Here is a 114703-nt window from a genome sequence, read left to right as displayed (position 1 = left end):
GGTGCCGGTAAATCCACCCTGCTGCGCATCATGGCCGGCATCGATACCGATATCGAAGGCGAAGCCCGTCCACAGCCAGGCATCAAGATCGGCTACCTGCCGCAGGAACCAAAGCTGAACCCGGAACACACCGTACGTGAGTCCGTAGAAGAAGCGGTTTCCGAAGTGGTTAACGCGCTGAAAGGCCTGGACGAAGTCTACGCCAAATACGCCGAGCCGGACGCGGACTTCGATAAGCTGGCCGCGCAGCAAGGCAAGTATGAAGAAATCATCCAGGCGCACGACGGTCATAACCTGAACGTGCAGCTGGAGCGCGCCGCCGATGCCCTGCGCCTGCCGGACTGGGATGCAAAAATCGAGAAGCTGTCCGGGGGTGAGCGCCGCCGCGTTGCGCTTTGCCGCCTGCTGCTGGAAAAACCAGACATGCTGTTGCTCGACGAACCAACCAACCACCTGGATGCAGAATCCGTGGCATGGCTGGAACGCTTCCTGCACGACTTCGAGGGCACCGTGGTGGCGATCACCCACGACCGTTACTTCCTCGACAACGTCGCCGGCTGGATCCTCGAGCTTGACCGTGGGGAAGGTATTCCATGGGAAGGTAACTACTCCTCCTGGCTGGAGCAGAAAGATCAGCGCCTGGCGCAGGAAGCCTCAACGGAAGCGGCTCGCCGTAAATCCATTGAGAAAGAGCTGGAGTGGGTTCGTCAGGGCGCTAAAGGCCGTCAGTCTAAGGGCAAAGCCCGTCTGGCACGCTTCGAAGAGCTGAACAACACCGAATACCAGAAACGTAACGAAACCAACGAACTGTTTATTCCACCTGGCGCACGTCTGGGGGATAAAGTGGTGGAAGTTAACAACCTGCGTAAATCTTACGGCGACCGCCTGCTGATTGACGATCTGAGCTTCTCCGTACCGAAAGGCGCCATCGTCGGCATCATCGGTCCGAACGGCGCGGGTAAATCTACCCTGTTCCGCATGATGTCCGGTCAGGAACAGCCTGACAGCGGCTCTATAACCCTCGGTGAGACCGTGAAACTGGCCTCCGTTGACCAGTTCCGTGACGCCATGGATAACAGCAAAACCGTCTGGGAAGAAGTCTCTGGCGGCCAGGATATTATGCGTATCGGCAACACCGAGATGCCAAGCCGCGCCTACGTTGGCCGCTTTAACTTCAAAGGCGTCGACCAGGGTAAACGCGTGGGCGAGCTGTCCGGCGGTGAGCGCGGTCGTCTGCACCTGGCGAAGCTGCTGCAGGTTGGCGGTAACGTTCTGCTGCTCGATGAACCAACCAACGACCTGGATATCGAAACCCTGCGAGCGCTGGAAAACGCCCTGCTGGAGTTCCCGGGCTGCGCGATGGTTATCTCGCACGACCGCTGGTTCCTGGACCGCATCGCTACCCACATTCTGGATTACCAGGATGAAGGTAAAGTCGAATTCTTCGAAGGGAACTTCACCGAATACGAAGAGTACAAGAAGCGTACCCTCGGCTCAGATGCCCTGGAGCCAAAACGCATCAAGTACAAGCGCGTAACCAAGTAAATGCAAAAGGCACCTTCACGGTGCCTTTTTTATGGTGAGTTCACCCGTAGTACTTTTCCCCTCACCCCGGCCCTCTCCCAGAGGGCGAGGGAGAAAAACGACACATAATAGTGTTTATTCCCTCTCCCTCTGGGAGAGGGTTAGAGTGAGGGCCAGCGTACGCTTTACCGCTGCTCGCCCATCATCTCTTTCACCAGATCCACGCAGCGCAGGAAGCGCGAGTCATAGTCGGACTCTTCGACGTGAATAAACTCGATGTTGTTCTCTTTGAGCATCTCCACCAGCAGGTTCTGGAACGATTTTCTGTCCACATCGCTGCCGAGGCTGCGTAAACCGTCAGCCACCCACGGCGTATTATTTTCCAGCAGGATAACCAGATCAAAGCGGTACTCGTCGATCAGCGCCTGTACAAACGGGTGCTCGCGGCCTTCATACTTCTTGCAGAAGGCCTGAGTGGTCACAAAGTCGGTGTCGATAAACGCCACTTTATTGGCGTACTTCACCGCAAAATCGACGTACTGCGCATGGCCGATGGCAATTTTGTCGTAGTCGGAATATTGCAGCGCCATTTCGTCACCGCCCAGGTGCGAGAAAACGTAATCCCGCCCGTATTCCCAGGCGCTGGTGGTATTGAAGATGTTGGCAAGCTTGTTCACCATCCACGACTTCCCGCTCGACTCGCCGCCAAGTATCGCCACCGTGCGCACAAAGAACGGTTTTACTTCAGTAGGAATGTATTCCCAGTAGCGGAACGGGTTTTCACGGATTTGTGTGCCGCTGATGTTCATAAAGGTTCGCTTTGGATCGACCACCACCGTTTCGATCCCGAGGTGTTCGGTAAACTTCGCGGCGTCCCCTTCTTCCGAGGTATAGATCCGGTCTGGCGAAATACCTTTGCTGTCCATAAACGCTTTAATCCCCCGGCTCCAGACGTCCCAGCCGTGGGGATAAGGCTCCATCCCCTCCTCGTTAAAGGAGTGAATGCGGATATTCTTCTGATATTTAAAAGTTTGCAGCAGCCAGCGCAGGCGGTCACCGGTGGTTGGCTGCTGGGACATCGCGCTATCGTCAAACAGCGCGCGGTCGCGGGGCTCATCATAGCCCATGATGATATGCAGCTCGTCCACCTGGCTACAGGCGCGCTGGATCAAGTAGATATGCCCGGTATGTAGCGGATAAAACTTACCGAACACCACGCCGACTTTCTTTTCGCGACGCGGGAATTCCAGCCCAAGGAAGCGGTGCAACGCCTCCAGTTTTTGCGCGCTGGGGCTTTTGATTTTCGCGTTCAGTAACTGGCTCAGGTAGCCTTTAGTCATGCCGCTGGCATCCGCCACCTGCTGTAAAGTACAGCCCTGCTGACGAATAGCCGTTTTAATATAGTCGAATGACGACACGCGCTGCCTCCTGCCGAAGCGGGAACGGTTCCCGCAAGTTACTCAATTATAAGTCGTCGAATACAGAAAGCGCATCAGCAAGTTTTTTCACGCCGAAGACCTGCATCCCTTCAGGAATTTTTTTCGGTACGTTGGCCTGGGGCACAATTGCGCGCTTAAAGCCGTGTTTCGCCGCTTCGGAAATACGCTCCTGGCCGCTGGGTACCGGGCGGATTTCACCCGCCAGCCCGACTTCCCCAAATACGACTAAATCCTGCGGCAAGGCTCTGTCGCGCAGGCTGGAAACCATCGCCAGCAGCAGCGCCAGGTCGGCGCTGGTTTCGGTAACCTTTACGCCGCCCACCACGTTCACAAACACGTCCTGATCGGCCATTTGCAGGCCGCCGTGACGGTGGAGTACGGCCAGCAGAATCGCCAGGCGGTTTTGCTCCAGGCCAACGGCCACGCGGCGAGGGTTGGACATCATCGACTGATCCACCAGCGCCTGAATCTCAACCAGCAGCGGACGAGTTCCTTCCCAAACCACCATCACCGAACTGCCCGGCGTCACTTCATCGCCCCGGCTAAGGAAAATGGCCGACGGGTTGCTGACTTCACGCAGCCCCTGCTCGGTCATCGCGAACACGCCCAGCTCGTTCACCGCCCCAAAGCGGTTTTTATGGCTGCGCAGGGTACGGAAGCGGGAATCGGCGTCGCCATCTAGCATGACTGAACAGTCGATACAGTGTTCGAGGACTTTTGGCCCCGCAAGAGAACCGTCTTTCGTGACATGCCCGACCATCACGATCGCCACGCCTTTCGTCTTCGCAAAACGCGTCAGGTAGGCCGCAGTTTCACGCACCTGGGCCACGCTGCCCGGCGAAGACTGCACGTCCGCCATGTGCATGACCTGGATCGAGTCGATCACCATCAGCTTCGGCTGCTCTTCCTCAGCGATCATACAGATCTGTTCGATGCTGGTTTCCGACAGCATATTGAGGTTTTGCGTCGGCAGGCCTAACCGATGCGCGCGCATCGCCACCTGCTGAAGCGACTCTTCGCCAGTGACGTACAGGGTTTTCATTTGCTCGCTCAGCTTGCAGAGCGTTTGCAGCAGCAGCGTTGACTTCCCTGCGCCGGGGTTACCGCCGATCAGAATGGCGCTGCCCGGCACTACGCCGCCGCCCAGCACCCGGTCAAATTCTTTAAAACCGGTGGAAAAGCGCGGCAGTTCTTCCAGGCTGATGTCCGAAAGCTTTTGTACGCGGCTGACGCCCGCGCTCCCGGCATAGCCGGAGAGGCGCTCGTTGCGGGCAACCTGCGGAGAAGCGGCGATGCGCACTTCGGTAATGGTATTCCACGCGTGACAGGCGCTGCACTGCCCCTGCCAGCGTGGGTAATCCGCACCACACTCGTTACAAACAAATGCGCGTTTTGGAGCTTTCGCCACCTTTATACCTCTTGTTAACGTTCTTCCTGAATCAGGCTGCCGGAAAGGATGCAGAACACGCCCATCAGATCCGCATGACGGATACTGACTTCGCTCTTCTCGTTCACCTTCGGCTTAGCGTGATAGGCAATCCCCAGGCCTGCGGCGTGGATCATCGGTAAATCATTGGCCCCGTCGCCAATCGCAACGGTTTGCGCGGCGGGGATTTCATATTTTTCGGCCAGGCGCTTCAAAGTGACCGCTTTGAACTTCGCGTCCACAATCTGCCCCAGCACTTCGCCGGTCAGCTTGCCGTCGCAAATTTCAAGTTCGTTGGCGACCACCGCCGTCAGGTTTAATGTGTCGCGCAGGTATTCGGCGAAGAAGGTAAACCCGCCAGAGGCAATCGCCACTTTCCAACCCAGCGTATCGAGATTTTGTACCAGAGATTTTAGCCCCGGCATCAGCGGTAGCTCGTCGCGAACCTGGCGTAAAATATTAGCATCCGCGCCCTTCAGGGTCGCCACACGCTGGCGAAGGCTGGCGGTAAAGTCCAGCTCGCCGCGCATTGCGCGTTCGGTGACTTCAGCCACCATTTCACCCGTTCCCGCCAGTTTGGCGATCTCGTCGATACACTCGATCTGAATGGCGGTGGAGTCCATGTCCATGACCAGCAGACCAGGCGTTTTCAAATGTGGTATTTTGCCCAGCGGCGCCACGTCCAGCCCGGCTTCATGCGCAAGCTTGGTCGCGCGCGGCGTTAAAGAGCCGGCCAGGCGAATAACCTGATAATCTTCCACGCACCAGGCGGTCACAATCACCATCGCCGCCCCCAGCTTGCGCTGGTATTTGGTCAGACACTGCTTGTCCAGATTACGCCCGTACAGGAGCCAGCCACTGCGGCCAGCGCGGTAGTCCAGCGGCATCACTTCGTCGCCGCTCAGGGAAAGCGGCAACCCAGGCCAAAGTGAAACATCGTTAGGCAAATCGCACCAGGTCAAACTGTTTGGCATTGCGGCTCCAGAATCAAGTAAACATACCCTTTTGCAGTCGGATTGCGGGCTGATGGCAAGGGATTTTTCTCCTCGCGCTGGCGTAAAGCCTGAGCTTCTGCCCTTTGAAGAATGCAGGGTATCCGGGTAAAAACAACGCATGAGGCTACCTTGTCCGCCTTGCTTCTGGCAACATTAAAGTAAGCAATTTTCCAAAGGTGCATCATGGTTCGGGTAAAATTTAAATTTCGGCTCCACCGCGCAGTGATTGTGCTGTCCTGCCTCGCACTTTTGGTGGCGCTAATGCAGGGCGCGTCCTGGTTCAGCCGGGGCAGCCAGCAGGCGCGAAACGTTCAGTTAGAAGAGCTGGCCCGTACCCTCTCCCGTCAGGTCGCGTTTAATCTGGTTCCCGTCATGAAAACTGAGAATCCGGATGAAAAACGCATCTCCACCGTGCTTAACCTTTTGACTAAGGATAGCCGTATTCTGGATGCCGCCGTGTACGACAGCGAAGGTGACCAAATTGCGCGCGCGGGGGAAAACATTGAGGTTCGCGATCGCCTGGCGCTGGACGGCCAAAAAGCTGGCAGCTACTTCAACCAGCAAATCGTCGAACCTATCACCGATAAAAGCGGGCCTATCGGCTACCTGCGCATTACCCTGGATACCCACACGCTTGCCACCGAAGCTAAGCAAGTGGACAACACCACCAATATTCTGCGCCTGATGCTGCTGCTCGCCGTCGCGATCGGTATTGTGCTGACCCGCACGCTGCTGCACGGCAAGCGCACCCGCTGGCAGCAATCACCGTTCCTGCTTACCGCCAATACGAAAGTAAAAGAGGAAGACGAGCCTAAGTAAAGCTCCCTCAGTAAATTCGCCGAGATAGCGTCATGCTAAGATGACGCCATTCTTCTGGGAAAAGGATCTTTGTTATGTCGACTTTGCGTTTGCTAATCTCTGACTCTTACGACCCGTGGTTTAACCTGGCCGTTGAAGAGACTATTTTTCGGCAGATGCCCGCCACTCAGCGGGTTCTGTTTCTATGGCGTAATGCAGATACGGTGGTGATTGGCCGCGCCCAGAACCCCTGGAAAGAGTGCAATACCGGGCGCATGGAACAAGATAACGTTCGGCTGGCAAGGCGCAGCAGCGGCGGTGGCGCGGTGTTCCACGACCTGGGCAACACCTGCTTCACTTTTATGGCCGGCAAACCCGAATACGACAAGAGTATTTCCACGGCTATCGTACTGAACGCCCTGGCGAGCCTTGGGCTGGAAGCCACCGCATCCGGGCGCAACGACCTTGAGGTCGAAACCGCCGAAGGTACGCGCAAGATTTCAGGTTCCGCCTACCGGGAAACTCTGGATCGTGGGTTTCATCACGGCACTTTGCTGCTGAATGCCGATCTGAGCCGCCTGGCAAACTACCTCAATCCCGATCCGAAAAAGCTCCAGGCCAAAGGCATTACATCCGTAAGAAGCCGGGTCGCCAACCTCAGCGACATCAAGCCAGGCCTGACCCACGAGCAGATAGCCGACGCGATTACGGCTGCGTTTTTCGCCCACTACGGCGAGCGTGTGGAAGCCGAGCATATCTCCCCGGAAGCGCTCCCCAATCTGCCAGGGTTTGCCGAGACTTTTGCCCGCCAGAGCAGCTGGGAGTGGAATTTTGGCCAGGCTCCGGCCTTTACGCACCTGCTGGACAACCGCTTTACCTGGGGGGGCGTTGAGCTACATTTTGACGTCGAAAAAGGGCATATCACCCGCGCCCAGGTGTTCACCGATAGCCTGAACCCTGCCCCGCTTGAAGCGCTGGCCACCCGGTTAAAAGGCTGCCTGTACCGCAGTATTTTGCTGCAGCAGGAGTGCGAAACGCTGATTTACAGCTTCCCGGAACAGGAAGCCGAACTGAGAGAACTTTCAGCCTGGATTGCTCAGGCGGTTCGTTAAGCGAGCCGCCGAAGCCGCTCGCTTAACCGCTCGACTTGCTCAGCCATTCCCGCCGCAATTTGCCGGAATGGCTCGCTCAGCATCACATTCAGGCTAAGCTCCTGCCAGTAGCGCTGCGCCCAAGGCTGCATCTCGAGCCACACTTCGCCGGGGACGTCGGCATCAATATTAATCTCAATGCAGCCTGTTCGCATATTGCCTGAACTGCCGGGAGCCCAGGCCATAGGCAGCATATCGTAGACCGGTGTGAGCTCAAGCGGACGGTCAGAGAGAAAGAAAGAGAGGTTCCCGGCATGCATATCGCTGTTACCAATCAGTCGGCCAAATGCCCAAATGCGCTGCACCTGCCGAAGCGTGGCGGCCTCAACCATCCCCTCTTCTTTTAGACGCATCACGGCTTTAGGCCAGCTAAGCACGCCCGCCGCATATTCACTTTGCACGCTTTCAAGAGAGACAATACTGCGCCGCCCGAAAACGCCCACGCAGTCAAAGCGCTCAACTTCGAGAAAGACCTGCCCGCTAACCGTCGAAAGTAGATCACACCGTGCGGCAGCAATCCCTACATCATTTAGCAGCGTTAAAGCACTGGCCTCAGCGGCCAGTAGATCCGCCCATCGACGCTGGTTATCGTTCCGCATAGCCGGGGTGAACTTCACAAGAGCATGTCGTGGCCCGCGAAGCGTTTCACTGTAGCAGGTGAATTTAAGCTGCTCGCCTCCGGCGGATGAGCCGACAATTTCACCGTCTATCGCCCTGTGAGCAAGCTCAGCGTAAACCTTCAGGCGTTCATTATGAGGAATGGCTTCGGGAACGTCTTTCTCTGTCCACAGGCGATAACTCTCTTCGCCCACCAGCCAGCCACCCAGATTTTCCTGCCGCTGCACAGAGAGCGCCAGGAGCACATCCTCTTCTCGCCATAGCCGAATATCTTCCGGCAAATCGCTGTCTTTAGCTAACTCACGCCCCCAGGCCCGCCCCAAAAACCCCTGAGGCCGGAGATCGGTCAGGTACCAGGGCAACCCGTCAAACCAGCGGCTGTCGCCGTTGTGATGCACAACGAGGCAACTGCCTTTCGGCCACACGGGATAAAGCACACCAAATACCCACGCTTTACCGACGTCGTCAATCTGCCAGAGCTGAAATTCGCGGTGCTGCCTTACCGGGTGTTTTAATCCGTACAGCGTCGCACGAGCTGAACCGAATTTGATAACGTCAGGCTCAAGCGCTACCCGGCGAGAGAAAGTCGCCTGGCTGATACCCAGCCGTTGGGCCAGCGTTCTGGCTGGAAGAGGCCCGGTAAGAAGAAGGTCCGCTAGTTCGCTCATGTGAATAGATTAATGAATAGATACTTGAATTGATTTATAGTCTTGAATGCCAGATAGGTAAAGAGGATTAACCCAAAATAAGAAATAAAATGAATAGATAAATGGCATAAAAAAGGCGCCCTAAGGCGCCCTTTAAACGAGAAAAAAACTTACTCTTTGTCGCCCAGCAGGACGGATTCCAGAGCAATTTTGATCATGTCGTTGAAGGTAGTCTGACGCTCAGCGGCGGTGGTCTGCTCGTGAGTACGGATGTGGTCAGACACGGTGCAGATGGTCAGCGCTTTTGCACCGAACTCAGCCGCTACGCCGTAGATCCCGGCCGCTTCCATTTCCACACCCAGAATGCCGTATTTTTCCATCACGTCGAACATGGACGGATCCGGCGTGTAGAACAGGTCGGCAGAGAAGATGTTGCCCACGCGAGCGTCAACGCCCAGCGCTTTTGCCGCATCAACCGCGTTACGAACCATATCGAAGTCCGCGATAGCCGCGAAGTCGTGATCCTTGAAGCGCAGGCGGTTAACTTTAGAGTCAGTACACGCGCCCATACCGATCACCACGTCGCGTAGCTTAACGTCTGCACGAACCGCGCCGCAGGAACCCACGCGAATGATTTTCTTCACGCCGAAGTCGGTGATTAGCTCTTTCGCGTAGATGGAGCAGGATGGGATGCCCATACCATGGCCCATAACGGAGATCTTACGGCCTTTGTAAGTCCCGGTGAATCCGAGCATGCCGCGCACGTTGTTCACTTCACGCACGTCTTCCAGGAAGGTTTCCGCGATGTGCTTGGCGCGCAGCGGGTCACCCGGCATCAGTACTACGTCAGCGAAATCGCCCATTTCTGCGTTAATGTGTGGCGTAGCCATTGTGTATTCCTTGATTTTAAAAGTTAGCAATCAGGCGGGCAACCGCCCGCCCAAAGGGATCACAGCATGTTTTTGCCGTAGTCCATGTCGGAAAGACCGAAGTACTTCGCTACCGTCTGGCCGATATCCGCGAAGGTTTCGCGGTGGCCAAGAGAACCGGCTTTCACTTTCGGGCCGTAGATCAGCACCGGAATGTGCTCGCGAGTATGGTCGGTACCCTGCCAGGTTGGGTCACAGCCGTGGTCCGCGGTAAGGATCAGAATATCGTCCTCTTTCAGCAGCGCCATCAGCTCTGGCAGGCGACGGTCGAACAGCTCAAGGCCGCCCGCGTAGCCGGCTACGTCGCGACGGTGGCCCCAGGAGGAGTCAAAGTCGACGAAGTTGGTGAACACGATGGTGTCGTCGCCGGCTTCTTTCATCTCTTTGATGGTGGCGTCGAACAGCGCATCCAGACCGGTTGCCTTCACTTTTTTAGTGATGCCGCAGTTGGCGTAGATGTCCGCAATTTTACCCACGGAAACAACCTGGCCCTGCTTCTCATCAACCAGCTTCTGCAGCACGGTGGCGGCAGGTGGCTCGACCGCTAAGTCGTGACGGTTGCCGGTACGCTGGAAGTTACCCGCTTTATCGCCAACAAACGGACGCGCGATAACGCGGCCAATGTTGTAGCCGCCTTCGGTCAGCTCTTCGCGCGCGATTTCACACAGCTCATAAAGCTTATCCAGGCCGTAGGTTTCTTCGTGGCAGGCAATCTGGAACACGGAGTCAGCGGAGGTATAGAAAATCGGTTTCCCGGTTTTCATGTGCTCTTCACCCAGCTCGTCCAGGATCACGGTCCCGGAAGAGTGGCAGTTGCCGAGGTAGCCCGGCAGGTTGGCACGCTTGACCAGTTTGTCCAGCAGCTCCTGCGGGAAGCTGTTGTCGTGGTCGCTGAAATAGCCCCAGTCAAACAGAACCGGCACGCCGGCGATTTCCCAGTGGCCAGACGGGGTGTCTTTGCCAGAAGAAAGCTCGTGTGCCCAGCCGTAAGCGCCGATAACTTCTGCGTTACCGTCCATGCCTGCTGCCACTTTGCCGGTGGAGCCTTCATGAGCTTTTACCAGCCCAAGACGAGTCAAGTTAGGCAGGTTCAGGGGGCCTTTACGGCCTTTGTCAGCTTCGCCTTTAGCGCAAGCCTCCGCGATGTGACCGAGGGTATCAGAGCCGACATCTCCGAAGCGCTCTGCGTCTTCGGTAGCACCGATGCCGAACGAGTCCAGCACCATGATAAACGCACGTTTCATATTATTCTCCGTACCTTGTGCTCTATAAAATAGGGATCAGATCAGTATACCGTTATTCGGTGATTCGGCGATAGACCGTTGGTGTTTCCTGCGGTGCTTTTTCGTCAATGCTGATTGCCGCTTTCACCGCCTTCGCGGCCTCCTGCCAGCTGGCTTCGTCTTTGGCGTGGATCACCGCCAGCGGACGTTCGCCGTCGATAGATTCTCCCAGACGCGCCATGTCGGTAAAACCGACGTTGTAATCAATGGTGTCGGAAGCCTGACGGCGACCGCCGCCCATCGACACCACCGCCATGCCCAGCGCGCGAGTGTCCATCGCCGAAACAAACCCGGACGCTTCGGCATATACTGCCTTGCTCAGCATTGCCGTCGGCAGGTACTTCGCATAATTTTCAACGAAGTCACTCGGGCCTTTCTGCGCAGCAACCATGCGGCCAAACACTTCGGCTGCTTTGCCGTTGTCCAGCACCGCCTGAAGCTTCGCGCGTGCTTCAATTTCGTCTTTGGCAAGCTTGCCGGAAATCAGCATTTCCACGCACAGCGCCATTGTCACATCGAACAGACGCGGGTTGCGGTATTCCCCCGTGAGGAACTGTACCGCTTCACGGACTTCCACGGCGTTACCCGCGCTGGAAGCCAGCACCTGGTTCATGTCCGTCAGCAGCGCGGTGGTCTTCACGCCTGCGCCGTTGGAAACGCCAACGATAGCCTCTGCCAACTGGGCTGACAGCTCGTAAGTCGGCATAAATGCGCCGCTGCCTACTTTCACGTCCATCACCAGCGCGTCCAGCCCTTCGGCCAGTTTTTTCGCCAGAATGGAAGCGGTGATAAGCGGGATAGAATCCACCGTCGCGGTAATGTCGCGGGTGGCATAAAAACGTTTGTCCGCCGGTGCCAGCGAGCTGGTCTGGCCGATGATGGCCACGCCGACGTCCTTAATAATGTCGCGGAAGCGGTTATCGTCCGGGAAGATATCGAAGCCCGGAATCGCCTCGAGCTTGTCCAGCGTCCCGCCGGTGTGCCCCAGGCCACGGCCTGAAATCATCGGCACATAGCCACCGCAGGCCGCCACCATTGGGCCAAGCATCAGCGAAGTGACATCCCCCACGCCGCCGGTGGAATGTTTATCCACAATCGGGCCGTTGAGGTTAAGGCTTTTCCAGTCCAGCACGGTGCCGGAATCCCGCATCGCCATTGTCAGCGACACCCTTTCCGGCATTGTCATGTCGTGGAAGAAAATGGTCATCGCCAGAGCAGCAATTTGCCCTTCAGAGACGGTGTTGTCGCGAATACCGTTGATAAAGAAGCGAATCTCTTCGTCGCTCAGTACCAGGCCATCACGTTTTTTACGAATAATTTCTTGTGCGAGAAACACGGCAACCCCCTGGGAAATGCGGGTAAAGAGCGGCGGAAAACCCGCCGCAATTAAAGATTACTCTGGATAATTCGAGTCGCAGGCAGAAGGCAAAAGAGCTCATCCCCAGGAACTTACTGAAGTAAGTGACTGCGGTGAGGGAGTGCAGCTAACGCCCCTGCAGCTTGAAGTATGACGAGTAATTAGTAGCTGCTGGCGCTTTTACCGTCCCCATGGCCCAGCGCTTTCAGCAGGCTGGCTAACAGGCTGGACGCCCCTAAGCGGTAATGACGGGAGTCGGCCCAGTCGGCGCCGAACAGATCGTCCGCGATAGCCAGGAACTGCGCAGCATCTTCAGCGGAGCGAACGCCACCGGCTGGTTTGAAGCCTACAGTTTTTTCCACGCCCATATCGCGGATCACTTCCATCATGATGCGAGCGCTTTCCGGCGTGGCGTTAACCGGCACTTTACCGGTCGAGGTTTTGATAAAGTCGGCACCGGCTTTAATCGCGATAGTAGACGCTTTGCGAATCAGCTCTTCGGTCTTCAGCTCGCCGGTTTCGATGATCACTTTCAGCAGTACGTTAGCGCTGGCGCAGGCGTCTTTACACGCTTTCACCAGGTCGAAGCCTACCTGCTCGTTACCGGCAATCAGCGCCCGGTATGGGAACACCACGTCCACTTCGTCTGCACCGTAAGCGATAGCGGCGCGGGTTTCTGCCAGCGCGATGTCGATATCGTCGTTACCGTGTGGGAAGTTGGTCACGGTCGCAATGCGGATGTCCGGGGTGCCCTGCTCTTTCAGGGTTTTACGGGCGATTGGGATGAAACGCGGATAGATACAAATCGCAGCGGTGTTGCCGACTGGGGTTTTTGCCTGATGGCACAGAGCGATGACTTTTTCGTTAGTGTCATCGTCGTTCAGGGTAGTCAAATCCATCAGTTTCAGCGCACGCAGGCTGCTTTGGGTTAAATCGGTCATAACGCTCTCCAACAAAAGGGAAATAAGTCTCCGGCCTGGAAACTCAACACGTTGGAGCGGACTTGGTTCCTTGAAGAAGAGTGGTCACCTGAGTCACCCTCACGTTGAGATCCTTCTCACCGCACATTGCCGGTTGCAATGTTAGAATTCTAACACCCACCACCGATGCAATTTTGTGTCTCGCCTCACAAAAGCCAAAGCGTGAATTGCAAGCTTTCATAGAGTATATGTGATTAAAAGAACAAAATAACGCGCTAAATTGCGCCAGGACACAAGAAAATGGCTGGCAGGGCACCAGCCATCGGTTAACGCTTAATGTTATTATTATAACATTTATATTACAGGCTACAGCGCCAGGAAAAGCCCGGCGATGGTGGCGCTCATCAGGTTAGATAGCGTCCCCGCCGCCACGGCCTTCATGCCCAGCTGAGCCACATCGTGCCGACGGTTTGGCGCCATGCTGCCCAGGCCACCGATCAGAATGGCGATAGAAGAAAGGTTAGCAAATCCGCACAGCGCGAAGGAGATAATTGCTTTGGTATGGCCGGACAGCACCTGCAGGCCCGCCGCAGCCACTTCGGCATCATCCTTCAGGTAAGCGCCGAAGTTCAGGTAAGCAACGAACTCGTTGATGATCAGCTTCTGGCCGATAAACGATCCGGCCACCATCGCCTCGCTCCACGGCACGCCAATCAGCCAGGCTACCGGGGAGAACACCCAGCCCAGCATCAGCTCCAGCGAAAGCTGCGGATAGTTGAACCAGCCGCCGATACCGGAAAGCATCCCGTTCAGCAGGGCAATCAGCGCCACAAACGCCAGCAGCATCGCCCCGACGTTCAGCGCCAGCTGCATCCCGGAGGCTGCGCCCGAGGCCGCCGCATCCAGCACGTTAGCCGGGCGATCTGGGTCGTTTTTCATCGACTCCAGCTCCGGCGTGTCGTTCGGGGTTTCCGTTTCAGGCAGCATTATCTTGGCAAACAGCAGCCCGCCCGGTGCGGCCATAAAGGATGCGGCAATCAGGTATTCCAGCGGCACGCCCATCTGCGCGTAGCCCGCCAGCACGGAGCCCGCCACGGAGGCAAGACCACCGCACATCACGGCAAACAGCTCAGAGCGAGTCATGGTCGAGATGTAAGGGCGAACCACAAGCGGCGCTTCGGTTTGGCCAACGAAAATATTCGCCGTCGCCGACAAGGATTCAGTGCGCGAGGTTTTCAATACCTTACGCAGGCCGCCGCCGAGAATACGGATCACTAACTGCATCACGCCGAGGTAGTAAAGCACGGCAATAAGCGAGGAGAAGAAGACGATGATCGGCAGGACGCGCAGCGCAAAGATAAAGCCGCCGCCGCCAAAGACTTCAAACATTTTGTCAGACACCAGCCCGCCAAACAGGAAAGAAATCCCTGAATTGCCGTAGGCGATGACATTAGCCACCCCTTCAGACATCGCGAGCAGGACTTTACGCCCGACCGGAACGTAAAGGATCAGCGCCCCGATACCGATCTGGATAAGCCACGCGCCAATGACGGTGCGCAGGTTGATCGCTTTGCGGTTGCTGGAAAGTAAAACGGCGATCAGCAGCAATGCCACCATGCCGATCAATCCCATGAGTATTTGCATACAGTATCCCTGTGTATCAACTGGAAAGATTCGGGCTTTAGCAGCCCCTTTTTAGCGCGCGGATTATAACCACAGGGGCGAGAAAAGTGCCGGAGCAATCACGTGTAGGGCGAAATGTATAGAAACATTTACATAGCAAGGTGATGAATATCACACTTTGAGGGCGACTCATTAGAAGGCGAATAATTCGTCTGCGTTGTTTTTCAAGGCGTTAGCAATGATTTCTGCGGGCTCCGGGCGTAATTCACACAGCGCATCGAAGACCCTGGCGGCACGTTCCGGCCGGTTGGGCTGCCCCTGCCAGCCATTCAGCGGCATATCCGGCGCATCGGTTTCCAGCAACAGCGATGAAAGCGGCAAACGGGCCATCACATCCCGGGTTTTGCTGGCTCGCGGATAGGTGATGGTGCCACCGACGCCAATGCGATAGCCCATTGCAATAAACCGTTCCGCCTGCTGTAAGCTGCCGGCAAAACCATGCACCACGCCGGTTCTGGGCAGGCTGTGGCGCTTCAGGTGCAGCGCCAGCTTATCGTGGGTACGGCGGGAGTGGAGCAGCACCGGCAGATCGTAACGCTTTGCCAGCTTCAGCTGCTCGCTGAGGATAAACTCCTGCCTGTCTAGCTGCGGATCTTCGCGGTAAAGATCCAGCCCAATCTCGCCGATGGCGATCAGCTTCTCCGGCCTTTGCCGCAAAAGATCCTCCAGCGCGGCCAGCCCCGTATCATCATGCTTTTCAATCACAATCGGATGCATACCCAGGGCGGCATAAAGCGCCGGATAATTCTGCGCCAGAGCGAGTACGCGATTGAAACGCCCCGCTTCTATTGCAGGCACAATGATTTTACGAACCCCGGCCTCAGCGGCCAGGGCGAGGCTGTGCTCTTCATCCCCGGTGAAGGGGGGAAAATCAAAGTGGCAATGGGTGTCGTAGAACGTAAAACTCACGCAAGATCCTCATTATCAAACGCCGCATCATTCGCCTGCAGGCCAGGGCTAATCGGCTTAACCAGCGATTCGTTTGCCGCCGCAGCAGGAGGAATGACCAACGGGCCGGGCGTATTAATGCGCGGCAAATGACGCCTTAACGGCGGCTTAGCCACCAGCAGTTTGCCAATGGTGGCCAGGAAATAGCGCCCGCACAAGCGCCCCGTTTGATAATCCGCCGTCAATGAAGGCAGGCGGCTACCGAGCGCGCTGCTTAATAGCGCTTTCGGGGGGTAAATCTCAAAGATTCGCAGTTTACCAGGCGGCTTCTCAATGAAGCTTTGGATTTCACGGTAGCTTTCCTCGTGGTGCTGCACCAGATTCAACAGCGGCTGCAGGCTGCTGTCGCCCAACCAGCGTTCCATATGTTTGAACCACTGCGGCGTGTAGTACATCTGTGAAGGTACGGTGCGAATGACCACCAGCGTATCTGCCCCGCGATTAACCGCTTCCCGCACCGGCACCGCATCGCTGATGCCGCCGTCCTGATAGCTGACGCCGTCAATATCCACGCCTGAGCGGTAAAAACCGGGAATGGCGCTGGAGGCTTTCAGCAAATTTAGCCAGGTATCCGTGGTCGGCGAAAAGTAATTCGCCGCATAGTCATCACTGCGGCAGGCGCACATAAAGAACTCTTTTCCCTGTTCAAACAGCGGGTCGGCACTGGACATCGACAGCGGCAGTCTGGCGGCGGTCGACTCAATCAGCCAGTCGAGATCGATCAGATGCCCTCCGCGCGCAAAGCGGAGCGGATTGAAGAAATCCCTCGTCGTCGTAAAGCGCGTGATGACGCGACGCGCGTATCCCGGCTGGTTACAAACGTAAGCGGAAAGATTCTGCGCCCCGGCAGAAGTACCAAGGAACAGATCAAAAGGGTTGAATTCCGCGCGCATAAACTCGTCCAGAACCCCAGCCGTAAAGATCCCGCGCTGCCCGCCCCCTTCACAAATCAGAGCGAGTTTTCCAGGACGAAAAGGTTTAGTCGCCAGCGGCGCAATATTGCCGAGCGTTACGGGTATACGATTTCCCACCTGCTTTCCTGAATTGCTGTTGTTGTGAATTTCTACCCTATACCCATAGCGCGCTAAGTAAAACGGCGAAAGCCAGTCACGAGGACTGGCTTAAGGTTGCTGACAAAGCGGGAAAAGGCGTGGTTTTTCCCTCTTTGTGGTGAGCAGCCGAAAATCAATGAATTGATTTTCCTGTTTTTTTTAACGAGCCGTCTGGTCGTTCTTTTCTGTCGACAGCGGTTTGTCGACACTATAAAGCCAGTCACGAGGACTGGCTTTTCTTTTGTATCGGCATGTTACTCAATGAGCGTTGCTAAGGACGTCTGCGCCCCATAAACAGGCTGACCAGGAACAGAATGATCCCGACGATAAAGACAATTTTTGCAGCACCTGCTGCGGTACCCGCCAGACCACCGAAGCCCAGGGCCGCAGCGATCAACGCTATTACCAGAAAAATAATGCCCCAACGAAACATAGACTCTCCTTAACCATAGTGAATCTTATCGCTTCTTCACGGGCGCCGAATGGCTAACCCGCAGGCGATAATGTGTAAGGGTGGTGCTTATGGCTTCCCGGCACGCGTCCAGAAAGCCATTTCGGGTGCTGCTTTACTTCACTTTCAGATCGTTTTTAACGCTTTTCACGCCTTCAACAGCTTTGGCAATACTTTCAGCCTTCTCAGACTGAGCGGCGGATTTCACCTCGCCGGACAGCTGAACCACGCCGTCAGTGGTTTCTACTTTGATATGGCGCGACGGCACAATGCTGTCGGCCAACAATTTCGCTTTGATCTCACTGGTCGTGGCCGCATCACCGGCATAGCCTTTCACCGACTGTGTTTTCACATCGCGAACGTGAAGTTTGTCGCTCACCGAGGTTACGCCTTCCACTTTTTTCGCCGTGGCGACGGCCTGCTCGGCCTGAGCCTGGCTCTCAACAAAACCGCTCAGGGTGACCACTTTATTGTCGGTTTTGACCGAAATATCGGTACTTTTGATATTTTTATCGTCAACCAGGGCTGCTTTGACTTTCGCTGTGATGCCGCTGTCGTCCATGAAATTACCGACTTTCGTCATGGAGCTATCGATTTTTTTCCCTGCACTATCGGCGGTAGATTCCGTTTTATTAAGCAGAGTGTCTTCCGCAAAGGCGCTGGTGCTTGCCAGTACAGAACCCAACACAACCGCCAGCAGAGTTTTTGAAATCTTAGTCGTAGTCATCGATTAATTCCTGTAGGTTTGCTCATCATTTGAGCTTTCTCGCTTCCCGTAAGCTGAAAAAAATCAGCTATTAATATTGAGATGACATGAGAAACGCCAACAAGACACCAGAAAATGATTAATTCCCGGAGCTTTCATCCAATAAAATTGTCATCACTTTGTTAAATATAGATCACAATCATAAAAGTGCATGACGTGTTGATGGAAAAATCAGCAATGACGCAGGATTCGCGGGAAATTAAGAGGATTCTGCAAGGGATTAAAAAGACAGGGAAAGTGTGAAGAGCGCGGCGAACGCCGCGCTCTGGCTGATAATTAGTGCTCGCGCGTTTTACGGAAGGTCACGTCAGGGTAACGTTCCTGGGTAATGTTCAGATTTACCATCGTTGGGGCAATATAGGTCAGGTTGTCGCCGCCATCCAGCGCTAACTGAACTTCGTTTTTACGTTTGAATTCTTCAAACTTCTTAACGTCATTCCCTTCAACCCAACGCGCCGTCGCCACGTTGACCGATTCGTAAATCGCTTCCACGTTGTACTCGCTTTTCAGGCGAGCAACGACCACATCGAACTGCAGAACCCCAACCGCACCAACAATAAGGTCGTTGTTGGCAATAGGACGGAACACCTGTACCGCGCCTTCTTCAGACAGCTGCACCAGGCCTTTAAGCAACTGCTTCTGCTTAAGCGGATCGCGCAGGCGAATACGGCGGAACAGTTCCGGGGCGAAGTTCGGGATACCGGTGAACTTCATCATTTCGCCCTGGGTAAAGGTGTCGCCGATCTGAATCGTGCCGTGGTTGTGCAGGCCGATAATATCGCCCGGATAGGCTTCTTCCACGTGAGAACGATCCCCGGCCATAAAGGTCAGCGCGTCAGAAATAATCACGTCTTTCCCGATACGCACCTGGCGCAGCTTCATGCCTTTTTCATACTTACCGGACACCACGCGCATAAAGGCGACGCGGTCACGGTGTTTCGGGTCCATGTTGGCCTGGATCTTAAAGACAAAACCGGTGAACTTCTCGTCCGCCGCATCCACCAGACGCGTGTCGGTTTTACGCGGCATCGGAGCCGGCGCCCACTCAACCAGACCATCCAGCATGTGGTCGACGCCGAAGTTGCCCAGCGCGGTGCCGAAGAATACCGGGGTGATTTCACCGGCCAGGAACAGTTCATGGTCGAATTCGTTGGAAGCCCCCTGCACCAGCTCCAGCTCCTCACGCAGTTGCAGAGCAAGATCTTCCCCGACGGCTGCGTCGAGTTCTGGGTTGCTCAACCCTTTCACGATACGCACTTCCTGGATCGTGTGGCCTTTACCGGTCTGGTAGAGGTAGGTTTCATCTTTATAAAGATGGTAAACCCCTTTGAACAGCTTGCCGCAGCCGATTGGCCAGGTGATTGGCGCGCAGCCAATCTTCAGCTCGCGCTCAACTTCATCCAGCACTTCCATTGGATCGCGAATGTCACGATCCAGTTTGTTCATGAAGGTGATGATCGGCGTATCGCGCAGACGGGTAACTTCCATCAGCTTACGGGTACGATCTTCTACGCCTTTTGCGGCATCGATAACCATCAGGCAGCAGTCAACCGCGGTCAGGGTACGGTAGGTATCTTCGGAGAAGTCTTCGTGCCCCGGAGTATCCAGCAGGTTGACCAGGCTGTCGCGATACGGGAACTGCATCACCGAGGTGGTGATCGAGATCCCACGCTGTTTTTCCATCTCCATCCAGTCGGATTTGGCGTGCTGGCTTGAGCCACGGCCTTTTACCGTCCCGGCGGTCTGGATAGCCTGTCCGAACAGCAGCACCTTTTCGGTGATGGTCGTTTTACCGGCATCCGGGTGAGAAATAATGGCAAAAGTGCGGCGTTTAGCCACCTCTTGCAGATAAGGAGACAAAGTCATAATTACATCTTCTGTAAGTGCGCGCGGCCTTGAGCCACGCGGCGAGTGAACGTTATTTGGCGGCTATTTTACCCATCATTGCGGGTTTAACAATCAACAATCATGGCTTACACAGCAGTTGCTCCAGTTCACTTAGCGAGGTGACCTGCCAGGTCGGTTCAATCCCTTGCGGCGCGGTGCGCCCGTGGGCGTTAAGCCAGCAGGTTGCTATCCCGGCGTTGATACCGCCCAGAATGTCAGATTCTGCCGTGTCGCCGACCATCAAAACGCGGTCGCGCGGCGGCTGGTTCATCTGCTCGAAGGTATAGTCGAAAATACGGCGATCGGGTTTGGCTACCCCTACCTGCTCGGAAATCACCAGCAGGTCGAAATAGTCACGCAGGCCGGTGCGCTCGAGGCGAGTCTGCTGCAGCGCGGTAAAGCCGTTGGTAATAATGCCAAGTTTAGCCTTGCCCTTCAGCGCATTCAGGAGAGAAATCGCACCGGGCAGCGGGGCGCAAATTTCAGCCATGGCGGATAAAAACGCATCGTTCAGCTCTGCTGACGGCACATTCAGCCGCCCTGCCCAGTCCTCAAAACGCCTGAGCTGCAGCTGCAGCGCGGTAATCGCCCCGTTCTGGTAGTCGACCCACAGCGGCTTGTTTACCGCCTGGTACTCCTGGAAATCATCTGCGGTAAAGGTCACGCTGTAATCGAGAAACATGCGCTGCAAACCGCCGAACGCGTCAAAGGTAAACAGCGTTTCGTCCGCATCGAATAAAATCCAGTCCCAGTTCATCCACACACCTTTTAAAAATTAACCAAGGGGGAGCGCCATCACGATCGCGTCTTCCCGACCTTCTTTTGCAGGATAATAATTGCGACGCACCGTCGCTTCGTTAAAGCCCAGGCTTTCGTACAAGGTTCTCGCCGCAACGTTAGAGGCACGCACCTCCAGCCACAGCGTAAAGACATCCCGTTTTTCAAGCTCGGCAATAAGATGCTCAAGCAGCGCTTTCCCAAGCCCTTGCCGCTGATACGCTGGATCAACCGCAATGTTGAACAGCGTGGCTTCATCGAGAATGACCTGCGTCACCGCAAAAGCGGCAAGTTTGCCGTCAACGTCCAGCCGCAAATTGAAATAGCGTTCGCCCTGATTGCTGGCAAAGGTTTTTTCACTCCAGGGAAAAGCATGACTGCGCAGCTCAATGGCATACGCGTCCGCCAAATCATTCGGCGTCAGGGAAGAAATCGTGTTCATGTTCGCAAATCTGTTGCCACAGCGCCTGTCGCGCGTTGCCATTGTGATAAAGCTCGTCAAGCGCAGGGGACGCAAGCTGCGCGCCGCTGAGCGTCAGCGGCTGCTCAACGCCCAGGCGCCAACTATTGCAGCGGCTGTCAGGCGGCATCATTGCCGCGCGCTCCGGCGTCAGTTGCATTACTTGGTCGGGGCTTAACGCTATGCTGCGTAAAATGTCCTTCACCAGCGGATCGCTCAAGGCTGGTAGCGTCTCAGCCACCATCACTAAACGCACGCCCGCGGGCAAAGAAACCGCAATTTCGCCCTGTAAAGCCGTGGGACGGCGCAGCACCCACTGGGTAATACCCAGTTGCTGTAACTGCCAGTCGCGTCGGGAAGGGGAAGTCATAGCGAAACCTGTTGAGAGCGTAATTCGGGCGGCAAATATAGCAAATTCATCGAATCCACGCCATTAAAGCTCTATAATCCACGCTCTGATTTTCCAGGAGCTATTTGATGAGTGCGTTTACCCCGGCGAGTGAAGTACTGCTGCGCCACAGCGATGATTTTACCGAGAGCCGTGTGTTGTTTGCCGGTGACATGCAAGACGACCTGCCGGCGCGTTTCGACACCGCCGCCAGCCGCGCCCACACCCAGCAATTCCACCACTGGCAGGTATTAAGCGCGCAGATGGGTGAGAACGCACAATATGGCCTGGTGGTCAGTGCGGATGACATTGCCGACAGCAATACGCTTATCTACTACTGGCCGAAAAACAAGCCAGAAGCTCAGTTCCAGCTGATGAATATTCTGTCGCTGATGCCGGCTGGCACCGATGTTTTTGTCGTCGGCGAAAACCGCTCTGGCGTGCGTAGCGCAGAGCAAATGCTGGCTGAAATTTGCCCGCTGACAAAAATCGACAGCGCGCGCCGCTGCGGTCTGTATCATGGCCGCCTTGAGCAGCAACCTGCGTTTGATGAAAACAGCTGGTGGGGTGAATACCCTCATGAAGGGATGACCGTGAAAACCCTGCCGGGCGTCTTTAGCCGCGACGGTCTGGATACCGGCAGCAAACTGCTGCTTTCCACGCTGACGCCGCACACCAAAGGCAAAGTGCTGGATGTTGGCTGCGGCGCGGGCGTCCTGGCGATTACTCTCGCCAGCCACTCGCCAAAAGTTCGCCTCACGCTTAGCGACGTTAGCGCACCGGCGGTCGCCGCCAGCCGCGCAACGCTTGCCGCTAACGGCTTTGAAGGGGAAGTGATCGCCAGTAACGTCTACTCGGAAATCAACGGCCGTTTCGACATGATCATCTCCAACCCGCCATTCCACGACGGGATGCAAACCAGCCTCGATGCAGCGCACCAGCTTATTCGCGGTGCAGCTCGCCATCTGAATATGGGTGGCGAATTGCGCATCGTGGCGAACGCCTTCCTTGCCTACCCGAACGTGCTGGACGAAGTATTTGGTAGTCATGAAGTTATTGCTCAAACCGGCCGCTTCAAAGTTTACCGCGCCGTGCTGACCCGGGCGGGTAAAAAGCGCTAAACGCGTTAAGGTGCCGCTTTTTGCATCAGTCGGAAAAGCGGCATCAAATTAAGTGTTGACGAAGCTCAGAAAACATCTAGAATGCGCCTCCGTGGTTGTGATACTTCGGTATTACAGGTATGCGAAGGTGGCGGAATTGGTAGACGCGCTAGCTTCAGGTGTTAGTGTTCTTACGGACGTGAGGGTTCAAGTCCCTCTCTTCGCACCAACACAACCACGAAAGATATCGTTCGCACTGCGCGAAGGTGGCGGAATTGGTAGACGCGCTAGCTTCAGGTGTTAGTGTTCTTACGGACGTGAGGGTTCAAGTCCCTCTCTTCGCACCAATGCGAAGGCGATATCAAAACTCTTCAGATGCAAATCTGAAAACTGTGCGAAGGTGGCGGAATTGGTAGACGCGCTAGCTTCAGGTGTTAGTGTCCTTACGGACGTGAGGGTTCAAGTCCCTCTCTTCGCACCACTTCTTATGAAGTGACCCTCTTTATCTCCCCCAGCTTGTTTATCTCATCGATCCCAAATTCATCACAATCAACAGCAATCCGCTGGCAAATGCTACGCACGATGGCAGTAAAACAAAGTGTCTTAACGTTTTATGGTAGAGCATCAATGCCGTGGCAAGCAGCCCGATAACCACCAGCACGCGCCACTGACTGAAACTGAGATCCAGGCAGGCAAGCAGCGCCACGGCAAGCCCCGCCACCATTACACTCCAGCCACTTTCGAGTCGTCGTTGCAGCATTTTCACGCCCCATCATGATAATGATAACCAATATCATATGATAAATTTTCTCAACTGTCAGCGTAAAAACGTGCGCGACCTATGGCTGAAATAGCCAGGGTTGACGTGTCATTTAATGACAGATTTTCAGTAAGGTGATAGATTGAGCGCCGGCTTTAGTTTGCCTTATAAAAATTCCAATAGTTGCCAGAAAAGTCGATAACTCGCTTTTCATTAATACGACACACACAACACCTGACGCGCTTACCCAAGACACAATCGTTCTATGACAGCCCAAACCTGGCGAGCCTTACTCAAAGCAAAGCAGCTGCTTTCTTTACGTTTATTTTTGCTGCTCAACGCCCTGGCAGCCGCTTTTTCTATTCTCTTTCCGCTCTATTCGACAGTGCGCATAACGCCGCCCGTTGTCGCCATTCTGCTGATGAGCCTGGCCTTGCTTGCCTGGCAGATGTGGAATAATAAGCAGCTGATTAACCTGAATATTATCTCGTTATTTTTCGGGTTATTATGGGCGGTGCATATTTTCATTAAAAACGCGGCCATCGCGGACCTGGACACCTCATTTCTGATGATTAGCCTGATGTCGGTGCTTTTTATTGGCGCTATTGCATTTATTAATAATATTGTGGCTTTCCTGCTGCACAGCCTGCCCGTGGCGCTGGTCGTACTTTGGCTGGGTAATGTTGACCAATGGCTGAGGGTAATTTATTCCATTGCGCTGCCCGCTATCGGGATCGCTATTCAGCATATTATTCAGAAACGTAATGACCGTTTCACCCAGCGGCTGATGAATAAACTGCTTGAAGAAAAAGAGACACTGACCGATCTCAGCATGCTCGATCCTTTAACCGGCCTGTACAACCGCCGCGGCTTTCAAAACCGCCTCGAGCACATTCAGGCCTCCGGTAGCGGCAGCCACTTCGTTTTGCTGCTGGATATCGACCACTTCAAGTCGTACAACGACCACTACGGCCATGCGATGGGCGACCAGGCGTTGATCCGGGTCTCGGCAGCGATTCGCGATGCCGTGCGTTCAAGGGATCTTGTCACGCGCTACGGCGGGGAAGAGTTCATGATTATGCTCACCAACATCGACGCGGAACGTGCGATGCAGTCGGCGGAAAGGATCCGCCAGCGCGTTTTCGATTTGGACATCCCGCATATGTTTAATACCCAGGTCGCGACCAACGTTACCGTCAGTATCGGGCTTGCGCCATTCACTGAAGGCAGCATAGATGATGCCCTGAGCCTCGCGGATAAAGCGCTTTATCAGGCCAAAAACCGAGGAAGAAACAGCATCCTGACCAACGAAATGCTCGCCGTGAATTAACCCGGCGAGACGCGCCAGATCGCAAAAACAGCCATCACTGAGCGGTGGCGGTGAATTCACCTTGCCAGAGATTTCGCTCACCGTTAGTATTGCTAATCATTATCATTTAGATTACTCCCTGACGAAAGTATGGCGCTTCACTCCCTCCAGCTCAGCGATGACAGCGGTTGCTTTGTTCTTCCCTGGTCCCCAGCGACAGGCCCGCAGGCAGATTCGCTGCGGGAGTATTTTGCCGCGCACCGCCCGTACTTCAACGACATCATCAAATTAAACGAACAGGCTCCCGCCACAGCAATGACGCTAAGCGAGTGGCAGCGTCCCACCACGCTAACCTCCCTAATGGCGGCCTACGGCGACCATATCTATCGTCACCAGCCTGAACTTACCCGCGAGCACAAACCGCTGAAGTCTTTGTGGGCGCAATGGTACATCGGCCTGCTGGTGCCACCGATGATGATGGCGCTGCTGACTCAGCCTAAAGCGCTGAATATTGCCCCCCAGCATGTGCGGGCCGAGTTCCACGAAACGGGCCGGGCAAAATGCTTCTGGATTGACGTGACTGAAGATTGCCGGGCAAGCGAGCTGCCGCTCCATCTGCGGCTAGAGCAGTTTATCGTTGAAGGTTTGATGCCGGTCGTAGCGGCGCTGGAAGCCAGCGAAGAGATCAACGCCCGACTTATCTGGAGCAACACCGGCTACCTGGTGAACTGGTTCTTCGGCGAGCTAAAACCACTTCTGGATGAACAGAGCCTGGCGGCGCTGGTGCAGACCTGTTTCTTTGAAAAACAGCTTTCATGTGGCCGGGAGAATCCACTCTACCGCACGGTCATTTCGCGTGAAGGCATTCTGGTCAGACGCACCTGCTGCCAGCGCTATAAGCTGCCTGACGTCCAGCGCTGCGGCGACTGCACTCTGAAATAGCAAGAGGCGGGGAAATAGCAAACGGCGGGTTTCCCCGCCGTTCTTCATTCCGCTAAACCATTAAGCCAGCTGTTGGCTCCCTTCCTCGCTCGCTCTCTGAGCTTCTTCTTTCTCCTGCTCCAGCAGCTGCTTCTCGTACACTTTGAAGAACGGGAAGTAGATGATGGACGACACGCAGGCCAGCAGAATCACCAGAATTGCGGCACGGAAGTCCCAGCCCAGCGCCCAGGCGGCACCGATTGGCGCAGGCGCGGTCCACGGTACCACGGAAATCACGCGACCAATCAGATCCAGCTTCATCGCGCCCCAGGCCAGCACGGCGTTGACCATTGGCGCCAGCAGGAAAGGAATAAAGAATACTGGGTTCATCACAATCGGCGTCCCGAAGATCACCGGTTCGTTAATGTTAAAGCAGGTTGGCACGATGCTCAGGCGGCCAATGGAACGCAGGTGGGCAGATTTACTGCGCAGGTAGCAGATAACCAATCCCATCGTTGCCCCGGAACCGCCGACCACGATGAAGAAGGTCCAGAACGCTTCCATAAAGATATGCGGCAGAGGCGCACCGGCAGCCAGCGCGCCCTGGTTAAGGCCCAGGTTGGTCAGCCAGAACATCTGCAGCATCCCGGAGACAATCGCCGCCCCGTGGATACCCGCAAACCACAACAGGTGAGCAATCAGTACGGCAAGGAGAATCGCCGGCAGAGAATCCGCCGCGGACACCAGCGGTTTGAACAGCGCCATAATGGCCTGAGGGATCAGCATATCGAACTGGGACTGAATAAACAGGCTCAGCGGATACAGCGTCAGCACCACAACCAGCACAGGGATCAGCAGATCAAAGGAGTTTTTGATCATCGGCGGCACCTGGTCCGGCAGCTTGATGCCGATGTTATGCGCCTTCAGGAAACGCATCATCTCTACGCAGTAAATCGCCACCAGGATTGCGGTGAAGATCCCGGTGCCGCCAAGGCTGTCCACCGGCAGCGTGCCTTTGGTTTTCGGGGCCGCAACCACCAGGAAAGCCATCAGCGACAGCATGGCGCACATGAAAGGATCGAGCCCGTGCGATTTAACGTAGTGTTTACCCAGGTTGTAGGCGATCGCCGCACAAATGTAGATAGACATGATGCCCATCGTCATATCAAACGGCGTTAAAATCTGCCCTTCAAACTGCTTCGCCAGGTCGAGCCAGGCGCGAGCAAAGCCCCATGTCGTGGTGGGCGAAAACGGGGGATAAGCAAAAACCAGCAGGAACGAGCCGACAATCATAAATGGCATCGCAGAAATAAAGCCGTCGCGAATGGCCATCACGTGACGCTGGGAAGAAATGCGGCCAGCTATCGGGCTAACGTAGTTCTCAACAAACCGAAAAATTAAATTAAAAGCAGCATGGTTGGAAGACATAGTGGCTCTCCTGTCAGGCTATCAACGCGAGTGCGTCGGCGAGAATTCTGTCGCCGCGCATCATTCCGTAATCCATAGAGTTAATGACCGTGACCGGGATCCGTTTGGGCGCGGCCTGAGCCTTAAAATCTTCCAGACGGTATTTGATCTGCGGACCGAGTAAACAGCAATCAAATTCAGGCATAACATCCGTGAACTCTTCGATACCCACCGCCTTGATCTCAACCTCAATCTGTTGATCCTGGGCGGCCTGTTTCATCCTGTTCACGACCATACTGGTAGACATACCAGCGGCACAGCATAAAAGGATACGTTTCATAGACGACTCTTATTATTAGGTACAGGGGGGGTTACAGGATTCAGTATTCCTCGCGGAATTTATTACTGCAACCGGTTACTGCAACCGGTTTCATTGATTGTGAAGGAGATCCAGAAATTTCTGACAAGGCGGGTATGAGATAAGTATAAGCGGTTTACAGAAAGCACAAGCTTATGCGAAATTATTTGCCACCTGGATCAGGAGAAAATCATGAGTTTGCAGTCCGTGCGGCAATTCTTCGCCGACCATGCCCCCGATATAGACATCATCGAGCTAAACCAAAGCACCGCTACCGTCGCGCTTGCCGCCGCCGCCCACAATGTGGCCCCCGGACAAATAGCCAAAACGCTCTCATTAAAGGTCAAAAACGACATTATTCTGATCGTCGCCAAGGGCGATGCTCGTCTTGATAATAAGAAACTTAAAGAAGCATTTGGCTCTAAAGCGCGCATGCTCAGCAGCGATGAAGTAGTGAACTGGACCGGGCATCCGGTCGGTGGCGTTTGCCCGTTCGGGCTGGAAAACCCGCTGGCGGTGTTCTGCGACATCTCACTCCGCCAGTACGATGAAGTGCTGCCCGCCGCAGGGGCCATTCACAGCGCCGTCCGCATTTCACCTGAACGCATGGCCGAACTCACCCACGCCAAATGGGTGGACGTCTGCCAGTAATTGCCGTCTAAGTGACGCAAAGCTTGATCTGACGCGGCTAATGAAGCGATGCGCTCATGTTAAATGGATAAACGTTAAGCGCATTTCCTTCTCTTTAGTCAGGATCAAGCATGCAGCCAGATGTTGCCTCCCAGCGGGACGTCACTCGTTTATGTATTCAATGCGCGCTCTTTTTACTGCAGCACGGGGCAGAAAGCGCGCTGGTCGAGGAGCTTTCAACCCGCCTTGGCAAAGCGCTGGGGATGGACAGCGTGGAAAGCTCAATCTCCGCTAACGCCATTGTACTTAGCACCATTAAAGACAATCAGTGCCTGACGACTACCCGCAAAAATAACGATCGCGGGATCAACATGCACGTCGTCACCGAAGTACAGCACATCGTGATCCTCACCGAACACAAGCTGCTGGATGCCAGGGACGTTCTCAAACGCTTCGAACACATCAAACCGCTGCGTTACCCACGCTGGCTGGTTGTCCTGATGGTGGGTCTTTCCTGCGGCTGTTTCTGCAAACTGAACAACGGTGGCTGGGACGGGGCGTTTGTCGCCTTTGTCGCCAGCTCACTGGCGATGTATGTCCGCCAGCTGTTCACCCACCGCCAGCTTCATCCGCAGATCAACTTCTGCATCACCGCGTTTGTCGCCACTACCGTTTCGGGCCTGCTTATCGCCAAAGGCCCATTTGCCGCCACTTCCAATATTGCGATGGCCGCGAGCGTGTTATTACTCGTCCCCGGTTTCCCGCTGATTAACGCCGTGGCCGACATGTTTAAAGGCCATGTTAATACCGGGCTTGCTCGCTGGGCGATGGCCAGCCTGCTCACGCTGGCAACCTGCATTGGCGTGGTGATGGCAATGGCGGTATGGGGGCTAAGAGGATGGGCATAATCGAATTTCTTCTGGCCCTGCTTCAGGATATGGCGCTGTCTGCCGTGCCGGCGGTGGGCTTTGCGTTAGTCTTTAACGTACCTCAGCGCGCCCTGCCTTACTGTGGGCTTCTCGGTGCCATCGGCCACGGCTCGCGTATGGCGATGATGACGGCGGGTTTAAACATCGAGTGGAGCACTTTTCTGGCGTCGATTCTGGTCGGCATCATTGGTATTCAGTGGTCACGCTGGTATCTTGCTCACCCGAAGGTCTTTACCGTTGCGGCCGTCATTCCTATGTTTCCGGGGATCTACGCCTATACCGCAATGATCTCGGCGGTAAAATTGACGCACTTTGGCTACAGCGATCCGCTGATGATCCAACTGGTGACCAACTTCTTGAAAGCGTCATTTATCGTGGGGGCGCTGTCCATCGGGCTCTCTCTGCCGGGGCTGTGGCTTTATCGCAAAAAGCCCCGGGTCTGATCGCACAGACGAAATCGCCGTAAAATAAAATTTGCTATTTAATCGCGCGCTATCTATATTGAGAAACATGAAGAAGACATCCACCGAAACGAACGCCCTGCTGCTGGACAACCAGCTTTGCTTCGCGCTCTACTCCGCCAATCTGGCGGTGAACAAGCTCTACCGCCAGCTGCTTACGCCGCTGCAGCTCACCTATCCGCAATACCTGGTGATGCTGGTGCTGTGGGAGCAGGACGATGTCACGGTGTCGCAAATCGGCGAGCGTCTGTTTTTAGACTCAGCCACCTTAACGCCACTGCTAAAACGGCTTGAAAGCGCAGGGCTGCTGCTACGTCAGCGCTCCCGCGAAGACGAGCGTCAGGTGGCAGTCACGCTGACCCAGGAAGGGAAAGCGCTGCAGGAAAAAGCGCTGGGTATTCCAGACTCCGTGCGCTGTGCTTCTGCCTGTAGCGTAGACAGCATGCTGGCGCTGAAAGCGCAGCTGGAAACTTTGCGCAGTAATTTAAATACGTAATAATTAATCGTCGATACTGTCGGCGATTTTTAAAACATCATGTAAATCGCACGCTATTTTATAGCACATACTAAATGTAAGATGAGGAACCTGCCATGTCTTTAGAAAAAGTCGTTTACACCGCAAAAGCCAAAGCCACCGGTGGCCGTGAAGGTCGTGCAACCTCTTCCGACGGCGTACTGGACGTCAAACTGGGCCTGCCAAAAGAGATGGGCGGCGCGGGTGGCGAAGTCACCAACCCTGAGCAGCTGTTCGCGGCGGGCTACTCCGCATGCTTCCTGGGCGCGATGAAGTTCGTCTCCGGCCGCGATAAAATCTCCATGCCGGCTGACGCTTTCATCGAAGGTGAAGTCGGTATCGGGCCACTGCCAACCGGCTTCGGTATCGAAGCGAAGCTGAATATCCACCTGCCGGGGATGGACGCTGCCGAAGCGAAAAAACTGGTCGATGCGGCACACATTGTTTGCCCATACTCCAACGCAACCCGCGGCAACATTGATGTGACCCTGAACATCATCAACTGATGCTACAGCCGGGGAAACCCGGCTTTTTCTCCTGCCCCCACGGTTTAAGACAACTCTCAATCCCCCTGCTTCCGGCCAAAGCGCTATACTCACGCCTGAAATCTCCTGCACCGCAGGCAAACAAAGCGAGTATCACAAGATGAAAGCAAGGAATAAAACGCTCTGCGCAATGGCGCTGGCAGCAGCCTTTTTCGCGGGCCAGGCAACGGCTGCAAACTGGCAGGAACAACTTTCCAGCGCCGCCAATGAACTGACTAAAAGCGGCAATGCCACTACTACCAGCAATGGCGCTCAGACCGGCGGTCTGTCTCTCTCTTCACTGACCAGCCTGCTGAACGGCAACAGCAAATCTCTCAGCTCAAGTACGATGACCAATGCGGCTGGCGTGATGGAGTACTGCGCGAAGAATAAACTGGCTTCCGTCACCAATACCGACAACATTAAAAACCAGCTGATGACCAAGCTGGGGCTGGAAAGCAGCACCAAGCCTGCCGACAAGCAGGACTATAATCAGGGCCTGATGGGCTTACTGAACACGGCCAACGGCCAGAAGCTGGATCTGAACAGCATCGGCAACTCGCCGCTGGCTGAAAAGGTGAAAACCAAAGCCTGCGATCTGGTGCTCAAACAGGGCATGAATTACCTGTCGTAACGGCACAAAAAAATGGCCTCTTGCTAAGAGGCCATTTTGTTTTAGTTTGCCAGCGAGCAGCTGTAGTCCAGCATCTCTTCCGCCGAACCCTGGTTCCCGCCCAGCAGCTGACGAGGGTTAGCCAACAGCACCACATCCCCCTTCGTTGTCACCACTCGCGCCAGGCCAAAGTTTTCCATCTCATCGCCCTGAGCCTTCACGTACTCCGCCAGCACGGTAAACGGATTCGCCTCTGCCGGGACTTTTCTCGCCAGATATTTATGGCCAAGGATCTCCGCACCAAACGGCTGCCACTGGTCACCGACTTTGTCGGCAAGCTGGTTAATGGATTGATACACCTCAGGGCGCAGGCAGGACAGGTGAATGTGCAGCTGGTTCTGAGAGCGTCCGTAGCGAGAGTTGATCGCTAACACCAAATCATCGTCCCGAACCGCTTTTGTGGTTTCATCCAGCAGATAGTGGCGATTCTCCCACGCATCCAGGAAGTAATTTGGCGCACCGTTTTCAAGGATTTTCGGGCTCTCGATACCGGTGATTTTGTCCGTCGGCATCAGCAAATTATGCAGCGGGCCTTTGGCATCTTTAAATACCAGGTAGCGCCCGGCCAGATCGACTTTCAGGCAAGGCGCTGGGGAGTGGTTCTGCTGCTGATTGGGAATGCACTGCTGGCTGATGATATTCCACAGAGCATCACTGTGGCGATGCAGCAGCCACAGGCGGATTGCGACGGCGGCCACCAGCAAAATCAGCAGCACAACCACCACGCGCAGGATCTTTTTCATGTCAGGTTTTCCTTGTAAAGTCAGAGTACTTTTCGTTGTTGTAATAGGCGGACAATAAGCTGGAAGCAGGCTTCTATTTGCGGCGCGAACGGCTCAGTGCTGCGCATCAATGCCACGGTGCGGCTCAGCGAAGGCTGCTGCAAATGAATCACTTTCAGCTCGGGGTCCTGCAAAAAGGTGGTGTAAAGCTGCGGTAAAATCGCCACCGCCAGCTGTGAGCGCACCAGTCCATAAAGGGTTTCAATAAAATCAACCTGATAGCGCGCATTCAGCGTCAGGCGCTGGCTTTCCGCCATCGCCGCGACCAGCCGGCTGATATTCCCTTTTGAAAACACCGCGATGTCCCGTTTCACCAGGCTTCGCCACGGCGCGTGGCTGGATTCTGCCAGAGGATCGTGACAGTTGACTACCGCCACGAAGGGATCTTCCTGCAGCGGATGGATCTCCAGCGTTTTGGGCACCGAGCTGTCCAGCGCCCCCAGGCCAAAGTCCAGCTGGCCGCTTTCAAGCTGGGCAATCAGCGCGTCATTGGTGCGGTCGTGAAACTCCACCCGCAGGCGAGGAAAAGCCTCTGCAATACGTTGAGGAATATCGGGAAATAAAAGGCTGCCGACCGAGGGCACCAGGCCTATGCGAAGCGTGCCGTCACCGCCGTCCTGGACAATGCGCTGCATGTCGTCAAACGCGCGCTGCGCGACGTTGAGCACGCGTTCGGCATGGGGCAGTAGCGCTGCGCCCAGGTCCGTCAGCGTCACTGCCGCAGCGGTTCTGTTAACCAGTTTCCCGCCCAACACGGACTCAATCTGCCGTAACGCGCTGCTTAGCGCGGGCTGGCTAATGGCCAGCCGGTTGGCGGTATCGGTGAAATGACGAAGTTTGGCCAGCGTCACAAAATACTGGATCTGTTTTAACGAGAGTGCGGGAAGGCGCTGCCAGGGTTCAGCCATTGGAGTATCAGGGTTGCCAGGTAAACGTTTGCCACAGGATAAACGTTTCTTATCGGCTGATAAATTAAATCATCTGGGCAAAGCGTATTCCCCTGCCTAGAGTAGCCGCCAGAGCCCCTGTTTTGGAACCTGTCATGACTCCTGCTGATTTACGTCGCCGCGCGGTGAAAGCCGCTCTCGGCGAAACGCCTTTCGACCTGCTGCTCATCAATGGCCGGATCGTGGATATGGCCACCGGTGAAATCCGTGAGGCGGATGTCGGTATCGTCGGTACGCTCATCGCCAGCGTACATCCACGCGGCAGCCGCGAAGATGCCGCCCAGACTCACGATCTCGCCGGAAACTATCTCAGCCCAGGGCTGATGGATACCCACGTCCACGTTGAAAGCTCCCACCTGCCGCCCGCGCGCTATGCGGAAATTGTCGTTGCCCAGGGCACCACAACGATTTTTTGGGATCCGCACGAGCTGGCGAACGTGCTCGGTATTGAGGGCGTGCGTTACGCCGTTGACGCCAGCCGCAACCTGCCGCTACGCGTGATCTGCGCGGCCCCGTCCAGCGTGCCTTCAACGCCGGGCCTGGAAATGTCCGGCGCTGATTTTGCCGGGAAAGAGATGGAAACACTGCTTTCATGGCCGGAAGTGGCGGGCGTAGCCGAAGTGATGGATATGCACGGCGTGCTGAACGGCAGCGAAAGAATGCTGGAGATTCTTAACGCTGGCCTGGAAAGCGGCAAACTGATTGAAGGACACGCCCGCGGCCTGAATGGCGCGGGATTACAGGCCTACCTTGCCGCTGGCGTGACGTCAGATCATGAACTGACTTCCGCCGCCGACGCGCTGGAAAAACTGCGTGCCGGGCTGACCCTGGAGATTCGCGGGTCACATCCGTATTTGCTGCCAGAGATCGTCGCCGCGCTGAACGGCCTGCCGCATCTGTCATCGCAGGTCACCGTCTGCACCGACGACGTGCCGCCGGACATGCTGTTGGCGAAAGGCGGTATCGTTGCCCTGCTGAACTTGCTCATCGAGCACGGCATGAAAGCCGAAGATGCTTTGCGCCTGGCCACGCTGAACGCCTCGCTGCGCCTGCAACGCCCGGATCTCGGCCTGATTGCCGCGGGCCGCACTGCCGACCTGGTGGTCTTCGATACGCTGGAAAAACTGAGCGCTCAAACCGTTTATGTCGCCGGGAAACTCATCGCGGAACAGGGAAAAATGTTGGAGCCCGTCGCGGCACCGTCCATCGTTCCCCCGCGAGACACCGTCCGACTTCAGTCGCTCAGCCCGAACGATTTTGTTCTCAAGGTGCCAGTGAATAATGGGCGCGCGCGCCTGCGCCACATCAAGGGCGCGCGCTTCACCCAGTGGAGCGAAGTCGAGGTGGAAGTCCGGCACGGCGAAGTTCAGGTCCCGGACGGCTTCAGCCTGATTTGGGTTCAGCATCGCCACGGTCGCCATGAGGCAAAACCACAGCTGGCGCTGCTCGAAGGCTGGGGTGAGCTGCGCGGCGCGATTGCCACTACCTATTCACACGACTCGCACAACCTCGTTGTCCTCGGCAGAGATCCGCAGGACATGGCGCTCGCCGCCAACGCGCTGATCGCCTGTGGAGGCGGGATGGCGCTGAGCCAGAACGGACAGATGCTGGCGAAGGTGGAAATGCCGATTGCCGGGATGCTCTCCGACCTGCCCGCCGCCGACCTGGCGCAGCAGTTTGCTCAACTCCGTGAATTGAGCAATAAAGTCGCCGACTGGGAGCCACCGTACCGAGTTTTCAAGGCCATCGAAGGCACCTGCCTGGCCTGTAACGCCGGGCCACATCTGACCGACCTGGGATTGACGGACGGCAGTACTCGCCAGATCGTCGACCCGCTTATTGAATGCCACGAACACCCGGCAGACGCACACACAACACATTAATCCGGAGAGCCAAGTAATGGCCGAAAATTCAGTGTCTCAGGCCGCCAGCGAAAGCTGGCTGGAGCGGCGATTCCAGCTTCGCAGCCGCCAAAGCAAAGTGAAAACCGAATGCCTCGCGGGCATCACTGGCTTTCTCGCCGCCGCCTATTTGCTGGTTGTTATCCCTGGCCTGCTGGCCGTGGGCGGGATGGATAAAGGTGCGGCAACCACCGGGACGATCGTTGTTTTTGTCCTCGGCACGCTGCTGATGGCGTTTTACGGCAACCTGCCGTTTATTGTCGGGCCGGGCATCGGCGGTTCGGTGCTGGTCGGCGTGACGCTTGCCGGGAGTGAGCATATTGGCTGGCAGATTGGCCTCGGCATCGCCTGCTGGTCAGGCATTCTGTTCTTTGCGCTTACCCGCCTTGGCCTGCGTGAAGTGGTCACGCGCTCGGTACCGCAGTCGATCAAGCTTGGGCTGACGGCCTCCATCGGCCTGTTTGTTGCGGTGCTGGGCTTCCGCAACGCCGGGCTGGTGCTCGCCAACGCCAAAACCAACGCGCTGGCGCTCGGTGACTTCACTTCTGCTGGCGCTGTCGTGGCGTTGTGCGGCCTGTTCCTGGCGATTGCGCTTCAGGCTCGCCGCGTGCCGGGAGCCATTTTATGGGCGATTCTGTTTGCCACTCTGGTCGGTATTCCTCTGGGCGTCACTCACCTGCCGCAGAGCTTTATCGCCATGCCGCACTCGCTGACGCCGGTGCTGGGGCACGTGGATATGCTCGGCGCGCTGAATATCGCCTTCCTGCCGTTCCTGTTTGTCTTCTTTGCCTCAGAGTTTTTCTCCACCATGGGCACGACGCTGGCGGTGGGTGGCGAGGCTGGCCTGCTGGACGAACATGGCAACATGCCGCACATCAACCGCCCGTTTATGGTGGATTCCATTGCCGCCGCGCTAGGCCCGTGGGTCGGCATTCCGGCGGCTACCGCGCTGATTGAGTCTTCAGCGGCGGCAGAAGCGGGCGGTAAAACCGGCCTCACCGCGCTGGCGGCAGCGGTAATGTTCCTGCTGATGCTGCTGTTTACCCCGGTGGCATTGATGATCCCGAAAGAGGCAACCGCGCCCGCGCTGATCCTTATCGGCCTGAACATGTTCAGCGGCCTGCGCAAAGTGGATCTGGGCAACTTCACCGAAGGTCTGCCGGTGCTGATGATGGTGATGATCACGCTTATCGCCAACAGCTTCGGGACCGGGATCGCTGGCGGCCTGCTGTTCTATATCATCATTAAGGTGATTGCCGGTAAATGGCGTGAAATCCCGGTGGGGCTTTACCTGCTGGCCATTCCGCTGGCGTACTACTTCGCCACGTTGGTGAAGCACTAGAAACAGAAAAGCCTCTCAAACGAGAGGCTTTTTTCTTAACGGCCAATTTAGCCGTTATTTTGAATCTTCTTGATGATATTGGTGGTGGAGCAGCCATCTTCGAAGTTCAGTACCATCACTTCCCCGCCGTTGGCCCAAACCTCTTTGCTCCCGGCAATCTGTTCTGGTTTGTAGTCGCCGCCCTTCACTAAACGATCCGGCAGGACTTCACCAATCAGGCGCTGAGGCGTGTCTTCTTCAAACAGTACCACCCAGTCCACCGCTTCCAGCGCAGCCAGCACAATCATGCGCTGATCCTGCGGGTTAACCGGCCGGGTTTCCCCTTTCAGGCGTTTGGTTGACGCGTCGCTGTTAACCGCGACAATCAGGCGGTCACCCAGCTTGCGCGCGTTGGCCAGATAGGAAACATGGCCCGCATGCAGAATATCGAACACGCCGTTGGTCATCACCACGCGCTCACCGCGCTTGCGGGCAGCGGCAACCGCAACTTTCAGCTCGGCTTCGGTCATCACGCCAAAACCCGTTTCCGCGCGACCGCGCACCGCGTTTTCCAGCTCGACCGGAGAAACGGTTGATGTCCCCAGCTTGCCAACCACCACGCCAGCTGCGGCATTCGCGAAGTAACAGGCTTCTTCCAGCGAGTTCCCCGCCGCAAGCGTTGCCGCCAGCACGCCGATCACCGTGTCACCGGCCCCGGTCACGTCATAGACTTCCTGTGCCTGAGTCGGCAGATGGAAAGGCTCAATGCCCGGCTGCAGAAGCGTCATGCCTTGTTCTGAACGCGTCACCAGCAGCGCCGACAGTTCATAATCGGCAATAAGCTTCATGCCACGTTCCACCAGCTCGGCTTCGGTTTTGCACTTGCCGACCACGGCTTCAAATTCTGAAAGGTTCGGAGTCAGCAGCGTTGCGCCACGGTAGCGCTCAAAGTCAGTCCCTTTCGGGTCGATGAGGACCGGGACTTTGGCAACACGTGCCAGGCGAATCATCTGCTGTACGGTCGCCAGAGCGCCTTTTGCGTAGTCGGAAAGCACCAGCGCACCAATCTGCGGCAGCGCCTGGCTGATACGTTCGTGCAGCGGCTCAGGATCGACGCCCTCAAACCCTTCTTCGAAGTCGAGGCGAATCAGCTGCTGGTTGCGGGACAGCACGCGCAGCTTGGTAATCGTCGGGTGAGTCGGAACAGAAACGAAGTCACACTTCACGTTGACCCCGGCCAGGCTCTGGCTGAGCGCGCGCGCCGCATCGTCAATGCCGGTCAGGCCAACCAGGCGAGAATTCGCGCCCAGCGAAGCAATGTTCATCGCCACGTTAGCCGCGCCACCAGGGCGTTCTTCGATGGTATCGACTTTCACCACCGGCACCGGGGCTTCCGGCGAAATACGGCTGGTTGGGCCGTACCAGTAGCGATCCAGCATCACATCACCAACCACCATGACGCCTGCACGGCTGTATTCGGGCAGCGTTACTTTCATTCCTGACTCTCCAGCGAGGGATAAAATTTTGCGCGGGATGATAACATAATTACTCTCCCGCGTGCGTTTGCGGCTCGCCAAGCCAGGTTTGCCAGCTCCGACGCACCTGCTCACGCTCTTTCGCAAAGGCGTCCAGCGCAACGTGGCCCGGCAATTCCTGCAGCGCCAGATGGTGCAATTCATCCCGCAGCGTGACATAGGCATGCGTCAACGCTTTGGCCTCGGCTTCATCCATGATGTCGTTCTGCGCCATCAGTTCCAGGATGCGCACGTTATCGGACCAGCGGGTTAGCTTCGGCGCTTCGCTGGCATAGCGCAGCACCAGATATTGCGTAATAAATTCGATGTCGGTGATCCCACCCTCATCGGCTTTAATATCAAAGCGATCGCGGTGCTTATTGCCCAAATGCGCGCGCATTTTTTCACGCATCTCGCGCACTTCTACCTGCAGGGCTTCCCCTTCACGCGGCGTGCACAGGATCTCGCGGCGGATGGCGTCAAACTGGCGGTTAAGCGCCGGATCGCCGTACACCACACGGGCGCGAACCAGCGCCTGATGTTCCCAGGTCCAGGCTTCATTCTTCTGATAATCAGCAAACGATTCTGCGGTGGTGACCAGCATACCTGCCGCACCGGACGGCCTGAGGCGAGCGTCAACTTCGTACAAAATCCCGGTTGAGGTACGCGTGCTAAACAGATGCATGATGCGCTGCGCCAGGCGCAGATAGAACTGACGGCCATCGATTTCACGCTCGCCGTCCGTCATCACTTCCATCGGGCAATCATGCAGGAAAACCAGATCCAGATCGGAACTGTAGCCCAGCTCCCAGCCGCCGAGTTTGCCATAGCCCAGCACGGCAAAGCCGCGCCCTTCTCTGTTCTGCAAATGACGAGGCTGGCCGTAGCGCGCCACCATTTGCGCCCAGGCACGCTGCACCACCGCATCGAGAATCGCTTCCGCAAGCCAGGTCAGATGGTCGCTGACCTTCATCACCGGCAAGGTGCCAGCGATATCGGCCGCCGCCACGCGCAGCATCTGCGCCTGCTTGAACTGACGCAACGCTTCCAGCTGCTGCTCTTCGTCTTCGTCCGGCACGCGCAGCAGATATTGACGCAGTTCGTCGCGATAGGCGTCCATTGCCGTGGGCTGATACAGCGTATTAGGGTCGAGCAGTTCATCCAGCAGCAGCGGATAGCTGGCAAGCTGCGCGGCAATCATCGGCGAGGCCGCACAGAGCGTAATCAGGTGTTTAAGCGCGCCGGGGAATTCACTTAACAGTTCCAGATAGGTCGTGCGGGTGAGGATCCCAAACAGCAGCGGCGTCAGACGGGAAAACGTCAGCGGCGCGTCGGCCCGGGAACAGACTTCACTCAGCAGGTGCGGCAGAAGTTGATCCAGCACCTGGCGGCCACGTGGGCCAATGGTGCGCTTGTCGATCTCCTGCCGGAAATGGCTAACTTGCTTCAGTAACTCTGCCCGCGCCTCAGCGCTCAAATGACTCAGCACCGCCATGTTTTCATCGGCGTCCAGGGCGTCGATCCACAGCTCGCGCCAGCCTTCAGCAACTTTATCTTCACCGGCTTCCGGCTCATCGTCGCCAATCAGATCGTTAAAGACCTGACGCACGTCGTTCATATGCAGCTGCAGCGTTTGCTGCAGGGCTTCCCAGTCAGTCGCCTGCATCGCCCAGGCCAGCCGGGCACGGTTTAGATCGTCACCGGGCAAGGTCTGCGTCTGCTCGTCGTTGATGCTTTGCAGTAAGTTTTCCAGCCGACGCAGGTAGAGGTAAGCCGCACGCAGTTTCTGGGCATCTTCTTCCGGCAGCAGATGAAGCTGTTGAATGGCTTCCAGGGTAGGCAGCAGCGAACGGGACTGCAGAGAAGGCTCCCGGCCACCGCGGATGAGCTGGAAGACCTGCACGATAAACTCGGTTTCGCGAATGCCGCCGGCGCCGAGCTTAATATTGTCCGTTAGCCCACGGCGACGGACTTCGCGGGCAATCATGCCCTTCATGTTTCGCAGGGACTGAATCACGCTGAAGTCGATGTAGCGGCGGAACACAAATGGCCGCAGCATGTTGCGTAGCTCCTGGCTCCAGACATCGTCGTTGTCGCCCATAATCCGCGCTTTTACCATCGCGTAGCGTTCCCAGTCGCGCCCCTGCTCCTGGTAATAATCTTCCAGCGCGGCAAAGCTCAGTACCAGCGGACCGCTGTCGCCAAACGGACGCAGACGCATATCCACGCGGTACACAAAGCCGTCCTGCGTTGGCTGGTCGAGGACTTTAATCAGGCGCTGCCCCATGCGGGTGAAGAACTGGGCGTTATCCAGTTCACGGCGCCCGCCCTGGGTGGAGCCGTTTTCCGGCCAGGCAAAAATCAGGTCGATATCGGAAGAGAAATTCAGTTCGCCTCCGCCCAGCTTGCCCATGCCAAGGATCAGCAGCGGCTGCGGCTCACCGGCGGCGTTGCAAGGCGTGCCCCATTCGCGGCAGCAGGCCGCATAAAGCCAGTCACGGGCGGCAACAATTAGCGTTTCCGCCAGCACGCTCAGCTGCTGCAGCGTGCTTTGCGTATCCACCTGCTCCAGCGCCTGCGCCCAGGCGATACGCACCATGATACGGCGACGGAAAAACCGCAGCGCTTTCATCAATGCCGCTTCGTCGTGCACATCCTGCAGATCCTGCTGCAGCCAGGCGGCATAATGTTGCCATTCGTCAGCCGTAGGGGCGTCCTGCTGCAGGGTTTGCAGCCAGGCGGGATACGCCACCACGCTGTCACCAACAAAATCACTTATCGCCAGCACCGCGCGAGCTTCTTCGCTCAGTGTCAGGGAGTCAATCTCTTGCGGCAGGCGCGGCAAAAACGCCTGCAGGTGCTGCTGTAACAAAGGGGTCAGCGCCATCATGGTGGGTATCCGTTACCAGTCTATTATTTCCCGCTGTGCAGCCAGAAAGGCGCCTGCGAGATCGCTTCGTTTCGGTAATGCTCAATTTCTATGCGCTGGCGGGTAACAATGGCGTGACGCAACCCCTGCCAGTTTTCCAGCCACGGCTGGGTTTGCGCATCGCTGTACACCCCGGCCAGCAGGCGGATAGCATCCGTCTCACGCGCCAGACGCGGTAACTGGTCTGCGTATGCATCCCCCAGCGGGCGCTGGAACGTCTCTTTTAACTCAGCCGCATGGCGGGAAAGATGCGTATCCGCGAAACGTTTAAAGGAACTATCCAGCTTCGCGCGGCCTTTCTCATCAATGAACGGCTGCCACTGGCGCTCCACCAGCCAGCGGGTCAGCGCCAGCTTAGCGCTGCTCGCCTGCGCGCTATAGACAATCACTTCGGCTTTTTCGTCACCGGCAAAGCGTGCTTCGAGCGCAATCAGCTGCTCACGTAAGTGGGTGCTCGCTTTTCTTGGAATGATGCCGCCAAAAAGCGCGAGGGCATGGCGCACCAGGCCCACGGCGTCAATCACCTGCTGCTTAGCCGCTTTCACGCCGCTAAGCCATAATTCTTCATGGTACAGCCAGTGGGCGAGCGCCAGCTCCAGAGCACCTTCCAGCCCCTGCTCAACGTTGGCTTTAGCCGGCGGATACAGTACGCCCAGCGGTTTCACTTCGCGCACCGCATTGCCCTGGGCCAGGTGATAGCCCCGTGCCGCCTTGCTCAGGCTGCCCTGACGCAGGCCAGATTCGGTGACCAGACTTTCCGCCAGGGCCAGTAAATCCGCCGTCTCACCGCTCAGCAACTCAAGTTCAAGCTCGCAGATGGGAGTCTGGTGCTCACCGGCTTTCACTTCACCCAGATCCAACGCCAGTTCAATGCGGCTTTCACCGTGAGTAACTACCCACTTTTCGCGCGCAAAATCCGTACTGAACAGCGGCTTCACGTCGGCCTGTAAAGTCGCCACGTCCAGCCCTTCCGGCCAAACTTCTGCTGGCAGTAAAGCAAGATCCAGCTCGGGCTTGCTTAGCGCCACGTTGTATTCAGGACGCTGATGCAGCCCGCCGGTCACTCGCCCGGCGATTTTCATCGTCATTTCGTATTGCCCGGCATCGCCGCGAATACGCAGCCCCATGTCGTGGCGGCGCAGCAGGTTATCCGCCGTTTCATAATAAATATTGAGCAACTGACGCGGGTCGCTGTGCTCGCCCGGCAGGGCATTTAATTTGTCGCGCAGCGTGTCAAGCGCTGCAGGATTAACGATGAATTTAAGTTCGATTTCCTGGGCCATGTCTTCTTTACTTATGTTTACGTCACGCCAGGCGATCGCCTGGCGAACTAAATAGCGTCGATTAGGTCTGTAATAGTACGACAAAATACCCTGTCGGGTAGCGAATTTGCGGTAGGGCGGGAACGCCGGGTGGTCAAATTGACATCAGGATGATTCTCATTCAGGTTTACGGATTGCGCCGTCAGACTGTTGCCACTACTATCGTTCCACACTTTATGAAAATAACGACGAAATAATGCAGAAATTACGCCTGATTTGCCTCACTTTGCTCTCCCTTAGCGTTTCCGTCGTGGCTCATGCCGAAGAAAAACGTTATGTCTCTGATGAATTAAACACCTGGGTCCGCAGCGGCCCGGGCGATAACTACCGCCTGGTTGGCACCGTCAACGCAGGGGAACAAGTCACGCTGCTGCAAAGCAACGAAGAAACCAAATACGGCCAGGTACGTGACAGCAACGGGCGTACCTCCTGGATCCCCCTCGCGCAGCTAAGCACCACCCCAAGCCTGCGTACCCGCGTTCCCGATCTGGAAAACCAGGTCAAAACGCTGACAGACAAGCTGAACAACATCGACACGACCTGGAACCAGCGTACCGCTGAAATGCAGCAGAAAGTGGCCCAGAGCGACACCGTGATTAATGGCCTGAAGGACGAGAATCAGCAGCTCAAAAACCAGCTTATCGTCGCCAAGAAAAAGGTGGATGCCGCCAACGTCCAGCTTGACGACAAACAGCGTGCCATCATCATGCAATGGTTTATGTACGGCGGCGGCGTGGCAGGGTTTGGCCTGCTGATTGGCCTGCTGCTTCCGCACATGATCCCAAGCCGCAAGAAGAAAGACCGCTGGATGAACTAGTGACGGCACATTAGCCGTTGATTCCCCCTCGCATCTACACTTACCATTCGTGGTTCAATAACGGTGCCTGGGGTGTAAAGCGTGAAGATTTATCTTGTCGGTGGTGCGGTTCGTGACGGGTTATTAAAACTGCCGGTTAAGGATAAAGACTGGGTTGTGGTTGGGGCGACGCCTCAGCAAATGCTGGACGAAGGCTACGAGCAGGTCGGAAAAGACTTCCCGGTGTTTCTGCATCCTCAATCCCACGAAGAGTATGCGCTGGCCCGTACCGAAAGGAAATCGGGCCAGGGTTATACCGGCTTTACCTGCTATTCGGCCCCGGACGTCACGCTTGAACAGGATCTCCTGCGTCGCGACCTGACGATCAACGCTATTGCCCAGGATGAGAATGGCGAGCTTATCGACCCGTATAACGGCCTTGCCGATATCGAGCGTCGCCTGCTTCGCCATGTTTCACCGGCGTTCAATGAAGACCCGCTGCGCGTGCTGCGCGTGGCGCGTTTTGCTGCACGTTATGCCCATCTTAATTTCCAGATAGCGCCAGAAACACTCGCCCTGATGCGCTCCATGACGGACAACGGCGAAATTGCGCATCTCACCGCCGAACGCGTGTGGAAAGAGACGGAAAATGCGCTGACCAGCCGCAATCCGCAGGTCTTTTTTGCCGTACTACGCGAATGCGGCGCCCTGAAAGTTCTGTTCCCGGAAATAGACGCGCTTTACGGTGTCCCCGCGCCGGCCAAATGGCATCCGGAGATCGACACCGGTATTCATACGCTGATGACGCTGTCTATTGCCGCGCAGCTTAGTCCGGCGGTAGATGTGCGTTTCGCCACGCTGTGTCACGATCTCGGAAAAGGGCTGACGCCAAAGGAAAAATGGCCCAGCCACCACGGCCACGGCCCGGCGGGCGTTAAGCTTGTGGAGCAACTTTGTGCTCGCCTGCGCGTACCAAACGAGATTCGTGATCTGGCTAAACTGGTCGCAGAATTCCACGACCTGATCCATACCTTCCCGATTTTGCAGCCCAAAACGGTGATCAAGCTGTTCGACGCCATTGACGCCTGGCGCAAGCCGCAGCGCGTGGAGCAAATCGCCTTAACCAGCGAAGCAGATGCTCGCGGACGCACCGGCTTTGAGGCCAGCGATTATCCGCAGGGCAGAATGCTTCGCGCGGCCTGGATTGCCGCGCAGAGCGTAACCAATAAAGAAGTGATAGAAGCAGGCTTCAGCGGCCCGGCGATCCGTGAAGAATTAACGAAGCGGAGAATTAAGGCCGTTGCGGCCTGGAAGGAAGCGAATTGCCCCCAGCCGCAAGGCTGAGGGCCGCTGCCACTAGGTGAAGATAAAGAACACCACGGCGGCAACAATAAAACGGTAAATCGCAAACGGAATAAACGAAATACGCTTGATGAGTTGCAGGAAGGTTTTGATGGCGACCAGCGCCACGATAAACGCCGTGACAAAGCCCACGGCAAACATCGGCAGATCACCCATCGTCAGGAAGCCGATGCTCTTGTAGAGATCAAGCGCCGTCGCCCCCATCATCATTGGCACCGCCAGCAGGAATGAGAACTCAGAAGCCGCATAGCGACTAACGCCCATCAGCATCCCACCGGAAATCGTTGCCCCGGAACGAGAGAACCCCGGCCAAAGCGCCAGACACTGGAAGCAGCCAATCATAAACGCCTGACGATAGGTGATGTCGTCCACGCCTACGGCACGCGGTACCTTTGGCTTAAAGCACTCGGCGACAATCAGCAGCACGCCGCCAACCACCAGGGCATACATCACGTTGACCGGGTTAAACAGCGATTTAATGGCATCGTGCAGGACAAGGCCGAGCACTACCGCCGGGATCATAGCAAGCAAAATATGAATCAGAGAAAGACGGCCGGTACCTACCCCTTCATGCTCAGGAGGACGACCAAAGTGGATACCAATCAAACCAAACAGACGACGCCAGAACATCACCACCACGGCGAGAATAGAACCCAGTTGAATAACCACTTCAAAGGTTTCCGCCGTTTGCCCCTCGAAGCCTAAAAGATGCCCTACGATGATCATGTGCCCGGTAGACGATACCGGTAAAAACTCCGTTAAACCTTCCACAACGCCAAGAATGGCGGCTATCGCCAACGTTGGTAAATCGCTCATCACTTACCCCTCATCCCAAAAACGAACACAAAAAAACGGCACACGTTTGACGCCTGCCGCAAAAAGATACATCGTTAAGACCAGCCTTTCGCCGTTTGGTTTAACGTTCAGCCCATTATTTGCTTTGTTTCAGATTACCGCCACGCTCGATGATAACGCCCACGTTAGCGGCCTGTGCAACAGCGCCGGGCTTGCTCACCTTCAGCCGAATCCACGGTGAATTAAAGCGGGTCAGCAACAGTTCCGCAACCTCTTCAGCAACGCGCTCTACCAGCGCAAAACGCCCCCCGCTCACGTGCTTTATAACCGCTTCGCTGACATCCGCATAGCTGAGGCAGTCGTTGACATCATCACTGCCTGCGGCTTTGCGGTTATCCCAGGCCATTTCGATATCGAACACCAGCTTCTGTTCAATGGTTTGTTCCCAGTCGTAAACACCAATAGTGGTGATTACCGAAAGTTGCTCTATAAATACAATGTCCATCACGCCCTGCCCGGTTTTTAGTCATGCCGGATACCACTTCCGGCGAAATATGCGTATTATCCACAGATGCAAAGAAGACTTCGACACTTTCAACATGGAACAGCGTTATGAGTGCAATCGCGCCTGGTATGATTCTCCTCGCGTATCTTTGCGGCTCGATTTCTAGCGCCATTCTGGTGTGCCGCATTGCCGGTCTCCCCGATCCACGCGAGAGCGGCTCCGGTAACCCAGGAGCAACCAATGTGTTACGCATTGGCGGCAAAGGTGCAGCCGTAGCGGTACTAATTTTTGATGTGCTGAAAGGCATGCTGCCGGTCTGGGCGGCCTGGGCCTTGGGTGTGACGCCCTTCTGGCTTGGCCTGATTGCTATTGCCGCCTGCATGGGCCATATTTGGCCAGTATTCTTTAAGTTTCAAGGCGGTAAAGGCGTCGCCACGGCGTTTGGCGCCATTGCACCTATCGGCTGGGATTTAACCGGCGTGATGGCGGGAACTTGGCTGCTAAGCGTACTTCTGAGCGGCTATTCTTCCCTCGGTGCCATTATCAGCGCGCTGATAGCCCCGTTTTATGTCTGGTGGTTCAAACCGCAGTTTACCTTCCCGGTGGCAATGCTCTCCTGCCTGATCCTGATGCGCCATCACGACAATATTCAGCGCCTGTGGCGAGGCCAGGAAACGAAAATCTGGGCGCGATTTAAAAAGAAAAAGAAAAAAGACGAGTCTGAATAAGACAGGATTATTCGAGCCCTGTAGAAACAACAAAGGAGTGATAAATCACTCCTTTTTCTTAGGTAAATCAGCTAAGCACTAATCCTTCCAGTAATTATTCGCCGCAGCAATCGTCTGGAAATGAATCGCGATGACCTGAGATGACGCAATCAGCGCATCGGCATCATTCGCGTAGACCGGACGCAGCTTTTTCAGCACTTCCGGGTCCGGCTGTACGGTTTTGACTCCCCGACGGCTCAGCGTCACCGCTAGTTCATATCCTGCCTGCGGATCGTCAGCGATCAGCGTTGTTAACCATTTATCGCTCATATTGTCCCACTCATTATCGTTATTGTATAAATTGCATTTATTATGCACTTTAAGTGCACGACATTTATCAACATAATCCTGGCAAAAATCAATAAAAAAGCCCGCTATCTCAGCGGGCTTTAGCTCTGGTTTAACATGTATTCTGCCGTTTACCGAGCGGGGAAAAACATCGCAGCTAGCTCCTGTCCCGGCTCATCTGCCCGCATAAAAGCTTCCCCCACGAGGAAGTTGTTCACGTTAGCTTCGCGCAGGCGAACCACATGTTCGCGCGTAGCGATGCCAGACTCGGTCACAACCATGCGATCTGCCGGCAGCTGTGCCAACAGGCTGATGGTGGTTTCTATCGTGGTCTCAAAGGTGCGCAAATTACGGTTATTGACACCGATAAGCGGCGTGGTCAACCGGAGCGAACGTTCCAGCTCATCGGCATCATGCACCTCTACCAGCACCGCCATGCCCAGCTCGTGGGCCTGCGCCTCAAGCTCCTGCATCTGGCCATCTTCAATCGCAGAAACAATAAGCAGGATGCAATCCGCCCCCATCGCCCGGGCTTCCACAACCTGCCACGGATCGATCATAAAATCTTTGCGTAAAACCGGCAGGTCGCAGGCAGCTCGCGCCTGCTGCAGATAGGCCGCGCTTCCCTGGAAGAACTGTTCGTCGGTTAGCACCGACAAACATGCAGCCCCACCCTGCTGGTAAGAAACAGCTATCTCAGCGGGATTGAAATTCTCACGAATCAACCCTTTCGATGGGCTGGCCTTTTTCACTTCGGCAATCACGCCCGCCAGGCCTGCATCACGCTTATGACGCAGCGCGGCAACAAAATCACGGTGGTTCTGAGCAGCGGCCTGTTCGGCAAGCTGGCTCAGGGAAATTGCTTTTTTGGCGGCGGCAATTTCTTCATGTTTAACGGCGATAATTTTGCTGAGGATATCGGACACAGGGTTCTCCAGGTTCAGTCGGGTATCACCTTAGAGTGCCGGATCCTGAGCTGAAAGTACCGGGCTAAGGCCGCTTTCGTTTGTTGCATATTATTACACTCCAGAGATGCAGCGCGGGATTTGGGGAGCTTAAAGTGGAGAGGAACAAAAAAACAGTTTCACCTGCAAAACACTTTTACTGAGGCCAACATCTTGAATACAACATCGCACTCAACGGCGCTGGAATCATCGTCACAGTGGCTGCAAACGCGGCCGGGCGAAGCTTGCCTGATTCGCATCTCTGCGGAGCAGACCGGTGGACTTTACTCGGTGGTGGAGATCGTTTCACAGCCGGGCGACGGAACGCCGCTTCACGTTCATGCCAACGAAGATGAGTATGCCCTTGTCCTCGAGGGCACAGCCCGGATTGCCTACGGGGAAAAGGTTATTGATGCCAGCGCCGGCGAATCGCTGCTGTTAAAAAGAGGTATTCCACACGCATGGGCCAACAGAACCGATAAGCCCATGCGGCTGCTAATGACCTGTACACCCGGAGGCGTTGAGCAGGCGCTGCGGCTGATTGCTGCTCAGGATATGGACCAGCTGATGGCCATTGCCGAACAACTCGCAGTGACCGTGCTGGGCCCAACGCCTTTCTAGCCCAAATAAAAAAGGAGTGGTTCCCACTCCTTTTTTTCTCGTTTATCAGGCGGCGGGTAGCTCTGCCAGCGGCCAGCGCGGGCGAACGCTAACGCTCAGCTCGCCGGAAGTACCTGCTTTGAGGCGAATCATCCCGGCATAGGCGATCATGGCGCCATTATCGGTGCAAAATTCCGGCCGCGCGTAAAAGACTTCGCCCCGACGTTTGATCATCATCTCGGCCAGCTTAGCGCGCAGGGTGCGGTTGGCGCTCACGCCGCCCGCCATCACCAGACGTTTAAAGCCGGTATGTTCGAGCGCACGTTTACATTTAATAGCCAGCGTATCCACCACCGCATCTTCAAAGGCGCGGGCGATATCCGCGCGAGTTTGATCGTCAGCGTCGTTATCACGAATGGTGTTTGCCGCGAAGGTTTTCAGGCCAGAGAAGCTGAAATCCATGCCCGGGCGGTCGGTCATAGGACGTGGGAAGGTGAAACGCCCCGGCGTACCCTGGGCCGCCATTTTGGAAAGCAGCGGCCCGCCTGGGTAGTCAAGCCCCAGCAGCTTAGCGGTTTTATCGAACGCTTCGCCTGCCGCATCATCGATAGACTCACCCAGCAGTTCATATTTACCAATGCCGGTGACGCTGATCAATTGGGTATGGCCGCCGGAAACCAGCAGCGCGACGAACGGGAACTCGGGCGGATTGTCTTCCAGCATCGGCGCCAGCAGGTGGCCTTCCATGTGGTGGACCGGCACGGCAGGCACGTCCCAGGCAAACGCCAGCGAGCGGCCAATGGTTGCGCCAACCAGCAGCGCGCCAACCAGGCCCGGCCCGGCGGTGTACGCCACGCCGTCGATATCTTTGGCGGTTAATCCCGCCTCTTTTAGGGCAGCCTGGATAAGCGGCACGGTCTTGCGAACGTGATCGCGGGAGGCCAGCTCCGGCACCACGCCGCCGTAGTCAGCGTGAAGTTTCACCTGACTATACAATTGGTTGGCTAATAACCCTTTCTCATCGTCATAAATGGCGATGCCGGTTTCATCACAGGATGTTTCGATTCCCAGTACACGCATGGCTTGTTTTACCTCTTTGGCCCGGCGCGAAGTTTAATCCCGGTGGCTTCCTTTGTAAAACTTTGCTGCCCCTGGACGGGACTAATGGTGTATAATCTGCGGTCCTGGAAGATACCGGCCCTAAAAGCCAGGTTTCTGGTCGTTCGGTGCTTTACAAAGCAGCAAGAGTTGCAGTAAAATTCCGCACCATTTTGAATTAAGCTGGCCTGTATGCCAGCGGCAAACCGAATTATTAAAGGTGAGAGTTACATGCCGGTAATTAAAGTACGTGAAAACGAGCCGTTCGACGTAGCACTGCGTCGCTTCAAGCGTTCCTGCGAGAAAGCAGGCGTTCTGGCGGAAGTCCGTCGTCGTGAGTTCTATGAAAAACCAACGACCGAACGTAAGCGCGCTAAAGCTTCTGCTGTGAAACGCCACGCGAAGAAACTGGCTCGCGAAAACGCACGCCGCACTCGTCTGTACTAATCTTCTGAGGATTCACTCCTCAACATCAGACTGAGTAGTAGTTATAAGGCCGTGCTTCCGAAAGGAATGCGCGGCTTATTCTCGTTTATAAACTGACATATCCCTGAGCTTTTAGGCCACCGCCTGAGAGATGACGGATATAGCATGGGGCCTATGGCTGGACGAATCCCGCGTGTTTTTATCAATGACCTGATCGCTCGCACCGACATCGTCGACCTGATCGATGCTCGCGTGAAGCTGAAAAAGCAGGGCAAGAACTACCACGCATGTTGTCCATTCCATAACGAGAAAACCCCCTCTTTCACCGTGAACGGTGATAAACAGTTTTACCACTGCTTTGGCTGTGGCGCACACGGTAACGCCCTCGACTTCCTGATGAACTACGACAAGCTCGAGTTTGTCGAAAGCGTTGAAGAGCTGGCGACCATGCACAACCTTGAAGTGCCGTACGAAGCGGGCAATGGCCCAAGCCAGATCGAACGACACCAGCGCCAAAGCCTGTATCAACTGATGGACGGCCTGAACGCCTTTTATCAGCAGTCCCTGAAGCAGCCCGCCGCAGAACCGGCGCGTCAGTATCTGGGCAAGCGTGGCCTGAGCGATGAGGTCATTAGCCATTTCGCCATCGGCTATGCGCCACCCGGCTGGGATAATGCGCTTAAACGCTTTGGCGGCAACAGCGAAAACCGCCAGGCGCTGACGGACGCAGGCATGCTGGTCACCAACGACCAGGGCCGCAGTTACGACCGTTTTCGCGAGCGGGTCATGTTCCCGATTCGCGATAAACGCGGCCGGGTCATCGGGTTTGGTGGACGCGTGCTGGGCGATGCCCTGCCGAAATACCTGAACTCCCCGGAAACCGACATTTTTCACAAGGGCCGCCAGCTGTATGGCCTGTATGAAGCCCAGCAGAGCCAGCCGGAACCGGCACGCCTTCTGGTAGTCGAAGGATATATGGATGTGGTGGCGCTGGCGCAGTACGGCATTTCCTACGCCGTTGCTTCCCTGGGTACCTCCACCACCGCCGATCATATTCAGTTGCTGTTCCGGGTGACAGATAATGTCGTCTGCTGTTATGACGGCGATCGCGCAGGACGAGACGCGGCATGGCGAGCGCTGGAAACTGCGCTACCTTATATGACGGACGGTCGTCAGCTGCGGTTTATGTTCCTGCCCGACGGTGAAGACCCGGATACGCTGGTGCGCAAAGAAGGAAAGGACGCGTTTGAAGCGCGGATGGAGCAGGCTCAGCCGCTCTCCACGTTCCTGTTTAACAGCCTGCTGCCGCAGGTTGATTTGAGTACGCCAGACGGAAGAGCGCGACTAAGCACGCTGGCTCTGCCGCTGATTAGCCAGGTACCCGGCGAAACGCTGCGTATCTATCTGCGCCAGGAGCTGGGCAACAAGCTCGGTATTCTGGACGACAGCCAGCTTGAAAAGCTGATGCCCAAACAGGTCGAGGGGGCAACACCTCGTCCGGCGCCTCAGCTAAAACGCACAACCATGCGTATACTGATAGGGTTATTGGTACAGAATCCGGAACTGGCTCCGCTGGTCCCGCCACTAAGCGGGCTGGATGCCGCAAAGCTGCCGGGTTTAACGCTGTTTAGCGACCTGGTTGACGCTTGCCTGGCGCATCCGGGGCTGACCACCGGGCAGCTACTGGAACAATATCGTGGCACAAATGAGGCCACAACCCTTGAAAAACTCTCGGCGTGGGACGATATAGCAGATAAGGACATTGCTGAAAAAACGTTCACCGACTCGCTGGACCATCTTTTTGAGTCGGCGCTGGAGCTGAGATTTGAAGAATTAATGGCACGTTCCAGAACGACGGGGCTGACCCCTGCGGAACGTGAAGAAGTTCGCGTGATCACGCAATCACGCGCCAAAAAATAGATTCGCGGCTTAACTGCCGAACATTGATCGGGTCACCCCCGAACGCCGCACGGACGGGCTGCGGCATAAAAATAAATCAGCCCTCGTACGTTATTGTTGGCGGCAACGCCTACCGACACAACCCTAATACTGAAGTGTGGATACCGTCTTATGGAGCAAAACCCGCAGTCACAGCTCAAGCTTCTTGTCCAACGTGGTAAGGAGCAAGGCTATCTGACCTATGCCGAGGTCAATGACCATCTGCCGGAAGATATCGTCGACTCCGATCAGATCGAAGACATCATCCAAATGATCAACGACATGGGCATTCAGGTGATGGAAGAAGCCCCTGATGCCGATGATCTTTTGCTTGCTGAAAACTCTAACAGCACCGATGAAGACGCGGAAGAAGCGGCTGCCCAGGTGCTGTCCAGCGTGGAGTCCGAAATTGGACGTACCACCGACCCCGTGCGTATGTACATGCGCGAAATGGGGACCGTTGAACTGTTAACCCGTGAGGGTGAGATCGATATCGCGAAGCGTATCGAAGACGGTATCAACCAGGTACAGTGCTCGGTTGCCGAGTACCCGGAAGCGATCACCTATCTGCTGGAGCAGTACGATCGCGTTGAAGCTGAAGAAGCACGCCTGTCCGACCTCATCACCGGCTTTGTTGACCCTAACGCGGAAGAAGATCTCGCGCCAACCGCAACCCACGTCGGCTCCGAACTCTCTCAGGAAGAAATGGACGACGATGAGGACGAAGACGAAGAGTCTGATGACGACAGCTCCGACGATGACAACAGCATCGACCCGGAACTGGCGCGCGAAAAATTTGGTGAGCTGCGCAAGCAGTACGAACTGACTCGCGACACCATCAAAGCGAAGGGCCGCAGCCACGCTGACGCCGCCGCGGAGATCCTGCAGCTGTCTGAAGTGTTCAAACAGTTCCGCCTGGTGCCGAAACAGTTCGACTACCTGGTCAACAGCATGCGCGTCATGATGGACCGCGTTCGTACCCAAGAACGTATCATCATGAAGCTGTGCGTTGAGCAGTGCAAAATGCCGAAGAAAAACTTCATCACGCTGTTCACCGGCAACGAAACCAGCGAAACCTGGTTCAACGCGGCCATTGCGATGAACAAGCCGTGGTCTGAGAAGCTGCATGAAGTCTCCGAAGACGTTCACCGCAGCCTGCAGAAACTGCAGCAGATCGAAGAAGAGACCGGCCTGACCATCGAGCAGGTAAAAGACATCAACCGTCGCATGTCCATTGGTGAAGCGAAAGCGCGCCGTGCGAAGAAAGAGATGGTTGAAGCCAACCTGCGTCTGGTTATTTCTATCGCTAAGAAATACACCAACCGTGGCCTGCAGTTCCTCGACCTGATTCAGGAAGGCAACATCGGCCTGATGAAAGCCGTGGATAAGTTTGAATACCGCCGTGGCTATAAGTTCTCGACTTATGCAACCTGGTGGATCCGTCAGGCTATCACCCGCTCTATCGCCGACCAGGCGCGTACCATCCGTATTCCGGTGCACATGATTGAGACCATCAACAAGCTCAACCGTATTTCGCGCCAGATGCTGCAAGAGATGGGCCGTGAGCCAACGCCGGAAGAGTTAGCCGAACGTATGCTGATGCCGGAAGACAAAATCCGTAAAGTGCTGAAAATTGCCAAAGAGCCTATCTCCATGGAAACGCCAATCGGCGACGATGAAGATTCGCATCTGGGTGATTTCATCGAGGACACCACCCTCGAGCTGCCGCTGGATTCTGCCACCTCCGAAAGTCTGCGTTCCGCAACGCACGATGTTCTGGCTGGCCTGACAGCGCGTGAGGCGAAAGTCCTGCGTATGCGCTTCGGTATCGACATGAATACCGACCACACGCTGGAAGAAGTGGGTAAACAGTTCGACGTTACCCGCGAACGTATCCGTCAGATCGAAGCGAAGGCGCTGCGCAAACTGCGCCACCCAAGCCGCTCTGAAGTCCTGCGTAGCTTCCTGGACGATTAATCGGTGTCAAAAATTGAAAAGCTCCCGCCAGGGAGCTTTTTTTTGCCTTGAATTTGCGGTTTCTCCCGCCTCCCGCAGGCACCTCTTTTTCACTTATCTCTCCATACACAGCTTTTAATTCCCCCTTTTCCCTCAGGGAAATTATTTTCATTCCCTCTCACCCTCCTGGAGCCTCTTTTCATTCCCCTCTCACTCTGGGAGAGGGCCGGGGTGAGGGAAAACGGCAACACCTTACCTACCGCCCGCGCGCCGTCAGCGACTCATTCAGCTCTCTATAGGCCTCCACCAGCTTATCCACCGTGATGCGGCTCAAGCCACTCGGATTAGGCAAAATCCACACCTCGGTATCACCAAGGGTTATCTCCTGTCTGCCCCATTTCGCGCCACGCTGCCTGAACGCCTGCTCAAAGGCCTGCTTGCCCAGAATCGCCAGCGCTCCCGGCTGGTACTCCTGCATCTTTGTAATCAGCTCTCGCCCGCCAGCACGCAGCTCCTGCAGTGCCACTTCGTTTGCCTGCACGGTTGGCCGCTCCACCAGTTTCGTCACGCCGCAGCCGTAGGAAAGCAACAGCTGCGCCTCCTCAGGCTTGAGCTGGCGGTCCGTAAAACCCGCAAGATGAAGCACTTTCCAGAAGCGATTGGCAGGATGAGCAAAAGGCAGCCCGAGATGAGCGGATGATTTTCCCGGATTAATGCCGCAAAACACGACCCGAAGGTCAGGCTGAAGGATATCGCTAACCATTGCATTTCTCATCTGAAGGAATCGAGCGGGAAGTATAAGGGATTGATTAGCCATTGTTTATAAAATCAGCACATGTAATTTAAGCGCTGGATTGCCATCGACAGTTACATTATAATTCAGCGCCACGGCCCCTTAGCTCAGTGGTTAGAGCAGGCGACTCATAATCGCTTGGTCGCTGGTTCAAGTCCAGCAGGGGCCACCAGACAAAAAAGGCTGACGAGAAATCGTCAGCCTTTTTGCTGTGCGGGTCATGGGGATTTCGTTTACACCAGTGCCCGAAGCTCTTCTTTCATGTAGGCAGAAAAGTATTCAGGATTTTTAATCACGAGGCGGTTACCGGACTCAACCTTGTCCGCCCAACCGGCGACTTTTTTCGTGAAGTCGGTGTTCCATCCCTCCTGGGCACCTCGGGCCGTAACGTCGGCAGCACTTGCCGGGACGCCCAATTGCTTCAGATACCTAAGCATTCCCTTCGCGGTGCTCTCATCCATAGGGTGCGGCACAGAGGCCGAGGTGTTCATACCACCAATGAAGTCTAACGCTTTATCAATCGCTGTTGGCATAATTTATCCTTAAAATTAACCACTTAATCAATAAGACTGTGACAAGCGAGATCAAATGTACCATTAATCAAACTTCATTTTTTCAGGGTCAGTCACGTTTATGACCAGTACAAAGGGTTCTTTCCTTCCCGCCAGCCCTATTTCCGTTGTTTTATCACTCAAAGCCGGCATGGTGAAGAACATGCCAGCCTGTAATATCGAGCGGGAAAGGCAATGATTGATAAACGTTCCCAGAGGGTCGCAGAAACGAAAAATAAAGCCTCACGACAATGAGCAGTCGCAAAATTAAAGCGTCTTAAAGTCTTTAGAAAGATCGAATTTCTTATACTCTTTTACCTTCAATCTTCCACTGGCAATCCCATCACTAATCTCTTTAATAAAATAATCGATATCGTCACATTTATTATTATCAGGAAGTTCCGGGTAGTTATAATCCCACCATTTCAAATGTAATAACTCATTAATTACATCAGCATTAAAACGGTATTTAATTACCCTGGCTGGCACACCTGCAAAAACGGCATAAGGAGGCACATCCTTTGTCACCACAGCGTTTGCAGCAATAACTGCGCCATCACCGATGGTAATTCCCCCTTTTAAAACCACATCGTTGCCTATTACAGGATTTTTTTGCGTTGTATCAAACGGTTTTAATACCCACTGCCGATTAAATTCAGTCCTGGCATATTTATCAAATCCCCCGTTGTAGGTCAGCATATGTGTGGTAAATCTGTCCATAGGATGATTGCCACCCATCACCTTCACATTCCCGGCAATACTGCAGAATCTGCCGATGACAGTATTGCCTGAAAAATGGCAACTTGGAAATGAAAACGCGCCCACGCTGGAAAAATTACGTATCGGCATAGTGGAATACTCTTCGGCGATAACATTATCATCAATTTTTATTTTATCGCCTTTGACGAAACGCAATAAACTTCTCTCTTTATAAACCTTCCTGCCTTTGTGACCTAAAAATACCTTATTATCCGCACAGTACTCATAATGTCTTTTTGTCCATCTAAAGGTATAACCATTATTATTTTCTTCAGTAAACTTAAATAATTCGCTTTTCATATTCTCAACATTTATAAGATTGGCACTATGTTAAAAATAAAGATATCCCACTCACCTGTTTTTATCAACTTTGCAGAACGAGGTGAATTTAACCTAAAAACAGTAAGGCCCGAGTAAACCCGGGCCTTAGTTTTAAAACAGCTTACGGCAGATTTTAGAACTGCTCCCAGTTATCTAAACGGCCACCGTTCGCGGCAAGCTGTGGCCTGCGAGTGGTAGAAGCCGGTGCGGGTTTATCCTGGCGGGCGTTAGCTGCGGCAATGACCTGCCCGGTATTGAAGATACTCATCAGCTGCACCAACCGAGTAGCCTGATCGCTGAGGCTCTCAGCGGCGCTGGCAGACTCCTCCACCAGCGCAGCGTTCTGCTGCGTAACCTGATCCAGTTGAGTGATCGCCACGTTGATCTGCGCAATCCCCTGCCCCTGCTCTTCCGTCGTCACGCCAATTTCAGAAATAAGCCCGGCCACGCGGTGGGACTGTTGCACCAGGTCATCGATCGTCGTTCCCGCCGAACTCACCATATCCGATCCTTTTGTTACCGTACGCATGCTGTCCTCAATCAGGGCTTTGATCTCACTGGCCGCTGAAGCAGAACGCTGCGCCAGCGAGCGAACTTCCCCGGCAACTACTGCAAAACCGCGCCCGGACTCCCCTGCACGAGCGGCTTCCACGGCAGCATTCAGCGCCAGAATGTTCGTCTGGAATGCGATGCCGTCAATAACGCTAATAATGTCGCCAATTTTCTGTGAGCTTTCGCTAATTTCACGCATCGTCAGCACCAGATTATTAACGGCATTCCCGCTTTGCGTGGCCGTTTCGCTGGCAGAGTTGGCCAGGCGAGTCGCAGTGCGCACCGTCTCGGCATTCTGCTGAATAGTCTGGCTCATTTGTTCCATCGAAGCGGCCGTTTCCTGCAGGCTGGCCGCTTGCTCTTCGGTGCGTTGGCTGAGATCGGTGCTGCCAGCAGCAATCTCGCTGGCACCCACGGAGATAGAATGGCTGCTGTCTCGCACTTCACGCACAACCCCGAGCAGACGGCTACGCATCTCATCCATAGCCGCGAGCAGACTTCTGGTGTCCCCTTGCTTCAGTTCAACGGCGGTATTGAGCTGACCCTCAGAAACTTGTTTGGCCACGGAGACGGCATAAACGGGCTCGCCGCCAAGCTGACCTTTCACCGCTCGCCCGATGCTCCAGGCAATCAAAGAGCCAATCACGGCACTGATAATCGTAATAATCAACAACAAGTTACCGGCAAAATGAGCTTCCTCCACATAGCCACGGGCCATGCCCACCGTGCTACCGGAATGATCGCTAATCATCTCGCTGAGCGCATCGAGTACTCTGGCCTGGGGGCCAACCACTTCGCTGATGACTAACGCGCGGGCGGCATCATACTGCCCCGCCGCGCTGACGCTCATCACCTTGCGAAGCGCCTGGGAATATGCCGGGCGAACATTGTTCAGGTTGTCGAACAGCTCGCGAGAATGCTTAAGCCTCAGCGCCTTATCCAGCTGTTTCAAGAGGACGTTGTTGTCTGCGATACGCTTTTCGAGTACCTGGTTGGTTTTTGTAATGTAGTCCCGACTCTCAGCTTCGGTATGCGGCAGCGTGGTGAACAACGCCATATCACGAATATCGTGGGCATTGTCCGTAATATTATCCTTAATCTTTACGATCAGCAGCAAATTCACAAGGCGGACATTGGCGGCATAATTAAGGTTATTTCCAACAGAAACCAACTGCATTCTGGCAAATAATGCGACAAAGAATCCAATAGCGATGACCAGCGCAAAGCCAGCCCCCAGCATAGTACTAAGGCGCATATTCTTCAGTTTGTTCATAAATCCCTCTGAGCTTTAATGGTTATATCGCAGGCAATAAGAGGAGGTAATTGGTAGAAATCACATCAACGGTTGCGACGGTGTTTTTTTAATTATCGATTTTTTATCGGCAGCCTGAGAGACTTCTTTAGCCATTATTTATAATGATCTGTCCACATAAAATAATGACAAAGAGATGACAAGTAATGAACGAATTAATGTTCTAAACAGAATTAAAACTACTATTTTTAGGAGTGGCAGCCCCGTTCCATTGTGTGGTTAACGGGACTGAAATTAGCGCTTTATCTGTGCAGGATTTATTTATCTGCGATGAAGCGATCGTCGTCTCCCACCGGGATATAAACGCGCACCCACTCCTTCCCATCAACGATATCCCAGCTGTGCCCTTCGCCGGCGGTATCTGCTGCAAGCAGTACTGTACCTGGCTCGATGATGAACGTAGAGCCGTCGCTAACCTTAAACTTCAGCTTGCCTTTCAGGGTAACCACATACTGCTTTTTCGGTGCCGGATGCACCCCTTTCTGCCACTCTTCAAAGGTATTACTGAAATAGAGATTTTCAGAAGAAAGTTTCGCCAGAGAGGGAATTGAACCTTTTACAAACGCAGAGTGATTATCAGCCGTGTTAATCAATTTTATCGCTGGAATACGGTGTTCGCTGGCATCTGTCTTTGTGGCTTCGGCATGTCCAAGCATTGAAACAAGCAAACCTGTGGTGGCCAACATAAGCCGTGTTATTTTTTTCATAATCGTGTCCAGAGTTAATTTCAGCCAGCAGTTTTTCGGTGAATAAAGCACCGTAACAAAAAACAAAATTCAAGGTTAGTACACCAGAGGTGGTCAATTTCGTCAATATCATGCACGACAAGTTTATTTAGTTAATAAATTAAATATATATAAAGAAAATGTGGAGTGAAAAAACATCCAGACGGGTATTTCAATACAGGCTAACTTTGATTGTCATTAAACGGTAAAAGAATATTTTAGAACAAAATAAACTAAATACAGAAGGTGATAGCCATAATTTAACTTAACGCTTTATTCTAAAAATCCAGGAATAGCGTCAGCCTGGTGGCCGAGTGAATTCAGTTCAGGGGTTGAACACATGCAAATAAAAACGCTGGTGTTGAAACCAGCGTTCAGTCAGTCAGCCACAGGCGTTATCAGAGCTTTTCGCCGTTGCTCTCAATCACATCTTTGTACCACTGGAAGGATTTCTTACGGCTGCGGCTCAGGCTGCCGTGGCCTTCGTTGTCTTTATCGACGTAGATAAAGCCGTAGCGTTTTTTCATTTCGCCCGTCCCGGCGGAGACCAGGTCGATACAGCCCCACGGGGTGTAGCCCATCAGGTCAACGCCGTCTTCCACTACCGCTTTTTTCATTTCTGCGACGTGCGCCGAAAGATAATCGATGCGGTACTGGTCGTCCACGAAGCCGTCGGCCTGCGCCACGTCAATCGCCCCGAAGCCGTTTTCCACAATAAACAGCGGCAGCTGATAGTGATCCCAGAACCAGTTCAGAGAATAACGCAGGCCCACCGGGTCAATCTGCCAGCCCCAGTCGGATTTTTGCACGTACGGGTTAGACACGAGGCTTTTTGATTCGTCGTAGTCAAACTGCGGGTTGTCGGCGCTGGCTTTGGTGGCAAACGACATGTAGTAGCTGAAGCCAATGTAATCGACGCAGCCTTCGGCCAGCGCCGCAAGATCTTCGTCGGTAATATCCAGCTCAAAACCACGGCGCTCGAAGTAGTTCAGCAGGTGCTGCGGGTACTTACCGCGCACGTGGACGTCGGTGAACCAGTAGCGGCGGTGCATCGCATTCATCGCCATCATCATATCGCCTGGCGCACAGGTCAGCGGGTAAATTGGGCACATGGCAATCATGCAGCCAACCTGCAGCGCAGGGTTGATTTCACGGGCTGCACGCACCGCCAGAGCGCTGGCAACCAGCTCATAGTGAGACGCCTGGTACATCACCGGCTCGCGATCTTCACCCGGCTGATACTTCAGGCCCGAGTTGGTGAACGGCGCGAAGTCTTCGTGGTAGTTGGCCTGGTTGTTGATCTCGTTGAAGGTCATCCAGTACTTCACTTTGTGCTGATAGCGAGTGAAGACCACTTTCGAGAAGCGCAGGAAGAAATCAATCAGCTTACGGTTACGCCAGCCGCCGTATTCGGTGACCAGATGATAAGGCATTTCGAAGTGCGACAGCGTAATCACCGGCTCAATGCCGTGCTTCAGGCATTCGTCAAACAGGTCGTCATAGAACTGCAGGCCGGCTTCGTTCGGCTCCAGCTCGTCGCCCAGCGGGAAAATACGCGTCCAGGCAATAGAGGTACGGAAGCATTTGAAGCCCATCTCGGCAAACAGCTGGATGTCTTCTTTGTAGCGGTGGTAGAAGTCGATCGCTTCATGGTTAGGGTAGTTTTTTCCCTGCAGCACGCCATCGGTAATTTCACGCGGGACGCCGTGGGCACCGGCCGTCATCACATCCGCAACGCTAACGCCTTTGCCGCCCGCTTTCCAGCCACCTTCCAGCTGGTGCGCCGCAACCGCGCCGCCCCACAGAAAACCTTCTTTGAATCCAGACATATTCTCTCCCTTAATTAGAGATCGCATGCTGCGACCGATAGTGCTGATTAAAATGGTAGACCGCGCCAATGAGTCCGGCATCGTTGCCGTGACTGACGGTGTCGATATAGCCGTCGAGGGTGAACCAGGCCAGATGTTCGCGCAGCAGCGCAAGGAAGCCTGGGCGTTCCACAATGCCGCCGCCGAGCAGGATTTTTTCCGGGTCGAACAGATTGACGAGGTTATAAAGGCCGGTGCCGAGATCGTTGAAGAACGCGTTCACCATACGCTGGCACGCCACGTCGCCGGCATCAAAGCGGTCGAAAATCTCTTCCCCGCTGACGGCCTCAAGCGGCTTGCCGACATACTCCGCGTAGTCTTTGCGCAGGGTTCTCAGGGTGCAGGTATCGTTCATGGTGTAGCGGCGAACATCGCGTGGGCCAGGGCGTTCGGTCAGCATGTAACCGAATTCTCCCGCCCGGAAGCGCGCGCCGTGTACCAGTTGGTTATTGCAGAAAATCGCCCCGCCGATACCGGTGCCGATGGTCAGTACGAGGAAGTTGCTCATCCCCGCCGCTTTCCCCTGCCAGCGTTCGGCCAGCAGGACGCAGTTGGCGTCATTTTCGATGGCAACAGGCAGCTGCGTGCTTTCTTCCAGCCATTCTTTGATGGCAAAGTTGTCGAAGCGGCGGATGGCCCCGCCCATTTCGATAAAGCCAGTGTGCGGATTGACATAGCCAGGGGCGCTGATCGCCACGCCTTCACAGCCGGGATGCTCGGCAATCCACGCTAAAATGGCCTGTAAAATTTGCTCGCCATCGCTGTCGTCGATCGTCTCTTTGCCTTTTGCCAGTATCTCGCCCTGCGAGTTGACGATCCCCATTTTTAAAGCCGTACCACCGATATCAAATGCGGCGATATTCATACGCTAATTCCTCCTGCATATTTCCGGCTCATCGTTTATTTCCACTGAAACGAGGAAACTATTTCGCACCGGTCATATTCATGCCTGGTAAAAGGAATACAAAAATTGACGAGTTCAATTTTTAATTATCAGTTCTGAAAACGAAGAAAATCTTAATCAATGGGAGGCGCATCAGGCAATAGAAGGGGGATAACACATTGAACAACTTTTGAACCTGTCAAAAGATATGATATACAGTGAGTTACCGCTGATATTCATCTTTCAGAATCGACAGGTTCATTTTCATGAACATTATTGAACCTCTTTTTAAAGCAGAACTGTGACCGACGTGGCGAATACAAGGTCAGCCACAGCGGCTAGCCCGCCTTACGAGGCAAAAAATACTTCACCTGGAACTCGAACACGTTGGTGTAGAGGATCGAGTAATCAATCGGGCTGTGGCTGGCGTCAACGGACTGGGTTTCCATGCGGATAATCGGGTCGCGGGTACTGATGTGCAGCATTTTGGCAATCTCGGTTGACGGCAGAATGGGCTGAAACGCCTCGTAGCAGCCGTGAATTTTGACGCCGCATTCATCTTCGATGTAGGAAAATTTCGAACGCTTCATGTGGTTGACCGTCAGGTCGGGGAAGCGGTTCACCGACAGCCAGGTCTCTTCCAGCTGCATCGGCACGTTGTCGATGTGGCGCAGTCGTTTGGCGTAATAGACCGGTTCGCCGATGGCCAGCTGCAGGCGGCTGGCAATCTCTTCCGATGCCTGCTGCAGCTCAAATCTCAGCACCTGGCTGGACGGTTTTTTCCCTTCACTTCGGGCAATCTCGGTGAAGCTGTCCAGATGCGTAACCGAAGCCTGAAAATGTTTATTTCGCACATAGGTGCCGGAGCCGTGCCTACGCTCAATCAACGCCTCATCTTCCAGTACTTTCAATGCTTTACGCAAGGTATTACGTGACACATTGTAGAACTCAGCCAGCTCTTTCTCCGAAGGGAGGATGTCGCCGATATGATAAGTTGGGCTGCTGATCCTGTTTTTTAGTAAGTTAACAACATCTTTGTATACCACTTTTGAACCTCCTGAACTTATTTAAAAACAGTCAATTACCGTTCGAGTCATAATAAAAGCGCAACACAGGTCCATTTTCACTTTGCTTTCTGCACCACTCGGGCATGACTAACTGTGATCGAAATGGCAGATGAACGCATTGATATTCATTAAGTTAGCCGCTGGTTGATTATCTACGAAGCGTTAAGGGGAAAAATGAAGAATATATTATTGGTTTGTGCGGCCGGGATGTCTACCAGCATGCTGGTGAAAAGAATGCAGGATCACGCCAGCGCGGGAAATATTTCGGTCAATATTAATGCACTGGCGATTGCCGAGGCGAAAGAAAGAATTAAAAGAAATGAAGCAGATGTTGTTCTGCTGGGACCTCAGGTTCGCTTCCAAAAAAGTGAAATAGAAGAAATCGCCCAGGGGAAAATTCCGGTAGCAGTAATCGACATGAAGTATTACGGGCAAATGGATGGCAAATCAGTTCTTGATTCCGCACTGAATTTACTCGGTGAACGCTAAGCTTTCCAGCCAAAATAACAACCCAATGGGTAATTGATTAGGTTTATCGTTACGCGACCTGCTATTAAGCAGAGGCTTCGCCAATAAACTTATATCATCAGTCAATATCTCTCTAATGATAAAGGGCGCATCATGAGTATTATGAATGCCTTTGAGCGCGGTATGGAAAAGCTCCTTGTTCCTATTGCGATTAAATTAAACTCTCAGATACACGTCTCGGCCATCCGCGATGCATTTATTTTGTCGTTCCCCATCGTTATGGCCAGCTCGCTGATCGTGCTGATTAACTTTGCCATCCTTTCACCGGATGGTTTCATTGCTTCACTGCTGCATCTCGGCGTGTTATTCCCTAACTTAGCCGAAGCTCAAAACATATTCTCCCCGGTGATGAATGGGTCGGTGAATATCATGTCGATCATGATTGCCTTCCTGGTCGCACGTAATATCGCTATCAGCTATCAGCAGGACGACTTGCTGTGCGGCCTGACCGCTATCGGCGCGTTCTTCGTGGTCTATACCCCTTATCAAATGATGGGCGGGCAGTCGTATCTGACCACGCAATATCTGGGGCCGCAGGGGCTTTTTGTGGCGGTGATTGTCGCGCTGATTACCGGGGAAATCTTCTGCCGCCTGGCGCGTAACCCGAAGATCACCATCACCATGCCAGACGCCGTACCGCCGGCGGTTGCACGCTCATTTAAAGTTTTAATTCCTATCTTCTTCGTGATGATCTTCTTCTCGGTGCTGAACTACTGCCTGACGAAAATCTCCCCGAATGGCCTGAACGAACTGATTTATACCCTGATTCAGGCCCCGCTGAAAAACATGGGTACCAATATCGTCGCGGTGCTGGTGCTTGGCGTGGTCACCAACTTCCTGTGGGTGCTGGGCATTCACGGGCCGAACACCACGGCGGCGATTCGCGAGACTATTTTCTCCGAAGCTAACCTCGAAAACCTCTCTTTTGCCGCATCCAACGGCACTACGTGGGGGGCGCCATACCCTATCACCTGGGGGAGCATCAACGACGCCTTCGCCAACTACGGTGGATCGGGAATGACGCTCGGCCTGCTGCTGGCTATTTTTATTGCCTCCCGCCGTGCCGACTACCGCGATCTGGCGAAAATGGCCTTCGTGCCGGGCCTGTTTAACATCAACGAACCGGTGATTTTCGGCCTGCCCATCGTGCTGAACCCGATCCTGATCATTCCGTTTATCATGGTGCCGTTCGTCAACTCTTTGGTGGGCTACACCTTCGTCACTCTGGAGATTATTCCACCAATTGCCTATGCCGTACCGTGGACAACGCCGGGGCCGCTCATCGCCTTCTTCGGCACCGGGGGGAACTGGATGGCATTGATTGTCGGGCTGCTATGCCTGGCCATCTCCACGCTAATTTATTTACCGTTCGTTATGGCCGCCAATAAGGTAAATGCAGCACAGGCGGCGCAGTAATAAATAAACCGATGATAGCAATTTAATTTTCACCCGCCTCCGGTTATTAAAACTGGAGGCAAATAATAATTATACTTCTGGGACATTCTATGAATTCAAATTTATTGAAGGTTAGCTTATTGTCTTCATCCATCCTTCTGGCGTTATCCTCAACCCACGTAATGGCAGCAAAATTAACGGTAGAGCAGCGTCTGGAATTACTTGAAAGACAATTATCAGAAAACAAATCAGAATTAAATAAAACGCAGAAAGAATTGGCTATATATAAAGATAAGGTCGCCCAACTGCAGCCAGCCGGTAACAACGTGCAGTCTGGCCCGGCCCCGGTCAATCAGACGGTTTATTCTCCGGTAGCCGACAACATCGAGAATGAAAATAATCATCTCGATACTAAGCCGGCACCAACGCCGGTGAAAGGCACGCAAAAAGTGGCCGTGGTCAATAACGAAGGTGGCAAGACTACCGTAGAAAACGTTACCCTGAAAGACATCAGTAAATACATTAAAGATGATATTGGCTTTAGCTACGAAGGTTATTTCCGTTCCGGCTGGGCAGCGGCCAATCGCGGGTCGGCTCAAACCTACGCCGCCGGGTCGCTGGGTCGTTTCGGCAACGAAATGAGCGGCTGGTTCGACTTAACGCTGAACCAGCGCGTCTACAACCAGGACGGCAAAACCGCCAACGCCATCGTGACCTACGACGGTAACGTCGGGGAGCAGTATAACGACGCCTGGTTTGGCGACAACAATGGCAACGAAAACATCATGCAGTTCAGCGATATTTTCCTGACCACCAGAGGCTTCCTGCCGTTTGCGCCGGAAGCAGACTTCTGGGTCGGGAAGCACAAGCTGCCTGAGTACGAAATCCAGATGCTCGACTGGAAATCCTTAACCACCCAGGTGGCGGCGGCCGTCGGGATCCAAAACTGGAACCTGGGCGTCGGCCAGCTTGACGCCTCCCTCAGCCGCAACGACGTCGACGTTTATTCCCGCGACTTCAGCCACACCACGCAGATGAACACCAACTCGGTTGACCTGCGCTACCGCAACATTCCGCTGTGGGAAAAAGGTTCGCTGTCGCTGATGGGCAAATACGCCTTTGCCAATAAAACTGACGACCAGAAGGACAACGAAAATAACGGCTCCTTCTTTAAACTGAAGGACACCTGGATGGCGACGGCCATTGTGCGCCAGGATCTGCCGCGCGACACCTTCAACGAGTTTACCCTGCAGGTGGCCAATAACTCTTATGCCAGCAGCTTCGCGAACTTTTCGGGAGCCAGCAACTCCATGGCACCGGGCCGATATTACTACGGCGACCAGACGGACGGCGTGGCCTGGCGTCTGATTTCGCAGGGGGAAATGTACCTCGCGGACAGGATCATCATGGCTAACGCGCTGGTTTACTCCCAGGGTAGCGATGTTTATAGCTATGAGAGCGGCGCCCACAGCGACTTCAGCAGCATTCGGGCCGTGATTCGCCCGGCGTGGATTTGGGATACCTGGAACCAGACCGGCCTGGAGCTGAGCTGGTTTACCCAGAAAAACAAAACCGAGCAAGGGGTTAACCTGAAAGAGTCGGGCTACAAAACCACGCTCTATCACGCTCTGAAGGTTGGCCCAAGCCTGCTCGGCTCGCGTCCTGAAATTCGTTTCTACGGCACATACCTGAATATTCTGGACAACGAGCTGTCAAACTTCCGCTTTAACGAAAACAGCAAGAACGAGTTTATGGCTGGCGTTCAGGCTGAAGTGTGGTGGTAATCCTCTTTGGCTAAGTGCATAAAAAAACCCGTCTTCCAGACGGGTTTTTCTTTTCTGTCAGCTCGCGCCTGCGCAGCTGTCCGGCACGTTATTCAGCCCTTCAGCCCCGTGGGTGAAAGATTTAAATCGCTTTTGATCGTCCAGTTTGATGATGTACAGCGAATCAAAATCGCTGCCCGGCCATTTTGGCACCACGGTTGGGTCGCCGCCGGTTGCCTTCACCAGCTTTTGCGCCGCGATCACCAGGTTTTTGTGCTCCCACGAGACAAAAGTCAGGCGGCCGCTGCTCTGAGTTTTCAGTAAATCATCCGCCAGCTCATCCGTCTGCTCCGCGTGGTAATGCAGGTCGATGGCCTGAGAAAGGCGGATCGCGGTCGGCGTGATGGTGGTTAACGGGCGCAGCGAGCTGCCGGTTTTGTTCTCTTTCGGCGCGGCGGCGTAGATGGCATCCGGTTTGCCGTACTGGCTCAGCAGAACCGACGGCAATTGCAGCGCGCGATTCAGCCCTTTGCAGGTGAGCTGCCCGCTATTGTTAGCCGGTTTCTCACCGTGGCGCAGGAAGACTATGGTGCTGTCGGCATTCGCTATCATCGGGGTCAAGAAGGCACTGCTCAGCAACACAACAAGCGCTTTTTTGATCATGTTTTTCTCGTTTTTATCAGGGATATGAAACTTTTACTATAGAGAAGAAACCGAGGAAAAAAACAAAACATTGGTAAGCAGACGTCACGCCTGCCGCGCCGGGTTCAGCGATTAACAACCGGCCATCGTTTTGCTATTCTGACGTCCGTTAACGTGATGATATATTCTATAAAAACCAGTAAAAACAATTAATAAGGAAAAGACGTGAGCACCCAGAACGAGATGTTTAACAAAGAGATTGCGTGGTCTACTCGCCACATGGTTCGCACCCTCAAACAGGTTCAGGCGCTGCCCGACTTAAGCCACGTTCGCATCGCCTGCAATATGCATCTCGACCTGAAAATGATCCCGCTGGTTGAAGGCCTGCTGAAGAAAAATGCCAAAGTCTTCCTCACCACCTGCAACCCAACCACCGTACAGGATGACGTTGTCGCTTACCTGGTCGCCGCCGGGGCGGAAGCCAGCGCATGGCGCAATATGAACGACGCCGACTGGCGCGACTCGTGGGAAAAAGCCATCGCCTGGCGCCCAACGCATCTGTGCGAAATGGGCGCGGACATCACCACGCTGCTGCATCAGCGTGGCGAGTTTGGCGACGTGGTTGCCTGCCTGGAAGCAACCGGCTCCGGGGTCAACCGCCTCGCGGATCTCCGCCCTGGCTACCCGATCTTTAACTGGGACGATCTGCCGGTAAAAGAAGGCCTGCATAACCGCCACATGGTTGGCCTCACCGCCTGGCAGACCTTCTTCCAGACCACTCACCTCACCCTGCACGAAAAGAAAGTGCTGGTGATTGGCTATGGCCTGGTGGGCCAGGGCGTTGCTGCCGCCGCCAAAGCCTACGGTGGCCAGGTGATGGTTGCCGAGTTAGATCCGGCCCGCCGCTTGCAGGCCGCCTATGACGGCTGGCACGTGGTTGATATTCATGACGTGATTGCTACCACTGACGTTGTCGCCACCGCCACCGGGGCGAAAAAAGTCGTCAGCGCAGCGGTACTGGATAAAGCCAAAGACGGCGTGTTTGTGCTGAACGTGGGCCACGTTGCGGAAGAGATCGACTGCGGCTACCTGCAGCAATATCCGACCGAAGAAGTGATGCCGTTTATCAACGCGTACCAGCTCAACGGCAAAACGCTTTACCTGATGGCGAACGGCTCAATGCTGAACCTGACCGCCGGCTTCGGCGACAGCCTGAACGCCTTCGACGTGACGCTGGCCGTGATGGCAAGCGGCATCAAACACATCGTGACCGACGGCCAGCACGCTGAAAAAGCGGTTTATTTACTGCCGCAGTCCGTGTGGGAAAAAGCCCTTTAAGCTGCCCTCCAGCCCCGATCAAGTCAGGCCTCTGCGGAGCGCCTGACTTTTTTTTCGTTTTCGCCGAATAATTTCCCCACCCCGATTGTTTACTCCTTACAAGAACCTGAGGAAGAGACAATCATGAGTTACCTGCCCCCCGAAGCTACGCCACCTCACAAGCGCTACGACGCCTTTAGCATGGCCCTCCACTGGCTAACCGCCTTCTGCGTGATATTTCTGTTTGCCAGCGCGCACGTCTGGGAAGTGCTTGAGCGCGGCACTCCGCTTCGCAAAGGCCTGCAATCGCTACACATTTCGTTCGGCATTTTGCTTGGGGCGGTGATGGTCGTCCGGCTAATCTGGCGCATCAGCGCCGCTTTTTCGCCGTCGCGAAAGCTGGAGAAAGTGCCGATGCCGGGCGCATTCCGCCTTGCCGCCCATGCCACGCACGGCGTGCTTTACATCCTGTTGCTGACTCAGGTCACGCTTGGCTTCCTGTTCCGCTGGGCGCAGGGCGAACCCTTCTGGTTCTTCAACCTGTTTGAAGTTCCGGACGTGTTTAACATCGATCCGACGCTGCGCCATACCCTGGCGATGCTGCACAACAACGTGGCCTGGGCGCTGATCCTGCTGGCGGGCGCGCATGCTGTCGCCGCCCTGATCCACCACTATGTTCTGCGTGACGGCACGCTGCGCCGCATGCTCCCCGCCTGCAAAGGCCACTCTCGTTAACCTACAGGACGACACCATGAACATGCCTTCAACTCGTAAACTGCTGCCTTTGCTGTGCCTCGTGACCAGCGGACTTTTCTACTCCGCCACCGCCAGCGCCATGGGCGACGATGATGCCAAAACGCCGGACTGCCCGAAAGGCCAGGTGTACGACAGCAAAACCAAAACCTGTACCGTGGAAAAGAGCAGCATGTTAAGCGACAGCGACAAGACGCAATATGCTTACCATCTGGCAAAATCAGGCCGGTATCAGGAGGCGTTAAACCTGCTGGATACCCTGCAGCAGCCCAACACGCGTGAAGCCTGGAACTACCGGGGCTACGCCACAAGAAAATTGGGGCGCACCGACGAAGGAATCGGCTATTATCAGCGCTCCATCGCCCTGGATCCGCACTATGCCAAAGTGCGCGAATATCTTGGCGAAGCGTGGATGATTAAGGGCCGCCCTGACCTGGCGAAAGCCCAGTTAGCGACCATTAAAACGCTCTGCGGAACCGGCTGCGAGGAGTATCGCGATTTAAAAGCCGCCATTGACGGGCACCCGGAGTCCTAAGGCTGAGGGCATAAAAATCACCGTCAACGAAGTTCGTTTACAGCTGGCCCAGCACCTTGCCCGCCTCTGGCGTTACGGCATGGTGCTGTCCCGCAATCGTGATGTGGCTGAAGATTTGGTTCAGTCCACCTGCGTGCGCGCTTTAGAGCGCTGCAGTCAGTTTCAGTCCGGGACGCGGATAGACCGCTGGCTGTTTGCGATTTTGTACTCTATCTGGATCAACGAAATTCGCGCCCTGCGCGTTCGCCAGGGCCAGGGCTTTGTCGACATCGACGAACTGAGCCAGCTGGCAGACAGCGAAAATACCGAAGACAAGCACCAGTATCACGCGCTGCTGCAGCAGGTTAGCGAGCTGCCTGAAGCCCAGCGCAATACCGTGTTTTTAGTGTATGTCGAGGGCTTTACCTATCAGGAAGCAGCCGACACGCTGGCCATTCCCATTGGCACCGTGATGAGCCGCCTGGCCGCCGCGCGTCTGACGCTGGCCAGGCACCTGATGCCGACGATGAAGAAGGAGCTCCAATGACGCGTCAATCCTTCTCCGCTCCGTGGAGCGATGAGGCTATCGTGGCCTGGCTGGACGGCGAAATGCGCGAGGATGAACGCCACGTCTTTGAGCAGCAGTTGAATAACGACGCCGATCTGGCCGCGCGCGTTGAGCCGCTCATGCAAAGCCATCTGCCGCTGGAACAGGCTTTTGCCCCACTTTTGGAAGAAGCGCCAGTCGATAGAATGCAGGCCAAACTCAACGTGCTGCTGCATCAGCCGATGAACATGAAGCCGCAAACACAAGGCGTTAGCCGCCGCAGCCTGATCGCCGCCTCCCTCAGCTTCCTCGCCGTCGGCGTGCTGGCCGGGCGCTTTATTCGCCCCGACGAGCAAAAACTTAGCGGCGAGCCAGAAATTCGCGACCTGATTGCGCAGTACATGTCGCTTTACAGCGCCGAAACGCTGGCGGACATCAACGTCACGCCTCAGGCGCTGCAAAACGGCCTGAACCGTATGCAGCAGGATATCGGCCTCAGGCTGCAGCAAGGTGAAGTTGAGCTGCCGGAAGCCGAGCTAAAAAGCGTGAGGATGCTGCGCTACGACAGCACCTCCATCGCGCAGATGGCCTACCTGCACGCCAGCTACGGGCCGATGGCGCTGTGTATTTCCCGCAGCAAGGCAGCCGACAGCCCTACGCTGAAGCACGAAGTCCGCCGCGGCCTTAACCTGGTCTGGTGGCGCAGTAAGGGGTATGAATATGTGCTGATAGGCCGCAACCCGCAGCAGGATTTACAGCAAAGCGGCGAGCTGCTGCAGCGGCAGTTCGCGTGAAATAAGCCCGGGTTAACGCCCAGGCTCGTTCAGCGGCCAGGACTCGAACAAATATCCGTCGAAGTTAATATCATCGACGTCGGACAGTTCCAGCAGCCGGTTTTTGACGTTTTCCAGGTGCTGCCACATCGCGTGTTTGGCCGCTTTGGCGTCTTTCTTGATCAGCGCCGCAAGGATTTGTTTATGGTCGGCGAGCCACTCTTGCCGATAGTGGTTGTTCTCCAGATGGCTGTGCAGCTGGATCCACATCGGGTTGTTTTCACGCCACTGCCAGGACTGCTTAAACAACTCCACCAGCATGCTGTTGTGGGTGGCCTCGGCCACGGCAAGATGGAACTGCCTGTCGCCGCTTTCGTTATCCCCGGCAGCCAGTTCCTGCTCTTCTACCTGCAAGGCCTGACGCATTTTGAGAATATCTTCCCGTGTGGCCTGCTGGGCGGCAAACTCCGCGATATTGCTTTCCAGCAGCTGGCGCGCCTGCAATAGCTCAAACGGCCCGGCATCGTTGCACTGGCTCGTGCTAACGGGAGGGTTAACAAGTTTATCCGGCATGGCAACCACAAAAATACCCGCCCCACGGCGGACTTCCACCAGCCCTTCAATCTCCAGCATGATCAGCGCTTCACGCACCACGGTCCGGCTCACCGACAGCAGCGCCGCGATTTCACGCTCGGGCGGAAGACGATCCCCCAGGGCATATTGCTGCCGCGCAATCATGTCGCGCAGCATCACACCCACTTCCTGATAAGGCCGCTGCGGCTGCGCGGCAGGTTTGTCCTGGATTTGCGGTTTCATCTTTACTCACGGCAGGTAGGGAATGAGCCGGACTATAGCATAACTGGTTGACCCATTCCCTGGCCCGACGAGGCTATTTACCAAAGAACGCGCGCTGGATAGCCATCTCAACGCCACGCACTTCGGCCAACCCTTTCAGGCGGCCAATCGCCGAATAGCCTGGATTCACCTTTTTATTCAGGTCATCCAGCATTTGATGGCCGTGATCCGGGCGCATCGGAATCAGTTCACTTTGCCCTGCTTCTTTCCGGCGCTGCTCCTCTTCCACAATGGCTTTCACCACTTCATACATATCCACGTCACCATAAAGGTGTGCGGCCTCGTGGAAGGTTTTAGGGTTTTCTTCCCGCAGCGTTGAGCGCAGGTGCGTGAAGTAGATACGAGGCCCAAAGCGTTTAATCATGCCGACCAGGTCGTTATCGGCCCGCACGCCGTAAGAGCCGGTACACATCGTGAAGCCATTCGCCGGACTGTTCACCGCCTCCACCATCCACTGCATATCCTCCACAGTTGAAACAATGCGCGGCAGGCCAAGGATGGGACGCGGAGGATCGTCCGGGTGAACCGCCATTTTGATGCCAACCTGCTCCGCAACCGGGATAATTGCCTCAAGGAAGTAGGCAAAGTTTTCGCGCAGCTTCGCTTTGTCGATATCTTTGTAAGTATCCAACTGGGCGCGGAACCGATCGAGCGTGTAGCCCTCTTCCGCGCCGGGCAGGCCAGCGATGATGTTGCGGGTCAGCCGCGCTTTTTCATCCTCTCGCATTTCCGCGAAGCGTCGGTTTGCCTGTTCAATTTCTTCCGCGCTGTAGTCAGCTTCAGCCCCTTTGCGCTTCAGAATATGCAGCTCAAACGCAGCGAATTCGATTTGGTCAAAGCGCAGCGCCCTGGAGCCGTCCGGCAGCAGGTATTCGAGATCGGTGCGCGTCCAGTCCAGTACCGGCATAAAGTTGTAGCACACGGTGTAGATGCCGCATTCCGCCAGGTTACGCAGACTTTGGCAGTAATTGTCGATCCACAAATCGTACTGCCCGCGATGGGTTTTGATCTCTTCGTGGATAGGCACGCTTTCCACCACCGACCAGACCAGCCCGGCGGCCTCCACCACGGCTTTGCGTTTCAGTATCTCTTCGACCGGCCACACTTCACCGTTCGGAATATGGTGCAGCGCGGTGACGATCCCTGTCGCCCCCGCCTGCCGGGCGTCGGCCAGACTAACCGGATCGTTTGGACCATACCAGCGCCAGGTTTGCTTCATAATATCCACCCCACAACTCAAATTGGTTGACCAGTAAACACTGATGATTAAGCACCTCTTTAGGTGCGTGATATAGCGTCTAAGTTCGGCCAATTCGGCAAGCGTGTCAATCATGAAGGGATAATTGGTTAACCAAAATCACAATTTAACACACAACATTAGGCAGGAGAGAGCAAAAGATATCAGACATCTACAAACTGCGGGCACAAAAAAACCCGCCGTAGCGGGTTTCTTCACTTCTGAAACGTCAGGCTGGATTACAGCGCAACAACGTTAGCAGCAGCTGGGCCTTTAGCGCCGTTCTCGATAGAGAACTCAACTTTCTGGCCTTCGTCGAGGGTTTTGAAGCTGTCGCTCTGGATTGCAGAGAAGTGTACGAATACATCTTTGCTGCCATCGGTAGGAGAGATGAAGCCGAAACCTTTCTCAGCGTTGAACCATTTTACTAAACCAGTCATTTTGTTAGACATAGATATTACCTTTTCAGTTTCTTGAGCCACTAAACGCGGCGAACATGGTCTGTTCAGCAGAGTTGGACTTATTCGGGCACTTAGGAGGAGACTCGAGAAGAAGGGATATCTAAGATAGCGCTTGAACTGAGGACTGCTTTACTAAAACTGCTTTCATAAGGTCTGTGTTCCAAACCGGGTGCTAATCTCTCACGTCCGCCGCCATTTAGCAAGTACAGCAGGGAAATAAAAAAAATTCTCATTTAAGGGAGCGTGGCTTCCCCACACCCTAACCCTCTCCCACGGGGGAGAGGGAATTCATACAAAAAACGTTTGATCCCCCTCTCTCCCTTCCAGGGAGAGAGCCGGGGTGAGGGTCAATCTTATTCCGCCACCTTCACAATCAGCTTGCCGAAGTTCTTCCCGGCCAGCAGCCCCTGGAACGCCTCCACGGTGTTTTCCAGCCCGTCCACGATATCCTCGCGGAACTCAATCTCTCCGGCGGCGATCCACTCGCTCATCTGCTTGTAGAATTCCGGGTAACGATGGCCGTAATCCTGGCTGATGATAAACCCTTCCACGCGCATACGTTTTTTCAGGATAGTAGCCATTAGCTCCGGCAGACGATCGTGCTCAAAGGCGCTGTTGTTGCCGTTGTACTGGCTGATCATGCCACAAACCGGGATACGCGCTTTGGTATTCAGCAGCGGGAAGACGGCGTCAAACACCGCCCCGCCGACGTTTTCAAAGTAGACGTCGATGCCGTTCGGGCAGGCTTTGGCGAGCTGTTCAGCGAAATCACTGGCACGGTGATCGAGGCACTCATCAAACTTCAGCGTGTCTTTCACATAGCGGCACTTATCTTCCCCGCCGGCAATGCCGATAACTCTCGCCCCGCGAAGGCGAGCCGTTTGCCCTACAACCGAACCCACCGCGCCGCTGGCTGCCGCAACCACCACGGTTTCACCCGGCTGCGGGTTACCGATGTCCGTCAGCCCCATATAGCCGGTAAAGCCCGGCATGCCAAGCAGTCCCAGCGCCCAGGAAGGATGAGACATGTTTTTCTCCAGCTTCTGCAGGCCTTCCCCGTTGGAAAGTGAATAATCCTGCCAGCCAGAGTCGGCCAGAACCAGATCGCCCGGCTGGTAATCAGGATGCTGAGAGCTTTCCACGCGGCTGACGGTTCCCCCCACAATAACTTCACCGATGGCAATCGGCGCCGAGTAGGATTTGGCGTCGCTCATGCGCCCGCGCATATACGGGTCGAGGGAGAGGAAAAGCGTGCGTAGCAGCACTTCACCTTTTCCCGGCGTCGGAACAGCCACTTCTTCCAGATGGATATCTTCGCGGGTCGGCATCCCCTGCGGGCGCTTCGCCAGCACAAAGCGACGGTTTTTCTCTGCGGTCTGAGCCATGAGTTACTCCTTTTATTATCAAGAGTGAAAACCTCAGACTAGACAAAAACGGGTCTCATTAGCATGAAATTCGTGCTGCGTTGCCTTCACACCGCAATTTCCGCTAAAACAGCGCTGACGGCCAGCAGATCCGCGCTCCCGCCGGGACTGAGGTTGCGGGCAATAAGATCGGCATCCATTTGCCGAAGATCGTCCTCGTGCCAGCCTTGCTGAATCAGGCGCGCAGCGTAACGCTGCACATAGCGCAGTCCGTTTAGCCCGCCGCGCGACACAAGATTGGTGTCTGGGTTAGCAGCCATCAGACGCAACATCGCCGCAAGCAGACGGCGCTTCGGGCAGCTTTCCGCCTGCCAGTAAGGCAGCACGTGCTGGCGCACAGTAAGGAATCCGCTTTCCGCCTCGCCGCGTGCGCCGGTCAGGCCAAACTGCTGATAAAGCCTTTCGCCAACGGAAGAAGCCTTCCGGGCCGCGACCAGTTCTCTTTCCACAATCCCGCTGCAGATCTCGCTCACGGTGGAACACACCGCCGATGCAGTTAGCGCTTTGTCCTGCCCCTGCAGACGGCCAGCGGCGGTAGAAAGCAGCCCCAGCGAAAACACGCCACCTTTGTGCGTATTCACGCCCTGAGTGGCCTTATACATCGCCTGTTCGCAGGCGATGCCCGCCGGACGGATGAGCCGCAGCATCTCACTGGCACCTCGCCCGGCATGTTCACGTCCTAAAGCGTGGAACGTGCTGAACCAGGGGCCAATGGCCGCAATGCTGCCGAGAAACATCGGCAGATCCATGTCCCGGTGCGAGCCGTTGTTGGCGGCATCCACCAGCCCCGGCTTTGGCGTTAGCCACACCTCGTCCAGCAGCGCCTGCCGCGCCAGGGCTGGCACATCCGGGGCGGCGGCAGTATTTGATTTAATCCCTGGCAAACCAGCCATCTATCAGCCTCTCGACGCGCGCGGTCACTTCATCCATGGGGTGGCGGCGGGAGCGTGCACAGGCATGCGCGGGCTCGTTGCACACCAGGCAGAGCCGGCCCGCCAAATCCAGCGAAGTCCGCCCGACCGGGCCATTGTCGGGGCAAATCACATCCGCATCCCACAGCCTGCCGAGCGGATGGGTTTGCTCCAGCCCGACAGTTGCCGCCTTAAGTTCGCTGGCCGAATGCGCCACGCTCCACATCGCTTCGGCCCCGGTCGGCAGCCACAGTACCTGCCGCTCGAGCACCGGCCAGCGGTTGCCCCACAGCAGCTGGTCGCAGGCCTGCAGCGCTACCGCCATGCAGTTGCGGTAGCGAATGCTGTCCTTTACCTGGCCGGGCGTCACCAGCGTCAGGGAAAGCACCGGCTGCCGGTACTTAACCAGCCACTCTTGCTGCCGGTGCGCCCGCCGCTCTTTCGCCTCAAGCAGGGCTGTAAGGGTAACGCCTTCCGCTTCCACAAGCGTTTCACTCATTGGGCTGACTCCTCTTTGACCTGACGCACCACGTCGATCACGCTGCCGTCGCGGTAGCGGATCACGCCGACGATGTGCGGCGTAAATTCGATCGGCTTCGGCTCGCCGGTCAGGGAAATAGCGCGCTGGTAAAGATCTTCTATGCTCACGATCTTCATCCCCGCACCCTCAAGCCGTTCACGGATCTCCGGCCGGGTCGGATTAACCGCCACGCCGTGATCCGTCACCAGCACATCAATGCTTTCACCTGGCGTAACGCGCGTGGTCACCCGTTTAACAACGCTAGGAATGCGCGTGCGCAGCAGCGGAGCAACCACGATAGTCAGGTTTGCCGCGCTCGCCACGTCGCAGTGTCCGCCGGATGCGCCGCGCATAACGCCGTCAGATCCGGTGATCACATTGACGTTAAAGTCGATATCGATCTCCAGCGCGCTGAGGATCACCACATCAAGCTGATCGCAGCTCGTGGCCTTCGCTCCGGGGTTGGCATAAACGTTGGTGGAGATCTCAATGTGGTTAGGGTTACGCGCCAGAGAGGCGGCGGCCTGGCCGTCAAAACACTGGGTATCGAGCAGTTTTTCGATCAGCCCTTTCTCATGGAGATCCACCAGGCTGCCGGTGATCCCCCCGAGGGCAAAGCGAGCGACGACGCCATTACGCTCCATTTTTTCTTCCATAAAACGCGTGCAGGCAATGGCCGCCGCGCCGGAGCCGGTCTGCATGGAGAAGCCGGGGCGGAAGTAGCCCGAATGTTCAATTACTTCCGCTGCGGTGCGGGCAATCATCAGCTCGCGGGGGTTGCTGGTGACACGTGCTGCCCCGACGCTGATTTTGGCCGGATCGCCCACGGTGTCGACCTGAACGATGTAGTCCACCTCATCCTGCATCAGGCTCGCGGGCATATTGGGGAACGGCACCAGCTCTTCGGTTAACAGCACGACTTTGCGGGCAAAATGGGCGTCTACTTTGGCGTAGCCCAGCGAGCCGCAGCAGGATTTACCGTGGGTGCCGTTGGCATTGCCGTATTCGTCGCTGCACGGCACGCCGAGAAACGCCACGTCGATTTTTAGCTCGCCGTCCTGCAGCAGCTTCACGCGCCCGCCGTGGGAGTGGATTTGTACCGGCTCGGCCATCAGGCCATGAGAGATCGCTTCCGCCAGCTTGCCGCGCATCCCGGAGGTGTAAATGCGGGTGATCACACCGTTACGAATGGGCTCAATCAGCGCTTCGTTGCAGGTCATCAGCGAACTTGAGGCCAGCGTCAGATCTTTAAATCCAAGGCGAGCCAGCGTGGCAACCACGTGATTAATCACCCGATCGCCTTCCCGGAAAGCATGGTGGAAGGAGATGGTCATGCCGTCCTTCAGCCCGCTTTGGGCAATCGCCTGCTCCAGCGTGTCGCAAAGCTTACGGGTTTTCTTCGCTTCGGCATCCGCCAGCCACGGCGTGGTTTGATGCGCCCCGTCGAAGCTTCGCAGATGGGCCAGATGCGGATACTCAAGGTGTAAAAGTTCGGTCATATTGCTCATTGTTTTGTCCTTAACGGCGCACGCCGGAAGCCGCGGCGCGCTCAAGCACCACCTGCGCATGGTTAATGATTGGCGCGTCGATCATCTTGCCGTTGAGCGACACTACGCCCAGGCCGTTGCGCTCCCCTTCGTCGGCGGCGGCAATCACCCGGCGGGCATAATCGACTTCGTCCTGAGTTGGCGCGTAGGCGTTATGCAGCAGCTCAATCTGCCGGGGGTTGATCAGCGATTTACCGTTGAAGCCCATTTTGCGGATTAGCTCGACTTCCCGCAGGAACCCGGCCTCGTTATTCACGTCAGACCAAACCACGTCGAACGCGTCAATCCCGGCGGCGCGCGCGGCATGCAGCACCGCGCAGCGGGCATAGAACAGCTCCGTGCCGTCGCCACGCTCGGTTTGCATATCCATCACGTAATCAAACGCCGCCAGCGCAATACCAATCAGACGAGGGGAAGAACGTGCGATGGCGACGGCGTTGATCACGCCGACGGCGGATTCAATCGCCGCCATCAGTTTGGTGGAGCCTGGCTCTCGGCCACACTCACGCTCAATGCGCTCGAGGTGAGATTCCAGCAGGAAGATATCTTCCGGCGTGTCGGTTTTTGGCAGGCGCACCACGTCCACTCCGGCGCGCACGACGGCCTCGAGATCGGCCAGGCCAAACGGAGTGTTAAGCGGGTTAATACGAACCACGGTTTCGATGTCGCGGTACATCGGGTGCTGCAGCGCGTGAAACACCAGCACGCGGGCGGTGTCTTTCTCACGCAGCGCCACGGCGTCTTCCAGGTCGAACATGATCGAATCCGGGCGGTAAATAAAAGCGGTGGAGAGCATGGCGGCGTTAGCGCCGGGGAGGAACAACATGCTGCGACGGAGTTTTTTCATTGTAGTTTTCCCCAGTCAATCTGTTCGGCATCGGCGGCACGGAGCACCGCGCTTTGCAAACGGGCGCGGATCACGCAGTCCAGTGCCCCCTTGTCTTCCAGAATAAAAATCCCCTCTTTCACGCCGAGCTGAGCGAGCGTCTGCTCCGCCACACGACGAATTTGCTCCCCGAACTGCTTTTGTACTTCGCTGTGTATCATCAGGCTGAACTCACCTTCGGCGGGGGCGACTCTCACCAGCAGATCGCTGGACTCCAGCGTCCCGGCTAAGGCTTGCTTTACGATTCTCATAAGGCTTTGTCCTGGTTAAAAAATTCAGGCCACATCCCGCGCGTAGTGCCGCTGGAGATGGCTAAAGGTACTGTCCGGGACAATGTCCCGGATGCGGGCCATTTGCTTGCTCTTGAGTAAGGCTCGCACTTCAGAGGCGGAAATCTCTCGTCCGGCGGCATGGCATTTTCGCGGCAGCTCGATCACCTGAATCGACGCCGCGCTGTGGTGGCGGTGCACTTCCAGCCAGTAGCGCATGGCCTGGTTGTATTCCCGGGTCACCGCGCAGAACGGTTCGTTGCCGACAAAGCGGTGCGTCACGCCCAGCGCCGGGGCAACGTAGTCACGGAAAATCATCAGGTCCATTGCGCTCCAGGTTTTGTCGATAAGCCCGCTCTCTTTCAGGAAATAGCCCGGAAAGGTGGCGCGGGAGATCAGGTAGTCGGACCCCGGATGCACAATCACGTTAGGCAAGTGGGCCACTCCCTGGCGAACCATCTCCCACCGCTCCTCGAACGGAAAAAACGAAGCGTCCTCGCGTACCACAAACAGATGCAGCCAGTCGCAGCGCTGCGCCGCCTGCTCGGCCAGATAGCGGTGGCCGAGAGTGAACGGGTTAGCGTTCATCACAATGGCGCCGATCCGGTTGCCCGGTTGCCGCAGTTTCTCCAGCCCGGCGCAGTAGCGGCTGATGCCGACGGGCGTGTTTTCCATCAGCACCGCCGCCTCATCCACCTGCACCAGCGGCCAGAAGCCGCTCTGGCGAAACCGGTCGAGGTTGTAGGGGCGGGTGAACAGGAACAAATGCGCCTGCCCGCGCTCCATCGCGATATGCTGGATTTCCCCCAGTAAACGCACGCTAAGGTTATCCCCACGCCAGGCTTCATCCACCGCCACACATTTGATGGTGCGCCACGCCAGCCCGGCACAACCGACGATTTTTGCCCCTGAAAGGGCGACGACGAACAGCTGAATGTCGCCGTCCAGCCCGAGCTGGTTCCGCCCCAGCAGATCCCGAATGGCGGCCAGCGCCTGCGGCTGCCGCAGCGGATCGACGGTACTGAACTCGATGGAGTTGGGCTGGAACATAGCGTTAGTGCGCCACCGCCCCGGAAGCCAGAGGCTCGCGGGCCGCAACGATCACGTTGCTGAGATGGCCAATGCGCTCAATTTCAACTTCAATGCGGTCGCCCGGCTGCATGAACAGCGGCGGCGTGCGCTTTTTGCCGACGCCACCGGGAGAACCGGTGATGATCACGTCCCCCGCGCTGAGCGAGGTAAAAGTCGAGATGTATTCGATAAGCTCGGCAACCTTGTGGATCATGCTGCTGGTGTTGTCTTCCTGCACCATGCGCCCGTTCAGCCAGGTGCGGATCGCCAGATCGTGCGGATCGCGAATTTCATCCGACGTGGTCATCCACGGGCCAAAAGCCCCGGTCTGCGGCCAGTTTTTCCCGGCGGTAAACCAGGTGTGCTGCCAGTCGCGCGCCGACCCGTCCATATAGCAGCTGTAGCCCGCGACGTGGTTCAGGGCATCCGCCGCAGAAATATTCACCCCACCTTTGCCGATGATCACCGCCAGCTCGCCTTCATAGTCGAACTCGCTGGAGTGATGCGGTTTTACCACCGGGGAGTCATGCCCGGTCTGGGAGTCTGCAAAGCGCACAAACAGGGTTGGAGCCGGATTGTGCTGGTCGAACTCTTTGCGCTTGTCAGCGTAGTTCATGCCGACGCAGAGAATTTTCTCCGGGCGTTCGATGACCGGCAGCCAGCGAACGTCTGACGCCGCCACATCGGCCTTCAGCCCGGCAAACGCCAGCGCTTCATGCACCGCGTCTGCCGCCAGCAAAGCCTTTAAATCCGCAAAACGCGAGCCTAAACGGCGGCCCAGGTCAACGATGCCTTCCGGCGTTACCACGCCGTAGCTCCGCTGGCCCTGAAGTACATAACTTGCGAGTTTCATAACAGTTCCTGGTTAATCAAAAGTCAGACAAGAAAGTTGCCAAGCACCAGCAGCGCCACCGAGACGTTGATCGCCCCGCCAATGCGGGTTGCAATCTGGGCGAACGGCATCAGCGACATGCGGTTACCGGCGGTCAGAATGGCGACGTCGCCGGTCCCGCCCTGCCCGCTCTGGCAACAGGACACAATGGCCACGTCGATAGGATGCATACCGATTTTTTTACCGACGAAGAAACCGGTCGCCACCAGCGCGCTGACGGTACTGACGATGACCAGCAGGTTGGTAATAGTGAAAGCGTCAACCAGCTCATTCCACGGCGTAATGGCGACGCCCACGGCAAACAGAATTGGATAGGTCACGGCGGTCTGGAAGAATTTATAAACCACCTGCGAGCCCGCCAGCATGCGTGGGGAAACGCCGTGGCAAAGCTTGATCAGCACCGCGACAAACAGCATCCCGACCGGAGCCGGCAGGCCAATCAGTTTGTGCAGCAGCATACCCACCATGTAGAGCAGCACCGCCAGCAGAGCGCCGGAAGCGATAGTGGTCACGTCTGCTTTGCCGTTGAACAAGGCGGCGGTTTGCTCTTTTTCACCGCCGTTGGTTTTACCCGGCATCAGTTCGCCTTCGCCGGTCAGGTGCGGGAAGCGTTTTCCCAGCTGATTCAGGCAGCCGGAGATAACGATCGCCGTCAGGCTGCCCAGCATCACGATAGGCAGAATGCGGCCCAGCGCCACGCCCTGATCCATATGCAGCAGCGTGGCGTAGCCGATGGAAAGCGGGATCGCCCCTTCCCCAACGCCCCCGGCCATGATCGGCAGGATCAGGAAGAAGAAGATCTGGAACGGCTCAAGGCCCAGCGCCAGACCAACGCCCATGCCAACAATCATGCCCACGACTTCGCCACACAGCATCGGGAAGAAAATACGCAGGAAGCCCTGAATTAACGTGGTGCGGTTCATGCTCATGATGCTGCCGACGATGATGCAGCAGATGTAGAGGTAAAGGATGTTGGTGGATTTATAGAATTTGGTGGTGGACTCCACCACCACGTCCGGCAGCAGGCCGTAGTACACCAGCGCGGAAGGGATGAAGGTGGCGCAGATGGCGGCGGCACCCATTTTGCCGATCACCGGCAGGCGTTTACCAAATTCGCCGCAGGCAAAGCCGAAGAAGGCCAGCGTCGCCACCATCACCACGATATCGCTCGGCAGTTTACCGCCGAGGCAGTCGATGGCGATCAGCGCCCCTGCCAGCACAAACAGCGGCAGCGGGATAATCCCCACTTTCCAGCTGTCGAGAATATGCCACCAGCGCTCTTTGAGCGTCGGCTTATTAATATCAATGGATTCAGGAATGATGTTGTAGGAATCATCGGTCGTGCTCATATCAAGCCCCTTTTTTTAATTTGTCGGGGCAGACTAAAAGATTAAATACCCCTGTAATGTGAGGGGTAGCAGATTAAAACCGTTAATTTAAAGGCATCTATGGCGTTAATGGTTTTTATTTCTTCGTGGTTTTTATGGTTTTTATTCCCGGCTTAGACAAACCTTAAGAGAGTGCAAAAAAATTGGCTGAAATTAACGAAAAGTGCCGTTGCGTGAGGTTGTTCAAACTTTCGTTCAAAGCCGCGCAGCCAGCGGGGCATCGGTGTTAAGCTGCCATTTTGCCTCACTGAATACACGCCTGGCCTATGAAAGTTTCCTTTCAGATACGCTTGTTTATCTACCTGGTTGCCTTTTTTTCCGTGCTCTTTGCCATGCTCGGAACCTATTACTATTTCGACGTTGGCCGGCAGCTTTATCAGGAAATGAGCACCCGGGCGAGAATTCAGGCGGAAGAGATTGCCTTAATTCCTACCCTGCAGGAGTCGGTGGAAAAAAAAGATATTCCGGCAATACACAACTTTATGCAAAAGCTGGTCGTGCATAGCGATGCCAGCTTTATCGTCATCGGCGACGAGCACGGCATTCATCTCTATCATTCCGTGCATGCCGACCGCGTGGGCAAAACGCTGGTCGGCGGCGATAACGAGGAAGTGCTGCAGGGCAAAAGCATCACCACGCTGCGCAAAGGCGGCCTCGGCCTGTCGCTGCGCAGCAAAGCCCCAATCTTCGACCAGCACGGCAAGGTGATTGGCATTGTGTCGGTGGGCTACCTGAAGAGCTACCTCGATGACGTCACGTCCGGCAAGGTGATCAACATCCTGCTGGCGGCGATCATTTTGCTGCTGGCGCTGTTTATCTTTTCCTGGTACTTCACCCGCAGTATCAAAAGGCAGATGTTCTCGCTGGAGCCGCGGCAGATCAGCCTGCTGGTGCGCCAGCAAAAAGCGATGATGGAGTCGATCTACGAAGGCGTGATCGCCATCGACAGCCGCTCGCAGATCGAGGTGATCAACAAGGCGGCGAAGAAACTGCTGGGCCTGGAACAGCCTTCACGCGAGATCCGCGGCAAGCAGATTGCCGAGGTGATCCAGCCGGTGACGTTCTTCGCTCCTGAAGTCATGCTGGCGCGAGATACCCACGATGAAATCTGCGCCTTTAACGATCTCAGCGTGCTTGCCAGCCGGGTTCGTATCGAGCTTGAGGGCGTGCTGCAGGGCTGGGTGATCACCTTCCGCGACCGCAAAGATATTGATAGCCTGAGCTTCCAGCTCAGCCAGGTGAAACGCTACGTGGACAACCTACGCATCATGCGGCACGAGCAGCTTAACCGCATGGCAACGCTCGCCGGGCTGCTGCACATGGCCCGCTACGATGACGCCAAACGCTATATCAAAGCGCAGTCCGAGCACGCCCAGGAAGTGCTGGATTTTGTCTCCGCACGCTTCTGTTCCGCCACGCTGTGCGGCCTGCTGTTGGGCAAATACGCCAGAGCGCGTGAGAAAGGCGTGTCGCTGGCGTTCGATCCGGCCTGCAGCATGACGAGAATGCCGAGCAACGTGCCGGAATCCGAGCTGATTTCGATTATTGGTAACCTGCTGGATAACGCCATCGAGGCCACCCAGCGCGCCGAAGGCGAGCACCAGCCGGTGGAAGTCTATATCGTGATAAACGACCGGGAGCTGGTCATCGAGGTGGCCGACCACGGCGTCGGCATTGCGCCTGAACTGCGTGACCATATTTTCACGCCGGGCGTCACCACCAAAACCCACGGCGACCACGGGCTCGGCCTGCACCTGATCGCCAGCTACGTCGCGCTGGCGAAGGGCACGGTGGAGGTTTCCGATAACCTGCCGAGCGGCACCGTGTTCTCAGTATTTATTCCAGATGTTGTCGTTCCGGGGAGCGACCTCAGCCCAACGTAAGGCTTTTGAGTATGCAAAATGAAATGATTAACGTGCTTATCGTGGAGGATGAGAGCGAACTGGCCGAACTTCACGCGGAGCTGATTGATAAGCATCCCCACCTGCACCTGGTGGGAATAGCCAACAGCCTGGCGGCCGCCCAGCGCCTGATGCTGGAAAAGCAGCCGCAGCTTATCCTGCTGGATAACTATCTGCCGGACGGGAAAGGCATCACGCTGTTTGGCAGCGACCTTTTAAAACAGCACGCCTGCTCGGTGATCTTCATTACCGCCGCCAGCGATATGGACACCTGCAGCCAGGCGATTCGCAGCGGCGCGTTTGACTACATCCTCAAGCCGGTCTCGTGGAAACGCCTGAGCCACTCACTGGAGCGCTTCGTGCAGTTCAGCCAGCAGCAGCGCGAATGGAAAGTGGTGGATCAGCAGAACGTCGATAAGCTTTATGAGCTGCAGGCGCGCAACGCCCCGCTGGATGCGGGCAGCAAAGGTATCGAGGAGAACACGCTGGAGCTGGTCCAGCGCCTGTTTCGCGAAGCCGAAGCTCAGCGCTGTTTCTCGGTAGACGACGTGGTCAGCGAAACCAAACTCAGCAAAACCACCGCCCGCCGCTACCTGGAACACTGCGTGGAAAAAGGCTTTCTCAGCGTCGAAATGCTGTACGGCAAGATTGGTCACCCTCGCCGCCTGTATAAGCGGAGCCAGCCGGATAGCGCTGGCTAACCGCCGGAAACACCTTAACCCAGAACCGTGACCGCATCCTGGAGGCGAGTAGCGCGGTGCTTCACCATCGCCGAGACCTGCGCGCTCTCTTCCACCAGCGCAGCGTTTTTCTGCGTTATCGCGTTCAGCTCTGCCACCGCGCGGGTAATGTCCGCCAGGCCATCCGCCTGCTCTGACGTGGCGTGGCTTATCTGCCCGAGAAGCTGAGTGACGTTCTGCACCTGAGCTACAATATCCTGCATGGTGCGCCCCGCCTCATGCACCTGCACCGTGCCGGACTGCACCTTGCTGGCGCTGGCGTCAATCAGCTTGCGGATATCGTTGGCCGCACTGGCGCTACGCTGCGCCAGGTTACGCACTTCCCCGGCCACCACGGCAAACCCTTTGCCCTGCTCACCGGCTCGAGCCGCCTCTACCGCCGCGTTAAGCGCCAGGATATTGGTCTGGAAGGCGATGTCGTTAATCAGGCTGGTGATGGAGCCGATGCGCTGGGTGCTGTCGGCAATGTCGTCCATGGTGGTGACCACGGTTTCCATCGCCTGCCCGCCCTGCGCCGCCGCGTCGCTGGCGGAGCTGGAAAGTTTGTCTGCCGCCGAGGCGGTTTCCGAGTTGGTCTGCACCGACGCCGCCATCTGGTTCATGGTCGCCACCGTTTGCTGCACGTTAACCACCGTCTGGCGGGTACGTTCATTCAGATCGTCATTCCCTTTAGCCATCGCCTCGCTGCCGCTGCGCACGTTCGCGACCTGGCTGCTGACGTCGTTGATAAGCCAGCGGCACATCAGCCCAAGCTGGCCGATGGAGCGCAGGATCACCCCGATTTCATCGCTGCGCTGGAGGTGCTTCACGCGGTGGCTGTTGCCGGTAGCCACTTCCAGCGCCTGGCGAGCCACGTTTTCCAGCGGACGGGCAATTTGCCATTCCAGTAATACACAAGCTAAGGCGGTAAATGCCGCAATAGCTAACATCTGCAGCGGGCTTTGCCCGAGGGCAAACGCCGAGGCCATGAGCAGAACAAACAAACCGCTCATTAACCCGCGAATACGCCAGCGCAGTGACATGGTTGGTAGCTTGCCGAACAGCCCTTTACGCAGCACCAGGCCTTTATAGACGGTCTTGTTGCTGCGGCCTTCGTTCAGCGCCTTGTAGAGCGGCTCCGCAGCGGCAATCTCTTCCGGCGAGGCTTTGGTGCGAATAGACATATAGCCGGTGGTTTTGCCGTGGCGCACCACCGGCACCGCATTGGCACGTACCCAGTAATGGTCACCGTTTTTACGGCGGTTTTTCACGATGCCCGTCCACGGCTCGCCCTGCTGCAGGGTGAACCACATATCGGCAAAGGCCGCTTTGGGCATATCGGGATGTCGCACGAGGTTGTGCGCGGCGCCGCTTAGCTCATGTAGCGAGTAGCCACTGACCTGCACGAAGGTATCGTTCGCGTGCGTAATGTAACTTTTCAGATCGGTGGTGGACATCAGGGTCGTATCGTCATCAAGCGTGTATTCACGCTGGGTGACCGGCACATGGGCGGACATAGCAACTCCCTTTGAGAGGTTATCCAGATGTTAATTCTTTGGTGGTATGCATGTTATTTCGGCGTAGCGAAATTTTACTTTAGTTAAAAAATTTGATATTGATCACAGTTCTAAGTATTAGCCACATAATTTATGAGACTAGTTTAAGCATTGCATTTCACATAGTTCCAATGGGTTATTACTTTTCACTTCGCTTTATTGCCGCCTCATCTGAGTGCTGCAGTTTTCGCCAGCGCTTATTGCGCGGCGCACTACACTTACAGAGGGAATTTTTACCCCCGCAAGGAAAACACGAGGATAAAGAATGTTAAAAAGGAAAAAGAAAGTCAGACCGATCAAGGTCAGTGACGTCACTATTATTGACGATGCGCGTCTGAAAAAAGCCATCACTGCCGCTTCACTGGGCAACGCGATGGAATGGTTTGATTTCGGTGTTTACGGTTTTGTTGCTTACGCTCTGGGTAAAGTCTTCTTCCCGGACGCCAGCCCTAGCGTGCAGATGATTGCCGCCCTGGGGACCTTCTCTGTTCCTTTCCTGATTCGCCCGCTAGGTGGACTGTTCTTCGGGATGCTAGGGGATAAATACGGTCGTCAGAAAATCCTGGCTATCACCATTGTCATCATGTCGCTCAGTACGTTTGCCATCGGGCTTATCCCGTCTTACGCCACTATCGGCATCTGGGCACCTATCCTGCTGCTGTTGGCAAAAATGGCCCAGGGCTTCTCGGTCGGCGGGGAATATACCGGCGCGTCTATTTTTGTAGCCGAATACTCTCCCGACCGTAAACGCGGCTTTATGGGCAGCTGGCTGGACTTCGGTTCGATAGCCGGGTTCGTCTGCGGCGCGGGCGTGGTTGTGCTGATTACCGCTATCGTTGGCGAAGAAAACTTCCTCGACTGGGGCTGGCGTATTCCGTTCTTCCTCGCGTTGCCGTTAGGTATTATCGGGCTTTATCTGCGCCATGCGCTGGAAGAGACCCCGGCATTCCAGCAGCACGTTGAGAAAATGGAGCAAGGCGATCGTGAAGGCCTGGCCGAAGGGCCAAAAGTCTCGTTCAAAGAGATTGCTACTAAGCACTGGCGCAGTCTGCTGGTCTGTATTGGTCTGGTGATTTCAACCAACGTGACCTATTACATGCTGCTGACCTACATGCCGAGCTACCTGTCCCATAACCTGCATTACTCGGAAGAGCACGGGGTGCTGATCATCATCGCCATTATGGTGGGGATGCTGTTCGTTCAGCCGATGATCGGCCTGCTGAGCGACCGTTTTGGTCGTCGCCCGTTTGTCTTCCTCGGCAGTATTGGCCTGTTCGCGTTCGCTATCCCGGCCTTTATGCTGATTAACAGCGGCGCCATTGGGCTGATTTTTGCCGGATTGCTGGTGCTGGCGGTGGTGCTGAACTTCTTTATTGGGGTGATGGCCTCGACCTTACCGGCGATGTTCCCGACCCACATCCGCTATAGCGCCCTGGCGAGCGCCTTTAACATTTCGGTGCTGATTGCCGGCCTGACACCTACGCTTGCCGCATGGCTGGTCGAAAGTACGCAAAATCTGATGATGCCGGCTTACTACCTGATGGTGGTGGCGATTATCGGCTTGATTACCGCGATCACCATGAAAGAGACCGCCAATAAGCCGCTGAAAGGCGCGACGCCTGCGGCGTCTGATATTGCCGAAGCGCGTGAAATCGTGCAGGAGCATCACGACAATATCGAGCAGAAAATTGAGGACCTGGATAAGGAAATCGAAACGCTGCAGGCGAAGCGTGCTCTGCTGGTGGATCAGCATCCGAGGATTAACGAGTAGTTTTTCCCCTCACCCTGCCCCTCTCCCCTTGCGGGATAGGGGATGAATAGAGAAGCCCTCACCAGCGCGTGGGGGCTTTTTTTGGCCTTTTTTCTGTTTCGCCTCTTCGTCACAAACACAAGCGATTGTGCTGGGGCGGATCGGGGTCCGTTCAGTTTTATCTTCCGCTACCGGACATGTGAATGTCTCAGGTGGCATTACTCCACGCCCCTCACCCCGGCCCTCTCCCCAAAGGGGCGAGGGAGAAAACAGGTACGGTGAACGGAAGCTTAACCGAACCTTCATCATCGTCGATATTGACGCTCCCTTACAGCAAGTGGCCGTCAGGTTCTCAGCACTTTATCGCATTTGATATATCGTATATTTATATGCAAAGCGCAATTTTGACTTTGTGAATTGAGATAACTCACCTAACGTAAATACACAGAGAAAAGTCGATAAAAAACACAATTACAGGGTACACACATGCAAAAAAAAGTTCTGCCATTACTGCTGCTGGCTGCGCTGTCTGCGGCTTCCCACGCTGCCACGCCGCCGGATACCCTGGTGGTAGCTCAAGGGCTGGACGACATCGTCAGCCTTGATCCGGCTGAGGCCAACGAACTCTCAAGTATTCAGACCGTGCCGAGCCTTTATCAGCGCCTGGTGCAGGCAGACCGCACGGACCCGGCCAAAGTCGTGCCGATTCTGGCGGCCAGCTGGCAAGGCGATGCGGCCAATAAGAAACTGACCATCAAGCTGCGCCCGGACGCTAAATTTGCCTCCGGCAACCCGCTGCGCCCGGAAGACGTGATCTTCTCCTACACCCGCGCGGTCACGCTGAACAAATCCCCGGCCTTTATCCTGAACGTACTGGGCTGGCAGCCTGACAACATTGCCAGCCAGTTGAAGAAAGTGGATGACCACACGCTGGAAGTGCACTGGACCGCGGACGTCAGCCCGGCGGTTGCGCTGAATATTCTTTCCACGCCTATCGCCTCTATCGTGGATGAAAAAGCGGTTGAGCCAAACGTGAAAGCCGGTGACTTCGGCAACGAATGGCTGAAAATGCACTCTGCCGGCAGCGGCCCGTTCAAAATGCGCGTTTATCAGCCACATCAGGCTATCGTGCTGGATGCCAACCCGACTTCTCCGGGCGATGCGCCAAAAGTGAAGAACATTATTATTAAAAACGTGCCCGATCCGGCCGCTCGCCGCCTGCTGATTCAGCAGGGTGACGCCGATATCGCCCGTGATTTGGGGTCTGACCAGACCAGCGCGCTGGAAGGCAAGCCGGGCGTGAAGGTGCTGAGCATTCCTTCAGCCGAGCAGAACTATTTAGTGTTTAACGTCGGCAACAACGCCAACCCGCTGCTGAAAAACCCGGCGCTGTGGGAAGCGGCTCGCTACCTGGTGGATTACCAGGGCATTACTAAAGATCTGCTGAAAGGCCAGTACTTCGTTCACCAAAGCTTCCTGCCGGTCGGCTTCGCGGGCGCGCTGGAAAATACCCCGTTCAAATTTGACCCGGCGAAAGCGAAAGAAATTCTGGCAAAAGCGGGCATCAAAGACGCACATTTCTCGCTGGATGTGGAAAACAAACCGCCGTTTATCACCATCGCTCAGTCCATGCAGGCAAGCTTTGCCCAGGGCGGCGTGAAGGTTGATCTGCTGCCAGCCGCCGGTAGCCAGGTGTATGCCCGCGTACGCGCGAAACAGCACCAGGCCGCCATTCGCCTGTGGATCCCGGATTACTTCGACGCCCACTCCAACGCCAGCGCCTTCGCCTATAACGACGGCAAAGCCAGCACCGTGGCCGGGCTGAACGGTTGGCAGATCCCGGAGCTGAATAAACAAACGCTGGCTGCCGTAGCAGAGGCCGATCCGGCCAAGCGCAAAGATCTCTATACCAAACTGCAGGAAGAGCTGCAGCGTAGCTCCCCGTACGTGTTTATTGACCAGGGTAAAACTCAGGTTGTGGTGCGAGATAACATCAAAGGCTACCAGCAGGGCCTGAATGCGGATATGGTGTATTACGATAACGTCACGAAATAACTGAACGGCCCCTCGCCCCGCCCTTTCCATCGTGAAAGAGGCCGGTCGGGGGGTTAATCACCATTAGCGCATAAAAGAGTTACCCATGTCCGAAGTCTCGCCTTCGTCGCAGCGCCTGCGGCGTCCGCTGCTCACCCTGCTTCAGGGAATATTTACCCTTGCTCTGACCCTGATTGGCCTGCTGCTGATTACCTTCGCGTTGTCTGCGCTGTCCCCGGTGGACAGAGTGCTGCAAATCGTCGGCGACCACGCCAGCCAGTCCACTTACGATCAGGTTCGCCACCAGTTGGGGCTGGACCAGTCGCTGCCCGTGCAGTTCTGGCATTATCTGGTCAATCTCGCCCACGGCGATTTAGGCATAGCCAGCTCAACCGGCCAGCCGGTGCTGCATGATTTGCTTTCAGCGTTCCCCGCCACCCTGGAACTCGCCACCCTGGCGCTTATCGTCGGCAGCGTACTTGGCGTACTTTTTGGTGTGCTTTGCGCCCGGTTCGCCGGTTCACCGCTGGATCTCGTGGTGCGCACTTTTACCCTGCTGGGCAACTCCGTGCCTATTTTCTGGCTGGGTCTGCTGATGCTGGCACTCTTCTATGCTCGTCTGCAGTGGAGCGCCGGGCCTGGGCGGCTCGACGATATTTACCAGTACAGCGTCGAGGCCAAAACCGGCTTCGTGCTGATCGATACCTGGCTTTCCGGCGATAAAGGCGCGTTTCTCAACGCCATTAACCACCTGATTCTGCCGGTATTGCTGCTGGCCTATTATTCTCTCGCCAGCATCACCCGCCTGACCCGCACGGCCTGCCTGAGCGAAATGAACAAAGAGTACATTACGCTCGCCCGCGCGAAGGGCGCAGGCGGCATGGCGATTCTGCTGCGCCATGTGTTGCCCAACATTCGCGGCACGCTGTTCACCGTGATCGCTCTGGCTTACACCAGCATGCTCGAAGGTGCGGTGCTGACGGAAACCGTCTTCTCCTGGCCGGGTATTGGCCGCTATCTCACCACCGCGCTGTTTGCCGGGGATACCACCGCCATCATGGGCGGCACGCTGCTGATCGGCGTGTCATTTGTGCTGATCAATAACCTGACCGACATACTGGTGCGCGCCACCGACCCGAGGACCCGCTGATGCCGTCTTCTCTTTTTCTGCGACGCATGCTGCGCTCCCCGGCGGCCCTTAGCGGGCTGATTATCATTGCCGGGCTGGTGCTTATCGCGCTGTTTGCGCCGTGGCTGGCTCCGTTCGATCCCAACTGGCAGGATGCCGCCGCGCGCTTGCAGGCGCCCAACGCCCAACATCTGCTGGGCACCGACAGCTATGGCCGCGACCTGCTTTCTCGCCTGCTCTACGGCACTCGCCCGGCGCTGGGCCTGGTGCTGCTGGTGACCATTATTACCCTGCCGGTTGGGCTGCTGATTGGCATTCTGTCCGGCTATTACGGCGGCTGGCTGGAGCGTATCTTGATGCGCTTTACCGATGTAGTCATGTCGATGCCCCGCCTGATTTTGGCCTTTGCCTTTGTGGCAATGCTCGGCCCAGGACTGGTTAACGGCGCGCTGGCGCTGGCGTTGACCACCTGGCCCGCCTATGCCCGCCAGGCAAGAAGTGAAATACAGCGCCTGCGCCATAGCGATTATCTTGCGGCCGCAGAAATGATGGGCATCAAAGGCTTGCGGCTGCTGGTCGGCCATATTCTGCCGCTGTGTCTGCCTTCCGCCATTGTGCGCCTGGCGCTGGATCTGGCCGGGATTATTCTTGCCGCCGCCGGTCTGGGTTTCCTCGGCTTAGGCGCCCGCCCGCCGATGTCCGAATGGGGCGCGATGATTGCCGACGGAATGCAGGTCATTTTCGACCAATGGTGGATTGCCGCCATTCCGGGCACCGCCATTCTGCTGAGCAGCCTGGCGTTTAACCTGCTGGGCGATGGCCTGCGCGACGTGCTGGAGCCGCAACATGACTAACAGAATTACCGTTTCCGGGCTGAATATCGACTATCCCGGCACCCGGGTAGTCAGCAACCTCTCCTTCACGCTGGGCAATGAACGCCTGGCGCTGGTCGGCGAATCCGGCTCAGGCAAATCCATGACGGCTCGCGCGCTGATGGGGCTGGTGCGTAAACCAGGCAAAGTGAGTGCAGAGCAGCTCAGCGTGATGGGGCACGACCTGCTCGACATGAATGCCCGGCGCTGGAACCAGCTGCGCGGCAGTGACATCGCCATGGTGCTGCAGGACCCGCGCTATGCGCTGAACCCGGTCAAAAGCGTGCAGCAGCAAATTGACGAAGCGCTACGATTGCACCAGAAGCTGTCCACTGCCGAACGCCGCGATCGCTGCCGCGAACTGGTGCAATCCGTTGGTTTGCCGGATGCGGTTCTGATGCGTTACCCCGGCGAACTGTCCGGCGGCATGGGCCAGCGCGTGATGATCGCCATTGCGCTCGCCAATAATCCCAAAGTGCTGATCGCGGACGAACCTACGTCGGCGCTCGACGCCCGCCTGCGCAACCAAATCCTTGAGCTGCTGGTAGCCCAGTGCGAACAGCGGCAAATGGCGCTGCTGTTGATCAGCCACGATCTGCCGCTGGTAGCGGAACACTGCCACCGTGTGCTGGTGATGTACCAGGGCCAAAAAGTCGATGAAATGGCGGCAAGCGAGCTGCCGCAGGCCACGCATCCTTACACGCGCACGCTCTGGACCTGCCGTCCAAATGCCGACACCTACGGGCAGATGCTACCGACGCTGAACCGCATCGAATTCCAGCCAGGAGAAACCTATGGCGATCGTTAAGGTTGATAATCTAAGCGTGCAGTTCGCCGCCAAAGGCGGGATCAAAACCGCCGTCGCCGGAGCCAGTTTCTCTCTTGAACAGGGCGAGACATTTAGCCTGATTGGCGCTTCCGGCTGCGGGAAATCTACCATCCTGCGCGTGCTGGCCGGGCTACAGCGTGACTGGAAGGGAGTTGTGGAGCTGATGGGCAACCGCATTGCGGCAGGGAAACGCTTCCAGGGCGCGCTGCGTCGCGAAGTGCAGATGGTGTTTCAGGATCCGTATGCCTCGCTGCACCCCAACCACACGATTTGGCGCACGCTGGCCGAGCCGCTGAAAATCCATGGTGAAAGCGAGATTGAAGCCCGAGTGGCGGAAGCATTAGAGCAGGTCGGCCTGCCGTCCGAGGCGGCAAAACGCTACCCGCACCAGCTTTCCGGCGGCCAGCGCCAGCGCGTGGCGATTGCCCGTGCGCTGCTGCTTCGCCCCAAAATTCTGCTGCTCGACGAACCCACTTCCGCGCTGGATATGTCGGTCCAGGCGGAGATCCTCAACCTGCTCAATCGTCTGAAGCAGCAGCACGGCATGACCTATCTGCTGGTCAGCCACGATGCCGACGTGATTGCGCATATGTCCGACCGGGCGGCGTTTATGGCCAACGGGGTGATTGAGCGCACCTTCGATCGTGCTGCGCTGGTAAACGGGGAACACAGGATGGCGAACGCGTAACGCATTATTCCAGCGTGACCATTTCTTCGTCAGACAAAGCCAGAATACAGCGATTGCGGCCCGTGTTTTTGCCGTAATACATGGCTTTGTCTGCCCGACCAATGGCGCTGTGCAGGGAGTCATTCGCACTGACGAGGGTTAGCCCCCCGGTTACCGTCACGCGGATTGCCTGGTCATCCACGCTGATGGGCTGGCTGGCTAAGTGCTGGCAAATGCGCTGCCCGGCCCGCTCTGCCTGCTCACGACTGGTCGCTTCCAGCAGCATAATAAACTCCTCGCCGCCAAAGCGATAAATGCGCTCTTCGTTACGCGTAGCCCCTTTAAGAATGGATGCGACGCTGCGCAACACATCATCTCCGGCGTTGTGTCCCCAGGTGTCATTGATCGTTTTAAAACGGTCAATATCCATGATCAGCAAATAAAGGTTGCGCTCCGCACGCTCGCAGCGAGAGCGTATCAGCGGAAATTCCTGATACATTAAATGGCGTAGCGGCAGGCCGGTTAACGCGTCGTACAAATTGCGGTAGGAAAAAAGGTATTCTTTATACTGGTCGATACTGGAAATAAAATTTTGCTGCGCTTCATTGTAATGATTCAGCAATTCTTCACTAACCTGTTTGCCGATAATAGATAACATGAGTACCCGGGCGGCAGCGTGCATATCGGTGTGGTGCTTATCAATCAGCAGAATCAACTCCCGGTCCAGACTCCCCCCCTGCAAACGCTGCCCCAGCCAGCGGCTGAAACGACAATGCTGATGGGAATGCAGATCGTTGATTTCTTTATCGGGTTCACCGCCCAGCAGGCTGAGGCGCAGGCACTTATTTGCCCAGTTATAATGATCGCGGATGGCAATATTTAGCTCTGATAAAGAGCTGTCGATGTCCTTTATATTGATAGTCACGCTATGCACACCTTGTGTTTAACGGGTCAAGTTAATATCCACCACCTGATGATAACGAATATCGCGGGTTAATTTTCACGCCGAATCATAACTTAAACAAATCCTAAACGGCCAATCCATATTAAAAACTTTACGAATAAGGACATTTATTGTTATACGGTATTTCAGAATAAATAAGCATCTATTAACCATTAAGAAATGCTAAACAATAATAAGCCCGATCTTTATTTTCCTTTTTGCGCCATACGGAAACATGTCGCCCCAAAATGGTGCGAATCTCTTCTCAGCAAGGTCATGCTCACGCAATCGGCCCTCAGCATTAAAACACGCAAAATGTCATCTATTGTGATTAATTATTGCACAGATGTACTCCTGCGGGCGTTTATCCCGATTTCACCTACGGCGCGCTACCTGGCGCAATCCCTGCAATACTTATTTTGTGTATCGCGTGATACGCCACACCCAGGAGCACATTTTGAACAGGTTACCTTCCAGCGCCTCGGCCCTTGCCTGTACGGCGCACGCACTGAACATTATTGAAAAGAAGTCACTTAGCCATGAGGAGATGAAGGCGCTAAACCGGGAGGTGGTTGATAGCTTCCAGCAGCACGTTAATCCGGGTTTTCTTGAGTACCGCAAGTCCGTTACCGCCGGCGGGGATTACGGAGCCGTAGAGTGGCAAGCGAGCAGCCTGAATACGCTTGTCGACACCCAGGGCAAAGAGTATATCGATTGCCTGGGTGGGTTCGGCATCTTTAACGTGGGGCACCGTAATCCAGTCGTTGTTTCCGCCGTTCAGCATCAGCTTGAAAAGCAGCCCCTGCACAGCCAGGAACTGCTCGACCCTCTGAGGGCGATGCTCGCTAAAACGCTTGCCACACTGACTCCGGGTAAACTCAAATACAGCTTCTTTAGCAACAGCGGTACTGAGTCCGTGGAAGCCGCAATAAAACTGGCCAAAGCGTACCAGTCGCCACGAGGGAAATTTACCTTTATTGCCACCAGCGGCGCGTTCCACGGCAAGTCACTGGGCGCACTTTCGGCCACGGCGAAATCCACTTTCCGTAAACCATTTATGCCGCTGCTGCCGGGATTCCGCCACGTGCCCTTTGGCAATATCGAGGCATTACGCACGCAGTTCAGCGAATGTCGTAAAACCGGTGATGATGTAGCCGCGCTGATCCTGGAGCCCATCCAGGGCGAAGGCGGGGTGATTCTGCCGCCGCCAGGCTATTTGCCTGCGGTGCGTCAACTTTGCGACGAGTACGGCGTGCTGCTGATTCTGGATGAAGTGCAAACCGGGATGGGCCGCACCGGCAGGATGTTTGCCTGCGAACACGAAAACGTGCAGCCGGACATTCTCTGCCTTGCCAAAGCGTTGGGCGGCGGCGTGATGCCGATTGGTGCCACGGTTGCGACAGAAGAGGTGTTTTCCGTACTGTTTGATAACCCGTTCCTGCACACCACCACGTTTGGCGGCAACCCGCTGGCCTGCGCTGCGGCGCTGGCGACTATTCACTACCTGCTGGAAGAGAATCTGCCTGCTCAGGCGGCTCAGAAAGGGCAACTGCTGCTGGATGGCTTCCGGGCGCTGGCCCGTGAGTTCCCCGATCTGGTTGTTGAGGCACGAGGCCAGGGGCTGTTAATGGCGATTGAGTTCCGCGACAACGACATCGGCTACGAGTTTGCCAGCCAGATGTTCCGCCAGCAGGTGCTGGTGGCCGGGACGCTGAATAATGCCAAAACCATTCGGGTCGAACCGCCGCTAACGCTGACCATTGAGCAGTGCGAGCATGTGCTTGAGTGCGCGAAGCGCGCGCTTTACAGGCTGAGAGTGACGCAGGATGAGACGGCAGAGGCGCAGGAAAGCTGAGTGCCCCTCTCCCTGACAGGGTGAGGGGGTTTTTCCTATTCAACCCACTTCCTTTGTTTTATTCCCTCTCCCCCATGGGGAGAGGGCCAGGGTGAGGGGGCATTCCCTACGGCAGCAGCCCAATAAAACTCTGCTTCTTACGCGGCTCAGACATCATCTCATCCAGCTTCTCAACGCAGGCGAGATAGTGCGGGGTCTTCTTGTGCGCCAGCACCGCGGCCTCATCCTGATAGGCCTCGTAGATATAAAATCGCGTTGAAACCTCCGGGTCCTGCAGCACATCAAAGCGTAAATTACCGGGCTCTTTGATGGCGCCTTCATGATTCGCCCGAAACACGTCCAGAAACTCGTCGACCCGCTCTGGCTTAATGTTGATCTCCACTAGCGTGACGTTCATGCCTTACCTCCCTGATGCTTCGCTTCAAGCCAGAACTGATAGGCCTCGCGGGCAGATGCTTTCTCGTGCACCACCTTCTTCACCGCCTGCAGCATCGCCAGGGGTGCTTCAGACTGGAAGATGTTGCGCCCCATATCCACACCGGATGCGCCCTGGTCTATCGCCTTAAAGCACATCTCCAGCGCCTCCTGCTCGGGCAGTTTTTTACCTCCGGCGATAACGATCGGCACTGGGCAGCTGGCGGCGACTTTCTCAAAACCGTCCTCAACGAAGTAGGTTTTTACAAACTGCGCCCCAAGCTCGGCGGCAATGCGGCTAGACAGCGAGAAGTAGCGCGCGTCACGGGCCATTTCTTTGCCCACGCCGGTAACCGCCAGCGTAGGAATGCCGTAGCGCGTTCCCTCGTCCACCAGCTTGATGATGTTGTTGATCGACTGATGCTCATACTCGCTGCCGATATAAATTTGCGCGGCCACCGCACAGGCGTTGAGGCGTAATGCATCCTCCATCGTCACGGCGACACTTTCGCGCGAGAGTTCGCTGAGGATCGAATTGCCGCCGGAGGCGCGCAGCACAACAGGTTTGTTGGTGGCAGGCGGGACCACGCTGCGCAGAATGCCGCGGGTACACATCAGCACGTCGGTTTCAGGGAACAGCGGCGCAATAGAGAGGTCAATACGCTCCAGGCCGGTTGTCGGCCCCTGAAAATAGCCGTGATCGAAAGCCAACATCACGGTGCGTCCGGTGATGGGGTTAAAAATCCTCGCCAGCCGCGACTGCATGCCCCAGTCCAGCGCCCCGCTTCCCTTCAGGTAAAACGCCCGGTTCTCCTGCGGCTGGCCAATACCGAAGTCTTTTCCATCTTTAATATCATCCAGATCTGCCATCAAGTTCTCTCCCGGATCCATCAGTGAATAAGAGATAGTGTTCAAAAACTTAGTCAGGGATCGCCCATCGCAACCGTGCAGCGATCACAAAACATCCAAATAGATCGGTCAAATCGCCCGCGATAGATAAGAGTTTATTTATTGAACGAGCGACGGAAGAGGTCTGTGAATGAGTTATCTACTTGCACTGGACGCCGGAACGGGCAGTATCCGCGCCGTGATCTTCGATACTTCTGGCCAGCAAATAGCCGTTGGCCAGGCCGAATGGAAGCACTTGAGCGTGACAGATGTGCCGGGATCGATGGAGTTCGATCTCGCCGTTAACTGGCAGCTGGCCTGCCGCTGCATCCGCGAGGCCCTGCACAACGCTAACCTCTCCTCTTCGGCGATTAGCGCCGTTGCCTGCTGTTCTATGCGGGAAGGGATTGTGCTGTACGATCGCCACGGCGAGCCAATCTGGGCCTGCGCAAACGTGGATGCTCGCGCCAGCCGCGAAGTCAGCGAGCTGAAAGAGATCCACGACTTCCAGTTTGAATCCGAGGTGTACCAGGTTTCAGGCCAGACGCTGGCGCTGAGTGCTATGCCCCGCCTGCTTTGGCTGGCACATCATCGCCCGGATATCTACCGCAAAGCCGCCACCATCACCATGATCAGCGACTGGCTGGCGGCCAAACTCTCCGGTGAGCTGGCGGTTGACCCCTCTAACGCCGGTACGACCGGGATGTTGGATCTATCGACCCGCGACTGGCGGCCTGCCCTGCTGGATATGGCCGGGCTGCGCGCCGACATACTTTCCCCGGTCAAAGAAACCGGCACCGTGCTGGGCGGCATAACCCCACAGGCGGCTGAAGAAAGCGGGTTGCTAAAAGGCACGCCGGTGGTGATGGGCGGCGGCGACGTCCAGCTTGGCTGCCTGGGGCTGGGCATTGTCCGGCCTGGGCAGACGGCGGTGCTGGGCGGCACATTTTGGCAGCAGGTGGTGAACCTGCCGGCCATCAAAACCGACCCCGACATGAACATCCGCATTAACCCACACGTCATCCACAACATGGTGCAGGCGGAGTCCATTAGCTTCTTCACGGGCCTGACGATGCGCTGGTTCCGGGACGCCTTCTGCGCGGAAGAAAAGCTGCTGGCCGAGCGCCTCGGCGTGGATACCTATGCGCTAATGGAAGAGATGGCGGGCCGGGTACCTGCGGGCTCCCACGGGGTGATGCCCATTTTCTCTGATGCCATGCATTTCAAGCAGTGGTACCACGCCGCACCGTCGTTCATTAACCTTTCCATCGACCCTGAGAAGTGCAACAAAGCGACGCTATTCCGCGCCCTAGAGGAGAACGCGGCGATTGTCTCCGCCTGTAATCTGGAGCAGATTTCCGGCTTTTCTGGCGTGAGGTTCGACTCGCTCGTCTTCGCCGGAGGGGGTTCAAAAGGCGCGCTGTGGAGCCAGATCCTGAGCGATGTCACCGGCCTGCCGGTGCGCGTGCCGGTGGTCAAAGAGGCCACGGCGCTGGGCTGCGCGATTGCCGCTGGCGTAGGCGCCGGGCTTTTTGATTCGCTAGCCAGCACAGGTGAGCGTCTGGTGCAGTGGCAGCGAGAGTTCACGCCAAATCCGGCGCACCGCGAGCTTTACGACGAGATGAAGCGCAAATGGCAAAAAGTGTATGCCGACCAGTTAACGCTGGTGGACAGCGGCCTGACGACGTCGATGTGGCAGGCACCGGGGCTTGTACCGAGAGTGGCAGGATAATTTTCCCCTCACCCCGGCCCTCTCCCCAAAGGGGAGAGGGGGAATTAGTTAAGTGTGCGGTTTTTTATCCCCTCTCCCTTCCAGGGAGAGGGCTAGGGTGAGGGTAAAAACACTTTGTATCACACTGTATCCACGACCCCGCCAGATACGCCGCCATGCAAAAAGGGCGGTTTGAAAAACACACCGCCTACAATCTCGTGATGTGATAACCGAACATTTTCTAATGGCTTTGGAGAAAACATCATGTTCAACAAACTGACCCTGTCTGCGCTGATTGCCCCTCTTTCTCTCTCGGTCGTCTTCGCCTGCCAGGCGGAAGCCGCGGGCTTTGATGCCGGACAAATAAAAGAGATTAACGCGGGCGTGCTGAACGTCGGCTATGTCGATCTCGGCCCGAAAGACGGGCAGCCGGTAATTCTGCTGCACGGCTGGCCCTACGACATCAACAGCTTTGATACGGTAGCGCCTGAGCTGGCAAAGCAGGGCTACCGGGTTATCGTGCCAAATCTGCGCGGCTTCGGCAGCACCCGGTTCCTTTCCCCTTCCACTCCTCGTAATGGTGAACCGGCGGCGCTGGCTCAGGATACCGTTGCGCTAATGGATGCGTTGCATATCAAACAGGCCATTTTCGCTGGCTACGACTGGGGCGCACGCACGGCGGATATCGTGGCGGCGCTGCACCCTGAACGGGTGAAAGCGCTGGTGTCGGTCAGCGGCTATCTGATTAGTAGCCAGGAAGCAGGGAAAAAACCGCTGCCGCCGCAGGCCGAGCTGCAATGGTGGTATCAGTTCTATTTCGCGACTCCACGCGGCGCGGCAGGATATGAGAAAAACACCCATGACTTCGCCAGACTGATCTGGCAGCAGGCTTCTCCGGGCTGGAAGTTCAGCGATGAGACCTTTAACACCAGCGCCAAATCACTGGATAACCCGGACCACGTTGCGATTACCCTGAGCAACTATCGCTGGCGCCAGGGGCTGGAAAACGGCGAGCAGAAGTACGCGGCTGATGAGAAAAAACTGGCTGCGCTGTCGAATATCACCGTGCCAACCATCACCATTGAAGGCGACAACAACGGCGCACCACATCCTGCACCGGCGGCCTATGCGGCGAAATTTACCGGCAAATATGAACACCGAACCTTCAGTGGAAACATCGGCCATAACCCACCACAAGAAGCGCCAGAGGCGTTTGTGAAGGCAGTGGTAGATGCCGGTAAGTTGTAGTAAAAAAAGAAAAACATAGCCGTTCACTGCCGGGCGGCTATGCTAGTTTTAGCCTTCAGTTTTAGCGCCGGGAGCCCCAGGTGGAACATATCGATCATATTCTCGTGGTGGACGACGACCGCGATATTCGCGAGCTAATCGTTAGCTATCTGGAAAAATCCGGCTACCGGGCCAGCGGCGCGGCCAACGGCAAGGAGATGCGTTCCGTTCTGGATAAGCAGCACGTCGATTTAGTGGTGCTGGACGTGATGATGCCCGGCGACGACGGGCTGACGCTCTGCCGCCAGCTGCGCAGCGATAAGCACAAAGATCTGCCTATTTTAATGCTGACCGCCAGAAACGAAGACAGCGACCGGATCCTCGGCCTCGAAATGGGCGCGGACGACTACGTGGTAAAACCTTTTGTCGCCCGAGAACTGCTGGCGCGGATCAAGGCGATCCTTCGTCGCTTCCGCGCGTTACCCCCCAATTTGCAGGTGACCGAAGCGGGCAGGGTCATCGCTTTTGGCGAGTGGCAGCTTGATACTTCGGCCCGGCATCTGATTGATTTACAAGGCACGATCGTTGCCCTGAGCGGGGCGGAATATCGCCTGCTGCGCGTGTTTTTGGATCACCCGCAGCGCGTTTTGACGCGCGATCAGCTGCTGAACCTGACTCAAGGCCGCGATGCAGAGCTATTCGAGCGATCGATCGATTTACTGGTCAGCCGCGTCCGCCAGCGCTTAAATGAGGATGCCCGAACCCCGGCCTACATCAAAACCGTGCGTAGCGAAGGCTATGTGCTTTCCGTTCCCGTGACGATCGTCGAGGCGCGAGAATGAGGCTTTGGCCCCGAACTCTGCTTTCCCGGCTGTTTCTCATCATTCTCGTCGGCCTATTTCTGGCTAACGGCCTGACCCTGGCGCTAACCACGCTCGAGAGAATGAACAGCGCCCGCAGCGTGATGCTGGATAACCTGCAAAACAACGTTGCCACCAGCGTCGCGATCCTCGACAAGCTGCCGCCCAATGAGCGACCGGCCTGGCTGGACCGGCTCGCCCGGGAAAATTACCACTACATTCTTGGGCCAGGGACACCGGGCAAACCACCCACCGACGAACGTTCTAAAGACGCTATTGCATCTCTGAAAGAGGCGCTGGGCGAGCATTATCAGCTCGATTTCACCTCCATTCCCGGTATGCGCTCCCATATTCAGGCGCATTTGACGCTGGCCGACGGCTCGCCGCTGACCATCGACCTTACGCCGCGTATGCCGCCGATTGAAACCTGGCTGCCGGTGGTGATTGCCATCCAGCTTGTCCTGCTGGCGCTTTGCGCATGGTTTGCCGTGCGCCAGGTGGTGTTGCCGTTTACCCGTTTTACCCGCGCCGTTGAAGCGCTGGAACCCGCCAGCTCAAGCCCCGTGGACATGCAGGAAAGCGGCCCGCTGGAAGTGGAACACGCGGCCAAAGCGTTTAACGCGATGCAGGCCAGAATCCAGGGGCACCTGAAAGAACGCACGCAAATTCTGGCCTCCATTTCGCATGACTTACAGACGCCGATTACCCGCATGAAGCTGCGCCTGGAAATGAGCGACGAGCCGGAACTGCGCGACAAACTAATGCAGGATCTGGACAACATGACGCATCTCGTCCGCGAGGGCATCGCTTATGCAAGGTCGTCGGAAAGTCTGGAAGAGGCTCCCCAGCGAATTGAGTTGAGGGCGTTTGTGGACAGCATTGCCTGCGATTATCAGGACGTCGGCAAAGCCGTGACGTTTGCCGCGCCGGAAGTGTCACTCCCGCTTTCGACCCGTCCCCAGGCGCTGCGCCGTATTCTGACCAACCTGCTGGATAATGCGCTGAAGTTCGGCACCGCCGCTGAAGTCAGCCTGACGGCGGGAACCAGCCAGGTCACGCTGGCAGTGTGCGATAACGGGCCGGGGATCCCCGAGGAGGAGCTGGACGCCGTGTTGCAGCCTTTTTACCGCGTGGAAAGTTCCAGAAATCGCGACACCGGCGGCACCGGGCTTGGGCTGGCGATAGCCGCCCAGCTTGTCGGCCAGTTAGGGGGGAAATTAACGCTGACTAACCGGCCACAGGGCGGTTTGCAGGCCTGCATCACGCTGCCTGTAGCCTGATTGTATCGCTCTGTATGCCGCCGAGTCGCCGACAAACAAACTGACAATCAGGACGGTTTTCCCACACATCACGAACACATCAGGCGGGTTAAATACCCCGAAATCATCCTGTAACCGTGAGGTGTGTTATGCCCGTTCTGATTGCCTTTCTTGGCGGTATGCTCAGTTTATTAAGCCCCTGTACGCTGCCCGTTATTCCTTTGCTTTTCGCTGCATTTCGCGGCAAAAAAAGCCAAATCATCGCCCTGCTTGCCGGCATGGTGGCCATGTTCACCGCCGTGGCTTTGCTGGTCGGCGCTGCCGGGGAGTGGATCGTGCGCGCCACGCTGGCTGGCCGCTGGGTAGCGCTGGGGATGCTGGCGCTTGCCGCGCTCACGCTCATCTTCCCCGCGCTTGCCGAACGGCTGATGCGCCCGGCGGTGCAGGTGGGGAATGCCATCAACAACCAAAGCTACCGCGCTCGCGGCACGCTGTCGGCTTTTCTGGCCGGACTGGCGGTGGGGCTGCTTTGGTCGCCCTGCGCGGGGCCGATTTTGGGGGCCATTCTCGGCCTCGGCTTGTCCGGCTCTTCGGCTGTCACCACCGGCCTGCTGCTGGCGGCCTACGGCAGCGGCTGCGCGCTGATGCTGGCGCTGCTGTGGTTCTGCGGTCACCGGCTGCTGGCTCGCCTGCGTGAGAAAATGGCGCTGATGGCGCAGCTGCGTCGAGTGGCTGGCGTGGCTATGCTTGCCACGGTGGCGTTTATCGCCTCTGGCACCACGGCGGTGCTGCAAAACACCAACGGTTTCGGCGCGAAGCTGGAGCAGCGCCTGCTGGCCTTCTCCCCCACCACCACGCCAGCGCCTAAGCTGCAGCCTATTGTGGATCCCGCGCCCACCAGCGCAATGCCGCCGCTTTCCGGGGGAACCGCATGGATCAATAGCCCGCCGCTGACGCCAGAGGCGCTGAAGGGCAAAGTCGTGCTGATCGATTTTTGGACCTTCGATTGCATTAACTGCCAGCACGCGCTGCCGCACGTCCGGGAATGGGCCAACAAGTATAAAGATCAGGGCCTGGTGGTGATTGGCGTGCATACGCCGGAGTACCCGTGGGAGAAAGATCTGGATTCGGTGAAAAAGGCAGTAGCCAAGTGGCAGCTGCCGTACCCGGTCGTCACCGACAATAACTACCAGATCTGGAATGCCTTCGGAAACCAGTACTGGCCAGCGCATTATTACTTCGACGCTCGCGGACAGCTGCGCAATGTCTCTTTCGGCGAGGGGAATTACGAGCAGCAGGAGCAGGTTATTCAGAAGCTGCTGAAGGAGGCTCGCGCCTGATTTTGCTTTCGGGGAGGCGGGAATATGACTCTCATCACATTCGCCGCACTCCCCTTTTCCCTTTTGCCCTGCGACGGCTAAATTAGAACTCATCCGACCACATAACAATAATGTTACAAATTGGGATTTATTATGAGCTACTCGTCGCTGCTTGCCCCGCTGGATCTTGGCTTCACCACTTTGAAAAACCGCGTGCTGATGGGCTCGATGCACACCGGGCTGGAAGAGCTGCCGGACGGCGCTGAGCGCCTTGCCGCTTTCTATGCCGAGCGCGCCCGGCACGGCGTGGCGCTGATTGTCACCGGCGGGATCGCCCCGTCGGCCTCCGGGGTGACCGTTGCCCACGGCGCGGTGCTGAACGACAAAAGCCAGCTGGCGCATCACCAGATTGTGACCGGGGCGGTGCACCGCGAAGGCGGCAAAATTGCCCTGCAGATCCTGCACACCGGGCGCTACAGCTACCAGCCTAAGCTGGTCGCTCCGTCGGCCATTCAGGCGCCGATCAACCCGTTTAAACCTCATGAGCTCAGCCACGAAGAAGTGTTAACGCTGATTGAGGACTTTGCCCACTGCGCCAGCCTGGCGCGTGAAGCCGGGTATGACGGCGTGGAGATCATGGGCTCGGAAGGCTACCTGATTAACCAGTTTTTGGCCGCCCGCACCAACCAGCGCGACGATGAATGGGGCGGAGACTACGAACGCAGAATGCGTTTTGCCGTTGAAGTCGTGCGTACTGTGAGAGAACGCGTTGGCAAAGAATTTATTATTATTTACCGCCTGTCGCTGCTCGACCTCGTCGAAGGCGGCGGCAACTTTGAGCAGGCCGTCACCCTTGCCAAAGCGATAGAAAAAGCGGGTGCGACGCTGATTAATACAGGCATCGGCTGGCACGAAGCCCGTATTCCTACCATCGCGACCTCCGTGCCGCGCGGCGCGTTTAGCTGGGTCACCAAAAAACTGAAAGGCCACGTCGCGCTGCCGCTGGTGACCACCAACCGAATCAACACCCCGGAAACCGCCGAGCAAATCCTGGCCGACGGCGATGCGGATATGGTGTCGATGGCACGCCCTTTCCTGGCTGACGCCGAGTTTGTTTCTAAGGCCGCTGCGAATCGCGCCGATGAAATCAATACCTGCATCGGCTGCAATCAGGCCTGTCTGGATCAGATCTTCGTGGGTAAAGTCACCTCTTGCCTCGTCAACCCGCGCGCCTGCCATGAAACCAAAATGCCGGTTGTGCCTGTTTCACAACCGAAGCGTCTTGCGGTGGTAGGTGCTGGCCCCGCCGGACTAGCCTTTGCGGTCAACGCCGCCGGGCGCGGCCATAGCGTCACGCTGTTTGACGCTGCGGCGGAGATTGGCGGGCAGTTTAACATCGCCAAACAGATCCCCGGCAAAGAGGAGTTCTTCGAAACGCTACGCTACTACCGCCGAAAGCTGGCCCTCACCGGCGTGGACGTTCGCCTGAATCAGTACGTTACCCCGGAGATGCTGTCCGACTATGACGAAGTTATTCTGGCCTGCGGGATTGAGCCGCGCCTGCCGGAAATTGACGGCATCGGGCATTCGAAGGTGCTGAGCTATGTCGATGTGCTGCGCGACAAAGCCCCTGTGGGCAAACGCGTGGCGGTGATTGGTGCGGGCGGCATCGGGTTTGATACTTCGATGTACCTTAGCCAGGAAGGGGCATCCACCAGCCAGAGCATCGCTGAGTTCTGCGTGGAATGGGGGATTGATACCAGCCTGCAAACGTCAGGCGGCCTGCGCCCGGAAGGGCCTCATCTGCACAAAAGCCCGCGCAGTATCTTCCTGCTGCAGCGTAAAACCAGCAAACCGGGCGAAGGCCTGGGCAAAACGACGGGCTGGATCCACCGCACTACGCTTGCCGCGCGAGGCGTGAAAATGATGGCTGGCGTGAGCTACGAGCGTATTGACGATGCCGGGCTGCATATCACCGTCGGCGGGGAGCCACAGCTGTTGGAAGTGGATAACGTGATTATTTGTGCCGGGCAGAATCCGCGCCGCGAGCTGGCTGAGCCTTTACAGGCGATGGGTAAAGCCGTGCATTTAATTGGCGGGGCCGATGTGGCAATGGAGCTGGATGCCCGGCGCGCAATTGCGCAGGGCACCCGTTTAGCGCTGGAGATTTAGCGGCGACGGCCTAACTTCACCGCTTTCAGCACCACGAACTTGTTGTTCGTTGCCACCGTGGTGCAGTTGCCGAAGATCTTCTTCAGCTTGCGGAAGTAGTCGAGGTGGCGGTTGGCCACAATGTACAGCTCGCCGTTAATTTTCAGGCAGCGGCGAGCGTGGTGGAACATTTCCCACGCGATCTGATCCGTCAGGGCATGCTGCTGGTGGAACGGCGGGTTGCACAGTACGGCGTTAAAGCGGAAAGGCTCCACGCCGGACAGCGCGTTGTTGATCATAAACTCACAGCGGTCGATATCGCCCGGCAGGTTGGTTTCAACGTTCAGGCGCGCGGAAGCCACCGCCATCGGCGATTCATCCACAAACACCACCTGCGCCAGCGGGTTTTTCTCCAGCAGCGTCAGGCCAATCACGCCGTTACCGCAGCCCAGATCGACAATCTCGCCTTCCAGGTCCGACGGCAAACTTTCGAGGAAGAAACGCGCGCCGATATCCAGCCCGGTGCGGGAGAAGACGTTGGCGTGGTTGTGAATCGTCCACTCGGTGCCCTCCAGCTTCCAGCTCAGTGTTTCCGGCACATCTACCAGCTCTGGTTGGGTGAAGGTCGGGTTAATCAGACGCGCTTTTTTCCACGCCAGCGTGGTCGTGGTTGGCCCTAAAATTTTTTCAAACAGCTCCAGCGTGGAGTTGTGAATGTCCCGCGCTTTCGCACCCGCAATAATGCGGGTTTCCGGCGTCACGACTTTGCGCAGCGCACGCAGCTGCTGCTCAAGCAGGGCCAGCGTCTTAGGAATTTTAATCAGCACCAGCCCCGGCGCCTGCGGGTAAGCCGCGGTGCTGTCGAGGAAGGTGACGCTGTTTTCCGGGATGTCGTTCTCGCGCAGGTTTTCACGCGTGGCCAGTTCGCTTAAGTACGAGTCGCCAATGCTGTAAGGCTTGTGTTCAGCCAGCACGCAGGCCAGCGCGCCGAACGTGTCGTTAAAAACAAGAACGGGGCCGACTGGCTCAAGTTCGTCTACCTGCTGCAACAGGTAGTCATCTGCCGCTTCCCACGCCTGCAGCGGGTTTACGTCGTCCGTTTCCGGAAAACGCTTCAGCGTCAGTGAACGAAAACCGTTGTCTAATTGGCTCATCGGCCCTCCTGGATGGTAAAGTTTGGTGATATCCCCATAGCGGGGGCGAGAGTATACCTTTTTTTCCTTCAACCTGAGACAAGCATGAGCGAACTGATTTATTTAAGCGGCTATCCGGAGCATTTGCTTTCGCAGGTGCGCACCCTGATTAGCGAGCAGCGCCTCGGCGCGGTGCTAGAAAAACGCTACCCGCAGGGGCACAACATCGCGACCGATAAAGCGCTTTATGCTTACACTCAGGAGTTGAAAAGCCAGTTTCTGCGCAATGCGCCCCCGATAAATAAAGTCGCCTATGACAACAAGATCCACGTGCTGAACAACGCGCTGGGGCTGCATACCGCGATTTCCCGCGTGCAGGGCAACAAACTAAAAGCTAAGGCGGAAATTCGCGTGGCGACCGTATTTCGCTCCGCCCCTGAAGCTTTTTTACGCATGATTGTGGTTCACGAACTGGCGCATCTTAAGGAGAAGGATCACAACAAAGCTTTTTACTCCTTGTGCTGTCATATGGAACCGCAGTATCACCAGTTAGAATTCGATACACGACTTTGGCTTACCCAGCTGGCGCTGAGCGGCGCGGCTTGATAAAGCCCCGATTTATTGACTATCGACTTCCGGAGAACGCCCCCGTTTATGATACGTTTCGCTGTGATTGGAACCAACTGGATCACCCGCCAGTTCGTAGATGCCGCCCATGAGAGCGGCAAATTTAAGCTGACTGCGGTGTACTCCCGCAGCCTCGAACAGGCGCAAAGCTTCGCCAACGATTACCCGGTGGAGCATCTGTTTACTTCGCTGGATGAGCTGGCGCAGAGCGATGCGATCGACGCGGTGTATATCGCCAGCCCTAACTCGCTGCACGGCCCGCAGAGCCTGCTGTTCCTGAGCCACAAAAAACACGTTATTTGCGAGAAGCCGCTGGCGTCTAATCTGGCCGAAGTTGAAGCGGCCATCGCCTGCGCCCGCGAAAATCAGGTGGTGCTGTTCGAGGCGTTTAAAACCGCCAGCCTGCCGAACTTTATTGCCCTGCAGCAGGCGCTGCCGAAGGTGGGGAAAATTCGCAAGGTGCTGCTCAACTACTGCCAGTACTCTTCCCGCTACCAACGCTACCTGGACGGTGAAAACCCGAACACCTTTAATCCGGCATTTTCTAACGGCTCGATCATGGACATCGGTTTCTACGTTCTGGCCTCGGCGGCGGCATTGTGGGGCGAGCCGCAAGCCGTTCACGCCACGGCTTCCCTGCTGGACAGCGGCGTAGACGCACACGGCACCGTGCAGCTGAACTACGGTGATTTTGACGTTACCCTGCTGCATTCCAAAGTGAGCGACTCGACGATCCCAAGCGAAATTCAGGGCGAAGCCGGATCGCTGGTGATCGAAAAAATCTCTGAATGCCAGCGGGTGACGTTTATCCCACGCGGCGGCAAACCGCAGGATCTGAGCCTCCCGCAGCATATCAACACCATGCTTTACGAAGCGGAGACGTTCGCGCGCCTGGTGGAAGAGAATGAGGTTAATCACGCCGGACTGGTAACATCGCGCATTACGTCGGCACTGGCGACCGAGATTCGCCGCCAGACCGGGGTGAAGTTCCCGGCGGACGACGTGGACCAGCAGGCCACGGCGTAAAGTATTTCATATAAAAGTGGGTATCAAATATTGACCAAAGCCATGGCTTGTCATATTTTGTTACCTGCAAAGGGGAGTAACTTCATTGCCGGTTAATCGTCATTACGATGCGCAAGCATCCGGTTGCCGGGCGACGTGAAAACGTCGTAAGTGAGACCTTGCCGGAAGGCGAGATCCCTGTTGCAAGCGAAAGCGGCTGGCGTCTTCTGATGTTGGCCGTTTTTGTTTTCAAGGAATCTTATTATGCATACTGTCGGTACTCCGCTGCTCTGGGGCAGCTTCGCCGTCGTGGTCGCCATCATGCTGGCGATCGATCTGCTGGTTCAGGGCCGTCGCGGCTCGCACACCATGTCGATGAAACAGGCGGCCGTCTGGTCGCTGGTCTGGGTTTCACTTTCCCTGCTGTTTAACCTCGCTTTCTGGTGGTATCTCAGCGGCACCGCTGGCCGTGAAGTCGCCGATACTCAGGCGCTGGCCTTCCTCACCGGTTATCTGATTGAAAAAGCGCTGGCGGTCGATAACGTCTTCGTCTGGCTGATGCTGTTCAGCTACTTTGCCGTGCCTGCTGCGCTGCAGCGGCGTGTGCTGGTATACGGCGTGCTGGGCGCAATAATCCTCAGGACCATCATGATCTTCGGCGGCAGCTGGCTGATTACCCAGTTCGAATGGCTGCTGTATGTGTTCGGCGCTTTCCTGCTCTTCACCGGTGTGAAAATGGCGCTGGCAAAAGAGGACGATAGCGGCATCGGCGATAAACCGCTGGTTCGCTGGCTGCGCAGTCATCTGCGCATGACGGACAAAATTGAGAACGAGCGCTTCTTCGTGCGCCAGAACGGCCTCCTGTACGCCACCCCTCTGCTGCTGGTGCTGATTCTGGTCGAGCTGAGCGACGTGATTTTCGCGGTAGATAGCATTCCGGCGATTTTCGCGGTCACCACCGACCCGTTTATCGTGCTGACATCTAACCTGTTCGCGATCCTCGGCCTGCGCGCCATGTACTTCCTGCTGGCAGGCGTGGCAGAGCGTTTCTCGATGCTGAAATATGGCCTGTCGGTGATCCTGGTGTTTATCGGTATCAAGATGCTGATCGTTGATTTCTACCATATTCCTGTCGCCGTTTCGCTCGGCGTAGTGGGTGGGATTCTGGCGGGAACGCTGATTATCAATGCGTGGGTCAACCACCGTAACGACCAAAAGACGCCGGTCAAATAGACCAGCTTCTCATCACAAATTAAGGGGCGTAATGCCCCTTTTTCATTCTGGCGATCCGCTATCGCATCAAACTGCTGAATATGTGACGCACATGTTAATAATTAGTTGCAAAATCTAACGCTGAGCGCAATTCCAGCTTGAAATGCTTTTTCCCTCACCGCTTTTCCTTATACTCACCGGGCAAACACATTTTCTTACAACCGCACAGACGTAGCGCACTACGCACGCGGCACAGCACGACATCACTGAAACACAGGAAGGTATTCATGAGTTCGCAAGCTTCTGGACTACTGCAGCGCTTTGCCCGCGGCAGCCTCGTAAAACAAATTCTCGTTGGCCTGGTGCTGGGTATTCTGCTCGCGCTGGTCTCAAAACCTGCCGCTATCGCAACCGGCCTGCTCGGCACGCTGTTCGTCGGCGCATTGAAAGCCGTGGCGCCGGTGCTGGTGCTCACGCTGGTGATGGCTTCCATCGCGAATCATCAGCAGGGCCAAAAAACCAATATTCGCCCTATCCTGGTGCTCTATTTACTGGGCACCTTCTCCGCCGCGCTGACCGCCGTTGTCGTTAGCTTTATGTTCCCCTCCACGCTCCATCTGACCAGCAGCGCCACGGACATTACGCCGCCATCCGGGATTGTCGAGGTGGTTCACGGTTTACTGATGAGCGTGATTGCCAACCCGATACACGCCCTGCTGAACGCTAACTACATCGGTATTCTGGTGTGGGCGGTCGGCCTGGGCTTTGCGCTGCGCCACGGAAACGAAACGACCAAAAACCTGGTGAACGACCTGTCTGACGCGGTGACGTTTATCGTAAAGGTGGTGATCCGCTTCGCCCCTATTGGGATCTTTGGCCTGGTCGCATCCACGCTTGCCACCACCGGTTTCTCCACGCTCTGGAGCTATGCCCAGCTACTGCTGGTGCTGATGGGCTGTATGTTTGGCGTGGCGCTGATCATCAACCCGCTGCTGGTGTTTATGACCACTCGCCGTAACCCGTATCCGCTGGTGCTGGCTTGCCTGCGCGAAAGCGGGGTGACCGCGTTCTTTACCCGCAGCTCGGCGGCGAATATTCCGGTTAACATGAACATGTGCCAGAAGATGAACCTGGATCGCGATACTTATTCGGTGTCGATTCCTCTGGGGGCAACGATCAATATGGCCGGGGCGGCCATCACGATTACGGTACTGACGCTGGCGGCAGTGCATACGCTGGGCGTGCCTGTGGATCTACCGACCGCGCTGCTGCTGAGCGTGGTGGCTTCACTTTGCGCCTGCGGGGCTTCCGGCGTGGCGGGCGGTTCGCTGCTGCTGATCCCACTGGCCTGCGGCATGTTTGGCATACCGAACGAGATTGCCATGCAGGTGGTGGCGGTCGGCTTTATCATCGGCGTATTGCAGGATTCCTGCGAAACCGCGTTGAACTCTTCTACCGACGTTATCTTTACTGCCGCCGTTTGCCAGGCAGAAGATGCTCGTCTGGCGAAGGCCGATTTGTTACGCGGCTAATATCAACGAGCCATGCTGGGTGTTCGGCACTGACTTAAACCGCAGCATCGCTTCTGGTTTACCCCTCACCCTAACCCTCTCCCTACAAGGGAGAGGGGATAGATTGTGGACTGCTCTACCCTATTAGAGGGGATAGATTGCGGACTGCTCTACCCTATTAAGTGTTTTTCTCCTCACCGCTGGGGAGAAGGCACTCATAGCGTGACGCCGCTTTTAAACAGCGCCAGCTCGCGAAAATCATTTTTCTCGTTGCAGGTTGGCGCGCCGTTCACTTTCTCAACTATCGTCTCAATAAACTGCGCCAGCAGCTCGGGCATCGTGCTGCCATGCAGCAGCCTGCCTGCGTCAAAGTCTATCCAGTGCGGTTTTTTCGCGGCCAGTTCGCTGTTAGTGGCGATTTTTAGCGTCGGCACAAAGCCGCCGTAGGGCGTCCCTCGCCCGGTACTGAACAACACCATATGGCAGCCAGCTCCCGCCAGCGCGCTGGTGGCGACCGCGTCGTTACCCGGCGCACTCAGCAAGTTTAAGCCAGCCTGTTTTAGCCTTTCTCCATAGCGAAGAACATCGACCACCTGGCTTTCACCGGCTTTTTGCGTACAGCCGAGGGATTTCTCCTCAAGCGTGGTGATCCCGCCCGCTTTATTCCCCGGCGACGGATTCTCGTAGATGGGCTGCTGGTGTGCAATGAAGTAGCGTTTGAAGTCGTTGACCATCGCCACGGTTTTCTCAAACGTGGCTTCGTCCCGGCAATGGCTCATCAACAGCCGTTCCGCGCCGAACATTTCCGGCACTTCCGTCAGTACCGTGGTGCCACCGTTCGCCACCATATAGTCCGAGAACCGGCCCAGCATCGGGTTGGCGGTAATACCGGAGAGGCCGTCCGAACCGCCGCATTCCAGCCCGAATTTCAGCTCGCTCAGTTTACCCGGTTCGCGCCTGTCGTGGCGCATGACCTCATACAAAGCGTGGAGATGCTCCAGCCCCGCTTCAACCTCATCGTCCTGCTGCTGAAGCGCCATGAAATGAACGCGTTCTGGGTCGTATTCACCTAAGGTTTCGCGGAAAGCAGCGATCTGATTGTTCTCGCAGCCCAGCCCCACCACCAGCACCGCGCCCGCATTTGGGTGATGCACCATGTTTTGCAGCATGGTGCGGGTGTTGAGATGGTCGTCCCCCAGTTGGGAGCAGCCAAACTGATGGCTGAACAGCCAGGCACCGTCGATATCCGGGGCGTTATTGGTTTCCTGCAGGAAACGGCTCAGCATCTGGCGAGCCATGCCGTTCACGCAGCCAACAGTCGGCAGGATCCATAGCTCGTTACGAACGCCGACCGCGCCGTTGCTGCGGCGATAGATGTTGACGTTCCGGTCGCCAAAAGGCTCCGCCGCTGGCACGACTTCCGGCTGATAGCGGTATTCATCGACGTCATTAAGGTTGGTGCGCAGGTTATGGGAATGCAGATGCTCACCTGCGGCGACATGGCAAAGTGCGTGACCAATAGGCAAGCCGTACTTCACGACGTTTGCCCCTTCGGCAATTGGCTGGAGCGCAAACTTATGGCCGCGCGCGATCGGCTGGCGCAGCCTGAAAGCTTCCGGCGGAGTACCTATCTCTTCGCCTTCCGGCAGGTCCACCAACGCAACAGCAACGTTATCCAGCGCATGGATCCTGATATATCGCATCGCGGCCTCAGTTCAGCTCAATGGCAAAGTAGTCGCGGGCGTTGTTGAAACAGATGTTTTTCACCATCTCCCCCAGCAGCGGCATATCTTCAGGCACTTCCCCTGCCTGGACCCAGTGGCCAAGCATGCGGCACAGAATACGGCGGAAGTATTCGTGGCGCGTGTAGGAGAGGAAACTGCGGCTGTCGGTTAGCATACCAACGAAGCGGCTCAGCAGCCCAAGCTGGGCAAGCTGGGTCATCTGCCGCTCCATGCCGTCTTTCTGATCGTTAAACCACCAGCCGGAGCCGAACTGCATTTTGCCTGGCATCCCTTCTCCCTGGAAGTTACCGACCATCGTGCCAATCACCTCGTTATCCCGAGGATTGAGGCAGTAGAGAATAGTTTTCGGCAGCAGGTTTTCTTCATTTTGCTTACTTAACAGTTTCGACAGCGGCTCGGCCAGCGGGCGATCGTTTATCGAATCAAAGCCTACATCCGGCCCCAGCAGGCGGAACTGCCGCTGGTTATTGTTGCGCAGCGCGCCGATATGGTACTGCTGCACCCAGCCGCGACGGGCGTATTCCGTGCCAAGCCAGGCCAGCACCGCCGTTTTAAATTGCGCGACTTCGGTGTCGTTAACCGCGCCGCCAGCCAGACGACGGGCAAGAATAGCATCCAGCGTAGCTTCATCCGCTTCGGCAAAGACCACCACGTCCAGCGCGTGATCGGCGACCTTACAGCCGTGGGCAGCAAAATGATCGAGTCTTTTGCTCAGCGCCGCCTGGAGGTCGCTAAAGCGACGAATATCGGTGTCGGACACGGCGGCCAGCGTCGAAATGTAGCCGGTAAACGTCGCCTGTTCGATATTAAAGGCTTTGTCCGGCCGCCAGCTCGGCAGCACTTTGATGTCGAAGCTGCCATCTTTGGCCACGGCGGCGTGGTGCGCCAGAGAATCCACCGGATCGTCAGTGGTGCCGACCATTTTCACGTTCATCTGCTGCATGATGCCTCTGGCGGTGAACGAATCCTGCTCCAGCAAAGCGTTACACTGCTGCCAGATGTCTTCCGCCGTTGCCGGCGAGAGCAGTTTGCCGGTAATACCAAACGGGCGGCGCAGCTCCAGATGCGTCCAGTGATAGAGCGGATTGCCGAGGGTATGCGGCACGGTGGCAGCCCAGGCATCAAACTTTTCGCGGTCGCTGGCATCGCCGGTACACAGCCGCTCAGCCACGCCGTTAGTTCGCATTGCTCGCCACTTGTAGTGATCCCCTTTCAGCCAGATGTCATACAGGTTTTTAAAGCGATAGTTGTCCGCTATTTGCTGCGGCGGCAGGTGGCAGTGGTAATCAAAAATGGGCTGCGATTTCGCGTAGTCATGGTACAAGCGGCGGGCGAATTCAGTATCAAGAAGAAAGTCTTCAGTCATAAAGGGGGTCATAAGAGATATCCTCTGCAGATAACGGTGCTATGCATTCGCATCATGATGGCACGAAGTTATCACACCAATTTCCCTGCAACGACCTCAATTTTGCGTTAATGGTCACAAAACAAACACATAATTTCCGTCTTTATGTGCATAAAACGGACTAAATCCCGCGCCGATACTGACCTGAGAGCAAGGTATAACCCAACATTACGCGAAAATG

At 56.0% G+C, this 114703-nt stretch carries 105 protein-coding genes, 4 tRNA genes and 1 pseudogene (1 of these 110 only partly in view); 52 read left to right on the top strand and 58 right to left on the bottom strand.

All coding sequences use genetic code 11. The features are described from left to right. Positions 1–1545 carry the 3' portion of an energy-dependent translational throttle protein EttA gene (ettA, locus tag F3J26_RS09480; protein ID WP_008460109.1) on the top strand. Its footprint begins 123 nt before the window's first position, so 1545 of the gene's 1668 nt are visible here — the last part of the coding sequence; the start codon falls outside the window, past its left edge; its stop codon occupies positions 1543–1545. Positions 1546–1709: 164 nt separating this feature from the next. On the opposite strand, the gene nadR is transcribed toward ettA, so the two are convergent. Genes nadR through serB form a run of 3 tightly spaced genes read right to left on the bottom strand, consistent with a single transcriptional unit; the run spans position 1710 to position 5363 of the window. Beyond that, positions 1710–2942 carry a multifunctional transcriptional regulator/nicotinamide-nucleotide adenylyltransferase/ribosylnicotinamide kinase NadR gene (gene nadR / locus F3J26_RS09475; RefSeq protein WP_008460108.1) on the bottom strand — a complete coding sequence of 411 codons (1233 nt, stop codon included), beginning with the start codon at positions 2940–2942 and terminating at the stop codon, positions 1710–1712. Between the two features lie 46 nt (positions 2943–2988). Further along, positions 2989–4371: a DNA repair protein RadA gene (radA, locus tag F3J26_RS09470; protein WP_008460107.1), complete on the bottom strand. Its 1383-nt coding sequence runs from the start codon at positions 4369–4371 to the stop codon at positions 2989–2991. Between the two features lie 14 nt (positions 4372–4385). Continuing rightward, positions 4386–5363, bottom strand: coding sequence for a phosphoserine phosphatase (gene serB / locus F3J26_RS09465; protein ID WP_166876931.1), 978 nt, complete (start codon positions 5361–5363; stop codon positions 4386–4388). Between the two features lie 204 nt (positions 5364–5567). Here serB and F3J26_RS09460 point away from each other — a divergent pair, with 204 nt between their 5' ends. Next, positions 5568–6203 carry a YtjB family periplasmic protein gene (locus F3J26_RS09460; protein ID WP_166993471.1) on the top strand — a complete coding sequence of 212 codons (636 nt, stop codon included), beginning with the start codon at positions 5568–5570 and terminating at the stop codon, positions 6201–6203. Between the two features lie 74 nt (positions 6204–6277). Beyond that, positions 6278–7294: a lipoate--protein ligase gene (lplA, locus tag F3J26_RS09455; protein ID WP_166993469.1), complete on the top strand. Its 1017-nt coding sequence runs from the start codon at positions 6278–6280 to the stop codon at positions 7292–7294. Here lplA and yjjJ read toward each other — a convergent pair. The 14 genes from yjjJ to F3J26_RS09385 form a co-directional block, all read right to left on the bottom strand. After that, positions 7291–8619, bottom strand: a complete 1329-nt coding sequence (gene yjjJ / locus F3J26_RS09450; protein WP_166993467.1) for a type II toxin-antitoxin system HipA family toxin YjjJ — start codon at positions 8617–8619, stop codon at positions 7291–7293. The two genes, lplA and yjjJ, sit on opposite strands and share 4 nt — an antisense overlap. A 149-nt stretch (positions 8620–8768) precedes the next feature. Continuing rightward, positions 8769–9488 carry a purine-nucleoside phosphorylase gene (gene deoD, locus F3J26_RS09445; protein ID WP_008460099.1) on the bottom strand — a complete coding sequence of 240 codons (720 nt, stop codon included), beginning with the start codon at positions 9486–9488 and terminating at the stop codon, positions 8769–8771. A 59-nt stretch (positions 9489–9547) separates the two neighbouring features. Continuing rightward, positions 9548–10771: a phosphopentomutase gene (gene deoB, locus F3J26_RS09440; protein WP_008460097.1), complete on the bottom strand. Its 1224-nt coding sequence runs from the start codon at positions 10769–10771 to the stop codon at positions 9548–9550. Between the two features lie 52 nt (positions 10772–10823). Beyond that, positions 10824–12146, bottom strand: a complete 1323-nt coding sequence (gene deoA, locus F3J26_RS09435; protein ID WP_166993465.1) for a thymidine phosphorylase — start codon at positions 12144–12146, stop codon at positions 10824–10826. Positions 12147–12328: 182 nt separating this feature from the next. Next, complete coding sequence (deoC, locus tag F3J26_RS09430; RefSeq protein ID WP_166993463.1) at positions 12329–13108, bottom strand: deoxyribose-phosphate aldolase; 780 nt, start codon at positions 13106–13108, stop codon at positions 12329–12331. Between the two features lie 345 nt (positions 13109–13453). Continuing rightward, a complete protein-coding gene (locus F3J26_RS09425; RefSeq protein ID WP_008460091.1) occupies positions 13454–14731 on the bottom strand; it encodes a NupC/NupG family nucleoside CNT transporter in 1278 nt (425 codons plus the stop codon). 171 nt (positions 14732–14902) lie between these two features. Next, positions 14903–15679 (bottom strand): TatD family hydrolase, encoded by a 777-nt coding sequence (locus F3J26_RS09420; RefSeq protein WP_166993461.1) that lies wholly within the window; start codon positions 15677–15679, stop codon positions 14903–14905. Then, positions 15676–16749 (bottom strand): patatin-like phospholipase family protein, encoded by a 1074-nt coding sequence (locus F3J26_RS09415; protein ID WP_166993459.1) that lies wholly within the window; start codon positions 16747–16749, stop codon positions 15676–15678. The genes F3J26_RS09420 and F3J26_RS09415 overlap by 4 nt, the downstream gene beginning before the upstream one ends. Before the next feature lie 292 nt (positions 16750–17041). Beyond that, a complete protein-coding gene (locus F3J26_RS09410) occupies positions 17042–17203 on the bottom strand; it encodes a DUF1328 domain-containing protein (RefSeq protein ID WP_007373037.1) in 162 nt (53 codons plus the stop codon). A 133-nt stretch (positions 17204–17336) separates the two neighbouring features. Further along, the gene (gene osmY, locus F3J26_RS09405) at positions 17337–17948 is read right to left on the bottom strand and encodes a molecular chaperone OsmY (RefSeq protein WP_008460085.1); all 612 of its coding nucleotides are present in this window, start codon (positions 17946–17948) and stop codon (positions 17337–17339) included. Positions 17949–18263: 315 nt separating this feature from the next. Next, positions 18264–19853, bottom strand: coding sequence for a peptide chain release factor 3 (gene prfC, locus F3J26_RS09400; protein WP_008460083.1), 1590 nt, complete (start codon positions 19851–19853; stop codon positions 18264–18266). Positions 19854–19953: 100 nt separating this feature from the next. Then, the gene (yjjG, locus tag F3J26_RS09395) at positions 19954–20631 is read right to left on the bottom strand and encodes a pyrimidine 5'-nucleotidase (protein WP_166993457.1); all 678 of its coding nucleotides are present in this window, start codon (positions 20629–20631) and stop codon (positions 19954–19956) included. Positions 20632–20649: 18 nt separating this feature from the next. Then, the gene (gene rimI / locus F3J26_RS09390) at positions 20650–21093 is read right to left on the bottom strand and encodes a ribosomal protein S18-alanine N-acetyltransferase (protein ID WP_008460078.1); all 444 of its coding nucleotides are present in this window, start codon (positions 21091–21093) and stop codon (positions 20650–20652) included. After that, positions 21062–21481, bottom strand: a complete 420-nt coding sequence (locus tag F3J26_RS09385; RefSeq protein WP_008460076.1) for a DNA polymerase III subunit psi — start codon at positions 21479–21481, stop codon at positions 21062–21064. Before F3J26_RS09385 ends, rimI begins: the two co-directional genes overlap by 32 nt. A 107-nt stretch (positions 21482–21588) precedes the next feature. On the opposite strand from F3J26_RS09385, the gene rsmC reads away from it, so the two are divergent. From rsmC to F3J26_RS09365, 4 genes are all read left to right on the top strand, one after another. Continuing rightward, complete coding sequence (rsmC, locus tag F3J26_RS09380; RefSeq protein WP_166993455.1) at positions 21589–22620, top strand: 16S rRNA (guanine(1207)-N(2))-methyltransferase RsmC; 1032 nt, start codon at positions 21589–21591, stop codon at positions 22618–22620. Between the two features lie 121 nt (positions 22621–22741). After that, positions 22742–22828: transfer RNA gene (locus tag F3J26_RS09375), tRNA-Leu, on the top strand. A gap of 31 nt (positions 22829–22859) precedes the next feature. Continuing rightward, positions 22860–22946, top strand: a tRNA-Leu gene (locus F3J26_RS09370). 47 nt (positions 22947–22993) lie between these two features. Further along, positions 22994–23080, top strand: a tRNA-Leu gene (locus F3J26_RS09365). Positions 23081–23119: 39 nt separating this feature from the next. Here the strand turns inward: F3J26_RS09365 and F3J26_RS09360 are convergent. Next, positions 23120–23359 (bottom strand): DUF1435 domain-containing protein, encoded by a 240-nt coding sequence (locus F3J26_RS09360; RefSeq protein WP_008460074.1) that lies wholly within the window; start codon positions 23357–23359, stop codon positions 23120–23122. 265 nt (positions 23360–23624) lie between these two features. On the opposite strand from F3J26_RS09360, the gene F3J26_RS09355 reads away from it, so the two are divergent. Then, positions 23625–24689 (top strand): diguanylate cyclase domain-containing protein, encoded by a 1065-nt coding sequence (locus F3J26_RS09355; RefSeq protein WP_166993453.1) that lies wholly within the window; start codon positions 23625–23627, stop codon positions 24687–24689. 129 nt (positions 24690–24818) lie between these two features. After that, complete coding sequence (gene fhuF / locus F3J26_RS09350; RefSeq protein ID WP_166993451.1) at positions 24819–25610, top strand: siderophore-iron reductase FhuF; 792 nt, start codon at positions 24819–24821, stop codon at positions 25608–25610. A gap of 60 nt (positions 25611–25670) precedes the next feature. On the opposite strand, the gene F3J26_RS09345 is transcribed toward fhuF, so the two are convergent. Next, positions 25671–27017 (bottom strand): PTS cellobiose transporter subunit IIC, encoded by a 1347-nt coding sequence (locus tag F3J26_RS09345; protein ID WP_008460071.1) that lies wholly within the window; start codon positions 27015–27017, stop codon positions 25671–25673. Between the two features lie 13 nt (positions 27018–27030). Next, entirely contained in the window at positions 27031–27336 is a 306-nt protein-coding gene (locus tag F3J26_RS09340) for a PTS sugar transporter subunit IIB (protein ID WP_039290026.1), read from the bottom strand. Positions 27337–27546: 210 nt separating this feature from the next. Between F3J26_RS09340 and F3J26_RS09335 the strand changes: the two genes are divergently transcribed. The 6 genes from F3J26_RS09335 to F3J26_RS09310 all read left to right on the top strand — a co-directional run bounded on the left by F3J26_RS09335 (position 27547) and on the right by F3J26_RS09310 (position 31046). Continuing rightward, positions 27547–28005: a YbaK/EbsC family protein gene (locus F3J26_RS09335; RefSeq protein WP_008460069.1), complete on the top strand. Its 459-nt coding sequence runs from the start codon at positions 27547–27549 to the stop codon at positions 28003–28005. Between the two features lie 110 nt (positions 28006–28115). Then, a complete protein-coding gene (locus F3J26_RS09330; RefSeq protein WP_166993449.1) occupies positions 28116–28892 on the top strand; it encodes a threonine/serine exporter family protein in 777 nt (258 codons plus the stop codon). After that, positions 28883–29356, top strand: a complete 474-nt coding sequence (locus tag F3J26_RS09325; RefSeq protein WP_166993447.1) for a threonine/serine exporter — start codon at positions 28883–28885, stop codon at positions 29354–29356. The genes F3J26_RS09330 and F3J26_RS09325 overlap by 10 nt, the downstream gene beginning before the upstream one ends. Before the next feature lie 67 nt (positions 29357–29423). Continuing rightward, positions 29424–29870 (top strand): transcriptional regulator, SarA/Rot family, encoded by a 447-nt coding sequence (locus tag F3J26_RS09320; protein ID WP_166993445.1) that lies wholly within the window; start codon positions 29424–29426, stop codon positions 29868–29870. Between the two features lie 95 nt (positions 29871–29965). Beyond that, positions 29966–30394 carry an organic hydroperoxide resistance protein gene (locus tag F3J26_RS09315; protein ID WP_166876986.1) on the top strand — a complete coding sequence of 143 codons (429 nt, stop codon included), beginning with the start codon at positions 29966–29968 and terminating at the stop codon, positions 30392–30394. Between the two features lie 139 nt (positions 30395–30533). Beyond that, a complete protein-coding gene (locus F3J26_RS09310; protein WP_034809722.1) occupies positions 30534–31046 on the top strand; it encodes a YjjA family protein in 513 nt (170 codons plus the stop codon). A gap of 41 nt (positions 31047–31087) precedes the next feature. Here the strand turns inward: F3J26_RS09310 and F3J26_RS09305 are convergent, their stop codons facing one another. Together F3J26_RS09305 and F3J26_RS09300 are read right to left on the bottom strand one after the other, a co-directional pair. After that, complete coding sequence (locus F3J26_RS09305) at positions 31088–31828, bottom strand: CDP-diacylglycerol diphosphatase (protein ID WP_008460056.1); 741 nt, start codon at positions 31826–31828, stop codon at positions 31088–31090. A gap of 20 nt (positions 31829–31848) precedes the next feature. Continuing rightward, the gene (locus F3J26_RS09300) at positions 31849–32775 is read right to left on the bottom strand and encodes a LysR family transcriptional regulator (protein WP_008460054.1); all 927 of its coding nucleotides are present in this window, start codon (positions 32773–32775) and stop codon (positions 31849–31851) included. Between the two features lie 134 nt (positions 32776–32909). On the opposite strand from F3J26_RS09300, the gene F3J26_RS09295 reads away from it, so the two are divergent. Both F3J26_RS09295 and F3J26_RS09290 read left to right on the top strand, forming a co-directional pair. Next, the gene (locus F3J26_RS09295; protein WP_166993443.1) at positions 32910–34697 is read left to right on the top strand and encodes an adenine deaminase C-terminal domain-containing protein; all 1788 of its coding nucleotides are present in this window, start codon (positions 32910–32912) and stop codon (positions 34695–34697) included. Between the two features lie 16 nt (positions 34698–34713). After that, entirely contained in the window at positions 34714–36057 is a 1344-nt protein-coding gene (locus F3J26_RS09290; protein WP_008460050.1) for an NCS2 family permease, read from the top strand. Between the two features lie 47 nt (positions 36058–36104). Here the strand turns inward: F3J26_RS09290 and hldE are convergent, their stop codons facing one another. The 3 genes from hldE to F3J26_RS09275 are packed head-to-tail and all read right to left on the bottom strand — an operon-like array spanning position 36105 to position 41762. After that, complete coding sequence (gene hldE, locus F3J26_RS09285) at positions 36105–37532, bottom strand: bifunctional D-glycero-beta-D-manno-heptose-7-phosphate kinase/D-glycero-beta-D-manno-heptose 1-phosphate adenylyltransferase HldE (protein WP_166876997.1); 1428 nt, start codon at positions 37530–37532, stop codon at positions 36105–36107. A 49-nt stretch (positions 37533–37581) separates the two neighbouring features. Further along, complete coding sequence (gene glnE, locus F3J26_RS09280) at positions 37582–40440, bottom strand: bifunctional [glutamate--ammonia ligase]-adenylyl-L-tyrosine phosphorylase/[glutamate--ammonia-ligase] adenylyltransferase (protein ID WP_166993441.1); 2859 nt, start codon at positions 40438–40440, stop codon at positions 37582–37584. 23 nt (positions 40441–40463) lie between these two features. Beyond that, positions 40464–41762: a CYTH domain-containing protein gene (locus F3J26_RS09275; RefSeq protein WP_166993438.1), complete on the bottom strand. Its 1299-nt coding sequence runs from the start codon at positions 41760–41762 to the stop codon at positions 40464–40466. 235 nt (positions 41763–41997) lie between these two features. Here F3J26_RS09275 and F3J26_RS09270 point away from each other — a divergent pair, with 235 nt between their 5' ends. Both F3J26_RS09270 and F3J26_RS09265 read left to right on the top strand, forming a co-directional pair. Continuing rightward, positions 41998–42618: a TIGR04211 family SH3 domain-containing protein gene (locus F3J26_RS09270; protein ID WP_008460042.1), complete on the top strand. Its 621-nt coding sequence runs from the start codon at positions 41998–42000 to the stop codon at positions 42616–42618. Positions 42619–42699: 81 nt separating this feature from the next. Continuing rightward, on the top strand, positions 42700–43941 hold the full coding sequence (locus F3J26_RS09265) for a multifunctional CCA addition/repair protein (protein WP_166993436.1): 1242 nt from the start codon (positions 42700–42702) through the stop codon (positions 43939–43941). 12 nt (positions 43942–43953) lie between these two features. On the opposite strand, the gene bacA is transcribed toward F3J26_RS09265, so the two are convergent. Next, positions 43954–44775, bottom strand: coding sequence for an undecaprenyl-diphosphate phosphatase (bacA, locus tag F3J26_RS09260; RefSeq protein WP_008460040.1), 822 nt, complete (start codon positions 44773–44775; stop codon positions 43954–43956). Positions 44776–44890: 115 nt separating this feature from the next. Then, entirely contained in the window at positions 44891–45259 is a 369-nt protein-coding gene (gene folB, locus F3J26_RS09255; protein ID WP_166867010.1) for a bifunctional dihydroneopterin aldolase/7,8-dihydroneopterin epimerase, read from the bottom strand. Between the two features lie 107 nt (positions 45260–45366). Between folB and plsY the strand changes: the two genes are divergently transcribed. Further along, positions 45367–45987 (top strand): glycerol-3-phosphate 1-O-acyltransferase PlsY, encoded by a 621-nt coding sequence (plsY, locus tag F3J26_RS09250; protein ID WP_008460038.1) that lies wholly within the window; start codon positions 45367–45369, stop codon positions 45985–45987. Positions 45988–46065: 78 nt separating this feature from the next. Here the strand turns inward: plsY and F3J26_RS09245 are convergent, their stop codons facing one another. Together F3J26_RS09245 and trpC are read right to left on the bottom strand one after the other, a co-directional pair. After that, a complete protein-coding gene (locus F3J26_RS09245; protein WP_008460037.1) occupies positions 46066–46296 on the bottom strand; it encodes a hexameric tyrosine-coordinated heme protein in 231 nt (76 codons plus the stop codon). Positions 46297–46445: 149 nt separating this feature from the next. Then, complete coding sequence (gene trpC, locus F3J26_RS09240; RefSeq protein WP_166993434.1) at positions 46446–47240, bottom strand: indole-3-glycerol phosphate synthase TrpC; 795 nt, start codon at positions 47238–47240, stop codon at positions 46446–46448. A 192-nt stretch (positions 47241–47432) separates the two neighbouring features. Here trpC and F3J26_RS09235 point away from each other — a divergent pair, with 192 nt between their 5' ends. Further along, complete coding sequence (locus F3J26_RS09235) at positions 47433–47879, top strand: cupin domain-containing protein (RefSeq protein ID WP_286180221.1); 447 nt, start codon at positions 47433–47435, stop codon at positions 47877–47879. Between the two features lie 45 nt (positions 47880–47924). On the opposite strand, the gene tsaD is transcribed toward F3J26_RS09235, so the two are convergent. Further along, a complete protein-coding gene (gene tsaD, locus F3J26_RS09230; protein WP_166993430.1) occupies positions 47925–48938 on the bottom strand; it encodes a tRNA (adenosine(37)-N6)-threonylcarbamoyltransferase complex transferase subunit TsaD in 1014 nt (337 codons plus the stop codon). Between the two features lie 249 nt (positions 48939–49187). Here tsaD and rpsU point away from each other — a divergent pair, with 249 nt between their 5' ends. The 3 genes from rpsU to rpoD all read left to right on the top strand — a co-directional run bounded on the left by rpsU (position 49188) and on the right by rpoD (position 53297). Continuing rightward, positions 49188–49403, top strand: coding sequence for a 30S ribosomal protein S21 (gene rpsU, locus F3J26_RS09225; protein WP_001144069.1), 216 nt, complete (start codon positions 49188–49190; stop codon positions 49401–49403). Positions 49404–49556: 153 nt separating this feature from the next. Further along, the gene (dnaG, locus tag F3J26_RS09220; RefSeq protein ID WP_008460032.1) at positions 49557–51302 is read left to right on the top strand and encodes a DNA primase; all 1746 of its coding nucleotides are present in this window, start codon (positions 49557–49559) and stop codon (positions 51300–51302) included. Between the two features lie 150 nt (positions 51303–51452). Next, positions 51453–53297: an RNA polymerase sigma factor RpoD gene (gene rpoD, locus F3J26_RS09215; RefSeq protein ID WP_008460031.1), complete on the top strand. Its 1845-nt coding sequence runs from the start codon at positions 51453–51455 to the stop codon at positions 53295–53297. Positions 53298–53532: 235 nt separating this feature from the next. Here the strand turns inward: rpoD and mug are convergent, their stop codons facing one another. Next, complete coding sequence (mug, locus tag F3J26_RS09210; protein ID WP_166993428.1) at positions 53533–54039, bottom strand: G/U mismatch-specific DNA glycosylase; 507 nt, start codon at positions 54037–54039, stop codon at positions 53533–53535. Between the two features lie 126 nt (positions 54040–54165). Between mug and F3J26_RS09205 the strand changes: the two genes are divergently transcribed. After that, a tRNA-Ile gene (locus tag F3J26_RS09205) sits at positions 54166–54241 on the top strand. Between the two features lie 61 nt (positions 54242–54302). On the opposite strand, the pseudogene F3J26_RS09200 reads toward F3J26_RS09205, so the two are convergent. The 7 genes and pseudogenes from F3J26_RS09200 to F3J26_RS09170 form a co-directional block, all read right to left on the bottom strand. Next, positions 54303–54625 (bottom strand): annotated as a pseudogene (locus F3J26_RS09200) (DUF1889 family protein). A gap of 262 nt (positions 54626–54887) precedes the next feature. Further along, on the bottom strand, positions 54888–55679 hold the full coding sequence (locus tag F3J26_RS09195) for a CatB-related O-acetyltransferase (protein WP_166993424.1): 792 nt from the start codon (positions 55677–55679) through the stop codon (positions 54888–54890). Between the two features lie 154 nt (positions 55680–55833). Beyond that, entirely contained in the window at positions 55834–57525 is a 1692-nt protein-coding gene (locus F3J26_RS09190; protein WP_166993422.1) for a methyl-accepting chemotaxis protein, read from the bottom strand. A 296-nt stretch (positions 57526–57821) separates the two neighbouring features. After that, positions 57822–58271 carry a cupin domain-containing protein gene (locus tag F3J26_RS09185; protein ID WP_034809738.1) on the bottom strand — a complete coding sequence of 150 codons (450 nt, stop codon included), beginning with the start codon at positions 58269–58271 and terminating at the stop codon, positions 57822–57824. Positions 58272–58687: 416 nt separating this feature from the next. Next, positions 58688–60118: a 6-phospho-beta-glucosidase gene (locus tag F3J26_RS09180; protein ID WP_166993420.1), complete on the bottom strand. Its 1431-nt coding sequence runs from the start codon at positions 60116–60118 to the stop codon at positions 58688–58690. Positions 60119–60128: 10 nt separating this feature from the next. After that, positions 60129–61022 (bottom strand): beta-glucoside kinase BglK, encoded by an 894-nt coding sequence (gene bglK / locus F3J26_RS09175; RefSeq protein WP_166993418.1) that lies wholly within the window; start codon positions 61020–61022, stop codon positions 60129–60131. 356 nt (positions 61023–61378) lie between these two features. Further along, positions 61379–62086, bottom strand: coding sequence for a GntR family transcriptional regulator (locus F3J26_RS09170; RefSeq protein WP_008460014.1), 708 nt, complete (start codon positions 62084–62086; stop codon positions 61379–61381). 195 nt (positions 62087–62281) lie between these two features. Between F3J26_RS09170 and F3J26_RS09165 the strand changes: the two genes are divergently transcribed. The 3 genes from F3J26_RS09165 to F3J26_RS09155 all read left to right on the top strand — a co-directional run bounded on the left by F3J26_RS09165 (position 62282) and on the right by F3J26_RS09155 (position 65814). After that, a complete protein-coding gene (locus F3J26_RS09165) occupies positions 62282–62596 on the top strand; it encodes a PTS sugar transporter subunit IIB (protein WP_166877064.1) in 315 nt (104 codons plus the stop codon). A gap of 132 nt (positions 62597–62728) precedes the next feature. Next, entirely contained in the window at positions 62729–64051 is a 1323-nt protein-coding gene (locus tag F3J26_RS09160) for a PTS sugar transporter subunit IIC (protein WP_008460011.1), read from the top strand. 89 nt (positions 64052–64140) lie between these two features. Continuing rightward, entirely contained in the window at positions 64141–65814 is a 1674-nt protein-coding gene (locus F3J26_RS09155) for a carbohydrate porin (RefSeq protein WP_166993416.1), read from the top strand. 57 nt (positions 65815–65871) lie between these two features. Here F3J26_RS09155 and F3J26_RS09150 read toward each other — a convergent pair whose 3' ends face one another. After that, on the bottom strand, positions 65872–66456 hold the full coding sequence (locus F3J26_RS09150; protein ID WP_166993414.1) for a histidine phosphatase family protein: 585 nt from the start codon (positions 66454–66456) through the stop codon (positions 65872–65874). A gap of 222 nt (positions 66457–66678) precedes the next feature. Here F3J26_RS09150 and F3J26_RS09145 point away from each other — a divergent pair, with 222 nt between their 5' ends. From F3J26_RS09145 to F3J26_RS09125, 5 genes are all read left to right on the top strand, one after another. Beyond that, positions 66679–67773, top strand: coding sequence for an adenosylhomocysteinase (locus F3J26_RS09145; RefSeq protein ID WP_166877660.1), 1095 nt, complete (start codon positions 66679–66681; stop codon positions 67771–67773). Between the two features lie 123 nt (positions 67774–67896). After that, positions 67897–68487: a cytochrome b gene (locus F3J26_RS09140; RefSeq protein ID WP_166993412.1), complete on the top strand. Its 591-nt coding sequence runs from the start codon at positions 67897–67899 to the stop codon at positions 68485–68487. Positions 68488–68587: 100 nt separating this feature from the next. After that, positions 68588–69040, top strand: coding sequence for a tetratricopeptide repeat protein (locus F3J26_RS09135; protein ID WP_442892452.1), 453 nt, complete (start codon positions 68588–68590; stop codon positions 69038–69040). Beyond that, positions 69018–69566 carry an RNA polymerase sigma factor gene (locus tag F3J26_RS09130; RefSeq protein ID WP_166993410.1) on the top strand — a complete coding sequence of 183 codons (549 nt, stop codon included), beginning with the start codon at positions 69018–69020 and terminating at the stop codon, positions 69564–69566. The genes F3J26_RS09135 and F3J26_RS09130 overlap by 23 nt, the downstream gene beginning before the upstream one ends. Then, positions 69563–70360, top strand: coding sequence for an anti-sigma factor family protein (locus F3J26_RS09125; RefSeq protein ID WP_166993408.1), 798 nt, complete (start codon positions 69563–69565; stop codon positions 70358–70360). Before F3J26_RS09130 ends, F3J26_RS09125 begins: the two co-directional genes overlap by 4 nt. 12 nt (positions 70361–70372) lie before the next feature. Here F3J26_RS09125 and uxuR read toward each other — a convergent pair whose 3' ends face one another. From uxuR to F3J26_RS09065, 12 genes are all read right to left on the bottom strand, one after another. Next, on the bottom strand, positions 70373–71155 hold the full coding sequence (uxuR, locus tag F3J26_RS09120; protein WP_166993406.1) for a Uxu operon transcriptional regulator: 783 nt from the start codon (positions 71153–71155) through the stop codon (positions 70373–70375). Between the two features lie 73 nt (positions 71156–71228). Next, the gene (gene uxuA, locus F3J26_RS09115; RefSeq protein ID WP_166993404.1) at positions 71229–72413 is read right to left on the bottom strand and encodes a mannonate dehydratase; all 1185 of its coding nucleotides are present in this window, start codon (positions 72411–72413) and stop codon (positions 71229–71231) included. Positions 72414–72670: 257 nt separating this feature from the next. Beyond that, on the bottom strand, positions 72671–72883 hold the full coding sequence (gene cspE / locus F3J26_RS09110; RefSeq protein WP_008459989.1) for a transcription antiterminator/RNA stability regulator CspE: 213 nt from the start codon (positions 72881–72883) through the stop codon (positions 72671–72673). Between the two features lie 362 nt (positions 72884–73245). After that, the gene (gene curA, locus F3J26_RS09105; RefSeq protein WP_008460530.1) at positions 73246–74277 is read right to left on the bottom strand and encodes an NADPH-dependent curcumin/dihydrocurcumin reductase; all 1032 of its coding nucleotides are present in this window, start codon (positions 74275–74277) and stop codon (positions 73246–73248) included. Positions 74278–74363: 86 nt separating this feature from the next. Beyond that, the gene (gene citG, locus F3J26_RS09100; RefSeq protein WP_166993402.1) at positions 74364–75209 is read right to left on the bottom strand and encodes a triphosphoribosyl-dephospho-CoA synthase CitG; all 846 of its coding nucleotides are present in this window, start codon (positions 75207–75209) and stop codon (positions 74364–74366) included. Next, positions 75187–75726, bottom strand: a complete 540-nt coding sequence (gene citX / locus F3J26_RS09095) for a citrate lyase holo-[acyl-carrier protein] synthase (RefSeq protein ID WP_166993400.1) — start codon at positions 75724–75726, stop codon at positions 75187–75189. The genes citG and citX overlap by 23 nt, the downstream gene beginning before the upstream one ends. Further along, on the bottom strand, positions 75723–77255 hold the full coding sequence (gene citF, locus F3J26_RS09090; protein ID WP_166993398.1) for a citrate lyase subunit alpha: 1533 nt from the start codon (positions 77253–77255) through the stop codon (positions 75723–75725). Before citF ends, citX begins: the two co-directional genes overlap by 4 nt. A 10-nt stretch (positions 77256–77265) precedes the next feature. Continuing rightward, positions 77266–78141 carry a citrate (pro-3S)-lyase subunit beta gene (gene citE / locus F3J26_RS09085; RefSeq protein ID WP_008460523.1) on the bottom strand — a complete coding sequence of 292 codons (876 nt, stop codon included), beginning with the start codon at positions 78139–78141 and terminating at the stop codon, positions 77266–77268. Next, a complete protein-coding gene (gene citD / locus F3J26_RS09080) occupies positions 78138–78431 on the bottom strand; it encodes a citrate lyase acyl carrier protein (RefSeq protein ID WP_008460521.1) in 294 nt (97 codons plus the stop codon). The genes citE and citD overlap by 4 nt, the downstream gene beginning before the upstream one ends. A gap of 24 nt (positions 78432–78455) precedes the next feature. After that, positions 78456–79499 carry a [citrate (pro-3S)-lyase] ligase gene (citC, locus tag F3J26_RS09075; RefSeq protein WP_166993396.1) on the bottom strand — a complete coding sequence of 348 codons (1044 nt, stop codon included), beginning with the start codon at positions 79497–79499 and terminating at the stop codon, positions 78456–78458. 4 nt (positions 79500–79503) lie between these two features. After that, positions 79504–80373, bottom strand: a complete 870-nt coding sequence (locus F3J26_RS09070) for a fumarylacetoacetate hydrolase family protein (RefSeq protein WP_008460517.1) — start codon at positions 80371–80373, stop codon at positions 79504–79506. Between the two features lie 23 nt (positions 80374–80396). Continuing rightward, a complete protein-coding gene (locus tag F3J26_RS09065; RefSeq protein WP_008460515.1) occupies positions 80397–81761 on the bottom strand; it encodes a 2-hydroxycarboxylate transporter family protein in 1365 nt (454 codons plus the stop codon). Between the two features lie 305 nt (positions 81762–82066). Between F3J26_RS09065 and F3J26_RS09060 the strand changes: the two genes are divergently transcribed. Together F3J26_RS09060 and F3J26_RS09055 are read left to right on the top strand one after the other, a co-directional pair. Then, positions 82067–83683 (top strand): ATP-binding protein, encoded by a 1617-nt coding sequence (locus F3J26_RS09060; RefSeq protein ID WP_166993394.1) that lies wholly within the window; start codon positions 82067–82069, stop codon positions 83681–83683. 11 nt (positions 83684–83694) lie between these two features. Beyond that, a complete protein-coding gene (locus F3J26_RS09055) occupies positions 83695–84402 on the top strand; it encodes a response regulator (protein ID WP_008460511.1) in 708 nt (235 codons plus the stop codon). A gap of 14 nt (positions 84403–84416) precedes the next feature. Here the strand turns inward: F3J26_RS09055 and F3J26_RS09050 are convergent, their stop codons facing one another. Beyond that, positions 84417–85937, bottom strand: coding sequence for a methyl-accepting chemotaxis protein (locus F3J26_RS09050; RefSeq protein ID WP_166993392.1), 1521 nt, complete (start codon positions 85935–85937; stop codon positions 84417–84419). A 304-nt stretch (positions 85938–86241) separates the two neighbouring features. Between F3J26_RS09050 and proP the strand changes: the two genes are divergently transcribed. The 6 genes from proP to F3J26_RS09020 all read left to right on the top strand — a co-directional run bounded on the left by proP (position 86242) and on the right by F3J26_RS09020 (position 93278). Further along, complete coding sequence (gene proP, locus F3J26_RS09045) at positions 86242–87747, top strand: glycine betaine/L-proline transporter ProP (RefSeq protein WP_008460508.1); 1506 nt, start codon at positions 86242–86244, stop codon at positions 87745–87747. A gap of 465 nt (positions 87748–88212) precedes the next feature. Further along, complete coding sequence (locus F3J26_RS09040) at positions 88213–89781, top strand: ABC transporter substrate-binding protein (protein WP_039299945.1); 1569 nt, start codon at positions 88213–88215, stop codon at positions 89779–89781. Positions 89782–89866: 85 nt separating this feature from the next. Beyond that, the gene (locus tag F3J26_RS09035) at positions 89867–90910 is read left to right on the top strand and encodes an ABC transporter permease (protein WP_166993390.1); all 1044 of its coding nucleotides are present in this window, start codon (positions 89867–89869) and stop codon (positions 90908–90910) included. Further along, a complete protein-coding gene (locus tag F3J26_RS09030; RefSeq protein WP_166877127.1) occupies positions 90910–91743 on the top strand; it encodes an ABC transporter permease in 834 nt (277 codons plus the stop codon). Before F3J26_RS09035 ends, F3J26_RS09030 begins: the two co-directional genes overlap by 1 nt. After that, on the top strand, positions 91736–92569 hold the full coding sequence (locus F3J26_RS09025; protein ID WP_166993388.1) for an ATP-binding cassette domain-containing protein: 834 nt from the start codon (positions 91736–91738) through the stop codon (positions 92567–92569). Before F3J26_RS09030 ends, F3J26_RS09025 begins: the two co-directional genes overlap by 8 nt. Further along, positions 92556–93278 carry an ATP-binding cassette domain-containing protein gene (locus tag F3J26_RS09020; RefSeq protein ID WP_166993386.1) on the top strand — a complete coding sequence of 241 codons (723 nt, stop codon included), beginning with the start codon at positions 92556–92558 and terminating at the stop codon, positions 93276–93278. The genes F3J26_RS09025 and F3J26_RS09020 overlap by 14 nt, the downstream gene beginning before the upstream one ends. Positions 93279–93282: 4 nt before the next feature. On the opposite strand, the gene F3J26_RS09015 is transcribed toward F3J26_RS09020, so the two are convergent. Then, on the bottom strand, positions 93283–94182 hold the full coding sequence (locus tag F3J26_RS09015) for a diguanylate cyclase (protein ID WP_166993384.1): 900 nt from the start codon (positions 94180–94182) through the stop codon (positions 93283–93285). A gap of 475 nt (positions 94183–94657) precedes the next feature. On the opposite strand from F3J26_RS09015, the gene ygjG reads away from it, so the two are divergent. After that, the gene (ygjG, locus tag F3J26_RS09010; protein ID WP_205246436.1) at positions 94658–96055 is read left to right on the top strand and encodes a putrescine aminotransferase; all 1398 of its coding nucleotides are present in this window, start codon (positions 94658–94660) and stop codon (positions 96053–96055) included. Between the two features lie 106 nt (positions 96056–96161). Here the strand turns inward: ygjG and lsrG are convergent, their stop codons facing one another. Continuing rightward, the gene (lsrG, locus tag F3J26_RS09005; RefSeq protein ID WP_008460496.1) at positions 96162–96452 is read right to left on the bottom strand and encodes a (4S)-4-hydroxy-5-phosphonooxypentane-2,3-dione isomerase; all 291 of its coding nucleotides are present in this window, start codon (positions 96450–96452) and stop codon (positions 96162–96164) included. After that, positions 96449–97339 (bottom strand): 3-hydroxy-5-phosphonooxypentane-2,4-dione thiolase, encoded by an 891-nt coding sequence (gene lsrF, locus F3J26_RS09000; RefSeq protein WP_008460495.1) that lies wholly within the window; start codon positions 97337–97339, stop codon positions 96449–96451. The genes lsrG and lsrF overlap by 4 nt, the downstream gene beginning before the upstream one ends. 169 nt (positions 97340–97508) lie before the next feature. Here lsrF and lsrK point away from each other — a divergent pair, with 169 nt between their 5' ends. The 6 genes from lsrK to F3J26_RS08970 all read left to right on the top strand — a co-directional run bounded on the left by lsrK (position 97509) and on the right by F3J26_RS08970 (position 105905). Further along, positions 97509–99089: an autoinducer-2 kinase gene (lsrK, locus tag F3J26_RS08995; protein WP_008460494.1), complete on the top strand. Its 1581-nt coding sequence runs from the start codon at positions 97509–97511 to the stop codon at positions 99087–99089. A 243-nt stretch (positions 99090–99332) separates the two neighbouring features. After that, positions 99333–100316 carry an alpha/beta fold hydrolase gene (locus tag F3J26_RS08990; protein ID WP_166993381.1) on the top strand — a complete coding sequence of 328 codons (984 nt, stop codon included), beginning with the start codon at positions 99333–99335 and terminating at the stop codon, positions 100314–100316. An 80-nt stretch (positions 100317–100396) separates the two neighbouring features. Continuing rightward, the gene (locus F3J26_RS08985) at positions 100397–101137 is read left to right on the top strand and encodes a response regulator (RefSeq protein WP_166993379.1); all 741 of its coding nucleotides are present in this window, start codon (positions 100397–100399) and stop codon (positions 101135–101137) included. Further along, positions 101134–102435, top strand: coding sequence for a sensor histidine kinase (locus F3J26_RS08980; RefSeq protein WP_166993377.1), 1302 nt, complete (start codon positions 101134–101136; stop codon positions 102433–102435). The genes F3J26_RS08985 and F3J26_RS08980 overlap by 4 nt, the downstream gene beginning before the upstream one ends. 128 nt (positions 102436–102563) lie before the next feature. Beyond that, positions 102564–103754: a cytochrome c biogenesis protein DipZ gene (locus F3J26_RS08975; protein WP_166993375.1), complete on the top strand. Its 1191-nt coding sequence runs from the start codon at positions 102564–102566 to the stop codon at positions 103752–103754. Positions 103755–103886: 132 nt separating this feature from the next. Next, complete coding sequence (locus tag F3J26_RS08970; RefSeq protein WP_166993373.1) at positions 103887–105905, top strand: oxidoreductase; 2019 nt, start codon at positions 103887–103889, stop codon at positions 105903–105905. Here the strand turns inward: F3J26_RS08970 and rlmG are convergent. Beyond that, positions 105902–107038 carry a 23S rRNA (guanine(1835)-N(2))-methyltransferase RlmG gene (rlmG, locus tag F3J26_RS08965; RefSeq protein ID WP_166993371.1) on the bottom strand — a complete coding sequence of 379 codons (1137 nt, stop codon included), beginning with the start codon at positions 107036–107038 and terminating at the stop codon, positions 105902–105904. The genes F3J26_RS08970 and rlmG overlap by 4 nt on opposite strands. Before the next feature lie 84 nt (positions 107039–107122). Here rlmG and F3J26_RS08960 point away from each other — a divergent pair, with 84 nt between their 5' ends. The 4 genes from F3J26_RS08960 (at position 107123) to sstT (ending at position 111393) form a co-directional block, all read left to right on the top strand. Beyond that, positions 107123–107623: a M48 metallopeptidase family protein gene (locus tag F3J26_RS08960; protein ID WP_008460485.1), complete on the top strand. Its 501-nt coding sequence runs from the start codon at positions 107123–107125 to the stop codon at positions 107621–107623. Between the two features lie 48 nt (positions 107624–107671). Beyond that, positions 107672–108670, top strand: coding sequence for a Gfo/Idh/MocA family protein (locus F3J26_RS08955; protein WP_166993369.1), 999 nt, complete (start codon positions 107672–107674; stop codon positions 108668–108670). A gap of 243 nt (positions 108671–108913) precedes the next feature. Continuing rightward, on the top strand, positions 108914–109882 hold the full coding sequence (locus tag F3J26_RS08950; RefSeq protein ID WP_166993367.1) for a TerC/Alx family metal homeostasis membrane protein: 969 nt from the start codon (positions 108914–108916) through the stop codon (positions 109880–109882). Positions 109883–110148: 266 nt separating this feature from the next. Then, entirely contained in the window at positions 110149–111393 is a 1245-nt protein-coding gene (gene sstT, locus F3J26_RS08945) for a serine/threonine transporter SstT (protein ID WP_166993365.1), read from the top strand. A gap of 194 nt (positions 111394–111587) precedes the next feature. Here sstT and F3J26_RS08940 read toward each other — a convergent pair whose 3' ends face one another. Both F3J26_RS08940 and uxaC read right to left on the bottom strand, forming a co-directional pair. Next, positions 111588–113075 (bottom strand): UxaA family hydrolase, encoded by a 1488-nt coding sequence (locus tag F3J26_RS08940; RefSeq protein WP_166877170.1) that lies wholly within the window; start codon positions 113073–113075, stop codon positions 111588–111590. Between the two features lie 7 nt (positions 113076–113082). Next, positions 113083–114495, bottom strand: coding sequence for a glucuronate isomerase (gene uxaC, locus F3J26_RS08935; RefSeq protein ID WP_166993363.1), 1413 nt, complete (start codon positions 114493–114495; stop codon positions 113083–113085). Between the last annotated feature and the right edge of the window lie 208 nt (positions 114496–114703).

Source organism: Enterobacter sp. Ap-867, from assembly GCF_011752855.1.
In the GTDB taxonomy this organism is placed as follows: domain Bacteria; phylum Pseudomonadota; class Gammaproteobacteria; order Enterobacterales; family Enterobacteriaceae; genus Cedecea.
This window is presented reverse-complemented; position numbering and strand designations above follow the sequence as displayed.

Coding starts and splice junctions, on each gene's coding strand:
- serB (WP_166876931.1), bottom strand. CDS start 5,363: ATGCCAAACAGTTTGACCTGGTGCGATTTGCCTAACGATGTTTCACTT.
- F3J26_RS09460 (WP_166993471.1), top strand. CDS start 5,568: ATGGTTCGGGTAAAATTTAAATTTCGGCTCCACCGCGCAGTGATTGTG.
- lplA (WP_166993469.1), top strand. CDS start 6,278: ATGTCGACTTTGCGTTTGCTAATCTCTGACTCTTACGACCCGTGGTTT.
- yjjJ (WP_166993467.1), bottom strand. CDS start 8,619: ATGAGCGAACTAGCGGACCTTCTTCTTACCGGGCCTCTTCCAGCCAGA.
- deoD (WP_008460099.1), bottom strand. CDS start 9,488: ATGGCTACGCCACACATTAACGCAGAAATGGGCGATTTCGCTGACGTA.
- deoB (WP_008460097.1), bottom strand. CDS start 10,771: ATGAAACGTGCGTTTATCATGGTGCTGGACTCGTTCGGCATCGGTGCT.
- deoC (WP_166993463.1), bottom strand. CDS start 13,108: ATGACCGATTTAACCCAAAGCAGCCTGCGTGCGCTGAAACTGATGGAT.
- F3J26_RS09425 (WP_008460091.1), bottom strand. CDS start 14,731: ATGCAAATACTCATGGGATTGATCGGCATGGTGGCATTGCTGCTGATC.
- F3J26_RS09410 (WP_007373037.1), bottom strand. CDS start 17,203: ATGTTTCGTTGGGGCATTATTTTTCTGGTAATAGCGTTGATCGCTGCG.
- osmY (WP_008460085.1), bottom strand. CDS start 17,948: ATGACTACGACTAAGATTTCAAAAACTCTGCTGGCGGTTGTGTTGGGT.
- prfC (WP_008460083.1), bottom strand. CDS start 19,853: ATGACTTTGTCTCCTTATCTGCAAGAGGTGGCTAAACGCCGCACTTTT.
- yjjG (WP_166993457.1), bottom strand. CDS start 20,631: ATGAACTGGGACTGGATTTTATTCGATGCGGACGAAACGCTGTTTACC.
- rimI (WP_008460078.1), bottom strand. CDS start 21,093: ATGAACACGATTTCTTCCCTGACGCCGAATGATTTGGCGGACGCGTAT.
- F3J26_RS09385 (WP_008460076.1), bottom strand. CDS start 21,481: ATGACTTCCCCTTCCCGACGCGACTGGCAGTTACAGCAACTGGGTATT.
- rsmC (WP_166993455.1), top strand. CDS start 21,589: ATGAGTGCGTTTACCCCGGCGAGTGAAGTACTGCTGCGCCACAGCGAT.
- F3J26_RS09360 (WP_008460074.1), bottom strand. CDS start 23,359: ATGCTGCAACGACGACTCGAAAGTGGCTGGAGTGTAATGGTGGCGGGG.
- F3J26_RS09355 (WP_166993453.1), top strand. CDS start 23,625: ATGACAGCCCAAACCTGGCGAGCCTTACTCAAAGCAAAGCAGCTGCTT.
- fhuF (WP_166993451.1), top strand. CDS start 24,819: ATGGCGCTTCACTCCCTCCAGCTCAGCGATGACAGCGGTTGCTTTGTT.
- F3J26_RS09345 (WP_008460071.1), bottom strand. CDS start 27,017: ATGTCTTCCAACCATGCTGCTTTTAATTTAATTTTTCGGTTTGTTGAG.
- F3J26_RS09340 (WP_039290026.1), bottom strand. CDS start 27,336: ATGAAACGTATCCTTTTATGCTGTGCCGCTGGTATGTCTACCAGTATG.
- F3J26_RS09335 (WP_008460069.1), top strand. CDS start 27,547: ATGAGTTTGCAGTCCGTGCGGCAATTCTTCGCCGACCATGCCCCCGAT.
- F3J26_RS09330 (WP_166993449.1), top strand. CDS start 28,116: ATGCAGCCAGATGTTGCCTCCCAGCGGGACGTCACTCGTTTATGTATT.
- F3J26_RS09325 (WP_166993447.1), top strand. CDS start 28,883: ATGGGCATAATCGAATTTCTTCTGGCCCTGCTTCAGGATATGGCGCTG.
- F3J26_RS09320 (WP_166993445.1), top strand. CDS start 29,424: ATGAAGAAGACATCCACCGAAACGAACGCCCTGCTGCTGGACAACCAG.
- F3J26_RS09315 (WP_166876986.1), top strand. CDS start 29,966: ATGTCTTTAGAAAAAGTCGTTTACACCGCAAAAGCCAAAGCCACCGGT.
- F3J26_RS09310 (WP_034809722.1), top strand. CDS start 30,534: ATGAAAGCAAGGAATAAAACGCTCTGCGCAATGGCGCTGGCAGCAGCC.
- F3J26_RS09305 (WP_008460056.1), bottom strand. CDS start 31,828: ATGAAAAAGATCCTGCGCGTGGTGGTTGTGCTGCTGATTTTGCTGGTG.
- F3J26_RS09300 (WP_008460054.1), bottom strand. CDS start 32,775: ATGGCTGAACCCTGGCAGCGCCTTCCCGCACTCTCGTTAAAACAGATC.
- F3J26_RS09295 (WP_166993443.1), top strand. CDS start 32,910: ATGACTCCTGCTGATTTACGTCGCCGCGCGGTGAAAGCCGCTCTCGGC.
- F3J26_RS09290 (WP_008460050.1), top strand. CDS start 34,714: ATGGCCGAAAATTCAGTGTCTCAGGCCGCCAGCGAAAGCTGGCTGGAG.
- hldE (WP_166876997.1), bottom strand. CDS start 37,532: ATGAAAGTAACGCTGCCCGAATACAGCCGTGCAGGCGTCATGGTGGTT.
- glnE (WP_166993441.1), bottom strand. CDS start 40,440: ATGATGGCGCTGACCCCTTTGTTACAGCAGCACCTGCAGGCGTTTTTG.
- F3J26_RS09275 (WP_166993438.1), bottom strand. CDS start 41,762: ATGGCCCAGGAAATCGAACTTAAATTCATCGTTAATCCTGCAGCGCTT.
- F3J26_RS09270 (WP_008460042.1), top strand. CDS start 41,998: ATGCAGAAATTACGCCTGATTTGCCTCACTTTGCTCTCCCTTAGCGTT.
- bacA (WP_008460040.1), bottom strand. CDS start 44,775: ATGAGCGATTTACCAACGTTGGCGATAGCCGCCATTCTTGGCGTTGTG.
- folB (WP_166867010.1), bottom strand. CDS start 45,259: ATGGACATTGTATTTATAGAGCAACTTTCGGTAATCACCACTATTGGT.
- plsY (WP_008460038.1), top strand. CDS start 45,367: ATGAGTGCAATCGCGCCTGGTATGATTCTCCTCGCGTATCTTTGCGGC.
- F3J26_RS09245 (WP_008460037.1), bottom strand. CDS start 46,296: ATGAGCGATAAATGGTTAACAACGCTGATCGCTGACGATCCGCAGGCA.
- tsaD (WP_166993430.1), bottom strand. CDS start 48,938: ATGCGTGTACTGGGAATCGAAACATCCTGTGATGAAACCGGCATCGCC.
- rpsU (WP_001144069.1), top strand. CDS start 49,188: ATGCCGGTAATTAAAGTACGTGAAAACGAGCCGTTCGACGTAGCACTG.
- dnaG (WP_008460032.1), top strand. CDS start 49,557: ATGGCTGGACGAATCCCGCGTGTTTTTATCAATGACCTGATCGCTCGC.
- rpoD (WP_008460031.1), top strand. CDS start 51,453: ATGGAGCAAAACCCGCAGTCACAGCTCAAGCTTCTTGTCCAACGTGGT.
- mug (WP_166993428.1), bottom strand. CDS start 54,039: ATGGTTAGCGATATCCTTCAGCCTGACCTTCGGGTCGTGTTTTGCGGC.
- F3J26_RS09195 (WP_166993424.1), bottom strand. CDS start 55,679: ATGAAAAGCGAATTATTTAAGTTTACTGAAGAAAATAATAATGGTTAT.
- F3J26_RS09190 (WP_166993422.1), bottom strand. CDS start 57,525: ATGAACAAACTGAAGAATATGCGCCTTAGTACTATGCTGGGGGCTGGC.
- F3J26_RS09185 (WP_034809738.1), bottom strand. CDS start 58,271: ATGAAAAAAATAACACGGCTTATGTTGGCCACCACAGGTTTGCTTGTT.
- F3J26_RS09180 (WP_166993420.1), bottom strand. CDS start 60,118: ATGTCTGGATTCAAAGAAGGTTTTCTGTGGGGCGGCGCGGTTGCGGCG.
- bglK (WP_166993418.1), bottom strand. CDS start 61,022: ATGAATATCGCCGCATTTGATATCGGTGGTACGGCTTTAAAAATGGGG.
- F3J26_RS09165 (WP_166877064.1), top strand. CDS start 62,282: ATGAAGAATATATTATTGGTTTGTGCGGCCGGGATGTCTACCAGCATG.
- F3J26_RS09160 (WP_008460011.1), top strand. CDS start 62,729: ATGAGTATTATGAATGCCTTTGAGCGCGGTATGGAAAAGCTCCTTGTT.
- F3J26_RS09155 (WP_166993416.1), top strand. CDS start 64,141: ATGAATTCAAATTTATTGAAGGTTAGCTTATTGTCTTCATCCATCCTT.
- F3J26_RS09150 (WP_166993414.1), bottom strand. CDS start 66,456: ATGATCAAAAAAGCGCTTGTTGTGTTGCTGAGCAGTGCCTTCTTGACC.
- F3J26_RS09145 (WP_166877660.1), top strand. CDS start 66,679: ATGTTTAACAAAGAGATTGCGTGGTCTACTCGCCACATGGTTCGCACC.
- F3J26_RS09140 (WP_166993412.1), top strand. CDS start 67,897: ATGAGTTACCTGCCCCCCGAAGCTACGCCACCTCACAAGCGCTACGAC.
- F3J26_RS09135 (WP_442892452.1), top strand. CDS start 68,588: ATGGGCGACGATGATGCCAAAACGCCGGACTGCCCGAAAGGCCAGGTG.
- F3J26_RS09125 (WP_166993408.1), top strand. CDS start 69,563: ATGACGCGTCAATCCTTCTCCGCTCCGTGGAGCGATGAGGCTATCGTG.
- uxuR (WP_166993406.1), bottom strand. CDS start 71,155: ATGAAACCGCAAATCCAGGACAAACCTGCCGCGCAGCCGCAGCGGCCT.
- uxuA (WP_166993404.1), bottom strand. CDS start 72,413: ATGAAGCAAACCTGGCGCTGGTATGGTCCAAACGATCCGGTTAGTCTG.
- cspE (WP_008459989.1), bottom strand. CDS start 72,883: ATGTCTAACAAAATGACTGGTTTAGTAAAATGGTTCAACGCTGAGAAA.
- curA (WP_008460530.1), bottom strand. CDS start 74,277: ATGGCTCAGACCGCAGAGAAAAACCGTCGCTTTGTGCTGGCGAAGCGC.
- citG (WP_166993402.1), bottom strand. CDS start 75,209: ATGGCTGGTTTGCCAGGGATTAAATCAAATACTGCCGCCGCCCCGGAT.
- citX (WP_166993400.1), bottom strand. CDS start 75,726: ATGAGTGAAACGCTTGTGGAAGCGGAAGGCGTTACCCTTACAGCCCTG.
- citF (WP_166993398.1), bottom strand. CDS start 77,255: ATGAGCAATATGACCGAACTTTTACACCTTGAGTATCCGCATCTGGCC.
- citE (WP_008460523.1), bottom strand. CDS start 78,141: ATGAAAAAACTCCGTCGCAGCATGTTGTTCCTCCCCGGCGCTAACGCC.
- citD (WP_008460521.1), bottom strand. CDS start 78,431: ATGAGAATCGTAAAGCAAGCCTTAGCCGGGACGCTGGAGTCCAGCGAT.
- citC (WP_166993396.1), bottom strand. CDS start 79,499: ATGTTCCAGCCCAACTCCATCGAGTTCAGTACCGTCGATCCGCTGCGG.
- F3J26_RS09070 (WP_008460517.1), bottom strand. CDS start 80,373: ATGAAACTCGCAAGTTATGTACTTCAGGGCCAGCGGAGCTACGGCGTG.
- F3J26_RS09065 (WP_008460515.1), bottom strand. CDS start 81,761: ATGAGCACGACCGATGATTCCTACAACATCATTCCTGAATCCATTGAT.
- F3J26_RS09060 (WP_166993394.1), top strand. CDS start 82,067: ATGAAAGTTTCCTTTCAGATACGCTTGTTTATCTACCTGGTTGCCTTT.
- F3J26_RS09055 (WP_008460511.1), top strand. CDS start 83,695: ATGCAAAATGAAATGATTAACGTGCTTATCGTGGAGGATGAGAGCGAA.
- F3J26_RS09050 (WP_166993392.1), bottom strand. CDS start 85,937: ATGTCCGCCCATGTGCCGGTCACCCAGCGTGAATACACGCTTGATGAC.
- proP (WP_008460508.1), top strand. CDS start 86,242: ATGTTAAAAAGGAAAAAGAAAGTCAGACCGATCAAGGTCAGTGACGTC.
- F3J26_RS09040 (WP_039299945.1), top strand. CDS start 88,213: ATGCAAAAAAAAGTTCTGCCATTACTGCTGCTGGCTGCGCTGTCTGCG.
- F3J26_RS09035 (WP_166993390.1), top strand. CDS start 89,867: ATGTCCGAAGTCTCGCCTTCGTCGCAGCGCCTGCGGCGTCCGCTGCTC.
- F3J26_RS09030 (WP_166877127.1), top strand. CDS start 90,910: ATGCCGTCTTCTCTTTTTCTGCGACGCATGCTGCGCTCCCCGGCGGCC.
- F3J26_RS09025 (WP_166993388.1), top strand. CDS start 91,736: ATGACTAACAGAATTACCGTTTCCGGGCTGAATATCGACTATCCCGGC.
- F3J26_RS09020 (WP_166993386.1), top strand. CDS start 92,556: ATGGCGATCGTTAAGGTTGATAATCTAAGCGTGCAGTTCGCCGCCAAA.
- lsrG (WP_008460496.1), bottom strand. CDS start 96,452: ATGAACGTCACGCTAGTGGAGATCAACATTAAGCCAGAGCGGGTCGAC.
- lsrF (WP_008460495.1), bottom strand. CDS start 97,339: ATGGCAGATCTGGATGATATTAAAGATGGAAAAGACTTCGGTATTGGC.
- lsrK (WP_008460494.1), top strand. CDS start 97,509: ATGAGTTATCTACTTGCACTGGACGCCGGAACGGGCAGTATCCGCGCC.
- F3J26_RS08990 (WP_166993381.1), top strand. CDS start 99,333: ATGTTCAACAAACTGACCCTGTCTGCGCTGATTGCCCCTCTTTCTCTC.
- F3J26_RS08980 (WP_166993377.1), top strand. CDS start 101,134: ATGAGGCTTTGGCCCCGAACTCTGCTTTCCCGGCTGTTTCTCATCATT.
- F3J26_RS08975 (WP_166993375.1), top strand. CDS start 102,564: ATGCCCGTTCTGATTGCCTTTCTTGGCGGTATGCTCAGTTTATTAAGC.
- F3J26_RS08970 (WP_166993373.1), top strand. CDS start 103,887: ATGAGCTACTCGTCGCTGCTTGCCCCGCTGGATCTTGGCTTCACCACT.
- rlmG (WP_166993371.1), bottom strand. CDS start 107,038: ATGAGCCAATTAGACAACGGTTTTCGTTCACTGACGCTGAAGCGTTTT.
- F3J26_RS08960 (WP_008460485.1), top strand. CDS start 107,123: ATGAGCGAACTGATTTATTTAAGCGGCTATCCGGAGCATTTGCTTTCG.
- F3J26_RS08955 (WP_166993369.1), top strand. CDS start 107,672: ATGATACGTTTCGCTGTGATTGGAACCAACTGGATCACCCGCCAGTTC.
- F3J26_RS08950 (WP_166993367.1), top strand. CDS start 108,914: ATGCATACTGTCGGTACTCCGCTGCTCTGGGGCAGCTTCGCCGTCGTG.
- sstT (WP_166993365.1), top strand. CDS start 110,149: ATGAGTTCGCAAGCTTCTGGACTACTGCAGCGCTTTGCCCGCGGCAGC.
- F3J26_RS08940 (WP_166877170.1), bottom strand. CDS start 113,075: ATGCGATATATCAGGATCCATGCGCTGGATAACGTTGCTGTTGCGTTG.
- uxaC (WP_166993363.1), bottom strand. CDS start 114,495: ATGACCCCCTTTATGACTGAAGACTTTCTTCTTGATACTGAATTCGCC.